Annotated in this window: 95 protein-coding genes and 1 tRNA gene (1 of these 96 running past the window's edge); 69 read left to right on the top strand and 27 right to left on the bottom strand. The window is 72.1% G+C overall.

Annotated elements, in window-relative coordinates:
• Window positions 1-377: 377 nt before the first annotated feature.
• Together JT723_RS10235 and JT723_RS10230 are read right to left on the bottom strand one after the other, a co-directional pair.
• The gene (locus JT723_RS10235; protein WP_205044207.1) at window positions 378-1,010 is read right to left on the bottom strand and encodes a TIGR03085 family metal-binding protein; all 633 of its coding nucleotides are present in this window, start codon (window positions 1,008-1,010) and stop codon (window positions 378-380) included.
• Window positions 1,011-1,040: 30 nt separating this feature from the next.
• Complete coding sequence (locus JT723_RS10230) at window positions 1,041-1,733, bottom strand: hypothetical protein (RefSeq protein ID WP_205044206.1); 693 nt, start codon at window positions 1,731-1,733, stop codon at window positions 1,041-1,043.
• Window positions 1,734-2,131: 398 nt separating this feature from the next.
• On the opposite strand from JT723_RS10230, the gene hisI reads away from it, so the two are divergent.
• Window positions 2,132-2,500 carry a phosphoribosyl-AMP cyclohydrolase gene (hisI, locus tag JT723_RS10225; protein WP_372441268.1) on the top strand — a complete coding sequence of 123 codons (369 nt, stop codon included), beginning with the start codon at window positions 2,132-2,134 and terminating at the stop codon, window positions 2,498-2,500.
• 11 nt (window positions 2,501-2,511) lie between these two features.
• The gene (locus JT723_RS10220; RefSeq protein WP_205044204.1) at window positions 2,512-4,017 is read left to right on the top strand and encodes an anthranilate synthase component I; all 1,506 of its coding nucleotides are present in this window, start codon (window positions 2,512-2,514) and stop codon (window positions 4,015-4,017) included.
• 63 nt (window positions 4,018-4,080) lie between these two features.
• Here the strand turns inward: JT723_RS10220 and JT723_RS10215 are convergent, their stop codons facing one another.
• Window positions 4,081-5,289: a S53 family peptidase gene (locus tag JT723_RS10215; RefSeq protein WP_205044351.1), complete on the bottom strand. Its 1,209-nt coding sequence runs from the start codon at window positions 5,287-5,289 to the stop codon at window positions 4,081-4,083.
• A gap of 350 nt (window positions 5,290-5,639) precedes the next feature.
• Here JT723_RS10215 and JT723_RS10210 point away from each other — a divergent pair, with 350 nt between their 5' ends.
• The 12 genes from JT723_RS10210 to JT723_RS10160 all read left to right on the top strand — a co-directional run bounded on the left by JT723_RS10210 (window position 5,640) and on the right by JT723_RS10160 (window position 20,372).
• Window positions 5,640-6,341 carry a TIGR02234 family membrane protein gene (locus JT723_RS10210; RefSeq protein ID WP_205044203.1) on the top strand — a complete coding sequence of 234 codons (702 nt, stop codon included), beginning with the start codon at window positions 5,640-5,642 and terminating at the stop codon, window positions 6,339-6,341.
• A gap of 134 nt (window positions 6,342-6,475) precedes the next feature.
• Window positions 6,476-6,739, top strand: coding sequence for an HGxxPAAW family protein (locus tag JT723_RS10205; protein ID WP_205044202.1), 264 nt, complete (start codon window positions 6,476-6,478; stop codon window positions 6,737-6,739).
• A 69-nt stretch (window positions 6,740-6,808) separates the two neighbouring features.
• Window positions 6,809-7,234 (top strand): DUF2752 domain-containing protein, encoded by a 426-nt coding sequence (locus tag JT723_RS10200; protein ID WP_205044201.1) that lies wholly within the window; start codon window positions 6,809-6,811, stop codon window positions 7,232-7,234.
• Between the two features lie 157 nt (window positions 7,235-7,391).
• A complete protein-coding gene (trpC, locus tag JT723_RS10195) occupies window positions 7,392-8,201 on the top strand; it encodes an indole-3-glycerol phosphate synthase TrpC (protein WP_205044200.1) in 810 nt (269 codons plus the stop codon).
• Window positions 8,202-8,753: 552 nt separating this feature from the next.
• On the top strand, window positions 8,754-9,050 hold the full coding sequence (trpM, locus tag JT723_RS36400; RefSeq protein WP_372441264.1) for a tryptophan biosynthesis modulator TrpM: 297 nt from the start codon (window positions 8,754-8,756) through the stop codon (window positions 9,048-9,050).
• Between the two features lie 86 nt (window positions 9,051-9,136).
• Window positions 9,137-10,384: a tryptophan synthase subunit beta gene (trpB, locus tag JT723_RS10190; RefSeq protein WP_205044199.1), complete on the top strand. Its 1,248-nt coding sequence runs from the start codon at window positions 9,137-9,139 to the stop codon at window positions 10,382-10,384.
• The gene (trpA, locus tag JT723_RS10185; protein WP_205044198.1) at window positions 10,381-11,199 is read left to right on the top strand and encodes a tryptophan synthase subunit alpha; all 819 of its coding nucleotides are present in this window, start codon (window positions 10,381-10,383) and stop codon (window positions 11,197-11,199) included. Before trpB ends, trpA begins: the two co-directional genes overlap by 4 nt.
• Window positions 11,200-11,290: 91 nt before the next feature.
• Window positions 11,291-12,106: a DsbA family protein gene (locus JT723_RS10180; RefSeq protein ID WP_205044197.1), complete on the top strand. Its 816-nt coding sequence runs from the start codon at window positions 11,291-11,293 to the stop codon at window positions 12,104-12,106.
• A 109-nt stretch (window positions 12,107-12,215) separates the two neighbouring features.
• Entirely contained in the window at window positions 12,216-13,193 is a 978-nt protein-coding gene (gene lgt / locus JT723_RS10175) for a prolipoprotein diacylglyceryl transferase (RefSeq protein WP_205044196.1), read from the top strand.
• Between the two features lie 117 nt (window positions 13,194-13,310).
• A complete protein-coding gene (locus JT723_RS10170) occupies window positions 13,311-14,045 on the top strand; it encodes a VIT1/CCC1 transporter family protein (RefSeq protein ID WP_205044195.1) in 735 nt (244 codons plus the stop codon).
• A gap of 326 nt (window positions 14,046-14,371) precedes the next feature.
• Window positions 14,372-18,916, top strand: coding sequence for a glutamate synthase large subunit (gltB, locus tag JT723_RS10165; RefSeq protein ID WP_205044194.1), 4,545 nt, complete (start codon window positions 14,372-14,374; stop codon window positions 18,914-18,916).
• A complete protein-coding gene (locus JT723_RS10160) occupies window positions 18,909-20,372 on the top strand; it encodes a glutamate synthase subunit beta (RefSeq protein WP_205044193.1) in 1,464 nt (487 codons plus the stop codon). The genes gltB and JT723_RS10160 overlap by 8 nt, the downstream gene beginning before the upstream one ends.
• A gap of 143 nt (window positions 20,373-20,515) precedes the next feature.
• Here JT723_RS10160 and JT723_RS10155 read toward each other — a convergent pair whose 3' ends face one another.
• The gene (locus JT723_RS10155) at window positions 20,516-21,439 is read right to left on the bottom strand and encodes a hypothetical protein (protein WP_205044192.1); all 924 of its coding nucleotides are present in this window, start codon (window positions 21,437-21,439) and stop codon (window positions 20,516-20,518) included.
• An 83-nt stretch (window positions 21,440-21,522) separates the two neighbouring features.
• Between JT723_RS10155 and pepN the strand changes: the two genes are divergently transcribed.
• The 3 genes from pepN (at window position 21,523) to JT723_RS10140 (ending at window position 27,116) form a co-directional block, all read left to right on the top strand.
• A complete protein-coding gene (gene pepN / locus JT723_RS10150; RefSeq protein ID WP_205044191.1) occupies window positions 21,523-24,024 on the top strand; it encodes an aminopeptidase N in 2,502 nt (833 codons plus the stop codon).
• Between the two features lie 189 nt (window positions 24,025-24,213).
• Window positions 24,214-25,617, top strand: coding sequence for a pyridoxal phosphate-dependent decarboxylase family protein (locus JT723_RS10145; RefSeq protein WP_240165365.1), 1,404 nt, complete (start codon window positions 24,214-24,216; stop codon window positions 25,615-25,617).
• 41 nt (window positions 25,618-25,658) lie between these two features.
• A complete protein-coding gene (locus JT723_RS10140) occupies window positions 25,659-27,116 on the top strand; it encodes a lysine N(6)-hydroxylase/L-ornithine N(5)-oxygenase family protein (RefSeq protein WP_205044190.1) in 1,458 nt (485 codons plus the stop codon).
• Here JT723_RS10140 and JT723_RS10135 read toward each other — a convergent pair.
• Window positions 27,085-28,917 (bottom strand): bifunctional metallophosphatase/5'-nucleotidase, encoded by a 1,833-nt coding sequence (locus tag JT723_RS10135; protein WP_205044189.1) that lies wholly within the window; start codon window positions 28,915-28,917, stop codon window positions 27,085-27,087. The genes JT723_RS10140 and JT723_RS10135 overlap by 32 nt on opposite strands.
• A gap of 229 nt (window positions 28,918-29,146) precedes the next feature.
• Here JT723_RS10135 and pyk point away from each other — a divergent pair, with 229 nt between their 5' ends.
• The 6 genes from pyk (at window position 29,147) to JT723_RS10105 (ending at window position 36,895) form a co-directional block, all read left to right on the top strand.
• Entirely contained in the window at window positions 29,147-30,583 is a 1,437-nt protein-coding gene (gene pyk / locus JT723_RS10130; protein WP_205044188.1) for a pyruvate kinase, read from the top strand.
• A 506-nt stretch (window positions 30,584-31,089) separates the two neighbouring features.
• On the top strand, window positions 31,090-32,358 hold the full coding sequence (locus JT723_RS10125; protein WP_251512847.1) for a branched-chain amino acid ABC transporter substrate-binding protein: 1,269 nt from the start codon (window positions 31,090-31,092) through the stop codon (window positions 32,356-32,358).
• Between the two features lie 134 nt (window positions 32,359-32,492).
• Window positions 32,493-33,422 carry a branched-chain amino acid ABC transporter permease gene (locus tag JT723_RS10120; protein ID WP_205044187.1) on the top strand — a complete coding sequence of 310 codons (930 nt, stop codon included), beginning with the start codon at window positions 32,493-32,495 and terminating at the stop codon, window positions 33,420-33,422.
• A 7-nt stretch (window positions 33,423-33,429) separates the two neighbouring features.
• On the top strand, window positions 33,430-35,310 hold the full coding sequence (locus tag JT723_RS10115; RefSeq protein ID WP_205044186.1) for a branched-chain amino acid ABC transporter permease: 1,881 nt from the start codon (window positions 33,430-33,432) through the stop codon (window positions 35,308-35,310).
• An 8-nt stretch (window positions 35,311-35,318) separates the two neighbouring features.
• On the top strand, window positions 35,319-36,182 hold the full coding sequence (locus JT723_RS10110) for an ABC transporter ATP-binding protein (RefSeq protein ID WP_205044185.1): 864 nt from the start codon (window positions 35,319-35,321) through the stop codon (window positions 36,180-36,182).
• The gene (locus JT723_RS10105) at window positions 36,179-36,895 is read left to right on the top strand and encodes an ABC transporter ATP-binding protein (RefSeq protein WP_205044184.1); all 717 of its coding nucleotides are present in this window, start codon (window positions 36,179-36,181) and stop codon (window positions 36,893-36,895) included. Before JT723_RS10110 ends, JT723_RS10105 begins: the two co-directional genes overlap by 4 nt.
• A gap of 67 nt (window positions 36,896-36,962) precedes the next feature.
• Here JT723_RS10105 and JT723_RS10100 read toward each other — a convergent pair whose 3' ends face one another.
• Entirely contained in the window at window positions 36,963-37,616 is a 654-nt protein-coding gene (locus JT723_RS10100; protein WP_205044183.1) for an ANTAR domain-containing response regulator, read from the bottom strand.
• 98 nt (window positions 37,617-37,714) lie between these two features.
• Here JT723_RS10100 and JT723_RS10095 point away from each other — a divergent pair.
• The 5 genes from JT723_RS10095 to JT723_RS10075 all read left to right on the top strand — a co-directional run bounded on the left by JT723_RS10095 (window position 37,715) and on the right by JT723_RS10075 (window position 44,937).
• Window positions 37,715-37,787, top strand: a tRNA-Leu gene (locus tag JT723_RS10095).
• 72 nt (window positions 37,788-37,859) lie between these two features.
• Window positions 37,860-40,145: an FdhF/YdeP family oxidoreductase gene (locus JT723_RS10090; RefSeq protein WP_205044182.1), complete on the top strand. Its 2,286-nt coding sequence runs from the start codon at window positions 37,860-37,862 to the stop codon at window positions 40,143-40,145.
• Between the two features lie 83 nt (window positions 40,146-40,228).
• A complete protein-coding gene (locus tag JT723_RS10085) occupies window positions 40,229-40,702 on the top strand; it encodes a PaaI family thioesterase (protein ID WP_205044181.1) in 474 nt (157 codons plus the stop codon).
• Window positions 40,703-40,771: 69 nt separating this feature from the next.
• Window positions 40,772-43,486, top strand: a complete 2,715-nt coding sequence (gene polA, locus JT723_RS10080) for a DNA polymerase I (RefSeq protein WP_205044180.1) — start codon at window positions 40,772-40,774, stop codon at window positions 43,484-43,486.
• Window positions 43,487-43,674: 188 nt separating this feature from the next.
• The gene (locus JT723_RS10075; RefSeq protein WP_205044179.1) at window positions 43,675-44,937 is read left to right on the top strand and encodes a lytic transglycosylase domain-containing protein; all 1,263 of its coding nucleotides are present in this window, start codon (window positions 43,675-43,677) and stop codon (window positions 44,935-44,937) included.
• A 45-nt stretch (window positions 44,938-44,982) separates the two neighbouring features.
• Here the strand turns inward: JT723_RS10075 and JT723_RS10070 are convergent, their stop codons facing one another.
• The gene (locus JT723_RS10070; protein WP_205044178.1) at window positions 44,983-47,739 is read right to left on the bottom strand and encodes an ATP-dependent RNA helicase; all 2,757 of its coding nucleotides are present in this window, start codon (window positions 47,737-47,739) and stop codon (window positions 44,983-44,985) included.
• Between the two features lie 88 nt (window positions 47,740-47,827).
• Window positions 47,828-48,646, bottom strand: a complete 819-nt coding sequence (locus JT723_RS10065) for a class I SAM-dependent methyltransferase (protein ID WP_205044177.1) — start codon at window positions 48,644-48,646, stop codon at window positions 47,828-47,830.
• Between the two features lie 282 nt (window positions 48,647-48,928).
• Between JT723_RS10065 and rpsA the strand changes: the two genes are divergently transcribed.
• The 5 genes from rpsA (at window position 48,929) to JT723_RS10040 (ending at window position 53,827) form a co-directional block, all read left to right on the top strand.
• On the top strand, window positions 48,929-50,431 hold the full coding sequence (gene rpsA / locus JT723_RS10060) for a 30S ribosomal protein S1 (RefSeq protein ID WP_205044176.1): 1,503 nt from the start codon (window positions 48,929-48,931) through the stop codon (window positions 50,429-50,431).
• Window positions 50,432-50,577: 146 nt separating this feature from the next.
• On the top strand, window positions 50,578-51,516 hold the full coding sequence (locus JT723_RS10055; protein ID WP_205044175.1) for a PAC2 family protein: 939 nt from the start codon (window positions 50,578-50,580) through the stop codon (window positions 51,514-51,516).
• A 44-nt stretch (window positions 51,517-51,560) separates the two neighbouring features.
• The gene (gene coaE / locus JT723_RS10050; RefSeq protein WP_205044174.1) at window positions 51,561-52,163 is read left to right on the top strand and encodes a dephospho-CoA kinase; all 603 of its coding nucleotides are present in this window, start codon (window positions 51,561-51,563) and stop codon (window positions 52,161-52,163) included.
• Window positions 52,164-52,296: 133 nt separating this feature from the next.
• On the top strand, window positions 52,297-52,659 hold the full coding sequence (locus JT723_RS10045; RefSeq protein WP_205044173.1) for a tetratricopeptide repeat protein: 363 nt from the start codon (window positions 52,297-52,299) through the stop codon (window positions 52,657-52,659).
• Window positions 52,660-52,891: 232 nt separating this feature from the next.
• Window positions 52,892-53,827: a slipin family protein gene (locus tag JT723_RS10040; protein WP_205044172.1), complete on the top strand. Its 936-nt coding sequence runs from the start codon at window positions 52,892-52,894 to the stop codon at window positions 53,825-53,827.
• Window positions 53,828-53,872: 45 nt separating this feature from the next.
• Here JT723_RS10040 and JT723_RS10035 read toward each other — a convergent pair whose 3' ends face one another.
• Window positions 53,873-54,400, bottom strand: coding sequence for a methylated-DNA--[protein]-cysteine S-methyltransferase (locus JT723_RS10035; RefSeq protein ID WP_205044171.1), 528 nt, complete (start codon window positions 54,398-54,400; stop codon window positions 53,873-53,875).
• A gap of 66 nt (window positions 54,401-54,466) precedes the next feature.
• Here JT723_RS10035 and uvrB point away from each other — a divergent pair, with 66 nt between their 5' ends.
• The 5 genes from uvrB (at window position 54,467) to JT723_RS10010 (ending at window position 61,500) form a co-directional block, all read left to right on the top strand.
• Entirely contained in the window at window positions 54,467-56,560 is a 2,094-nt protein-coding gene (gene uvrB, locus JT723_RS10030) for an excinuclease ABC subunit UvrB (RefSeq protein ID WP_205044170.1), read from the top strand.
• Window positions 56,561-56,669: 109 nt separating this feature from the next.
• Window positions 56,670-57,248, top strand: a complete 579-nt coding sequence (locus JT723_RS10025) for a TerD family protein (RefSeq protein ID WP_205044169.1) — start codon at window positions 56,670-56,672, stop codon at window positions 57,246-57,248.
• A gap of 68 nt (window positions 57,249-57,316) precedes the next feature.
• On the top strand, window positions 57,317-59,287 hold the full coding sequence (locus JT723_RS10020) for a TerD family protein (protein ID WP_205044168.1): 1,971 nt from the start codon (window positions 57,317-57,319) through the stop codon (window positions 59,285-59,287).
• Between the two features lie 153 nt (window positions 59,288-59,440).
• Window positions 59,441-60,451, top strand: a complete 1,011-nt coding sequence (locus JT723_RS10015) for a TerC family protein (protein WP_205044167.1) — start codon at window positions 59,441-59,443, stop codon at window positions 60,449-60,451.
• 80 nt (window positions 60,452-60,531) lie between these two features.
• Window positions 60,532-61,500 (top strand): cytochrome c oxidase assembly protein, encoded by a 969-nt coding sequence (locus JT723_RS10010; RefSeq protein ID WP_205044166.1) that lies wholly within the window; start codon window positions 60,532-60,534, stop codon window positions 61,498-61,500.
• 230 nt (window positions 61,501-61,730) lie between these two features.
• On the opposite strand, the gene JT723_RS10005 is transcribed toward JT723_RS10010, so the two are convergent.
• The gene (locus JT723_RS10005; RefSeq protein WP_205044165.1) at window positions 61,731-62,744 is read right to left on the bottom strand and encodes a helix-turn-helix transcriptional regulator; all 1,014 of its coding nucleotides are present in this window, start codon (window positions 62,742-62,744) and stop codon (window positions 61,731-61,733) included.
• 39 nt (window positions 62,745-62,783) lie between these two features.
• Between JT723_RS10005 and JT723_RS10000 the strand changes: the two genes are divergently transcribed.
• Both JT723_RS10000 and JT723_RS09995 read left to right on the top strand, forming a co-directional pair.
• Window positions 62,784-63,263, top strand: a complete 480-nt coding sequence (locus tag JT723_RS10000; protein WP_205044164.1) for a hypothetical protein — start codon at window positions 62,784-62,786, stop codon at window positions 63,261-63,263.
• Window positions 63,260-63,709, top strand: coding sequence for a hypothetical protein (locus JT723_RS09995; RefSeq protein WP_205044163.1), 450 nt, complete (start codon window positions 63,260-63,262; stop codon window positions 63,707-63,709). The genes JT723_RS10000 and JT723_RS09995 overlap by 4 nt, the downstream gene beginning before the upstream one ends.
• A gap of 15 nt (window positions 63,710-63,724) precedes the next feature.
• On the opposite strand, the gene JT723_RS09990 is transcribed toward JT723_RS09995, so the two are convergent.
• Together JT723_RS09990 and JT723_RS09985 are read right to left on the bottom strand one after the other, a co-directional pair.
• Window positions 63,725-64,381, bottom strand: coding sequence for an MBL fold metallo-hydrolase (locus tag JT723_RS09990; protein WP_205044162.1), 657 nt, complete (start codon window positions 64,379-64,381; stop codon window positions 63,725-63,727).
• 4 nt (window positions 64,382-64,385) lie between these two features.
• On the bottom strand, window positions 64,386-65,120 hold the full coding sequence (locus tag JT723_RS09985; RefSeq protein WP_205044161.1) for a maleylpyruvate isomerase family mycothiol-dependent enzyme: 735 nt from the start codon (window positions 65,118-65,120) through the stop codon (window positions 64,386-64,388).
• A 231-nt stretch (window positions 65,121-65,351) separates the two neighbouring features.
• On the opposite strand from JT723_RS09985, the gene uvrA reads away from it, so the two are divergent.
• From uvrA to pgi, 12 genes are all read left to right on the top strand, one after another.
• On the top strand, window positions 65,352-68,324 hold the full coding sequence (gene uvrA, locus JT723_RS09980) for an excinuclease ABC subunit UvrA (protein WP_205044160.1): 2,973 nt from the start codon (window positions 65,352-65,354) through the stop codon (window positions 68,322-68,324).
• Between the two features lie 68 nt (window positions 68,325-68,392).
• On the top strand, window positions 68,393-68,812 hold the full coding sequence (locus JT723_RS09975; protein WP_205044159.1) for a Rieske (2Fe-2S) protein: 420 nt from the start codon (window positions 68,393-68,395) through the stop codon (window positions 68,810-68,812).
• Window positions 68,813-68,908: 96 nt separating this feature from the next.
• Entirely contained in the window at window positions 68,909-70,996 is a 2,088-nt protein-coding gene (uvrC, locus tag JT723_RS09970) for an excinuclease ABC subunit UvrC (RefSeq protein ID WP_205044158.1), read from the top strand.
• 29 nt (window positions 70,997-71,025) lie between these two features.
• Entirely contained in the window at window positions 71,026-71,916 is an 891-nt protein-coding gene (rapZ, locus tag JT723_RS09965) for an RNase adapter RapZ (protein WP_205044348.1), read from the top strand.
• A gap of 2 nt (window positions 71,917-71,918) precedes the next feature.
• The gene (locus JT723_RS09960) at window positions 71,919-72,935 is read left to right on the top strand and encodes a gluconeogenesis factor YvcK family protein (RefSeq protein ID WP_205044157.1); all 1,017 of its coding nucleotides are present in this window, start codon (window positions 71,919-71,921) and stop codon (window positions 72,933-72,935) included.
• The gene (gene whiA / locus JT723_RS09955; protein WP_205044156.1) at window positions 72,926-73,903 is read left to right on the top strand and encodes a DNA-binding protein WhiA; all 978 of its coding nucleotides are present in this window, start codon (window positions 72,926-72,928) and stop codon (window positions 73,901-73,903) included. The genes JT723_RS09960 and whiA overlap by 10 nt, the downstream gene beginning before the upstream one ends.
• 377 nt (window positions 73,904-74,280) lie before the next feature.
• A complete protein-coding gene (gene gap, locus JT723_RS09950) occupies window positions 74,281-75,285 on the top strand; it encodes a type I glyceraldehyde-3-phosphate dehydrogenase (protein ID WP_205044155.1) in 1,005 nt (334 codons plus the stop codon).
• 138 nt (window positions 75,286-75,423) lie between these two features.
• A complete protein-coding gene (locus tag JT723_RS09945; protein WP_205044154.1) occupies window positions 75,424-76,638 on the top strand; it encodes a phosphoglycerate kinase in 1,215 nt (404 codons plus the stop codon).
• A 95-nt stretch (window positions 76,639-76,733) separates the two neighbouring features.
• Entirely contained in the window at window positions 76,734-77,516 is a 783-nt protein-coding gene (gene tpiA, locus JT723_RS09940; protein WP_205044153.1) for a triose-phosphate isomerase, read from the top strand.
• Between the two features lie 99 nt (window positions 77,517-77,615).
• Window positions 77,616-77,852, top strand: coding sequence for a preprotein translocase subunit SecG (gene secG / locus JT723_RS09935; protein WP_033172320.1), 237 nt, complete (start codon window positions 77,616-77,618; stop codon window positions 77,850-77,852).
• Between the two features lie 182 nt (window positions 77,853-78,034).
• A complete protein-coding gene (locus JT723_RS09930) occupies window positions 78,035-78,370 on the top strand; it encodes an RNA polymerase-binding protein RbpA (protein WP_073497103.1) in 336 nt (111 codons plus the stop codon).
• Between the two features lie 162 nt (window positions 78,371-78,532).
• Window positions 78,533-80,191 (top strand): glucose-6-phosphate isomerase, encoded by a 1,659-nt coding sequence (pgi, locus tag JT723_RS09925; RefSeq protein ID WP_205044152.1) that lies wholly within the window; start codon window positions 78,533-78,535, stop codon window positions 80,189-80,191.
• A gap of 131 nt (window positions 80,192-80,322) precedes the next feature.
• Here pgi and pgl read toward each other — a convergent pair whose 3' ends face one another.
• Genes pgl through tkt form a run of 5 tightly spaced genes read right to left on the bottom strand, consistent with a single transcriptional unit; the run spans window position 80,323 to window position 86,917 of the window.
• Complete coding sequence (gene pgl, locus JT723_RS09920; protein WP_240165402.1) at window positions 80,323-81,060, bottom strand: 6-phosphogluconolactonase; 738 nt, start codon at window positions 81,058-81,060, stop codon at window positions 80,323-80,325.
• Window positions 81,061-81,098: 38 nt separating this feature from the next.
• Window positions 81,099-82,136, bottom strand: a complete 1,038-nt coding sequence (opcA, locus tag JT723_RS09915; RefSeq protein ID WP_205044150.1) for a glucose-6-phosphate dehydrogenase assembly protein OpcA — start codon at window positions 82,134-82,136, stop codon at window positions 81,099-81,101.
• Window positions 82,133-83,674: a glucose-6-phosphate dehydrogenase gene (gene zwf / locus JT723_RS09910; RefSeq protein ID WP_205044149.1), complete on the bottom strand. Its 1,542-nt coding sequence runs from the start codon at window positions 83,672-83,674 to the stop codon at window positions 82,133-82,135. Before zwf ends, opcA begins: the two co-directional genes overlap by 4 nt.
• 1 nt (window position 83,675) lies before the next feature.
• The gene (gene tal / locus JT723_RS09905) at window positions 83,676-84,794 is read right to left on the bottom strand and encodes a transaldolase (RefSeq protein ID WP_205044148.1); all 1,119 of its coding nucleotides are present in this window, start codon (window positions 84,792-84,794) and stop codon (window positions 83,676-83,678) included.
• Between the two features lie 35 nt (window positions 84,795-84,829).
• The gene (gene tkt / locus JT723_RS09900) at window positions 84,830-86,917 is read right to left on the bottom strand and encodes a transketolase (RefSeq protein WP_205044147.1); all 2,088 of its coding nucleotides are present in this window, start codon (window positions 86,915-86,917) and stop codon (window positions 84,830-84,832) included.
• A 315-nt stretch (window positions 86,918-87,232) separates the two neighbouring features.
• Here tkt and JT723_RS09895 point away from each other — a divergent pair, with 315 nt between their 5' ends.
• The 3 genes from JT723_RS09895 (at window position 87,233) to JT723_RS09885 (ending at window position 89,955) form a co-directional block, all read left to right on the top strand.
• A complete protein-coding gene (locus tag JT723_RS09895; RefSeq protein WP_205044146.1) occupies window positions 87,233-88,177 on the top strand; it encodes a heme o synthase in 945 nt (314 codons plus the stop codon).
• A 312-nt stretch (window positions 88,178-88,489) separates the two neighbouring features.
• The gene (locus JT723_RS09890) at window positions 88,490-88,807 is read left to right on the top strand and encodes a hypothetical protein (protein WP_205044145.1); all 318 of its coding nucleotides are present in this window, start codon (window positions 88,490-88,492) and stop codon (window positions 88,805-88,807) included.
• Window positions 88,808-88,872: 65 nt separating this feature from the next.
• The gene (locus tag JT723_RS09885) at window positions 88,873-89,955 is read left to right on the top strand and encodes an amidohydrolase (protein WP_205044144.1); all 1,083 of its coding nucleotides are present in this window, start codon (window positions 88,873-88,875) and stop codon (window positions 89,953-89,955) included.
• On the opposite strand, the gene JT723_RS09880 is transcribed toward JT723_RS09885, so the two are convergent.
• From JT723_RS09880 to JT723_RS09870, 3 genes are all read right to left on the bottom strand, one after another.
• A complete protein-coding gene (locus tag JT723_RS09880) occupies window positions 89,848-90,912 on the bottom strand; it encodes a COX15/CtaA family protein (protein ID WP_251512849.1) in 1,065 nt (354 codons plus the stop codon). The genes JT723_RS09885 and JT723_RS09880 overlap by 108 nt on opposite strands.
• A 76-nt stretch (window positions 90,913-90,988) precedes the next feature.
• Window positions 90,989-91,792 (bottom strand): ABC transporter permease, encoded by an 804-nt coding sequence (locus JT723_RS09875; RefSeq protein WP_205044143.1) that lies wholly within the window; start codon window positions 91,790-91,792, stop codon window positions 90,989-90,991.
• A complete protein-coding gene (locus JT723_RS09870; protein WP_205044142.1) occupies window positions 91,789-92,715 on the bottom strand; it encodes an ABC transporter ATP-binding protein in 927 nt (308 codons plus the stop codon). The genes JT723_RS09875 and JT723_RS09870 overlap by 4 nt, the downstream gene beginning before the upstream one ends.
• 122 nt (window positions 92,716-92,837) lie before the next feature.
• Between JT723_RS09870 and JT723_RS09865 the strand changes: the two genes are divergently transcribed.
• From JT723_RS09865 to dapD, 10 genes are all read left to right on the top strand, one after another.
• Window positions 92,838-93,641, top strand: coding sequence for a helix-turn-helix transcriptional regulator (locus JT723_RS09865; protein WP_205044141.1), 804 nt, complete (start codon window positions 92,838-92,840; stop codon window positions 93,639-93,641).
• Window positions 93,638-95,059, top strand: coding sequence for a Fe-S cluster assembly protein SufB (gene sufB / locus JT723_RS09860; protein ID WP_205044140.1), 1,422 nt, complete (start codon window positions 93,638-93,640; stop codon window positions 95,057-95,059). Before JT723_RS09865 ends, sufB begins: the two co-directional genes overlap by 4 nt.
• Window positions 95,060-95,247: 188 nt before the next feature.
• Window positions 95,248-96,417, top strand: a complete 1,170-nt coding sequence (gene sufD, locus JT723_RS09855) for a Fe-S cluster assembly protein SufD (RefSeq protein ID WP_205044139.1) — start codon at window positions 95,248-95,250, stop codon at window positions 96,415-96,417.
• Window positions 96,414-96,743, top strand: a complete 330-nt coding sequence (locus JT723_RS09850) for a non-heme iron oxygenase ferredoxin subunit (protein WP_205044138.1) — start codon at window positions 96,414-96,416, stop codon at window positions 96,741-96,743. Before sufD ends, JT723_RS09850 begins: the two co-directional genes overlap by 4 nt.
• 7 nt (window positions 96,744-96,750) lie before the next feature.
• The gene (gene sufC / locus JT723_RS09845; protein WP_205044137.1) at window positions 96,751-97,515 is read left to right on the top strand and encodes a Fe-S cluster assembly ATPase SufC; all 765 of its coding nucleotides are present in this window, start codon (window positions 96,751-96,753) and stop codon (window positions 97,513-97,515) included.
• The gene (locus tag JT723_RS09840; RefSeq protein WP_251512850.1) at window positions 97,512-98,780 is read left to right on the top strand and encodes a cysteine desulfurase; all 1,269 of its coding nucleotides are present in this window, start codon (window positions 97,512-97,514) and stop codon (window positions 98,778-98,780) included. The genes sufC and JT723_RS09840 overlap by 4 nt, the downstream gene beginning before the upstream one ends.
• A gap of 16 nt (window positions 98,781-98,796) precedes the next feature.
• Complete coding sequence (gene sufU, locus JT723_RS09835) at window positions 98,797-99,261, top strand: Fe-S cluster assembly sulfur transfer protein SufU (protein ID WP_033172304.1); 465 nt, start codon at window positions 98,797-98,799, stop codon at window positions 99,259-99,261.
• Window positions 99,258-99,596 carry a metal-sulfur cluster assembly factor gene (locus tag JT723_RS09830; protein WP_205044136.1) on the top strand — a complete coding sequence of 113 codons (339 nt, stop codon included), beginning with the start codon at window positions 99,258-99,260 and terminating at the stop codon, window positions 99,594-99,596. The genes sufU and JT723_RS09830 overlap by 4 nt, the downstream gene beginning before the upstream one ends.
• Window positions 99,597-99,696: 100 nt before the next feature.
• Window positions 99,697-101,478 carry a DUF2264 domain-containing protein gene (locus JT723_RS09825; RefSeq protein WP_205044135.1) on the top strand — a complete coding sequence of 594 codons (1,782 nt, stop codon included), beginning with the start codon at window positions 99,697-99,699 and terminating at the stop codon, window positions 101,476-101,478.
• Between the two features lie 75 nt (window positions 101,479-101,553).
• On the top strand, window positions 101,554-102,534 hold the full coding sequence (gene dapD, locus JT723_RS09820; RefSeq protein WP_205044134.1) for a 2,3,4,5-tetrahydropyridine-2,6-dicarboxylate N-succinyltransferase: 981 nt from the start codon (window positions 101,554-101,556) through the stop codon (window positions 102,532-102,534).
• Window positions 102,535-102,557: 23 nt separating this feature from the next.
• Here the strand turns inward: dapD and JT723_RS09815 are convergent, their stop codons facing one another.
• Complete coding sequence (locus JT723_RS09815; protein WP_251512852.1) at window positions 102,558-103,175, bottom strand: pyridoxamine 5'-phosphate oxidase family protein; 618 nt, start codon at window positions 103,173-103,175, stop codon at window positions 102,558-102,560.
• A gap of 462 nt (window positions 103,176-103,637) precedes the next feature.
• Complete coding sequence (locus JT723_RS09810; protein ID WP_251512854.1) at window positions 103,638-104,927, bottom strand: hypothetical protein; 1,290 nt, start codon at window positions 104,925-104,927, stop codon at window positions 103,638-103,640.
• Window positions 104,928-105,620: 693 nt separating this feature from the next.
• Here JT723_RS09810 and JT723_RS09805 point away from each other — a divergent pair.
• Together JT723_RS09805 and JT723_RS09800 are read left to right on the top strand one after the other, a co-directional pair.
• Window positions 105,621-107,087, top strand: coding sequence for a hypothetical protein (locus JT723_RS09805; RefSeq protein WP_205044132.1), 1,467 nt, complete (start codon window positions 105,621-105,623; stop codon window positions 107,085-107,087).
• A 204-nt stretch (window positions 107,088-107,291) separates the two neighbouring features.
• Window positions 107,292-108,791, top strand: a complete 1,500-nt coding sequence (locus JT723_RS09800) for an alkaline phosphatase PhoX (RefSeq protein ID WP_205044131.1) — start codon at window positions 107,292-107,294, stop codon at window positions 108,789-108,791.
• Between the two features lie 53 nt (window positions 108,792-108,844).
• Here JT723_RS09800 and JT723_RS09795 read toward each other — a convergent pair whose 3' ends face one another.
• The 4 genes from JT723_RS09795 to JT723_RS09780 form a co-directional block, all read right to left on the bottom strand.
• The gene (locus JT723_RS09795) at window positions 108,845-109,489 is read right to left on the bottom strand and encodes an HNH endonuclease family protein (protein WP_205044130.1); all 645 of its coding nucleotides are present in this window, start codon (window positions 109,487-109,489) and stop codon (window positions 108,845-108,847) included.
• A 197-nt stretch (window positions 109,490-109,686) separates the two neighbouring features.
• On the bottom strand, window positions 109,687-110,916 hold the full coding sequence (locus JT723_RS09790; protein ID WP_205044129.1) for a TerD family protein: 1,230 nt from the start codon (window positions 110,914-110,916) through the stop codon (window positions 109,687-109,689).
• An 80-nt stretch (window positions 110,917-110,996) separates the two neighbouring features.
• Entirely contained in the window at window positions 110,997-111,695 is a 699-nt protein-coding gene (locus JT723_RS09785; RefSeq protein WP_251512856.1) for an alpha/beta hydrolase, read from the bottom strand.
• Between the two features lie 83 nt (window positions 111,696-111,778).
• Window positions 111,779-112,588 carry an NAD-dependent epimerase/dehydratase family protein gene (locus JT723_RS09780; RefSeq protein WP_205044128.1) on the bottom strand — a complete coding sequence of 270 codons (810 nt, stop codon included), beginning with the start codon at window positions 112,586-112,588 and terminating at the stop codon, window positions 111,779-111,781.
• 270 nt (window positions 112,589-112,858) lie between these two features.
• Between JT723_RS09780 and JT723_RS09775 the strand changes: the two genes are divergently transcribed.
• The gene (locus tag JT723_RS09775; protein ID WP_205044127.1) at window positions 112,859-113,791 is read left to right on the top strand and encodes a 5-dehydro-4-deoxyglucarate dehydratase; all 933 of its coding nucleotides are present in this window, start codon (window positions 112,859-112,861) and stop codon (window positions 113,789-113,791) included.
• 1 nt (window position 113,792) lies between these two features.
• Window positions 113,793-114,986, top strand: coding sequence for a hypothetical protein (locus tag JT723_RS09770; RefSeq protein WP_205044126.1), 1,194 nt, complete (start codon window positions 113,793-113,795; stop codon window positions 114,984-114,986).
• A gap of 160 nt (window positions 114,987-115,146) precedes the next feature.
• On the opposite strand, the gene JT723_RS09765 is transcribed toward JT723_RS09770, so the two are convergent.
• Window positions 115,147-115,343: the 3' end of a hypothetical protein gene (locus JT723_RS09765; protein WP_205044125.1), read on the bottom strand. It continues 688 nt past the right edge of the window; only the last 197 of its 885 coding nucleotides appear in the window; the start codon falls outside the window, past its right edge; the stop codon is at window positions 115,147-115,149.

Below are 115,343 nucleotides of genomic sequence, written 5' to 3'. Positions count from 1 at the left end.
GCTGTGGCGTTGCTTTCTTTCCGCCCGTCCGGGCTGGGCGCGCAGTTCCCCGCGCCCCTGATGGCTTGCCCTCTGCGCAGGAGGGTGAGCGTTTTTCAGGGGCGCGGGGAACTGCGCGCCCAGCCACGACGCGCCGAAAGGTGCAAGCCCACCGCAGGTGGCAGTGACCTGTGCACGCCCCCCACCGGGGGAAAGGCGACCGGCCCACCGCAAGGGGCAGCCCCCCAGGGGCGCGGGGAACGGCGCGCCCCATCACCCACGCACCGGGAGGTGCAAGCTCACCGTAGGTGGCAATCACCCAGGGGCGCGGGGAACGGCGCGGGCAACCGCATGACGGGGGGAGGTCTCGGGGAAAGGGGTCCGGGCAGCCCGGGGAGTCACATACCGAGCCGGGCCGCTTGGGCCGAGGCCACAGCGGCCTTGTCACCTTCGGTGACGACGTCGGCGGACGACTGCCGCCCGAATGCGTAGAGCGCGAGTTCCGCCGGCTCGCCGGTGACCGTGACGACCGGCGAGCCCCGGTGGGCGACGACGGTCTGGCCGTCGGGCCGGCGCAGGACGAGGCCGACGGGCGAGCGCCGCCCGAGCAGGCGCGCGGCCCGCTCGAGGCGCGACCAGAGCGCGTCGGCGAAGACCGGGTCGATCTCCCGCGGCGTCCACTCCGGCTGCGCCCGCCGCACATCCTCGGTGTGCACGTAGAACTCCACCGTGTTCGACGCCTCGTCGAACTGCTTGAGCGCGAAGGGCGACAGGCGCGGCGGCCCGGTCCTGATCAGCCGGATCAGTTCCTCGTACGGCCGCCGCGCGTACTCGCCGCGTACCCGTTCCAGGCGGTCCGCGAGCTGCGGGACGACCAGCCCCGCGGCCGCGTCACCGCGGCGCTCGCGTACCACGACGTGCGCGGCCAGGTCCCGGGCGGTCCAGCCCTCGCACAGGGTCGGCGCGTCGGGGCCGACGCTTTCGAGGAGGTCGGCGAGGAGCAGACGTTCACGCTGCGCATGGGTCGTCATGACGCCAGGTTAGCTTCACGGCGCCCGGTTTCAGCTGAGCTTGCTGTGCAGCTTCTTGTCGTTGGTGCCGTCGTTGAGGGTCAGCGCGCACGTGACGGTGTTGCGGCCCTGCAGCTGGTAGGTGATCAGCTGCGGGAACAGCACGTAGGAGTAGTAGTCCCCGCCGGCCGGCGCGTGCTTGTTCGCGTCGGCCTCGCACAGCGAGAACGCCTTCTTCTCGATCTGGTCCTCGGTGGTGAAGGTGCCCGACAGCGTCTTGTTGGCGATCGACTGGGCGTCGTGGGCCGAGGTGCATGACACGGTCTGGACCGTGGTGATGGTGTGCGTCATGGAGGGCGCGTTGAAGCACTTGCCGGGTTCCACGACGACGTACGGCATCTCCTCGCTGTCCGAGGCGGTCGGCTCCGGCTCGTCGCTGCTCGACGGGAGGTCGGTGGGCAGGTCGAGGCTGGGGAAGTCGGTGGGCAGCGTGAAGGTGGGCGTCGGCATGGTCGGCATGGTGGGCGGTGCGCTCACCGTGGAGCCGGGGGTGTCCTTGGCGCTGGGCTTGTCGCTGCCGCCGCCGCTGGACGCGGCGATGACGCCGACGATCGCGCCGACGACGGCGACCGCGCCGACCGCGATCCACACGTTGCGCTTGGTGTGGTTGGGCGGCGGGGGCGGCGGCGGGAAACCGCCGGGGTAGCCGCCGCCGGGGTAGCCGTAGCCGCCGCCGGGCGGCACGGGCGGTCCGGGGGGACCTGACGGGCCGTAGCCGCCTCCTTGCGGATATCCGTATCCGTCGGCGGGCGGTGGCGGCGGACCGAATCCGTCATTGGGCGGAGGCGGCGGCCCGAAGCCCTGCGGCGGCCCGAAACCACCGCCCTGTTCGGGTGGCGGCGGACCGTTGTGCGGAGGCGGAGGAAAACCCATGGTGGAAGGATGCCCCATACGGGTGACGTCGGCGGGTAACAACCCTGCGACAGGTGGGTGACGGCTCAATGTGCTTACCCCTTTGCCGGTTATTGACGAATTTCCTCAGCCGGACGGCGCATCGCCGAGCCCGTCCCGGTCCCTTCCGCGGCGGCCGGTGCCCAGTACGTGGACACCGCGTTTCCGCCGGTGGGGCGTCCGGCGGCATGATGGGACGCATGTCCGCGACCTCGCTCGACCCCGCCATCGCCGCCCGGCTCAAGCGCACCCCCGACGGCCTCGTGCCCGCCGTCGCCCAGCAGTACGACACCGGTGAGGTGCTGATGCTGGGGTGGATGGACGACGAGGCGCTGCACCGCACCCTGACCACGGGCCGCTGCACGTACTGGAGCCGCAGCCGCGGCGAGTACTGGGTCAAGGGCGACACCTCGGGGCACGTGCAGCACGTGAAGTCGGTCGCGCTGGACTGCGACGGCGACACCGTGCTGGTGAAGGTCGACCAGGTCGGCCCGGCCTGCCACACCGGTGACCGCACGTGCTTCGATTCCGGCCTCCTGCTGCCCGCGCCGGGCCAGTAATGTCTGCGGCCATGGACCTCGATACCTTCCGCAAGCTGGCGGTCGACCGCCGCGTCATCCCGGTCAGCCGCAGGCTCCTCGCGGACGGCGACACGCCGGTCGGGCTCTACCGCAAGCTCGCCGCTGAGCGGGTCGGCACCTTCCTGCTGGAATCGGCCGACACCAGCTCCAACAGCGGTGCGGGCGGCGGCTCCTGGTCGCGCTACTCCTTCGTCGGCGTCCGCTCCTCCGCCGCGCTGACCGCGGTCGACGGGCAGGCGCACTGGCTGGGCACCCCGCCGGTCGGCGTGCCGGTGGACGGCGACCCGCTGGCCGCGCTGCGCGCCACCGTCGAGGCGCTGCACACCCCGCGCGACCTGACCGCGGGCATGCCGCCCTTCACCGGCGGCATGGTCGGCTACCTCGGCTACGACATCGTGCGGCGCCTGGAGCGCATCGGCGACAGCACGTACGACTCGCTGCGGCTGCCGGAACTGACGATGCTGCTGACCTCCGACCTGGCGGTGCTCGACCACTGGGACGGCACCGTGCTGCTGATCGCCAACGCGATCAACCACAACGACGAGGACACCGGCGTCGACGAGGCCTACGCCGACGCGGTCGCCCGGCTGGACGCGATGGAGGCGGACCTGGGCAGGGCGGTGCCGCAGCGGCCGGTCGCGCTGCCGGAGTCGATCGACTTCGGCGTCACGTGGGGCTGGGGCGGCGAGGAGTTCATGGCCGCGGTCGAGGACATCAAGGAGCGCATCCACGCCGGCGAGGCCTTCCAGGTGGTGGCCTCGCAGCGGCTGGAGACCGAGTGCACCGCCAGCGCGCTGGACGTCTACCGGGTGCTGCGCACGACGAACCCGTCGCCGTACATGTACCTGCTGCGCTTCGACGGCTTCGACGTCGTCGGGTCGAGCCCCGAGGCGCTGGTCAAGGTCGCGGACGGCCGGGCGATGCTGCACCCGATCGCGGGCACCAGGCCGCGCGGGGCGACCCCGCAGGCCGACGCCGCGCTCGCCGAGGAGCTGCTCGCCGACCCCAAGGAGCGCGCCGAGCACCTGATGCTGGTCGACCTGGGGCGCAACGACCTGGGCCGGGTGTGCGAGCCGGGCAGCGTCGAGGTCGTCGACTTCATGTCGGTGGAGCGCTACTCGCACGTGATGCACATCGTCTCGACCGTCACGGGGCAGGTCGCCGCGGGGCGGACCGCCTTCGACGTGCTCACCGCGTGCTTCCCGGCCGGCACCCTGTCGGGTGCGCCCAAGCCGCGTGCCATGCAGATCATCGAGGAGCTGGAGCCGACCAGGCGCGGTGTCTACGGCGGTTGCATCGGCTACCTGGACTTCGCCGGCGACTCCGACACGGCCATCGCCATCCGCACCGCGGTGCTGCGCGACGGCGTCGCCTACGTCCAGGCCGGTGCGGGCGTCGTCGCGGACTCCGACCCGGCGGCGGAGGACCAGGAGTGCCGCAACAAGGCGGCGGCGGTGCTGCGGGCGGTCGCGACCGCCAACGTCATGAACGGCTGAGCCTCCCACCCGGCATGCGGGGGCGGGGCGGCCGCCACGCCCGCCCCGCCCCCGCCCCGCGTGTCAGCCGGTGAAGGCCGCCACGCCGTCAGGGGTGCCCAGGCCCGTCGGGCCGTCGTAACCGGTGGCGCCGGTGCACAGGTACGAGCCCGCGCACTCCCCGTTGGTGCCGCTCACCACGTCGTCGAGCGCGTCGGTGTGCGCGTAGGGGAAGGACGCCGGGTAGGAGCCCTCCGAGGGTGTCCCGGCGAGCGCGTACAGCGAGGCGATGATCGGCGCCGAGGCGCTGGTGCCGCCGAAGACCTCCCAGCCGCGGTCGTTGCCGTAGGTGTCGTAGACCGCGACACCGGTGGCCGGGTCGGCGACCGCGGACACGTCGGCGACGGTACGTCCCGCGCACTCGGTGTCCTGCTGCCAGGCGGGCTTGGGGTCGTAGGCCGAGCAGCCGGAGCCCGCACCGCCCCACACCGTGTCCGTCCAGCCGCGTGCGCTGCCGTCCTGGTGCAGCGAGGTGCCGCCGACCGCGGTGACGTACCGCGAGCCCGCCGGGTACTCCACGCCGTAGCCCGCGTCGCCCGAGCTGACGGTGATGGCGACGCCGGGGTGGTCGAAGTACTGGCTGTCGTACGAGGTGTCGGCGCCGGACTCGCCGCCGCCGTAGCTGTTGGACACGTACCTGGCGCCCAGCGAGACGGCGGTGTTGACGGACTCGCCGAGGTCGGTCATCGCGGAGGTGTCCGCCTCGACCAGCAGGATGTGGCATGCCGGGCAGACCGCGCTGACCATGTCGAGGTCGAGGGATATCTCCTCGGCCCAGCCGGGGTCGGGCGCGGGCAGCGCGGAGCCGCCGGTCTGGCCGACCTTGCGGAAGCAGCCGTTGCCGGTGGTGCACGCGGGCAGTCCGTACTGCTCGCGGTAGACGGCCAGGTCCGCCTCCGCGTCGGGGTTGTCGTAGGCGTCGACGATCGCCACGGTGGCGTCCGAGCCGCCGGTCTGCGGTACGGCGTAGGCGCTGCCCAGCTCGGACGGTCCGTAACCCGACGGGATGGCCGCCGGGTGCGCGGAACGCGCCGAGGGTGCGAGGGAGTCGGTGCCGCTGGTGACCTTGAGCGCCTTGCAGGCCATCATGTCGGGCGCGGTGCTGACCGCGCAGGAGCGTGCGGTGGTCAGCCGGTGCGCGGGTGCCTGCTGCGGCTGCGCGCCGGCGGTGGGGGAGAGGGCGACCAGCCCGGTCGCGGCGAGTCCAGCTGCCGCGACGAGGGCCGGCCACATATGGCTGACCGCACGCCGGGTGCGGTGGGGGGTGTGCAAGTGCTGCCTCCTGTGGGGGGAGTGTGTGGTGCGTGGTGCCACTGCGGCCGTTGGTGAGCAGTGGGATGGCGGCGAACGTATGGTGACCGGCGCACGTCAACAAGGCGGGTTGCGCTGCGGGCCGGAAGCTGTACCGCTGCTTTGCCCTGCCATTGGCGGGAGTTGGGGTCTTTTTGACCTGCTCATGACCGGCCGGGAGGTGTGGAATCGGCATGCCCCGTTCCGTCCGCTCCGCCTGACTACCGGCGGGTACGCACCGGCTCCGGCCCCCCGGTCGAGGCCCTGCGGCAGCGGCAGGGGATAGTGGACAGGTGACCTCCGTGCCGCAGCAGCCCCACCCCGCACCGGCCCCCGCCCCCGAGCAGGACGCCGCCCCCTCCGCCGCGCCCCGCCGCCGCGGCGTCAGGACGCTGGCCGCGGCACTGCCCGCAGGGGCGGCGGGAGCGAGCCTGGTGCTGGTCGCCGCGGGCAAGACCTGGTCCCGCGGATTCGCCGCCTTCGGCGGCACCCGGCTGCCGGTGCACGCCTCAGGCACCGACACCACCGCGCTGCCCGGCGCACTCGCCCTGGTCGGACTCGCCTCGCTCGTCGCGGTCTTCGCCGTCCGCAGGGCCGGCCGCTACACGGTGGCCGCACTCCTCGCGCTCAGCGGGCTCGGCGTCGTCGTCATGGCGCTGCTCAGGCGCGGCGACCACGCGGCGATCGACACCGCGGCCGGCACCGCCGTCGGCCTCGCCCACGCCACCGCGGAGCACACCACCAGCACCGGCTGGCCGCTGGTCTCCGCCGCGGGCGGCGCACTGCTGCTGCTCGCCGGGTTGCTCGCGCTGCGCTACGGGCAGACCTGGCCCGCGATGTCCAGCCGCTACGACCGGCCCGGCGCCCGCCGCCCGGTCCGCGCAAGGGCCGCGGCCTCAGCGGCCGCCGCCGGCCGCCCCGCCCCCGTCGACCCGGACCGCGCCGAGGACCTGTGGAAGGCCCTCGACCGGGGCGAGGACCCCACACAGGCGTAGCGCCCGTCCGCTGTGACGGAGCAGACGCCCCGGCACGCCCACCCCCATGCGTGGTCGGCCGCCGATACGCGCAACAATGGGGGACGACGTGGAAGGCGGCAGTCGCCTCCCACCGGGAGCATCAGGGAGTATTCATGGCGGCCCACTACGACCACGGACACACCCCGGCCGCGTGGACCGGTGTGATCATCTCCTTCGTCGGCTTCTGCGCCGGCGGCGTCTTCATGGTCGCCGCGCAGCCCGTCCCGTTCTGGGGCAGCATGGCCGTGGTCCTGCTCGGCCCGCTGGTCGGCGGGATCATGAAGATGATGGGCATGGGCCGCAAGGAGCAGACCCACGTGAGCACCCCGGCCGTCCGCGCCGAGGAGCCGCAGCAGGAAGCCGCCGCGCACGCCTGACCCGCCCGCACCACCACTTGGCGCAGCGTCCCGCTGCGCCTTCGTGCGTCCGGGGGCAGAATCGTCGCCGTGACCACCTACCGGGCCGCCGCGGCACCCGCAGGGCTGCGCGCCGCGGCCGTACCGCTCGGCGTGCTCGGCGCCGTCGCCGCCGGGTTCTGCTACGTGGCGGCCGTCGACCCCGGGCAGCCCGGCCACTACCCCGCCTGCCCGCTGCTCTACTACACCGGCCTCTACTGCCCCGGCTGCGGTGGCCTGCGCGGCGCCCACGCCCTCGCCCACGGCCACCTCGGCACCGCGATCGGCTGCAACGCCGCCGCCGTCGCCGGATACGCCGTCTTCGCCGTCGTGTGGACGCTGTGGTTCACCCGCGCCCTGCGCGGCCGGCGCTTCGACCCCGCCCTGCCGCCGCGCGCCCTCTACGCCCTGTGCGGGCTATTGCTGGCCTTCACCGTGATCAGGAACCTGCCTTTCGGGGCCGCGCTCGCACCCTGACGCATCCACTGGGCGGGGCAAGTTTGTCCAGGTGGTGGGACCGTCGATCACCGGATGCGGGCTGCCGGGTCGCCGCCCGATACCATCGCAGTGCCGGCGGTTTCCGCCACCGGCCCGATCATGACGCTGCACGGCCGGCCGGAAGGGGAGCTCTCGCGTGAGTGTGCTCGACGAGATCATCGACGGAGTCCGCGCAGACCTCGCCGAACGGCAGGCACGGGTCTCCCTCGACGACCTCAAGGAGCGCGCCGCCAAGGCGCGGGAAGCCAAGGACGGCGTCGCCGCGCTGCGCGGCGAAGCGGTCAAGGTCATCTGCGAGGTCAAGCGGTCCAGCCCCTCCAAGGGCGCGCTCGCCGCGATCGCCGACCCCGCGGGCCTGGCCGCCGACTACGAGGCCGGCGGGGCCGCCGTCATCAGCGTCCTCACCGAGCAGCGGCGCTTCGGCGGCTCGCTCGCCGACCTCGAAGCGGTACGCGCCAAGGTCGACATCCCGGTGCTCCGCAAGGACTTCATCGTCACCGCCTACCAGCTGTGGGAGGCCCGCGCCTATGGCGCCGACCTCGCGCTGCTGATCGTCTCCGCCCTCGACCAGCCCGCACTGGTCTCGCTCATCGAGCGGGCCGAGTCGATCGGGCTCACCCCGATCGTCGAGGTCCACGACGAGGAGGAGGTCGGCAGGGCGGTGGACGCCGGCGCGCGCATCATCGGCGTGAACGCGCGCGACCTGAAGACCCTGGAGGTCGACCGGGGGAACTTCGGGCGCATCGCGCCCGAGATCCCGGACCACATCGTGAAGATCGCCGAATCCGGGGTCCGCGGACCCCACGACCTCATCGCCTACGCCAACGACGGCGCCGACGCCGTGCTCGTCGGTGAGTCCCTCGTCACGGGCCGCGACCCCCGCACTGCCGTCGCCGACCTGGTCGCCGCCGGAGCCCACCCGGCCCTCCGCCCGGGCCGGGAATAGCCCCTCCGGGGCGGGCACGTTCAAACGTCCCCCTCCGGGGTAGGGCGCCCTTTTTCGCGCCCCGACGCGCCGACCGCCCCCCTCCGCCCGACGGCGCCCGTCCCCCGGCTGCGCTGGGGGTCCCTATTCGCCTGGCGGCGAGCTTCCGTCGGCTGCGGTGGCTGGGGGTGCCCCTTCGCCTGGCGCGAGCTTCCGCGGCCTGTGGTGGCTGGCGGTGCCCCTGCGTCGGGCGGTGCTTCTCAGGGGCGCGGGGAACTGCGCGCTCAGCCGTCCACCGGCGGGTGGTCCGGCACGGACCGAACAGCCCCTTCGGGTCGGTGACGACCCGCGCCCCGGTGGGGGGCCTCTTCGCCTGGCGGCGAGCTTCCGCCGGCTGCGGTGGCTGGGGCGCCCTTGCGCAGGGCGGTGAGCGTTTTCAGGGGCGCGGGGAACTGCGCGCCCGGCCCTCCCCCAGGGCTTTGCCTGGGGGTGCCCCCATCTCGCTTCGCTCGCGGCCGGTGGTCCGGCACGGACCGAGCAGCCCCTTTCGGACGGTGACGACCCGCGCGCCCGGTGGGGGCTGGGCGCGCAGTTCCCCGCGCCCCTGTGTGCTCGGCCCCGCCGAAGAGGCGCCCCTGGTGGTTGACCCCCTTGCGCAAGGGGAAGGCGGTTGCGGGGCGCCCGGGGAGGCAAGACTGGGGCACCCGGGGAGGTAGAGTGCGGGGCGTGTCATTGGAAGCGCGACTCGCACCCGGGTGCCGCCCCCGCGGCTGCCGCGCCCCTGCACGCCGAGTGCTGGGACGCCGCGTGCGGTACGTGATCGGCTGCGAGCCCGGCCAGGTGAACGGCAGGCGATGGCGCCGCGGCTGAGCCGCGAGCCAGAGTCCGCGTACGGCCGTACCCCCCCCGCGGGAGCGGGATCGGTCGGCCGTCCACACCATGACCAGGGGACACCCATGCCAGAAAAACCCGACTTCTTCCTCCCCGACCCGGAGGGTCTGACTCCCAGTGCCGAGGGCTACTTCGGCGCGTTCGGCGGAAAGTTCATTCCGGAGGCGCTGGTCGCCGCCGTGGACGAGGTCGCCGCCGAGTACGAGAAGGCGAAGGCCGACCCGGCCTTCGCGGCCGAGCTGAACGAGCTGATGGCCAACTACACGGGCCGCCCGAGCGCCCTGACCGAGGTGCCGCGGTTCGCCGCGGAGGCCGGCGGCGCCAGGGTCTTCCTCAAGCGCGAGGACCTGAACCACACCGGCTCGCACAAGATCAACAACGTGCTGGGCCAGGCGCTGCTGACCCGCCGGATGGGCAAGACGCGGGTCATCGCCGAGACCGGCGCGGGCCAGCACGGGGTGGCCACGGCCACGGCGTGCGCCCTGTTCGGCCTGGAGTGCACGATCTACATGGGCGAGGTCGACACCGAGCGGCAGGCCCTGAACGTCGCGCGGATGCGCATCCTGGGCGCCGAGGTCGTCTCGGTGACCTCGGGCAGCCGCACCCTGAAGGACGCGATCAACGAGGCCTTCCGCGACTGGGTCGCGAACGTCGACCGCACGCACTACCTGTTCGGCACCGTCGCGGGACCGCACCCCTTCCCTGCGCTGGTGCGCGACTTCCACCGGGTGATCGGCGTCGAGGCCAGGCGGCAGCTGCTGGAGCGCACCGGGCGGCTGCCGGACGCCGCGGTGGCCTGTGTCGGCGGCGGCTCCAACGCCATGGGCCTCTTCCACGCCTTCCTGCCGGACGCGGGCGTCCGGCTGGTCGGCTGCGAGCCGGCCGGCCACGGCGTGGAGACCGGCGAGCACGCGGCGACCCTGACCGCGGGCGACCCGGGCATCCTGCACGGCTCCCGCAGTTACGTCCTGCAGGACGAGGAGGGCCAGATCACCGAGCCGTACTCGATCTCCGCCGGTCTCGACTACCCCGGTGTCGGCCCCGAGCACGCCTACCTCAAGGACACCGGGCGGGCCGAGTACCGGGCCGTCACCGACGACGCGGCCATGCAGGCGCTGCGGCTGCTGTCGCGTACCGAGGGCATCATCCCCGCCATCGAGAGCGCCCACGCGCTGGCCGGCGCGCTGGAGCTGGGCCGCGAGCTGGGTCCCGAGGCGCTGCTGCTGGTGAACCTGTCGGGGCGCGGCGACAAGGACATGGACACCGCGGCCCGCTACTTCGGGCTGTACGACGGCGAGGGGGCGGACAAGTGAGCGGGACCATCGAACTTCTGCAAGAGGCTCTCGCAGGCGCGAAGGCCGAGAACCGCGCCGCGCTGATCGCCTACCTCCCGGCCGGCTTCCCGACCGTCGACGGCGGCATCGAGGCGGTCAAGGCCGCCTTCGACGGCGGCGCCGACGTCGTCGAGGTCGGGCTGCCGCACAGCGACCCGGTCCTGGACGGCCCGGTCATCCAGACCGCCGACGACATCGCCCTCAAGAACGGTGTCAAGATCGCCGACGTGCTGCGCACCGTCCGCGAGGCGCACGCGGCGACCGGCAAGCCGACGCTGGTCATGACGTACTGGAACCCGGTCGACCGCTACGGCGCCGAGCGCTTCGCCGCCGAGCTGGCCGCGGCGGGCGGCGCCGGCTGCATCCTGCCCGACCTGCCGGTCGAGGAGTCCGAAGGGTGGCGGAAGGCGGCCGAGCAGCACGGCCTGGCCACCGTCTTCGTCGTCGCCCCGTCCAGCAGGGACGAGCGGCTGGCCAAGATCACCGCGGCCGGCTCCGGCTTCGTCTACGCGGCCTCGCTGATGGGCGTCACCGGCACCCGGGCCAGCGTCGGCGAGCAGGCGGGCGAGCTGGTGCGCCGCACCCGGGCCACCACGGACCTGCCGGTGTGCGTGGGGCTCGGCGTCTCCAACGCCGAGCAGGCCGCCGAGGTCGCCGCCTTCGCCGACGGCGTCATCGTCGGCTCGGCCTTCGTCCAGCGCATCCTGGACGCCGGCGGCGACGAGGCCGCAGGTCTCGCGGCGGTCCGCGCGCTGGCCGCCGAACTGGCCGAGGGCGTACGCAAGCGGGTCTGACGATCACCCGTGGGAGCGGGTTTTGTCACTCCCCCGGGCGAAAAACGGTGGGGGGTGGCGCTCAGCGCCGCCCCCCGCCGTTGCGCTGTGCGTGAGTGAACGCAACCGTGACGGAAAGCGCAGCGCCCGCGAGGCCCTGCAGGAACAGCGCGCCAGGGAAGCGGCCCGGGCCAGGCGCAAGCGGACGCTGGTGGTGGCGGGCGGTGTGGTGGCCGTGCTCGGCATCGCCGCGGTGATCGGCGTGGTGGTCTCCGACCAGAACGACAACAGCACCGACAGCGCCACCGGCCTGCCGGCGGCGGCCCCCAGCGGCGCCGTCGGCAAGGACAGTCTGGTGATCCCGGTGGGCGCGCCCGACGCGCCCTCGACGCTCACCATCTACGAGGACTTCCGCTGCCCGGCCTGCGACGCCTTCGAGAAGCAGTTCACGCCCACCATCCACTCGCTGGAGGACAGCGGGCAGATCAGGACCGAGTACCACCTGGTCACGCTGATCGACGGCAATCTCGGCGGCAGCGGCTCGCTGAACGCGGCGAACGCCGCCGCGTGCGCCCAGGACGCCGGGAAATTCCGCGCCTACCACGACGTCCTCTACGACAACCAGCCCGACGAGCAGGACGACAAATTCGCCGACAAGAACACCCTGCTCACCCTCGCCGAGAAGGTCCCGGGCCTGAAGACGCCGACTTTCACCGCATGTGTGAACAACGGCACGCACAACACGTGGGTGAAGAAGTCCAACACCGCCTTCGGCAATTCCGGCTTCGACGCCACGCCCACGATCCTGCTGAACGGCAAGAGCATCTACGGGCAGAATCCCGCGCTCACCCCGGACAGCCTGAAGCAGATGGTCAGCGCCGCGAACAAGGGCAAGCAGCCCGCGAAGGTCACCGCGACCCCGTCGTGACCGTGCCCGGGAGCCCGCCAGGGTACGGCACCGGGAACCCGGCCGTTATCCAGACGTAGCCGGGCGGGCTGCCGTGTACCCGTCCGGCACGGTAGCGTCGGACATTGCCATGGAACTCGCATTCATCCCCAGCCCCGCGCACGGCGTCGTCCACCTCGGACCGATCCCGCTGCGCGGCTACGCGTTCTGCATCATCATCGGCGTCTTCGTTGCCGTCTGGTACGGCAACAAGCGCTGGATCGCCCGCGGCGGCAAGGCCGGCACGGTCGCCGACATCGGCGTGTGGGCGGTTCCGTTCGGCCTGATCGGCGGTCGGCTCTACCACGTCATCACCGACTACGAGCTGTACTTCACCGATGGCAAGGACTGGGTCGACGCCTTCAAGGTGTGGCAGGGCGGGCTCGGCATCTGGGGTGCCATCGCCTTCGGCGCGCTGGGCGCCTGGATCGGCTGCCGCCGCCGCGGTATCGCGCTGCCGGCCTACGCCGACGCCATCGCGCCGGGCATCGCCTTCGCGCAGGCCATCGGGCGCTGGGGGAACTGGTTCAACCAGGAGCTGTACGGCGGGCCGACCACCCTGCCGTGGGGTCTGAAGATCGACGCGGCGCACCGCCCGGACAACACCCCCGACCTGGTCACCTACCACCCGACCTTCCTGTACGAGTCGCTGTGGTGCATCGGTGTGGCGCTGCTGGTGATCTGGGCCGACCGGCGCTTCAAGCTCGGGCACGGGCGGGCCTTCGCGCTGTACGTGGCCGCCTACACGGTGGGCAGGGCCTGGATCGAGCACATGCGGGTCGACTACGCGCACCGCATCCTGGGCATGCGTCTCAACGACTGGACGGCGATCGTGGTCTTCGTCGCAGCCGTCGCCTACCTGGTGCTCTCCGCGAAGCTGCGGCCCGGGCGCGAGGAGACCGTCGAGCCGGTCGCCGCGACCGCGGAAGGACCCGCCGACGGGGCCGCCGAGGAGCCTGAGCAGGCCGCGGACCAGGCGGAAACCGACGCCGAGCCTGCCGTCGACTTCGAGAAGAAGCCGGAAGCCGACGCGGCCGAGGACGTCGCTCAGAAGTCGGTCCAGAGCTAGTTTTCGCAGGTCAGGTCAGCCTTTCCTTGCTGGCGGGCGCCCCGCGTCCCCGGGTACGGTCGAACTCGTTTCCGGGATGGTGCGGCCGCACGGCCGCGCGGGGGAGGGGTGGACCGTATGACGAGCGCCGCAGTCGAGAAGGCCGCAGCAGCGCCGTACCACGTCCCCCACCACGTGCACCGGGACGTGAGCGGCGGATGGCTGCGGCCTGCCGTGTTCGGGGCGATGGACGGCCTGGTGTCCAACCTGGCGCTGATGACCGGGGTGGCCGGCGGCGATGTGAGTTCCCGCACCATCGTGGTCACCGGGCTCGCGGGCCTGGCCGCCGGCGCCTTCTCGATGGCGGCCGGCGAGTACACCTCGGTGGCCTCGCAGCGCGAGCTGGTGCAGGCCGAGCTGGACATCGAACGGATCGAGCTGGACCGGCACCCCGAGGACGAGCTGCGCGAGCTGGCCGCGCTGTACGTCTCCCGCGGGGTCGAGCCGAAGCTGGCGCACGAGGTGGCCAGGCAGCTGTCCGCCGACCCCGAGCAGGCGCTGGAGATCCACGCCCGCGAGGAGCTGGGCGTCGACCCCACCGACCTGCCCTCGCCGCTGGTGGCGGCCGGCTCGTCCTTCGTGTCCTTCGCGCTGGGCGCGCTGCTGCCGGTGCTGCCGTATCTGCTGGGCGCCGACGTGCTGTGGCCCGCGGTGCTGCTGGCGCTGTTCGGGCTGTTCGGCTGCGGGGCCGCCGTGGCGCGGGTCACCGCGAGGTCCTGGTGGTACAGCGGACTGCGGCAGCTGCTCTTGGGCGCGGCGGCCGGCGGGGTTACCTTCGTACTGGGAGCGCTCATCGGCACCGCCGTCGGCTGAGCCCGCGCCCACCGGGAAGCAGTCGGCCACAAGCCCCGTGTTTCCCTGCCGTTTCAGCCGCCACCGCACGGGGCATCACTCGGTAACGCACCGGCGCAGCCACCAGGCCACGCGCCGGAATCGTCGGTCAACCCCCGGTCAGACGCTGGCCCGAAGTGGCCGCTCCAACCCCGCAGAACGTCCACATGCTGGAATTGAGTATCCGCTTCTCGAACACTCGGCCATCATGTAACCTGCACGAAATCGCAGAGGGCCAACGTCGTCCCTGTTGCGCATGCCTGGGAAACAGGCAATGCATACAAGCCAATGACGACGACGGGAGAGCCATGCGTTCGCGTTCCGCGTTCATGGACGGGCGACCCGCCCCGCAGGGGATGTACGACCCCCGCAACGAGCACGACGCCTGCGGTGTCGGCTTTGTGGCCACCCTCACCGGCGAGGCGAGCCATGCTCTCGTGGAGCAGGCGCTCACCGTCCTGCGCAACCTGGAACACCGCGGAGCCACCGGCGCCGAGCCCGACTCGGGCGACGGCGCGGGCATGCTGCTCCAGGTCCCTGACGCGTTCCTGCGTGAAGCCGCCGGCTTCGAGCTGCCCGCCGCCGGGCACTACGCCGTCGGCGTGGCCTTCCTGCCCGTCGAGAACGAGGACCGCGCCAAGGCCGTCGACGCCATCGAGCGGATCGCCGGCGAGGAGGGCCTGACGGTCCTGGGCTGGCGCGAGGTCCCGGTCGCCCCCGAGATGCTCGGCGCGACCGCCCGCTCGACCATGCCGTACTTCTCCCAGCTCTTCGTCGCCGACGCCGGCGGCGACCTGTCCGGCATCGCCCTTGACCGGCCCGCCTTCGTGCTGCGCAAGCGCGCCGAGCGCGAGGCCGACGTCTACTTCCCCTCGCTGTCCGCGCGCACCCTGGTCTACAAGGGCATGCTCACCACCGGGCAGCTGGAGCCGTTCTTCCCCGACCTGTCGGACCGCCGCTTCGCCACCGCCATCGCACTGGTGCACTCGCGGTTCTCGACCAACACCTTCCCGAGCTGGCCGCTCGCCCACCCGTACCGCTTCGTCGCCCACAACGGCGAGATCAACACGGTCAAGGGCAACCGCAACTGGATGCGCGCCCGCGAGTCGCAGCTGGCCAGCGACCTGTTCACCGGCGACATCGAGCGGATCTTCCCGGTCTGCACCCCCGGCGCCTCCGACACCGCGTCCTTCGACGAGGTCCTGGAGCTGCTGCACCTGGGCGGGCGCTCGCTGCCGCACAGCGTCCTGATGATGATCCCCGAGGCGTGGGAGAACCACGACTCGATGGACCCCGCGCGGCGTGCCTTCTACCAGTACCACTCCACGCTGATGGAGCCCTGGGACGGCCCGGCCTGCGTCACCTTCTCCGACGGCTCGGTCGTCGGCGCGGTCCTGGACCGCAACGGACTGCGCCCCGGCCGCTACTGGGTCACCGACGACGGCCTGGTCGTCCTGGCCTCCGAGTCCGGCGTGCTGGACATCGCCCCGCAGAAGATCGTCCGCAAGGGCCGGCTGCAGCCCGGCCGGATGTTCCTGGTCGACACCGTCTCGCACCGGATCGTCGAGGACGACGAGATCAAGGCCGCCATCGCCGCGGAGAACCCGTACGCCGACTGGCTCGACGCCGGCCTGATCGACCTGGCCGACCTGCCCGAGCGCGAGCACATCGTGCACACTCACGCCTCGGTCACCCGGCGCCAGCAGACCTTCGGCTACACCGAGGAGGAGCTGCGGGTCATCCTGGCCCCCATGGCCAGGACCGGCGGCGAACCGCTCGGCTCGATGGGCACCGACTCGCCGATCGCGGCGCTCTCCGACCGCCCCCGGCTGCTGTTCGACTACTTCACCCAGCTGTTCGCGCAGGTCACCAACCCGCCGCTGGACGCGATCCGCGAAGAGCTGGTCACCTCGCTGATCTCCACCATCGGCCCGTCCGGCAACCTGCTGGAGCCCAGCCCCGCGTCCTGCCGCAACATCACCCTGCCCTTCCCGGTGATCGACAACGACGAGCTGGCCAAGCTCATCCACGTCAACGCCGACGGCGACATGCCGGGCCTGAAGGCCGCCACCCTGTCGGGCCTGTACCGGGTCACCGGCGGCGGCGAGGCACTGGCCGCCCGGCTCGCCGAGATCTGCGCCGAGGCCGACGCCGCCATAGAGGACGGCGCCCGGCTGATCGTGCTGTCCGACCGGCACTCCGACGCCGAGCACGCCCCGATCCCCTCGCTGCTGCTCACCTCCGCGGTGCACCACCACCTCATCCGCACCAAGCAGCGCACCCAGGTGGGGCTGCTGGTCGAGGCCGGCGACGTCCGCGAGGTCCACCACGTGGCGCTGCTGATCGGCTACGGCGCCGCCGCCGTCAACCCCTACCTGGCCATGGAGTCCGTCGAGGACCTGGTCGCGGCCGGCACCTTCCTGGGCGGCATCGAGCCCGAGGCGGCGCTGCGCAACCTGATCAAGGCGCTCGGCAAGGGCGTGCTGAAGGTCATGTCCAAGATGGGCATCTCCACCGTGGCCTCCTACCGCGGCGCCCAGGTCTTCGAGGCCATCGGCCTGGACGCCGACTTCGTCGACACCTACTTCCACCTCACCGACACCAAGATCGGCGGGGCGGGCATCGACGTCATCGCCGCCGAGGTCGCCGCCCGGCACGCCAAGGCCTACCCGGTCTCCGGCATCCAGGCCGCACACCGCAGGCTGGAGATCGGCGGCGAGTACCAGTGGCGCCGCGAGGGCGAACCGCACCTGTTCGACCCCGACACCGTCTTCCGGCTCCAGCACGCCACCCGCACCCGGCGCTACGACATCTTCAAGCAGTACACCGAGCGGGTGAACGAGCAGTCCGAGCGGCTGATGACGCTGCGCGGCCTGTTCGGCCTGAAGTCCGAGCGCGAGCCGATCGCGATCGACGAGGTCGAGCCGGTCTCGGAGATCGTCAGGCGGTTCTCCACCGGCGCCATGTCGTACGGCTCGATCTCCCGCGAGGCGCACGAGACGCTGGCCATCGCCATGAACCAGCTCGGCGGCAAGTCCAACACCGGCGAGGGCGGCGAGGACCCCGAGCGGCTCTACGACCCGGCCCGGCGCAGCGCCATCAAGCAGGTCGCCTCCGGCCGCTTCGGCGTGACCTCCGAGTACCTGGTCAACGCCGACGACATCCAGATCAAGATGGCCCAGGGCGCCAAGCCCGGCGAGGGCGGCCAGCTGCCGGGGCACAAGGTCTACCCGTGGATCGCCGGCACCCGGCACTCCACCGCGGGCGTCGGCCTGATCTCCCCGCCGCCGCACCACGACATCTACTCCATCGAGGACCTCGCCCAGCTCATCCATGACCTGAAGAACGCCAACCCCAAGGCGCGGGTCCACGTCAAGCTGGTCTCCGAGGTCGGCGTCGGCACGGTCGCCGCCGGTGTCAGCAAGGCGCACGCCGACGTCGTCCTGATCTCCGGGCACGACGGCGGCACCGGCGCCTCCCCGCTGACCTCCCTCAAGCACGCCGGCGGCCCCTGGGAGCTGGGCCTGGCCGAGACCCAGCAGACGCTGCTGCTCAACGGGCTGCGCGACCGTATCGTCGTGCAGACCGACGGCCAGCTCAAGACCGGCCGCGACGTCGTCATCGCCGCGCTGCTCGGCGCCGAGGAGTTCGGCTTCGCCACCGCACCGCTGGTGGTCTCCGGCTGCGTCATGATGCGGGTCTGCCACCTCGACACGTGTCCGGTCGGCGTCGCCACCCAGAACCCGGTGCTGCGCGACCGCTTCTCCGGCAAGCCCGAGTTCGTGGTGAACTTCTTCGAGTTCATCGCCGAGGAGGTCAGGGAGATCCTGGCCGAGCTGGGCTTCCGCAGCATCGAGGAGGCCGTCGGCCACGCCGAGCTGATCGACGCCGCCCGGGCCGTGGACCACTGGAAGGCGCAGGGCCTGGACCTGGCCCCGCTGCTGCACGTGCCCGCGCTGCCCGAGGGCGCCGCGCTGCACCGCACCACGGAGCAGGACCACGGCCTGGCCAAGGCGCTCGACAACGAGCTGATCAAGCTCGCCGCCGACGCCCTGGAAAGCGGCGCCCCGGTCCGCGCCCAGGTCCCGATCCGCAACGTCAACCGCACCGTCGGCACCATGCTCGGCCACGAGGTGACCAAGAAGTACGGCGGCGCGGGCCTGCCCGAGGGCACCATCGACATCACCTTCACCGGCTCCGCGGGCCAGTCCTTCGGCGCGTTCCTGCCCAGGGGCGTCACCCTGCGGCTCGAAGGCGACGCCAACGACTACGTCGGCAAGGGCCTGTCCGGCGGCCGGGTCGTCGTCCGCCCCGACCGCGGCGCCGACCACCTCGCCGAGGAGTCGACCATCGCGGGCAACACCATCGCCTACGGTGCCACCGGCGGCGAGCTGTTCCTGCGCGGCAGGACCGGCGAGCGCTTCTGCGTCCGCAACTCCGGTGCCACCGTCGTCTCGGAAGGCGTCGGCGACCACGGCTGCGAGTACATGACCGGCGGCCGGGCCGTCGTGCTCGGCACCACCGGGCGCAACTTCGCGGCCGGCATGTCCGGCGGCATCGCCTACGTCCTCGACCTGGACCCGGCCGCCGTCAACCCCGGCATGGTCGAGGTCGAGGCGCTGGACGCCGACGACATCACGTGGCTGCACGATGTGGTGCGCCGCCACGCAGAGGAGACCGGCTCCACCGTCGCCGAGCGGCTGCTCGCCGACTGGGGCGCCGCCCTCACCCGCTTCGGCAAGGTCATGCCGAGGGACTACAAGGCAGTGCTCGCCGCCAAGAACGCCGCCGAGCAGGCCGGACTCTCCGAGTCCGAGACCACCGCGAAGATGATGGAGGCGGCAAATGGCTGACCCCAAGGGCTTCCTCACCACCGGCCGCGAGACCGCTCCGACGCGCCCGGTCGAGGAGCGCAAGCAGGACTGGAACGAGGTCTACGTCCCCGGCGGGCTGCTGCCCATCATCACCAAGCAGGCCGGCCGCTGCATGGACTGCGGCATCCCGTTCTGCCACAACGGCTGTCCGCTGGGGAACCTGATCCCCGAGTGGAACGACTACGCCTACCGCGAGGACTGGCAGGCCGCCTCCGAGCGGCTGCACGCGACCAACAACTTCCCGGAGTTCACCGGGCGGCTGTGCCCGGCCCCCTGCGAGTCGGCGTGCGTGCTCGGCATCAACCAGCCGGCGGTGACCATCAAGAACGTCGAGGTCACCATCATCGACAAGGCGTGGGACTCCGGTGACGTGACCCCGCAGCCGCCCGAGCGGCTGTCCGGCAAGACCGTCGCCGTGATCGGTTCGGGACCCGCGGGCCTGGCCGCCGCCCAGCAGCTCACCCGGGCCGGGCACACCGTCGCGGTCTACGAGCGCGCCGACCGTATCGGCGGGCTGCTGCGCTACGGCATCCCCGAGTTCAAGATGGAGAAGCGGCACATCAACCGGCGCATCGAGCAGATGCGCGCGGAGGGCACCAAGTTCCGCACCGGTGTGCAGATCGGCACCGACCTGGACGCGGGCAAGCTCGCCAAGCGCTACGACGCCGTCGTCATCGCGGCCGGCGCGACCGTCTCCCGCGACCTGCCGGTACCCGGCCGCGAGCTGAACGGGGTGCACTTCGCCATGGAGTACCTGCCGCTGGCCAACAAGGTGCAGGAGGGCGACTTCGTGGCGCCCCCCATCACCGCGGAGGGCAAGCACGTCGTCGTCATCGGCGGCGGCGACACCGGCGCGGACTGCGTGGGCACCGCCCACCGCCAGGGCGCGCTGTCGGTGACGCAGCTGGAGATCATGCCGCGCCCCGCCGACGAGCGCCCGGCGGGCCAGCCCTGGCCGACGATGCCGGCCGTCTACAAGGTCACCTCCGCGCACGAGGAGGGCGGCGAGCGGGTCTACGCCGTCAACACCGTGAAGTTCACCGGCGACGCCGACGGCAACGTCCGCGAACTGCACCTGGTCGAGGTCGTCTTCGAAGACGGCCGCTTCGTCCCGCAGGAGGGCACGGAGAAGGTCCTCCCGGCCGACCTGGTCACCCTCGCGATGGGCTTCACCGGCACCGACCAGTCCAACGGCCTGGTCGAGCAGCTCGGCCTGCAGCTGGACGCGCGCGGCAACATCGCCCGCGACGGCTCCTACGCCACCAACGTCGACGGCGTCTTCGTCGCGGGCGACGCGGGCCGCGGCCAGTCGCTCATCGTGTGGGCCATCGCCGAGGGCCGCTCAGCGGCCAAGGCCGTCGACGCGTACCTGACGGGCCTCCCGTCGGCGCTGCACGCCCCGATCCGCCCCACCGACCGGCCGCTCACCGTCTGACGGCCCCCCGATGTCCCGCACAAAGGCGTGCGGAACGCGGTAACACCAGCAGCGCCCGCCTCCCCGACCAAGAAGGCGGGCGCTGTTGCCTGTCCTGGCGCCTCTTGCAGATGCCGGCTCACGTGCCGCCTCACGCCGCCGGCTCAGGTGTCGGCGTCCAGCTCGGTGTGGCACAGGGCGCAGCGGGCGCGCAGCCGCCCCCGGCAGGGCAGCCGGATGCGCTGGAAGCACGTGGGGCACGCGAAGGAGACCCGCACCCCCGAGGCGCCGGACTCGAAGGAGTAGCCGGGACCGTCCGCCAGCGCCCTGCGGTCCTTCGCGTAGCGGCGCCTGGCGCCCCAGCCCGCCGCGGCCAGCGGCGCCTGCCGCAGGTCCTGGCCGGCGCGGGCCAGACCCGCACGGTAGGCGTCGCGGGCCTGCGCCGAGTGGAACCACGGCTCGATGTCCTCGCCGAAGGCCGCCGCCCGCTTGGCCAGCACGTACCCGAACTCCTCCGGAGTGAGATAGCCCAGCTTGTACGCCGACATCATCAGCCGCTCACCCCTGATCGCCGCCTCCTCCCGGTAGGCGTCCAGCAGCAGCCAGCCCGCACCCAGATACGTCGTCGCGGTGTCCGTGAGGATCTCGTTGTCCCGGGTGCCGGGGAACTCCAGGCCGAGGCGGTGCAGATACACATGCATCACCTCGTGCGCCAGCGCCGCCCCCACGTCGCGCCGGTCGGAGCGGAACCGCGAGTGCAGCTCGATGAAGTACTCGGGACCCGCGGCCAGTTCGACGTTTCCCGCGTGGACCATGTCGCGGAAGCCCACCACCATCCGCGCGTCCGGCAGCCGGAAGTGCTGCACCATCACCCGCGCCACCCGCTGGGCACCCAGGTACAGGTCCTCGTCGGCGGGGAAGTCCACCAGCTCGGGGTGCACGCTCGCCGCGAAGCGCTGCACACCGTCGGCGGAGATCCGCCGGTACAGCGCGGTCAGCGCCGCCCGTACGGTGTCCAGGTGCGGAAAGCCGTGCACGATGGCCCCGCCCCCCGCGGCCTGTGCCCCCGGCTCCGCGTACCCGGCCATGACCACCTCCCCGTACCCGACGAGCCTACGCGTCGGCGTCCGCGCCTGTCCCCGGCGGCACGGCTTACGGCAGCATGTGCCGCATGCCTGTTCTGACCCACGCAGAGGCCGAGACCCGTGCCCGCGACCTGACCGTCCACCACTACGCGATCGACCTCGACCTCACCGGGGGAGCGGAGGTGTTCGGCTCGTCGACCGTGATCCGGTTCCGGGCCGCACGCGACTGCGACACCTTCGCCGAGATCCGCCCCGCCGCGCTGCGCCGGGCCGTCCTCGACGGCCGGGACCTCGACCCCGGCCTGCTCGACGACAACCGGCTCCCGCTGCACGGACTGACCGCCGGCGACCACGAGCTGCGCGTCGAGGCGGACATGCCGTACTCGCACACCGGCGAGGGCATGCACCGCTTCACCGACCCCGAGGACGGTGAGACCTACCTCTACACGCAGCTGTTCATGAACGACATGCAGCGCGTCGCCGCGTCCTTCGACCAGCCGGACCTCAAAGCCGTCTTCGACGTCAGCGTCCAGGCGCCCGACGAGTGGACCGTGCTCGGCAACGGCGTCGCCACCAGGACCGCCCCCGGCCGGTGGCAGCTCGCCACCACCCCGCCGCTGGCCACCTACTTCGTCGCCGTCGCCGCAGGCCCCTGGCACTCGGTGCGCACCGAGCACGCGGGACTGCCCTTCGGGCTGCACTGCCGCCGCTCGCTGGCCGAACACCTCGACCGCGACGCCGACGCGCTCCTGGACATCACCCGGCGCTGCTTCGACCGCTACCACGAGCTGTTCGGCGAGCCCTACCCGTACGACTCCTACGACCAGTGCTTCGTGCCCGAGTTCAACGCCGGCGCGATGGAGAACCCCGGACTGGTCACCTTCCGCGACAACTTCGTGCACCGCTCCGCCGTCACACCCGCGGAAGCGCAGTTCCGCGCGGTCGTCATCGCCCACGAGATGGCGCACATGTGGTTCGGCAACCTCGTCACCCTGCGCTGGTGGGACGACATCTGGCTGAACGAGTCCTTCGCCGAGTACATGGGCTTCCAGGTGCTCAGCGAGGCCACCGCCTTCACCGGCACCTGGACCGACTTCGCCGTCGCCCGCAAGGCCTGGGGCTACGACGCCGACCAGCGGCCCTCCACCCACCCCGTCGCCCCCGACCCCGCCGACGTCCCCGACACCGCGTCCGCGATGAACAACTTCGACGGCATCTCCTACGCCAAGGGCGCCTCCGCACTGCGCCAGCTCGTCGCCTGGCTCGGCCCCAAGGCCTTCACCGCCGGGCTCAACACCCACTTCGCCCGGCACCGCTTCGGCAACGCGGCACTCGCCGACTTCCTCGACTCCCTCGGCTCCGCCACCGAACGCGACGTGCCCGCCTGGGCCGCCGCCTGGCTGCGCACCTCGGGCCACGACACGCTGACCCCCGAGGTGCTCCCCGGCGGCCCCGACGGCGGATGGCGGCTGGAGATCAGGCACCGCGGGCACCGCCCGCACCGCATCGACGTCGGCCTGTACGACAGGGCCGCCGCCGACCCCGCAACCCTCGTGCTGCGCGACCGGCTCACCGTCGACCTCGCGCCCGGCACCGTCGCCGACAGCCACGCACTCGACGGGCCGCGGCCCGACCTCGTCCTGCTCAACGACGGCGACCTGACCTTCGCCAAGGTCCACTTCGACCCCCAGTCCTGGGACACCGTCCGCGACGCCCTCGGCGGGCTGCCCGACCCGCTCGCCCGCGCCGTCGTCTGGAACGCGGCACGCGACCTGGTACGCGACGGGGGGATCGCGCCCGCCGAATACGTCGCGCTCATGGCCGCGCACCTGCCGGGCGAGTCGGACCCCGGCATCGTGGACGCCGTCCTCACGTTCTGCCGAGGGCCGGTCGCCGACCAGTACCTCGACCCCGCCCTGCGCCCCCAGGCGCTGCGCACCCTGCGCGACACCGCACGCGGGCTGCTCGCCGCCGGCCACGGCGGCACCCGCCTCAGCGCCACCAGGGCGCTGGTCGACGCGGTGTACGACGCCGACGACACGGTGGCGCTGCGCGGCTGGTACGACCAGGGGGAGATCCCCGGGGGCTCGCCCCTCGACCCCGAACTGCGCTGGCGGATGCTGCTGCGGCTCGCCGTGCTCGGCGCGGCCGGCCCCGCGGACATCGACGCGGAGCTGGCCGGCGACCCCAGTGCGGTCGGGCGCGAAGGCGCCGCCAGGTGCCGGGCGGCGCTCCCGGACGCCGCGGCCAAGGCGGTGGCCTGGGAGGCGATGTTCCACGACGACGGGCAGTCGAACTACCTCGTCTCGGCCAACGCGCAGGGTTTCTGGAACCCTGAGCACGAGGGGCTCACCGCCGGGTACGTGGCGAGGTACTTCGCCGATGTCGTGCCGCTTGCCGCCAGGCGCGGTACCGCCATCGCGGAACTCGCCGGGCGCACCGCCTTCCCGCACACCGCGGTGTCCGCGGAGACCCTGCGGCTGGGCCGCGCCTGCCTGTCCGACCCCGCCGTCACCCCCGCGCTGTCCCGCGCCCTCGCCGACCGCCTCGACGACCTCTCCCGCACCCTCCGCCTCCGCACCACCTAGCCCTGCCCCCGGGCACCGTCCGGGCGGTTCGTGGCAATCACCCAGGAGGCGCTGGGGGTACCCCCAGGCGGAGCTCTGGGGGCGGAACGGCGCAGGTTCACCGTAAGGGGGACGTCGGGGGGAGGAGGGGCGTGCCCGGGGGTGGGGGGTGGTCGTTGTGCTGGGGGAGGAGCGAGACGGGGAGGACCGTTGAAGGAGATCGCCGGGCTGGCGGGCGGCCGGCAGGGGCCGGCTCAACTGCGCCCCCTGGTCGAGACGGTGCTGACCGCCCTGGAGGAGGGCGCAGCCGCCCGCGGCGGCCCGGTGCCGGCCGGCGGCCCGAAGGAGACCGCCCGGCGGGTGGCCGGAGCCCTGGGCCGGCCCCTGCCGGGGCACGGGACGGGCGCCCAGGAGGCGCTGCACACCCTCGTGCGGGAGCTGGCGCGAGGCGCAGCGGACCCGGCGGACCCGTATTGCGCAGCCCACCTGCACTGCCCCCCGCTGGCCCTGTCCGCGGCAGCGGAGTTGGCCGCGGCATCGCTGAACCCGTCCCTGGACTCCTGGGACCAGGCACCCGCGGCGACGGAGATCGAGGCCAGGGCCTCGGCAGCCCTGGCCGCGGTGGTCTACCCGGACCTGCCGGCGCCGGACGCGCTGATGACGACGGGCGGGACGGAGTCCAACCAGCTGGCGCTGCTGCTGGCCAGGGAGCGCGCGGCGGGCGGCCCGCGCGTGCAGGTGGTGTGCGGTGCGAACGCCCACCACAGCGTGCAGCGCGCCGCGTGGCTGCTGGGCCTGCCGCGCCCGGTCGTCGTGGACACCCCCAGTGGTGTGCTGGACCCGGCGGACGCCGACGCGGCCCTCGACGAACTGCCGGGGCGCGCCCTGCTCGTGGCGACCGCGGGCACCACGGACACGGGCGCGATCGACCCGCTGCCGCAGCTGGCGCAGGTCGCCGCGAAGCACGGCGCGGAGTTGCACGTGGACGCGGCGTACGGCGGCCCGCTGCTGTTCAGCCGGCACGAGGCGGGCAAGCTCGACGGGCTGCAGTCGGCGGTGTCGGTGACCGTGGACCTGCACAAGCTGGGGTGGCAGCCGGTCGCGGCGGGCCTGCTGGCCGTACCGGACGGGGCGGCGCTGCGCCCGCTGGGGCACCAGGCGGACTACCTGAACGCCACCGACGACACCGAGGCCGGGCTGCCGGACCTGCTGGGCCGCTCGCTGCGCACCACCCGCCGCCCCGACGTGCTGAAGATCGCCGTCACCATGCGGGCGCTGGGCCGCGAGGGCCTGGGCGCGCTGGTGGACGCGGTGTGCGGGCACGCGCACCAGCTGGCCGCGGCCGTCGACCGGCACCCGGGCCTGGACCTGCACGGCCGGCCGGCGATCAGCACCGTGCTGTTCCGCCCGGCGGGCGCCGACGACGAGCAGGTGGCGGCGCTGCGCCGGGAGCTGATGTACGAGGGGCGGGCGGTGCTGGGCCGGGCGGCGGCCGGCGGCCGGCTGTGGCTGAAGGCGACGCTGCTCAATCCGCACATCCGCCCGCAGGACCTCGACGCGCTGCTGCGGCTGGTGACCGACGCGCAGGCCAGGCAGACCCAGGAGGCGCGGTGAGCCGCCCCGGGGACGTACCACAGAAGGAAGGTCCAGCACCGATGAACGCCCCGACCGCACCGGAGGACCCGACCGCACCGCAGGAGTCGGCCGCCGCACCGCAGCAGGACCGCGAGCAGGAGCCGTTCGACCTGCTGGGGGTGGGCATCGGCCCCTTCAACCTGTCGCTGGCCGCACTCGCCGACGCCGTACCCGGCCTGACCGCGGCTTTCTACGACCAGCGGCAGGACTTCCACTGGCACCCGGGGCTGCTGGTCGACGGCGCCACCTTGCAGGTGCCCTTCCTCGCCGACCTGGTGACGCTGGCCGACCCGGCGAGCCGCTGGTCGTTCCTGAACTTCCTCAAGTCCCGCGAGCGGCTCTTCCCGTTCTACTTCGCCGAGCGCTTCCATGTGCACCGGGCCGAGTACGACGCGTACTGCCGGTGGGTCGCGGACGCGCTGCCGTCCACGCACTTCGGCCGGCAGGTCGACACGGTCCGCTGGGACGAGGAGCGCGGCCGCTTCGAGGTCGACCACACGCAGCTGGACGTGCACGGCGAGGCGGAGGCGCTGGGCCGCACGTACGCCAGGCACCTGGTACTGGGCATCGGGACCGCGCCTTACGTTCCGGAGCCGCTGCGCCCGCTGGCCGACGCGCCGACGCTGCCGGTGGTGCACTCGGCGGACTACGTGCCGCAGCGCGAGCGGCTGCTGGCCGCCGAGCACATCACGGTGATCGGCTCGGGGCAGTCGGGCGCCGAGGTCTTCCTCGACCTGCTGCGGTCCAGGACGCCGGGCCGGGAGGCGATCACCTGGCTGGCGCGTACCCCGGCCTTCGCGCCCATGGAGTACAGCCGGCTCGGCCTTGAGCACTTCACCCCCGACTACACCCGCTACTTCCACGGCCTGCCCGAGCCGGTGCGGGACCGGCTGGTGCCGCAGCAGTGGCAGCTGCACAAGGGCATCGACACCGAGACGATCACCGCGATCCACGACGAGCTGTACCGCCGCACCCTGGACGGCGGCTGGCCGGACGCGGTGCTCACCCCGGGGGTCACGGTGCGCACCGCGGGCCGTATCGGCACCACCGGCATCGAACTGCACCTGGAGCACGCCGACCAGGGCACCCGCACCCGCATGGTGACCAGTGCGGTGGTGCTGGCCACCGGCTACCGGGAGCGCCCGCTGGACCAGCTGCTCGGCCCGCTGCACCCCTATGTGCTGCGGGATGCCGCGGGCCGGCCGCGGATCGACGCGCGGCACCGCCTGGAGCTGGACCGGCGGATCACCGGCCGGGTCTACGTCCAGAACGCCGAACGCCACACGCACGGCGTCGGCGCCCCGGACCTGGGCCTTGCCGCCTGGCGGTCGGCGGTGATCCTCAATGACCTGACGGGGCTGCTGACCGGCGCGGAGCACTACCCGCTGCCGGCCAGGACCGCCTTCACCACCTTCGGCCTCGACGGTGCCGCCGCCTGCGACGTGCCTACGAGAACAGCGGCACTCCGCCGCGGGTGAGCCGCCACTGGTCGCCGCCGAAGGTCGACGGGTCGATCGTGCCGTGCGCCTGCACCCAGGCGATGATCGTGTTGCGGATCTCGTCGGAGTTGGACCACACCGACTGGGCGGTGGCCACGTGCGGGTAGTTGCTGCCGCCGCTGGAGCGGTAGTTGTTGACCGCGAGCACGAACTGCGCGGCCGGGTCGACCGGGGCGCCGTCGTGCGTGAGGTTGCTGATCCGGGAGCCGGCCGGCTGGGCGATGTCGATGTCGTAGCTGACACCGCTGAGCACGTCGTAGCTGTAGTCGGGGGTGTTGTTGGCGTTGGTGATCTTCGTGACGTCGAGCGGCGCGTCCGGCGCCGTCTGCACGTAGTACCGCGCCGACCACTCCAGGTAGTCCTTGACCTGGGCGCCGGTGAGGATCTTGGCGTCCAGGGTGTTCTCGTAGACGTACAGGCCCGCGACGTCGCGCAGCGACACCTGGCCGGCCGGGATCGCCGCGGTCCGCGAGAAGGGCGACGCCTCGGACAGCACCGGCAGCGACGCGTACGAGGTGCCGGCCAGCGCCGCCTTGACCGTGTCGGACTGCACCAGGTTCAGGAAGTCGATGATCGGGGTGTCCTTGTACGTGGACTCCGCCGCGGACATCGCGACCGTGCAGGTGCCGACGACCTGGTTGACGTAGTCGACGACCTTCTGGTGCTCGTCCCGCACCAGCTTGGCGACCTGCGGGTCCTCGGCGACGGTGTTGGCGTTGCGGACCTCGGCGGTGACCGAGGTGACCTGCCAGCGGCCGTGCTCGAAGGCCAGGTCGATGTCGAACACCGACAGCCGCATGCCCCAGTACAGCGGCTCGGAGAGCACGACGGTCCTGCCGGTCTGCTCGTTGACGACCAGGGTCTGCGGGCGCTCCACGTGGGTGTGGCCGACCAGGATCGCGTCGATGCCGGGCACCTGGGCGGCGACCATCGAGGAGGCGTTCTCGGGGTAGGGCACCGCGTCGCCGTAGGAGGTGCTGCCGTCGAGCCCGGAGTGGTCGGTGCAGATCACCACGTCGCAGCCCAGCGCGCGCAGCTTGGGGACGTACACCTCGGCCTGCTCGACCAGGCCGGGGAAGGACATCTTGCCCTGCACGTTGGCCTTGTCCCACACGGCGATGCCGGGGTTGGTCAGGCCGAGGATGCCGACCTTGACCGGCCGCCCGCCGTGCACCTTGATCTCCTTGACCAGGTAGGGCGGGAAGGCGGGCTTGAGGGTCTTGGCGTCGACGGCGTTGGCGGCCAGCAGCGGGAAGTCGCACTGCTCCTGGAAGGCGCGCAGCAGCGGGATGCCGTAGTTGAACTCGTGGTTGCCGAGCGCCGCGGCGTCGTACTTCATGTGGTTCATCGCCAGCGCCATCGGGTGCTGCGGGCCGCGCCGGTCGCCGGTGATCGGCTCCACCCGGGCGTAGTAGTAGGACAGCTGGGTGCCCTGGATGATGTCGCCCGCGTCGATCAGCAGGGTGCGGTCGTGGCCCTTCTCGGCGCGGGCCTGCTCGACGAGGGTGGCGACCTTGGCGAGGCCGACGTCGTTGTGCGCCGCGTCGTCGTACTCGGCGTTGGTGAAGTAGTCCCAGTTCAGCGCGTGCCCGTGCAGGTCGGTGGTGCCGAGTACGCGCAGGCTGAACGTCTTGGGCGCGTGGCCGTGGCCCTGGCCGTGCCCCTGCTCTGCGGCCTGGGCGGGGCCGGCCGCGGCGACCGCGCCCGCGGTGCCCGCGAGCGCCACGCCGGCGCCGGTGGCGGCCGAGCGGTTGATGAAGTCCCTGCGGTTGAGCGGCATCTCGTCTCCTTGGCGTTCACGGGCGCGTGCTGAGGGCACAACGCGCGTAGATTCTGGCGCAGAGAGGTGCTCCGGCAACAGCCCCCGCAGGTGAACGGCTGTTGACGACCGCTCATCCGAGCGAGCCGCCATATCATTCGAGAGTTGTCAACAACCGTTAATCCAGCCGTCGTTGGGCAGTTGCCCCCAGTGGTCCTGGCTACCAACGAGTAAGTCATACGCTCGATACATGCGCCGAGCGAAAATTGTCTGCACCCTGGGTCCCGCGACCGATTCCTACGACCAGATCAAGGCACTGGTCGAGGCCGGGATGGACGTGGCACGCCTGAACCTGAGCCATGGAAGTTACGCCGAGCACGAGGACCGCTACCGACGGGTGCGCAAGGCGTCCGACGAGACCGGCCGCAGCGTGGGCATCCTGGTGGACCTTCAGGGTCCGAAGATCAGGCTGGGCCGTTTTGCCGAGGGTCCGGTACTCCTTGAACGCGGCGACGAGTTCACCATCACCGCCGACGACATCGAGGGTGACCAGCAGATCTGCGGCACCACCTACAAGGGGCTGCCGGCCGACGTGGCGCGCGGCGAGCGGATCCTGGTGGACGACGGCCGGGTCACCCTGGAGGTGACCGACGTCGAGGGGCCGCGGGTGCACACCATGTGCATCGAGGGCGGCATGATCTCCGACAACAAGGGCCTGAACCTGCCCGGCGTCGCGGTGTCGGTGCCCGCGCTGTCCGAGAAGGACATCCGCGACCTGCGCTGGGGCCTGCGCACCGGCGCCGACGTGATCGCGCTGTCCTTCGTCCGCTCGGGGCGGGACGTCGAGGACGTGCTGCGGATCATGGCCGAGGAGGACCGCAGGGTCCCGGTGATCGCCAAGATCGAGAAGCCGCAGGCGGTCGACAACCTCGAAGAGATCGTGGACGCCTTCGACGGCATCATGGTCGCCCGCGGCGACCTCGGCGTCGAGATGCCGCTGGAGGCGGTGCCGCTGGTGCAGAAGCGGGCCGTCACGCTCGCCAAGCGCAATGCCAAGCCGGTCATCGTCGCCACCCAGATGCTGGACTCGATGATCGACAACTCCCGGCCCACCCGCGCCGAGGCCAGCGACGTGGCCAACGCGGTGATGGACGGCACCGACGCGGTGATGCTGTCCGGCGAGACCAGCGTCGGCAAGTACCCGATCGAGACGGTCAAGACGATGTCGCGGATCGTGGCCGCCGCCGAGGAGGACATGCTCACCGCGGGTCTGCCGCCGCTCACCGACCGGAACAAGCCGCGCACCCAGGGCGGCGCGGTCGCCAGGGCCGCCGCCGAGATGGGCGACTTCCTCGGCGCCCGCTTCCTGGTCGCCTTCACGCAGTCCGGCGACACCGTGCGCCGGCTGTCCCGCTACCGCTCGCCGATCCCGGTGCTGGCCTTCACCCCTGAGCCGGCGACCCGCTCGCAGCTGAACCTGACCTGGGGCGTGGAGACCTTCCTCGGCCCGATGGTGCAGACCACCGACGAGATGGTGCAGCAGGTGGACGAGGAGCTGCTGCGGATCGGCCGCTGCAAGAAGGGCGACGTCGTCATCATCACCGCGGGCTCGCCGCCCGGAATGCCGGGCACCACCAATATGGTCCGGGTCCACCGCATCGGCGAGGACGACGCACCGAAGGCGTAATGTGTCATCGCCTTATTGGTCCTGACCGCACCCAGCCCCCGACGGCAACGCCCGCCGGGGGCGCCGTCTTTCGGCCATGCGGGAAAAGTCTTTCGACGGCAATTAACGCTGCGTAACACGGACGCAATAGGAAACCCCGAGGCAGGCCCCGCGGGTACCTACCCGGGGCCTCCGCGGATAATCCGGCCAGGCCCGATCCGCCGGGTTCGCGCCGGATCGGCCCCGTGACCGGCGACAAGTCGGCTACGCGCCACCGGAAGTGCGCGTTCTCAGCATCCGGACGGGGGAGCAATGTACCCAAAAGCCGTGCTCAATCTCAAGAGAAGCTCAAGAGTTTCCGATTGGCATAACAAGACAGTCACACTCTTCCCCGCACCTCTGCCTCACTCCCCGAACCAGGCTTAGAGTCACGGCCAGTCACCGCGCCTCCGGATTTGTCAGTTCGGGTTCCAGCGCGCGACTCGGCCTCTCATCAGAGACGGCCGCGCCAGGGGAAAGGACTGACCGTGCGACACCGTTCCTTGCTGATTCTGACCTCCGTACTCACCACTGGAGCGCTTACTCTCACTGCTTGCGGCTCGCGCAGCGACGATGACAAGGGCGGCAGCACCGGCGGATCTGGCGGCGGCTCCAGCAGCGCCGCGAAGAACATCACCGTGGTGATCGGCGTCGACGCCCCCCTGACCGGTCCGAACTCGGCCACCGGCCTCGGGCTCCAGTACGGCGCCCAGATCGCCGTCGACGACGCCAACGCCAAGAACCTCGTCCCGGGCGTCACCTTCAAGATCTCCCCGAAGGACGACAAGGCGCAGCCGGCCACCGGCCAGCAGAACGCCACCGCCTTCACCTCGGACAACACCATCATCGCCGCCGTCGGCCCGCTGAACTCCGGCGTCGCCCAGTCGATGCAGCAGGTGTTCGCCAGCGCCAACATGGTGGAGATCTCGCCGGCCAACACCAACCCGGCGCTCACCCAGGGCAAGGACTGGGCGACCGGCAAGAAGACCCGGCCGTTCCCGACCTACTTCCGCACCGCCACCACGGACGCCAACCAGGGCGGCTTCGCCGGCGACTACGCATACAACACGCTCAAGGCCAAGAACGCCTTCGTCGTCGACGACAAGCAGACCTACGGCGCCGGCCTCGCGGGCATCTTCAAGGGGAAGTTCAGCGGCCTCGGCGGCAAGATCGCCGGCACCGACCACGTCAACACCGGTGACACCGACTACTCGACCCTGGTCACCAAGATCAAGAACTCGCACGCCGACATGGTCTACTACGGCGGCCAGTACGACGAGTCCGAGCTGATCACGAAGCAGCTCAAGGCGGCCGGCGTCAAGATCCCGCTGATGGGCGGCGACGGCATGTACTCCGACACCTACATCAAGACCGCCGGTGCCGCGGCCGAGGGCGACCTGGTCACCTCCGTCGGCGTCCCCGTCAGCACCCTGCAGACGGCCACCGACTTCATCAACACCTACAAGTCCAAGGGCTACCCCGGCGACTACGGCACCTACGGCGGCTACACCTACGACGCCACCACCGCGATCATCAAGGCCGTCAAGGTCGTCATGGACGCCAACGGCGGCAAGCTGCCCGCGATGCCCGACGCCCGCAAGGCGCTCATCGACGCGGTCCAGAAGACCGACTTCGACGGCGTCGCCGGCCACCTGTCCTTCGACGAGTTCGGTGACACCACCAACAAGCAGCTGACCGTCTACCAGGTCAAGTCCGGCAAGTGGGTCGCCGTCAAGTCCGGCACCTACACCGGCTGACCCCAGCAGCACCCGGGCCGCGCGGCCGGACGACCTCCGGCCGCGCGGCCCGCGCACCCCCCGCGTGTCCCCTCAGGGGCGCCGCACCACCGTCCCCGCTCCCCACCTGCTCCCAGCGACATGGAGGCCATGCGGTGCACACCCTGCCGCAACAGCTGGCCAACGGGCTGTTCATCGGCTCGATGTACGGGCTCATCGCCATCGGCTACACGATGGTGTACGGCATCGTCCAGCTCATCAACTTCGCCCACGGCGAGATCTACATGACCGGCGCCTTCGGCGCGCTCGCGGTCTACACGAACCTTCCGGACAGCATGTCCATATGGGCGGCACTGCCCCTCATGCTGGCCGGCGGCGCCATCGTGTCCGTGCTGATCGCGGTGGGCGCGGAGAGACTCGCGTACCGCCCGCTGCGGGGCGCGCCACGGCTGGCACCGCTGATCACCGCCATCGGCCTCTCACTCGCACTCCAGCAGGTCGTCTTCCTGTGGTACCCCAACGCCACCGCGGGCAAGCACTTCCCGCAGCTGCCCGGCGGCCCCTACCACGTCGGGGACGTCGACATCCAGAGCGGTGACATCTTCCTGGTCGTCGCAGCCGTCGTGTGCATGGCGGCGCTGGCCGCCTTCGTCCGCACCTCACGCACCGGCCGCGCCATGCAGGCCACCGCGCAGGACCCGGACACCGCGCAGCTCATGGGCATCGACACCAACCGCATCATCGTGATCGCCTTCGCCATCGGCGGCTTCTTCGCCGCCGTCGCCGGCCTCGCATCCGGCCTCAAATACGGCCAGATCAAGTACGACATGGGCTTCCAGGCCGGTCTGAAGGCCTTCACCGCGGCCGTGCTCGGCGGCATCGGCAACATCTACGGCGCCATGCTCGGCGGCCTCGTCCTGGGTGTCGCCGAGTCGTGCGCGTCGGCGTACATCTCCAACATCCCCGGCATGGAGCAGCTCGGCGGCGAGGGCTGGAAGAACGTCTGGGCCTTCGTCCTGCTCATCCTGGTGCTGCTGGCGCGGCCGCAGGGCCTGCTGGGCGAGCGAGTAGCGGACAGGGCGTGACGACGACATGACCGACATCCCCCTCGCGACCGCGGAAGCGGTCCTCGCCCCCGACACCGGCCGGCGGACCGCGCCCTTCATCCCGCTGCCCCGCAACGCCGCCCGGGCCGCCACGCTCGCCGGCGCGGTGGTCACCATCGCCTCGACCTTCATGTCCTGGACCTACACCACCGACTTCCCCGGCGACCTCACCGTCAGCGGGTACCCCGGCGGCCTGCAGGTCATGACGCTGATCGGCGCGATCATCACCGGCGTCGTCGCGCTGGGCGCCTTCCGGCTCAAGGGCGCCGCCTGGCTCAACCCCAGCAGGTCCAACAACTCCGTGCTGCTGCTGGCCCTGGCCACGCTGGGCACCACCTGGTACACGGTCATCGACATCGCCGCCAAGCTCGGCGGCATCGCCAACCTCGACCCCGGCGGCTTCGTCGCCGCGGTCGGCAGCCTGCTGCTCTTCGCCGGCGCCCTGGCCCTGCCGATCGACCGGCGCCCGCAGGAACCGGCCGACGCCGAGTACTACGAGCTGGGCCGCTTCGAGAAGTCCGCGCTGGTCGTCCGCTCCTACGTCTGGCTGCGCGAGGCCCGGCTGCACCACGCCGACATGCGCGTCGCCGACGCCCGCAAGCTCAACCCGTGGCTGCAGCGCCTGGTCATCGTGGTCGTCTACGCGCTCGGCCTGAAGATCCTCACCTTCGGCCTGGCCACCGACTACAGCGACATCTTCCTCGGCTACCTCATCGTCGTCGCGGTGGGCCTGTGGGGACTGGGCGCAGGCGGCCTGCTGCGGCAGTTCCAGCAGCTCACCCACCGCAACAAGCGGTTCGCCGCCACCGTCGGCATCATCGCCGCCGCGGCCTACCCCTTCGCGCAGAACAACGAGCACTGGGCCAACCTCGGCGTCAGCGTCCTGATCGTCGGCACCGTCGCCCTCGGCCTGAACATCGTCGTCGGCCTCACCGGCCTGCTCGACCTCGGCTACGTCGCCTTCCTCGGCGTCGGCGCCTACGCCGCGGCCCTGGTCTCCGGCTCCCAGTTCTCCATCTGGTCCGGCGTCCAGTTCCCCTTCTGGGCCGCGGCGATCACCGGCATGGCCGCAGCCTGCGTCTTCGGTGTGCTCATCGGCGCCCCCACCCTGCGGCTGCGCGGCGACTACCTGGCCATCGTCACCCTCGGCTTCGGAGAGATCTTCCGGATCGTCGTCCGGAACCTCGACGGCGTCAGCGGCCCGAAGGTCACCAACGGCCCGAACGGCATCGCCCAGATCCCCGACCTGTCGATCTTCGGGTACAACCTCGGCGCCAACCACGACATCGGGTCCTTCACCCTCGGCAGGTTCGCCAACTACTACCTGCTGATGCTGGTCATCACGATGATCGTGGTGCTGGTCTTCACCCGCGCCGCGGACTCCCGCATCGGCCGCTCCTGGATCGCCATCCGCGAGGACGAGACCGCCGCCACCGCCATGGGCATCAACGGCTTCCGCGTCAAGCTCGTCGCCTTCGCCCTCGGCGCGTCGCTGGCGGGCCTGGCCGGTACGGTCTTCGCCCACGTCACCAACAGCGTCGTGCCCGACCCGTACCAGTTCTCAGGACCGGTCCCGCCGAACTCGGCCTTCCTGCTGGCCGCCGTCGTCCTCGGCGGCATGGGCACCGTCAGCGGCCCCATCGTCGGCGCCGCACTGCTGTACGTCATCCCGGAGAAGCTGGACTTCCTGTCCAAGTACGAACTCTTCGCCTTCGGTCTCGCGCTCATCCTGATCATGCGCTTCCGGCCCGAGGGCATCATCCCCAACCGGCGCCGCCAGCTGGAGTTCCACGAGGACGAGACCACGGCACCCGGCAAACGGCCGTTGGGCGACGACACCGTCCCGGCCGCCACGGCAGGGGCGTGAAGGACACCATGACCACCACCATTCCCCAGCAGCCCACCCCGGAGCAGGCGCCCGACGGCGCCCCGCTGCTCCAGGCCAGCGGCGTCATCATGCGCTTCGGCGGCCTCACCGCGGTCCGCGACGTCGACCTCACCGTCAACACCGGTGAGATCGTCGGCCTCATCGGCCCCAACGGCGCGGGCAAGACGACCTTCTTCAACTGCCTCACCGGGCTGTACGTCCCCACCGAGGGCACCGTCAGCTACCGGGGCACGGTGCTGCCGCCCAAGCCGCACCTGGTGACCAAGGCCGGCATCGCCCGCACCTTCCAGAACATCCGGCTCTTCGCGAACATGACCGTGCTGGAGAACGTCCTCGTCGGACGGCACACCCGCACCCGCGAGGGCCTGATGTCCGCCCTCATCCGCGGCCCCGGCTACCACCGGGCCGAGGCGCGCTCCCGGGCCAGGGCCATGGAACTCCTGGAGTTCACCGGCCTGGCGGCCAAGGCCGACCACCTGGCCCGCAACCTGCCCTACGGCGAGCAGCGGAAACTGGAGATCGCCCGCGCCCTGGCCAGCGAACCGGGACTGCTGCTGCTCGACGAACCCACCGCGGGCATGAACCCGCAGGAGACCCGCGCGACGGAGGAACTCGTCTTCGCCGTACGCGACCAGGGCATCGCCGTCCTGGTCATCGAGCACGACATGCGCTTCATCTTCAACCTGTGCGACCGCGTCGCCGTCCTCGTCCAGGGCGAGAAGCTCGTCGAAGGCAGCTCCGAGGTCGTACAGCAGGACGAGCGGGTCATCGCCGCCTACCTCGGCGAACCCTTCGAGGCCGCCCCCGCCGAGGGGCAGCAGACGACCGGCGAGCAGGAGAACGACCGATGACCGCACTGCTCGAAGTGGAGAACCTGCGGGTCTCCTACGGCAAGATCGAAGCGGTCAAGGGCATCTCCTTCTCCGTCGAAGCCGGCCAGGTCGTCACCCTGATCGGCACCAACGGCGCCGGCAAGACCACCACGCTGCGCACCCTCAGCGGGCTGCTCAAGCCCACCGGCGGCAAGATCGTCTTCAACGGCAAGCCCCTCACCCGGGTCCCGCCGCACAAGGTCGTCGCCCTGGGCCTCGCCCACTCGCCCGAAGGCCGGCACATCTTCCCCCGGCTCACCATCGAGCAGAACCTGCAGCTCGGGGCGTACCTGCGCAAGGACTCCGGCGGGATCGGCAAGGACATCGACCGGGCCTACGAGCTGTTCCCGATCCTCGGCGAACGCCGCAAGCAGGCCGCGGGCACCCTGTCCGGCGGTGAGCAGCAGATGCTCGCCATGGGCCGGGCGCTGATGTGCCAGCCCAAGCTGCTCATGCTCGACGAGCCCTCCATGGGCCTGTCGCCGATCATGATGCAGAAGATCATGGCGACCATCGTCGAGCTCAAGGCGCAGGGCACCACGATCCTGCTCGTCGAGCAGAACGCCCAGGCCGCCCTGTCGCTCGCCGACCAGGCACACGTCATGGAGGTCGGCGCCATCAAGCTCTCCGGCACCGGCCAGGACCTGCTGCACGACGAGGGCGTGCGCAAGACGTACCTCGGCGAGGACTGACACCCCCGGCAGCAGGCGAGGGGCCGCACCCGGCAACCGGGTGCGGCCCCTCCTGCGTGACCTGCCGCTACTTCTCCGTGACCTCTTCGATCACGGCCTGCGCGACCGCCTGCATCGACATCCGCCGGTCCATCGACGTCTTCTGGATCCAGCGGAAGGCGGCCGGCTCGGTCAGCCCGTACTTCGTCTGCAGCACGCTCTTGGCCCGGTCCACCAGCTTGCGCGTCTCCAGCCGCAGCGACAGGTCGGCGATCTCCGCCTCCAGCGCCCGCAGCTCCTGGAAGCGGCTCACCGCCATCTCGATCGCGGGCACCAGGTCGCTCTTGCTGAACGGCTTCACCAGATACGCCATCGCGCCGGCGTCCCTGGCCCGCTCCACCAGCTCCCGCTGCGAGAAGGCCGTCAGCATCAGCACCGGCGCCAGCTTCTCGCCCGCGATGCGCTCGGCCGCGGAGATCCCGTCGAGCACCGGCATCTTCACATCGAGAATCACCAGGTCGGGCCGGTGCTCCTCGGCGAGCTTGACCGCCGTCTCCCCGTCGCCGGCCTCACCGACGACCGAGTAGCCCTCCTCCTCCAGCATCTCCTTCAGATCCAGCCGGATCAGCGCCTCGTCCTCGGCGATGACGACCCGGGTGGTCAGCGGAGGTACATGCGACTGCTCGGACTGCTCGTCGGACCTGTCGCCGGACTGAGCGGCGGACTCGTCGGGGGCGCTCACGGTGCTCCTCGTTTCAGGCGGGGTGCTGCTCCTAGAGCCTACCCAGCTCCGCTAAGGTTGGACGACGGAGGTCGCGATGCGGCCTTCGTTTCGAAGAGGCCCCGGTAGCCCAGCGGAAGAGGCAGTGCTCTCAAACAGCATCCAGCGTGGGTTCGAATCCCACCCGGGGTACTCCGCCTTCGAATCCCGGTAGGCCCCCCTCGTCGGGGGTCGTACCGGAGGAGCGTGGCAATAATGGGGGGCATGGCAAAGAAGCCGCCCGTTGGGGATCCCGTCCAGGACGCACCGCGCGTCAGCGCACCGAAGAAGGCGGCAGCCGGGCTTCCGGCGGTCGGCCATACGGTGGCGGCGGCCGGGGCGCAGATGGGCGCCAGGCGGGCGACGCTGACCCTGCTCAAGGTCAACCAGAAGGACGGCTTCGACTGCCCGGGATGCGCATGGCCCGAGCCGGAGCACCGGCACACCTTCGAGTTCTGCGAGAACGGTGCCAAGGCGGTCGCCGAGGAGGCGACGCTGCGCCGGGTGACGCCGGACTTCTTCGCCGAGCACCCGGTCGCGGACCTGGCCAGGCGCAGCGGCTACTGGCTGGGGCAGCAGGGGCGGATCACCCAGCCGATGTATCTGGCCGAGGGGGCCGAGCGCTACGAGGCGGTGCCGTGGGAGCGGGCCTTCGAGCTGGTCGCGGACGAGCTGGGCGCCCTGGACTCGCCGGACGAGGCGGTCTTCTACACCTCGGGCCGTACGAGCAACGAGGCGGCCTTCCTCTTCCAGCTCTTCGCCCGGGAGTTCGGCACCAACAACCTTCCCGACTGCTCGAACATGTGCCACGAGTCGTCGGGTTCCGCGCTGACCGAGACGCTGGGGGTCGGCAAGGGCAGCGTGCTGCTGGAAGACCTCTACCAGGCCGAGCTGATCATCGTGGCGGGCCAGAACCCCGGCACCAACCACCCGCGGATGCTGTCGGCGCTGGAGAAGGCCAAGCAGGGCGGCGCGACGATCGTGACGGTCAACCCGCTGCCCGAGGCGGGCCTGGAGCGCTTCCGCAACCCGCAGAAGGCGTCGGGCCTGGCGGGCGGCGGCACGGTGCTCACCGACCTGTTCCTGCCGGTCAGGCTCGGCGGCGACCAGGCGCTCTTCCGTGCGCTGGGGCGGCTGCTGATCGAGGCGGACGCCGTCGACCGGGACTTCATCGCCGAGCACACCCACGGTTTCGCCGAGTACCAGGCGGCGGCCCTGGCCGCGGACTGGGACGAGGTGCTGCGCGCCACCGGCCTGGACCGCGCCGACATCGACCGGCTGGACGCGCTGGTACGCAAGGCGAAGAGCGTCGTGGTGTGCTGGGCGATGGGCCTGACCCAGCACAAGCACGCGGTGCCGACGATCCGCGAGGTCGTCAACTTCCTGCTGCTGCGCGGCAATGTGGGGCGCCCGGGCGCCGGGGTGTGCCCGGTGCGCGGGCACAGCAACGTGCAGGGCGACCGCACCATGGGCATCTTCGAGCGGCCACCCGCCGCCTTCCTCGACGCGCTGCGGGACGAGTTCGGGTTCGAGCCGCCCCGGCAGCACGGCCTCGACGTGGTGCGGGCGATCCGGGCGCTGCGGGACGGCGAGGCGAAGGTCTTCTTCGCCATGGGCGGCAACTTCGTGGCCGCCTCGCCCGACACCGCGGTGACCGAGGCGGCGATGCGGCAGGCCCGGCTGACGGTGCACGTGTCGACGAAGCTGAACCGCTCGCACGTGGTGACGGGGGCGCGTGCGCTGATCCTGCCGACGCTGGGGCGTACGGAGAAGGACCGGCAGGCGGGCGGTGAGCAGTTCGTCAGCGTCGAGGACTCGATGGGCATGGTGCACGCCTCCCGCGGGGGCCTGGCGCCCGCGTCGCCGCAGCTGCTGTCGGAGCCGGCGATCGTCTCGCGGCTGGCCAGGGCGGTCTTCGGGGACCGCAGCCGGGTGCCCTGGGCGGACTTCGAGCAGGACTACGACCTGATCAGGGACCGCATCTCGCGGGTCGTGCCCGGCTTCGGCGACTTCAACGCCAAGGTGCGCAGGCCCGGCGGCTTCACCCTGCCGCACGCCCCGCGGGACTCGCGGACCTTCCCCACCGCCACCGGCAAGGCCAACTTCACGGCGGCGCCGCTGGAATACCCGCAGGTGCCGGAAGGGCGGCTGCTGCTGCAGACGCTGCGCTCGCACGACCAGTACAACACCACCATCTACGGCCTGGACGACCGCTACCGGGGCATCAAGGGCGGCCGCCGGGTGGTGCTGGTGCACCCCGGGGACGCCGCCGCAGCGGGGCTGCGCGACGGGGACTACGCGGACCTGGTCAGCGAGTGGACCGACGGCAGCGAGCGGCGTGCGGACGGTTTCCGCGTCGTGCACTACCCGACGCCGAGGGGCTGCGCGGCCGCGTACTACCCGGAGACCAACGTCCTGATCCCGCTGGACCACACCGCGGACACCAGCAACACACCCGCGGCGAAGTCCGTCGTCATCCGGTTGGAAGTGGCGGACCCCACGCGCCGCTGACCGGTTCCGTGCGGTAGAAAGCCGGTAGAAAGCTGTCCGGTACACCGAAAACCGCAGCGACCGAGCCGATCGGAGCCGACCGCATGGGCGAGCAGACCGTCCCCCGTTTCCCGCAGGAGATCCTGGAGCAGTACGCCGGGCTCGGCATCGACCTGGAGGCGCTGTTCTCCGCGGGGCACCTGGGCGAGCGGATGGGCATCCGGATCCTGGAGGCGTCGCCCGAGCGGGTGGTCGGCACGATGCCGGTGGAGGGCAACACCCAGCCGTACGGCCTGCTGCACGGCGGTGCCTCCGCGGTGCTCGCGGAGACGCTGGGCTCGGTGGGGGCGATGCTGCACGGCGGCCCGAGCAAGATCGCGGTCGGCGTGGACCTCAACGCGACGCACCACCGCGGTATGCGGTCGGGCCTGGTCACCGGCACCGCGACCCCGGTGCACCGGGGCCGCTCCTCGGCCACCTACGAGGTCGTGATCACCGACGACGCCTCGGGCAAGCGGGTGTGCACCGCCCGGCTGACCTGCATGCTGCGCCCGGCGGCTCCCGCGGCGACGGCCTGACCCGCGCCCGCCCGCGGCCCGCCCCCGGTGTGGGACGGGAATGTCACAGGGGCGTGGGAGGATCCGTACGTGGCAAAGAACGCATCGAAGACGACGACCGACCGCCCCCGCCTGATGCTGCTCGACGGGCACTCGCTGGCGTACCGGGCGTTCTACGCGCTGCCCGTGGAGAACTTCAGCACCGCCACGGGCCAGCCGACGAACGCGATCTACGGCTTCACGTCCATGCTGTCGAACACCCTGCGTGACGAGCAGCCGACGCATCTGGCGGTCGCCTTCGACGTGTCGCGCAAGACGTGGCGCTTCGACGAGTACCCGGAGTACAAGGCGACCAGGACCAAGACCCCCGACGAGTTCCGCAGCCAGGTGGAGCTGATCGGGGAGCTGCTGGACGCGATGGGCGTCAACCGCTTCGCGGTGGACGGGTACGAGGCGGACGACATCATCGCCACCCTTGCCACACAGGCCGAGGAGCTGGGCTACGAGGTGCTGATCGTCACCGGCGACCGGGACTCCTTCCAGCTGGTCAGCGACCATGTCACGGTGCTGTACCCGACCAAGGGCGTCTCGGAGCTGACGCGTTACACGCCGGCGAAGGTCGAGGAGAAGTACGGCCTGACCCCGCAGCAGTACCCGGACTTCGCCGCGCTGCGCGGCGACCCGTCGGACAACCTGCCCGGGATTCCCGGGGTGGGGGAGAAGACGGCGGCCAAGTGGATCACCCAGTTCGGTTCCTTCGCCGAGCTCGTGGACCGGGTGGACGAGGTCAAGGGCAAGGCCGGGGAGAACCTGCGGGCGCACCTGGAGGCCGTGAAGCTCAACCGGCGGCTGACCGAGATGGTGCGGGACGTGAAGCTGCCGCTGACCCCCGAGGGCCTGGAGCGGGTGCCCTACGACCGGCAGACGCTCGTCGGGGTGCTGGACGTGCTGGAGTTCCGCAACGCGAACTTCCGGGAGCGGCTGTTCGCGGCGGACCCCGGTGCGGAGCAGGAGGAGGCGGAGATCGCCGAGGGCGTCGCCGTCGAGGGCACGGTGCTGGCCGCCGGCGACCTGCCCGACTGGCTGGCCGCGCACGGCGGGACACCGCTGGGGCTGGCCAGCGTCGACACCTGGGCACTGGGCGCGGGCAGCGTCACACAGGTGGCACTGGCCTCGGCCGAGGACGCCGCCTGGTTCGACCCGGCGCAGCTGGACGAGGCCGACGAGCGGGCCTTCGCGGGCTGGCTGGCCGATCCGCAGCGCCCGAAGGTGCTGCACAATGCCAAGAACGTCGCGCGGGTGTTCGCCGAGCACGGCTGGTCGGTGGCGGGCGTGTCGATGGACACCGCGCTGGCCGCGTATCTGATCAAGCCGGGCCGCCGCTCCTTCGCGCTGGACGTGCTGTCGGTGGAGTACCTGGGCCGGGAGCTGGCGCCGGTGGACTCCGGGAGCGGGCAGCTGGCCTTCGGCGAGGAGAGCGAGGACGAGGGCGCGGCGGCGGCCGGTGCGCTGATGGTGCAGGCGCGTACGGTCCTCGACCTGGGCGAGGCCTTCACCGAGCGGCTGCCCGAGGTGGGCGCAGCCGAGCTGCTGCACGACGTGGAGCTGCCGACCTCGGCGCTGCTGGCGCGGATGGAGCGGGCGGGCATCGCCGCGGACCGCGCCCATCTGGAGGGCCTTGAGCAGCAGTTCGCCGCCGCGGTGCAGCACGCGGTGGCCGAGGCGCACGCGTCGGTGGGGCACGAGTTCAACCTCGGGTCGCCCAAGCAGCTGCAGGAGGTGCTGTTCGGCGAGCTGGCGCTGCCCAAGACGAAGAAGACCAAGACGGGTTACACCACCGACGCGGACGCGCTGGCATGGCTGGCGGCGCAGACCGACCACGAACTCCCGGTGATCATGCTGCGGCACCGGGAGCAGGCCAAGCTGCGGGTCACCGTCGAGGGCCTGGTCAAGACGATCGCCCCGGACGGGCGCATCCACACCACCTTCAGCCAGATCGTGGCGGCGACCGGCAGGCTGTCGTCCACCGACCCGAACCTGCAGAACGTGCCGGTCCGCACCGACGAGGGCCGGGCCATCCGGCGCGGCTTCGTCGTCGGCGGGGGCTACGAGTCGCTGCTGACCGCGGACTACAGCCAGATCGAACTGCGGGTGATGGCCCACCTGTCCGAGGACGAGGGCCTGATCGCCGCCTTCACCTCGGGCGAGGACCTGCACACCACGGTCGGTTCGCAGGTCTTCGGGGTCGGCAGGGACGCGGTCGACGCGGAGATGCGCCGCAAGATCAAGGCGATGTCGTACGGGCTGGCGTACGGCCTGTCGGCGTTCGGCCTGTCGCAGCAGCTGGGCATCGAGGCCGCCGAGGCCCGGGCGCTGATGGAGACCTACTTCGAGCGGTTCGGCGGGGTGCGGGACTATCTGCACCGGGTGGTGGAGGAAGCCCGCGTCACCGGGTACACCGAGACGCTGCTGGGCCGCCGCCGCTATCTGCCCGACCTCAACAGCGACAACCGGCAGCGCCGCGAGATGGCCGAGCGGATGGCGCTGAACGCACCCATCCAGGGGTCGGCCGCCGACATCGTGAAGATCGCGATGCTGCGGGTGGACGAGGCGATCACCGCGGAGGGCCTGGCGTCCCGGATGCTGCTGCAGGTGCACGACGAGATCGTGCTCGAAGTGGCCCCCGGCGAACGGCAGAAGGTCGAGGCGCTGGTGCGCCGCGAGATGGCCGGGGCGTATCCCCTTCGGGCACCGCTCGACGTCTCCGTGGGTGACGGTTCCGACTGGGAGTCGGCCGCGCACTGAGCCGGCCTCGGCCGGTCGACGCGCGGGTGACCTGCGGGGAAACGCTGCGCTGTGACAAAAGAGTGACGCCCGTTTACGCACATTTTGAGCATGCCGACGCGGTGGTCACGTGGTGCAAGTTGCCGTAGGGTCGGTCGAGTTGTGGCGCCGGAAACGGCGCGCTCGGGTACGTGGGAGGGGACCGCCCTATGGCAGCGCGGCGTTATGGCCGGAGGCTACGCAGGGGAGCGGCGGGCACCGCGGTCGCCGCCGCGGCGATGGCGGCGCTCAGCGCGTCGCAGGCACCGGGCTTCCTCCCGGTCGCGCACGCCGCAGCCGAGCAGCAGGACCAGCCGCCCGCGGTGACACCGCCGCCCGGCCCGGCCATAGACGGCGGTTCGCCGTACATCACGGACCTGCCGCCACTGAACACCCCGACCGGCCCGCCGCTGGTGTCCCCGACGACCACGCCCGGCGGCCCGTCGGTGAACCTGCCCGGCAACGGCGTGGGACTGCCCGCCACCGTGCTCGCCGCCTACCAGCGCGCCGAGGCGTCCGTACGGCAGACCGACCCCGGCTGCCACCTGCCGTGGCAACTGCTCGCCGCCATCGGCCAGGTGGAGTCGGGACAGGCCCGGCACGGCTCGGTCGACGCGAACGGCACCACGTACTCGCCGATCCTCGGCCCCGTGCTCAACGGCGACGGCTTCGCCGACATCAGCGACACCGACGGCGGCCGCTACGACGGCGACCCCGTCCACGACCGGGCCGTCGGCCCCATGCAGTTCATCCCCTCGACGTGGGAGCACTGGGGGGTGGACGGCAACGGCGACGGGGTCGACGACCCCAACAACGTCTACGACGCCGCGCTCGCCGCCGCCCATTACCTGTGCGCCGACGGGCGCGACCTGGCCGTGCCGCAGGACATGGACCGGGCGATCCTCGGCTACAACCACTCGCAGGCGTACCTGGACCTGGTCAAGGCCTGGTACAACCACTTCATGCAGGGCGGCGCGGTGAGCGTCCCCGACAACCCCGGCGGCCCCGGCACCACCAACCCGCTGTCGCCGACCGGCACCCCGTCGGCGCCGCCCACACCGCCCGGGTCCACGACCCCCGCGCCGGGCGGCACCCCCGCCCCCTCGGTGAGCCGTCCGCCGGCCGCGCCGGGCACCCCGCCGGGCAAGCCCAGCACACCCCCGACGACCGGTGAGCCGAGCAGCCCGCCGACCACACCGCCGACGACCGATCCCACGACGCCGCCGACGACCGACCCGACGGACCCGCCGACGACGCCCGGGTGCACCCCGACGCCCACGCCGACACCCACGGACTCGGCCACTCCCACGCCGACGGACACGCCCACCGACGACCCGTGTGCCACACCGACGCCCACGGACTCCGCGACGCCCACGCCGGCCGACAGCGGCGCCCCGACGACCGAGGCTGTGACGCCGACGCCGACGCCGTGACCGCGACGCAGGCATGACCGCCGTCCGGCGCGGCTGGGGTCCGCCTCAGCCGCGCCGGGCGTTGGTGCGCCGGGTCGGCGCCGCCGTCGAGGGGTCCTCGGGCCACGGGTGCCGCGGGTAGCGGCCACGCAGCTCGGCGCGCACCGCCCGGTAGCCCTCCCGCCAGAAGGACGCGAGGTCCGCGGTCACCGCCGCGGGGCGCCCCGCGGGCGACAGCAGATGGACCAGCACGGGCACCCCCGCGACCCGCGGGGACTCCGCGAGGCCGAACAACTCCTGCAGCTTCACGGCCAGTACGGGCTGCTCACCGCCATAGTCCACCCGGATGCGCGAGCCGCTGGGCACTTCGATGCGCTCGGGCGCCAGCTCCGCGAAACGGGCCGCCTCACCCGTCGCCCACGGCAGCAGCCGCGGCAGCGCGGCGCCCGCGTCGATCCGCGCCAGGTCCGCGCGGCGCCGGGCGCGGGCCAGTTCGGGCCCGAGCCACTCGCCGGCCCGGTCCAGCAGCGCGTCCTCGGCGACGTCCGGCCACGGCGGCCCCAGCACCCTGTGCACGAAGGCCATACGCTGCCGCAGCTCACCCGCGTCCCTGCTCCACCGCAGCAGGCCCGTGCCCTCGGTGGCGAGCCCGTCGAGCAGCGCGGCCTGCACCGCGGCCGGGTCCGGCTCCCGCAGCGGCGCCGCCGACAGCTCCACGGCGCCCAGCCGCTCCACCCGCCTGGCCACCACGTCGCCCTGCGCCCAGCGGACCTCCTCGTAGCGCTCCAGCGCCCAGGCGGCCGCCTCCCGCGCCGTCTCCTCGTCCACCACCGCCGCGAGCCGCACCCGCGCCGCGGCACGTCCCACCCCGCGGTCGGCGACGGCCACGGCGACCCACTCGGCCTCCCCGAGCCCGCCCCCGACCTCGGCCCCTGTCCCCGACACCATCAGATACCCGCCCTCGGGCCGCCGCCGGGCCACCCGCTCGGGGAAGGCCAGCGCGACGACGAGCCCGGCGGCGGCGTCGTCACCGAGCCCGCCGGACTCCCGACCCCTGGCCAGGCCGCCGGACGGGCGGTGGGACCCGGTGTCGATCCCGCCCGGTTCCGGGCTGCTGCCCCGTCCCGCGGCAGGGCCGTCATCTCGGGAGGTGGAGGCGGCCGACGGGCGGTGGGACCCGGTGTCGATCCCGCCCGGTTCCGGGCTGTCGTTCCGGTCGGCGGCAGGGCCGTCGTCGCGGGAGGTGGAGGCGGCGGACGGGCGGTGGGACTCGGTGCTGATCCCGCCCGGTTCCGGGCTGCTGCCCCGTCCCGCGGCAGGGCCGTCGTCGCGCGAGGTCGAGGCGGCGGACAGGCGGTGGGACTCGGCGCGCCAGCGGGGGGCGTAGGCGTCCTTCGCCCGGCGTGCGGTGTGCCAGGCCGCGGTCAGGTCGGCGCCGTAGGCCGCGGGGACCTCCTCCGACAGCAGGGCGGTCAGCTCGGCTGCGCGAGCGGTGCCCACCACGGGTGCCGCGTCGAGGAGCGCGCGGGCCAGGCGCGGGTGCAGCCCGAGGCGGCCGAGGCGGCGGCCCCGCGCGGTGGCGCGGCCCTCCGCGTCGACGGCGCCCAGAGTGCGCAGGGTGGCCCGGGCGGCGGCCATCGCGCCGGGCGGGGGCGGGTCGAGGAGGGCAAGACCCGTCACGTCGGGCTCGCCCCAGCAGGCGGCCTGCAAGGCGAAGCCGGTGAGGTCGGCAAGGGCGATCTCCGGTGCGGGCCTGCGGGCCAGCCGGTCGTGTTCGCCCTGCGCCCAGCAGCGGTGGACGGTGCCCGGCGCCTCACGCCCGGCACGGCCCGCGCGCTGCTCGGCCGCCGCACGCGAGACCCGGACGGTGGTGAGCGAGCCCAGGCCCCTGGCGTGGTCCATGCGCGGCTCGCGGGTGAGCCCGCTGTCGACCACGGTCCGCACCCCCGGCACGGTCAGGCTGGATTCGGCCACCGACGTGGCCAGCAGCACCCGGCGGCGCTGTCCGGGGGCCAGGGCCGCGTCCTGGGCGGCGGCCGGGGCGCGCCCGTGCAGCTGCAGGACGTCCACGCCGAGCCCGGACAGCATTCCGGCCACCCGGGCGATCTCCCCGACGCCGGGCAGGAAGCACAGCACGTCGCCGGTGTCCTCGGCGACCGCGGTGCGCACGACGGCGGCGACATGGGCGAGCAGCGCGGGGTCGACGTGCATGCCGTGCGGCGGGCGCACCTGCCGCGGCGGCGGCGCCCACCGCACGGCCACCGGGTGCAGGACGTCGGCCGCCTCCACCACCGGGGCGTCGAGCAGGGCCGCCCAGGCCGCCGTGTCGGTCGTCGCGGACGCGGCGACCAGCCGCAGCTCGGGCCGCAGCGTGGCGCGTACGTCCAGGAGGAAGGCCATCGCGGTGTCGGCGTCGAGGTGCCGTTCGTGGCACTCGTCGAGCACGACGGTGCCGACGCCCGCCAACTCCGGGTCGCGCTGCAGGCGTTGCAGTAGCACCCCGGTGGTCACCACCTCCACCTGCGTGGCAGGGGAGACCCTCCGCTCGCCGCGTACGGTGAAGCCCGCGGTCCTGCCGACGGGCTCGCCCAGCAGCCACGCCATCCGCCGGGCGGCGGCCCTGGCCGCCATCCGCCGCGGCTCGGCGACCAGCACCCTGCCCGCCGGGCGGCCCTGCGCCCCGGCCAGCAGCAGCGGCACCAGCGTGGTCTTGCCGGTTCCGGGCGGCGCTGCCAGCACCGCGCACCCGGGGCCTGCGAGCGCGTCGAGCAGCGCGGGCACGACCGCGGCGACGGGAAGGGCCAGCCCTTCCGGCCTGATCACCGGCGGCACGGCACCGCCCGTGCGCCGGCCCCGCTGCCGCGTGCGGCCCCGCGTCGCCTCATTCGGCCACGCCTCATTCGGCCACGCCTCATTCGGCCACGCACACGAAGATCGCGGTGCCCGGCAGCAGGCTGCCGCGCAGCGGGGACCAGCCGCCCCACTCCTGCTCGTTCCACTGCGGCCACTCGGGTTCGACCAGGTCGACCAGCCGCAGCCCGGCCGCCGCGATCTCCCGGACGCGGTCGCCGAGGGTGCGGTGGTGCTCGACGTATACCGCGAGGCCGCGGTCGTCCTGCTCGACGTAGGGGGTCCGGTCGAAGTAGGAGGACACCGCGGTCAGCCCCTCGGGTCCCGGCTCGTCAGGGAAGGCCCAGCGCACCGGGTGGGTGACCGAGAAGACCCAGCGCCCGCCGGGCCGCAGCACCCGGCGCACCTCGCGCTGCACCCTGCCGGTGTCGGCGACGAAGGGCAGCGCCCCGTACGCGGAGCAGGCCAGGTCGAAGGAGGCGTCGGCGAAGGGCAGGAAGGCGGCGTCGGCCTGCACCAGCGGCAGCGGCGCCCGGCCCGGCTCCTGGTCGATGCGGCGGGCGTGCTGCAGCTGCCGGTGCGACAGGTCGAGGGCGACCGGGCGTGCGCCCTGCGCGGCCAGCCAGCGCGAGCACTGGGCGGCGCCGGCGCCGATCTCCAGCACGTCGAGGCCCTTCAGCCCGGCCGCGGGGCCGAGCAGCGCGGCCTCCGCCTCGTCCAGGCCCTCGGGGCCCCACACGAAGCGGTCGTCGCCGAGGAAGTCGCCGTGCTCGATCTGGTAGTCGTCCGCGTTGCGGTCCCACCAGCCGCGGCTGGCCCGGCTGCTCTCCGTGATCCCGGCGCTGCGCCGGGTAGCTTCAGGTTCAGGTCCTTGGATCATCGCGGCAGTCGTCGTACTCTCTGAGAAGACCTGCGGTCGGGGGACTTGCGCCGGTTTGGTTCGTTACGCGCCCGGTGCGCTCTTCGTGCATTGACCGTGCCCGGCTGCCCCCGTATGCTACAAGTTGCGCTGCGAGCCTGCGCGCCTCAGACGGAGCAGGCCACGCTCGAATCTGTTGCAGATCCCCACGGCCCCCGGCCGTCGGTATCGGGGCAGGATTGAAAAAGGCTCCAGGCGTAGCAGTACCTACGACTTACTGTCCGTACCGGAGTCCTTTCCCTAATGACGAGCAGCACCGAGGCCCCTCGTACCACCCCGCAGGTGGCGGTCAACGACATCGGCAACGAGGAAGCCTTCCTCGCCGCGATCGACGAGACGATCAAGTACTTCAACGACGGCGACATCGTCGACGGCGTCATCGTGAAGGTCGACCGGGACGAGGTCCTGCTCGACATCGGTTACAAGACCGAAGGTGTCATCCCCTCCCGCGAGCTCTCCATCAAGCACGACGTCGACCCCAACGAGGTCGTCGCCGTGGGCGATGAGATCGAGGCCCTGGTCCTCCAGAAGGAGGACAAGGAAGGCCGCCTGATCCTCTCGAAGAAGCGTGCGCAGTACGAGCGCGCGTGGGGCACGATCGAGAAGATCAAGGAAGAGGACGGCATCGTCACCGGTACCGTCATCGAGGTCGTCAAGGGCGGTCTCATCCTCGACATCGGCCTGCGCGGCTTCCTGCCCGCGTCGCTGGTCGAGATGCGCCGCGTGCGCGACCTGCAGCCCTACGTGGGCAAGGAGCTCGAGGCCAAGATCATCGAGCTGGACAAGAACCGCAACAACGTGGTCCTGTCCCGCCGTGCCTGGCTGGAGCAGACCCAGAGCGAGGTCCGCCAGACCTTCCTCACCACCCTGCAGAAGGGCCAGGTGCGCTCCGGCGTCGTCTCCTCCATCGTCAACTTCGGTGCGTTCGTGGACCTCGGCGGTGTCGACGGTCTGGTGCACGTCTCGGAGCTGTCCTGGAAGCACATCGACCACCCCTCCGAGGTCGTCGAGGTCGGCCAGGAGGTCACGGTCGAGGTCCTGGACGTCGACATGGACCGCGAGCGCGTCTCCCTGTCGCTGAAGGCGACCCAGGAAGACCCGTGGCAGCAGTTCGCCCGCACCCACCAGATCGGGCAGGTCGTGCCCGGCAAGGTCACCAAGCTCGTTCCGTTCGGTGCGTTCGTGCGCGTCGACGAGGGCATCGAGGGCCTGGTCCACATCTCCGAGCTGGCCGAGCGCCACGTGGAGATCCCGGAGCAGGTCGTCCAGGTCAACGACGAGATCTTCGTCAAGGTCATCGACATCGACCTGGAGCGCCGCCGGATCTCGCTGTCCCTCAAGCAGGCCAACGAGTCCTTCGGTGCCGACCCGGCCTCGGTCGAGTTCGACCCGACGCTGTACGGCATGGCCGCGTCGTACGACGACCAGGGGAACTACATCTACCCCGAGGGCTTCGACCCCGAGACCAACGACTGGCTCGAGGGCTACGACAAGCAGCGCGAGGAGTGGGAGGGCCAGTACGCCACGGCCCAGGCCCGCTTCGAGCAGCACCAGGCCCAGGTCATCAAGTCCCGCGAGGCCGACGAGCAGGCGGCGGCCGAGGCCGGCACCGCGGCTCCGGCGCCCGGTGGCGCGGGTGGCGGCGGCGGTTCGTACTCCTCGGAGTCCGACGACAACTCCGGCGCCCTCGCCTCCGACGAGGCCCTGGCGGCCCTGCGCGAGAGGCTGGCCGGCGGCCAGAGCTGACCGCTGACCACCAGCCGTCGCGGCCCCGCCCCTCACACCGGGGGGCGGGGCCGCGCTGTGTGCTGCGGCAGGACCGCGGCACGCGGGAGGGAATGGCGGGCCGCGGTTGTTCGTTGTGGTGACAGAGAACGAGGAGGACGATCATCGTGCTGGATCCGCAAGGGCTGTACGAGTACGTACCGGGCGGGGCGGAGGCCGTGGACGAGGCGGTCGGCGACGCAGGGCCGGTGCTGCTGTACCACTTCGAGGGGTTCATGGACGCCGGCGAGACCGGCCAGCAGGTCAGTGAGCAGCTGCTCGACCGGCTCGACAACCAGCTCGTCGCGCGTTTCGACGCCGACCGCCTGGTGGACTACCGCGCCCGCCGCCCCCTGATGACCTTCGAACGCGACCACTGGACGTCCTACGAAGCACCGGAGATCGACCTCTACCTGGTGCGCGACACCACCGGCACCCCGTTCCTGCTGCTCACCGGCTCAGAGCCGGACGTGGAGTGGGAGCGATTCGCCACCGCGGTGCTCCAGGTCGTCGAGCGCCTCGGCGTGCGGCTCGCCATCAACTTCCACGGCATCCCGATGGGCGTCCCGCACACCCGCCCGGTCGGCCTGACCCCGCACGGCAACCGGGTCGACCTGATGCCCGGTCACCGCGCCTGGTTCGACGAGGCCCAGGTGCCCGGCAGCGCCTCCGCGCTGGTCGAGCTGCGGCTGGCCGAGGCCGGCCGCGACGTGCTCGGCGTGGCCGCCCACGTGCCGCACTACCTGGCCCGCTCCCCGTACCCGGACGCGGCCCTGGCCGTCCTGGAGGCGATCACCGCGGCGACCGGCCTGGTGCTCCCGGAGATCGCGCACGCCCTGCGCAACGAGGCGCACACCGTGCGGGTCGAGATCGACCGGCAGGTCGCCGAGGGCGACGGCGAACTGGTGTCCGTGGTGCGCGGCCTGGAGAGCCAGTACGACGCGGTCGCCGGATCGCAGTCCCGCGAGAGCCTGATCGCCGAGCCCGTCGACCTGCCCTCGGCCGACGACCTCGCCGCGGAGTTCGAACGCTTCCTCGCCGACCGCGAGGACGACGGCGGGCGCTGAGCCCGCGCCGGGCGGTGCACATGCCGCCCAGTAGGCTGGCCGGCATGCTGACAGTGGGTCTGACCGGCGGTATCGGGGCCGGCAAGAGCGAGGTGGCGCGGCTGCTGGCGTCCTACGGGGCGATCCTTGTCGACTCCGACCGGATCGCCCGCGAGGTGGTCGAGCCCGGCACCGAGGGACTGGCCGCGGTGGTCGCCGAGTTCGGCACCGGGGTGCTCGCCGCCGACGGGTCGCTCGACCGGCCGAGGCTCGGCGCGATCGTCTTCGCCGACGAGGACCGCCGCAAGGCGCTCAACGCGATCGTCCACCCGCTGGTCGGCGCCCGCTCCGCGGAACTCCAGAAGGCCGCGGGACCCGACGACATCGTGCTGCACGACGTGCCGCTGCTCACCGAGAACGGTCTCGCCCCCTACTACGACGTGGTCGTCGTGGTGGACGCCGACCCCGCCACCCAGCTCGACCGGCTGGTGCGGCTGCGCGGCATGACCGAGGACGAGGCGCGCTCCCGGATGGCGGCCCAGGCCGGCCGCGAGCAGCGGCTGGCCGTCGCCGACCTGGTGATCGACAACGACGGCCCGCTCGACGCGCTGGAACCGCAGGTGCGGGCGGTGTGGGAGCAGCTGCGCGAACGGGCCGCGCAGGCGTAGTCGCGCAGGCCACCGGCGCGGGCCGGGGCGCCGGCGGTGCGGGCAGGGCGGGGAATGCGGTTGCCGCCGCCCGTGTTGGGTATGTCTGACCAGACGATCATTCGTCCCCGTGCCCGATGTCAGGGAGGCGGACTTGTCCGAGCGCAGCCCAGAGACCCTTGTGATCGACTTCCGTGCCGCCGAGCAGCTGCTCGCCGCGCGCGACCCGCGCGGCGCGGTCAAGCTTCTCGACCCGGTCATCGCGGCCCACCCGGAGAACACCGCGGCCCGGCTGCTGCGCGCCCGTGCCTTCTTCCTCGCCGCGCAACTGCGCCCCGCCGAGCTGGAGTTCCAGATCGTGCTGGAGCGCGAGCCGGACAACGCCTTCGCGCACTTCGCGCTCGGGCGCACCCTGCAGCGCGCCGACCGGGCCGGCGAGGCCCAGCGGCACTTCCGGCTGGCCGCGGCGCTCGACCCGCGCCCGGACTACCTGGCCGCCGCCCGTTTCGACGGCTAGGCCGTGTTTTGGAAGTAGCGCCGTCCGCCCACAGGGCGGGCCCCGCGGCGTCCGGTGCGTGCGATCGCAAGGCGGAGGGTCGTCCTCGTAGTGGGCCTACTCGGACGACTCCGACAACGCAGCGAGCGTGCGTGCCAGGCGTCGCGGGGCAGGCGGGACTTCCACAACACGGCCTAGTCAGCCGCCGGGCGCTGCCGCTATGTTCACACCCTGACCGAGGGGAGCGGGGGACATGGGAGCCGTCGTGGCGCTGCTGGTCGTGGCAGCGGTGATCGGCCTGATCGGGCTGCGCAGCAGCGTCCGGGTCGTCAAACAGTACGAGCGCGGTGTCGTCTACCGCTGGGGCCGGGTCAACCCGGTGCCGAAGGAACCCGGGCCGCGCATGGTGATGCCGTTCGTGGACCGGATGACCAAGGTCAACATGCAGGTCGTCACCATGCCGGTGCCCTCCCAGGAGGGCATCACCCGCGACAACGTCTCGGTACGGGTCGACGCCGTCCTCTACTTCCGGGTCGTCGACCCGATCCGGGCGACCGTGGACGTGCAGAACTACCAGTTCGCCATGCTCCAGGTCGCCCAGACCTCGCTGCGGTCGATCATCGGCAAGAGCGACCTGGACGACCTGCTGTCCGGGCGGGAGATGCTGCACGAGGGCCTGGAGCTGATGCTGTCCACGCCCGCCACCGGGTGGGGCGTGCACATCGACCGGGTCGAGATCAAGGACGTGGCGCTGCCGGAGTCCATGAAGCGCTCCATGGCGCGGCAGGCGGAGGCGGACCGCGAGCGGCGGGCCAGGATCATCACCGCGGACGGCGAACTCCAGGCCTCGGTCAAGCTCTCCGAGGCGGCCAAGGCCATGGACGCCAACCCGGCGGCGCTGCAGCTGCGCATGCTGCAGACGGTGGTGGAGGTCGCGGCCGAGAAGAACTCGACGCTGGTGCTGCCCTTCCCCGTCGAGCTGCTGCGCTTCTTCGACCGCGCGGCCCAGGGCTCGGGCGCGTCCGCGCCCGCCGCGCCGCAGGCGGGCGGGAAGCCGGCCGCGGGCAAGGACCTGGCGGCGGGGGAGGAGCCCGCCGAGGTCGAGCAGGGCAAGGGCGGCCGCGGCGAGCTGCCGGGCACCGCCGGCTCGCCGCTGCAGATCCCCGACCCGCGCAGCTCCGAGGAGTAGCCGCAGGGGCGCTCAGAACAGCGGGGCCGTCGGGAAGCGGGGCGGTCAGAACAGCGGGGCCGGGAGCACGCCTTCCAGCGCCAGCAGCTGCCGCTTGATCTCCAGGCCGCCGCCGAAGCCGCCTATGCCGCCGCCGCTCTCCACCACCCGGTGGCAGGGCACCACCACCGGGAGCGGATTGGCCCCCATGGCCGCGCCCACCGCACGGGCCGCGTCGGGCTCGCCGACCCGGTCGGCCAGGTCCTGGTAGCTGGCGACCTGGCCGTACGGCACGCTGCCGGCCAGCTCGCGCAGCACCCGCCGCTGGAAGCCGGTGACCAGCGACCAGTCGAGCGGCAGGTCGAAGTCCTTGCGGGTGCCGGCGAAGAAGTCGTCCAGCTGCCCGGTCACCGGCGCCAGGGCCGCCGCGTCCTCGACCGGGGTGCACCCCAGCCGGCGGCCCACCGCCGCCACCGCACGCGCGGACGTCTCCTCGTCGGCCCGGAAGACGACGAGGACCAGGCCCTCCTCGGTGGCCGCGAGCAGCAGCGGGCCGATGGGCGCCTCGTAGCGGGTCCAGACAGCACTGGTCATGCGGGCAAGCCTAGGGGGAGGGTCTGACAGAGCCCGATTGTCGGTGGGGGGTCGTACGGTGGTGGCATGCGGCCCGTATCAGACATCGAACGCACTGTGGCGCCTTTCGAGGTCGTCAGTCCCTTCCAGCCCAGCGGCGACCAGCCCACTGCCATCGACGACCTGGAGCGGCGTATCCGCGCAGGTGAGAAGGACGTGGTGCTGCTCGGCGCCACCGGCACCGGCAAGTCCGCCACGACGGCGTGGATGATCGAGCGGCTGCAGCGCCCCACCCTGGTGATGGCGCCGAACAAGACCCTGGCGGCGCAGCTGGCCAACGAGTTCCGCGAGCTGTTGCCGAACAACGCGGTCGAGTACTTCGTCTCGTACTACGACTACTACCAGCCCGAGGCGTACGTCCCGCAGACCGACACCTACATCGAGAAGGACTCCTCGATCAACGAGGAGGTGGAGCGGCTCCGGCACTCCGCCACCAACTCCCTGCTGACCAGGCGTGACGTCGTCGTGGTCGCGTCGGTGTCCTGCATCTACGGCCTGGGCACCCCGCAGGAGTACATCGACCGGATGGTGCGGCTCAAGGTCGGCGACGTCGTCGACCGCGACCAGCTGCTGCGCCGCTTCGTCGACATCCAGTACACGCGCAACGACATGGCGTTCACCCGCGGCACCTTCCGGGTGCGCGGCGACACCGTGGAGATCTTCCCGGTTTACGAGCAGCTGGCCGTGCGGATCGAGATGTTCGGCGACGAGATCGAGGCGCTGTACACGCTGCACCCGCTGACCGGCGAGGTCATCACCGAGGACGAGCAGATCTACGTCTTCCCCGCCACCCACTACGTGGCAGGCCCCGAGCGCATGGAGCGGGCCATCGCCGGCATCGAGAAGGAGCTGGAGGGCCAGCTCGCGCTGATGGAGAAGCAGGGCAAGCTGCTGGAGGCGCAGCGGCTGCGGATGCGCACCACGTACGACATCGAGATGATGCGGCAGATCGGCAGCTGCTCGGGCATCGAGAACTACTCGCGGCACATCGACGGCCGCGAGCAGGGCAGCGCACCCGACACCCTCATCGACTACTTCCCCGAGGACTTCCTGCTGGTCGTCGACGAGTCGCATGTGACCGTGCCGCAGATCGGCGCGATGTACGAGGGCGACGCGTCCCGCAAGCGCACCCTGGTCGACCACGGCTTCCGGCTGCCGTCCGCGCTGGACAACCGGCCGCTGAAGTGGGAGGAGTTCCTGACCAGGGTCGGCCAGACCGTGTACCTGTCGGCGACGCCGGGGACGTACGAGATGTCCCGCGGCGACGGTGTCGTGGAGCAGATCATCCGCCCGACCGGCCTGATCGACCCCGAGGTCGTGGTCAAGCCCACCGAGGGCCAGATCGACGACCTGGTGCACGAGATCCGGCTGCGCACGGAGAAGGACGAACGCGTCCTGGTCACCACGCTGACCAAGAAGATGGCGGAGGACCTCACCGACTACCTGCTGGAGCTGGGCATCCAGGTCCGCTACCTGCACAGCGACATCGACACCCTGCGCCGGGTCGAGCTGCTGCAGGAGCTGCGGGCCGGCGAGTACGACGTGCTGGTCGGCATCAACCTGCTGCGTGAGGGCCTCGACCTGCCCGAGGTGTCGCTGGTGGCGATCCTGGACGCCGACAAGGAGGGCTTCCTGCGGTCGGGCACCTCGCTGATCCAGACCATCGGCCGCGCGGCGCGCAACGTGTCCGGCCAGGTCCACATGTACGCCGACCGGATCACCCCGGGCATGGAGCGGGCTATCGAGGAGACCAACCGGCGCCGCGAGAAGCAGATCGCGTACAACGCCGAGCGCGGGGTCGACCCGCAGCCGCTGCGCAAGAAGATCGCCGGCATCCTCGACTCCTTCGCCCGCGAGGACGCAGACACCGAGGAGCTGCTGGGCTCCGGCCGGCAGCGCTCGCGCGGCAAGGCGCCGGTGCCGGGGCTGTCCGCGAAGTCCGGCAAGCGCACGAAGGAGGCGCTGCCCGCGGAGGAACTGGCCGACCTCATCGGGCAGCTGACCGACCAGATGCACGCGGCGGCGGCGGAGCTGCAGTTCGAGGTCGCCGCCCGGATCCGGGACGAACTGGGAGACCTGAAGAAGGAGTTGCGCCAGATGCGGGATGCGGGAATGGCATGACCTCGGGGTAAATCGGTGCCGGACGAACCGGGATACGGTCGGCCCGCGTCTTGTTAGGGTGCGGGGCAACAACCGCACACATCAGGTGACGGGTGAGAGGGGCAAGCGCGTGACGGTCAACATGACCAAGGGCCAGAAGATCAGCCTGAGCAAGGCCGACGGAGGCTCGTTGACGGCAGTCAGGATGGGGCTCGGCTGGAAGGCGGCGCCGCGCCGCGGCCTGTTCGGCAGCCGGACCCGGGAGATCGACCTGGACGCCTCCGCGGTGCTCTTCGCCGACAAGCAGCCGGTGGACGTGGTGTTCTTCCGCCACCTCACCAGCGACGACGGCTCCGTCCGGCACACCGGCGACAACCTGGTCGGCGGTGTCGGGCAGGGCGGCGACGACGAGTCGATCATCGTGGACCTGTCCCGGGTCCCGGTGCACGTCGACCAGATCGTCTTCACCGTCAACTCCTTCACCGGCCAGACCTTCGCCGAGGTGGAGAACGCCTTCTGCCGGCTGGTGGACGAGACCAACGGCCAGGAGCTGGCCCGCTACACCCTGACCGGCGGCGGCGCCTACACCGCGCAGATCATGGCCAAGGTGCAGCGCGGTGCGGCCGGCTGGTCGATGACGGCGATCGGCACCCCGGCCAACGGCCGGACGTTCCAGGACCTGATTCCGGCCATCCTCCCCGCCCTCTGACGGCGGGCCGGGCCGGACGGCCGTAACAGCTCAACCACCACAGGAACAGGAAGACGGGGGCGGCGGACATGACGGCCGAACTGGTCCGGGGGCAGAACCATCCGCTGCCAGGCAACCGGCTGGAGATCCGGGTGTCGGCGGGCACACCGGTGGTGGCCGCGGTCACCCTGGGCGACGAGGCGGGCCGGGTCGTCGGCGACGGGGAATGGCTCGCCCATCCCGGCGCGCCGCAGCTGGCCGGGGTCGAGGTGCCGCGGCAGGCCGCGGCCGACCACCGGCTCGCGGTGGACCTCGGCGCGATGCCGCCCGACGTGCACCGGGTGCATGTGCTGCTCGCGCTGCCCGGCGCCGCGGCCCGCCCGGGCGCGCCCGCCGACTTCGGCGCCGCCCCCGCACCCCGGCTCGCGGTGACCACCCCCGACGGCTCGGCGATCGCCGGTTTCACCATCACCGGGCTCGGCGCGGAGACGGCCCTGCTGGCCGTCGAGCTGTACCGCCGCCAGTCGGCCTGGAAGGTCCGCGCGGTCGGCCAGGGCTACGGCGGCGGCCTGCCCGCGCTGTTCCTCGACCAGGGGGTGCCCGACCCGTCGGCCACCGCGGAGGCCATCCACACGGCGGTGGGCCGCGAGCAGGCCCGCTCGATCGACCTCCCGGCCCCGCAGGCCGGCGCCGCCGCGGGCGGCACCGGTTCCGTGGACTACCGGCGCCGCGACCGCCAGGACACCTCCGGGGGCGGGACGGCGGCGGGCACGGCTGGGGCTTCCGCCGGTGGGCCGGGCGCCGGGAGCGGCGCCGCACCGTCCGGGGCGACCGCGCCCGGCGGTCCCGTCGACTACCGGCACCCGCGGCGGCGCACCGCGTCCGCCGCCTCCGCCGCCGGACCCGTGCCGCCGCCGCGGCCCGCGTCGCCCCCGACGCCGCCTCCGCCCGCCGACGCGCCCCGCGTGCCGGTGGCGGGGGACGCGGCCGGGCGCTCCATGGAGGAGCGGCTGTACAACCAGGTCTGGGGCATGTTCGAGGACCTGTCGCGTACGGTCGCGGCCTACCGCAGCGCCGCCGACTTCGCCGAGTCGCGCTTCGAGCAGGAGCTGGACCGGCTGCTGGCCGACCCGCGCACCCGCGGCGGCCCGGCGGCCGAGGCGGCCCGCGAGGCCGCGCAGGGCAAGCAGGCCGCCCTGGTCGACCAGGCGCGGGCGGTGCTCGACCGGGACCTGGCGCAGCTCACCGCGGAGGCCGAGGCCGTCGAGCCGGCGCTGCCGCCGGAGTTCGCCGGCTGGGAGAACCCGGTCTGGCACGCCTACCGGGTGCCGGGAAGGCTGCCGCTTGCGGTGCGCCTGGGCAGCCTGACCCTGCCGGAGGCCCCGGAGCTGCGCATCCCGCTGCTGAGCCGGCTTCCGCTGGAGCGCGGCCTGTGGGTGGACAGCGCGGAGAACCGCAGGGCGGCCATGGACGCCGCGGTGGCGATAGCCGCCCGGCTGCTCGCCTGCCACCCGGTGGGCGCCTTCGCGCTGCACGCCCTTGACCCGGCCGGCTCCGGCGCGACCGCGCTGGCCCCGCTGCACGCCGGCGGCGCGCTGGTGCTGCCGCCGCCCGCCGCGGGCGCGGCCGGGGTCAGCGACCTGCTGACCCGGCTCACCGAGCGGGTGGACCTGATCCAGATGGCCAGGCGCGGCGGCGCCGCCGACGACCTGCCGCCGGGCTTCGACACCGCGGAGCAGCTGCTGATCGTCAACGAGTTCCCGTACGGCTTCGACGACCGCTCGGTCAACCAGCTGCGCTACCTCGCCGACGAGGGACCCTCCGCGGGTGTGCACCTGCTGGTGGTGGCCGACCGGGAGGACGCCTCGGCGTACGGTCCGGTGCTCGACCCGCTGTGGCGCGCGCTGCTGCGGCTGACCCCGCTGCCCAGCGACCACCTCGCCGACCCGTGGGTGGGGCACGCCTGGACGTACGAGCCGCCGCTGGTGCCGCAGGGCAGCCGGGTGCTCGCCGACGTACTCCGCCAGCTCGCCGCGGCCCGCCCGGCGTACGGCACCTGACACCGCCCGTCACGGCACGCGGCACCTGGCACCCCCCACCCCGACACCACACCTGACCTGGAGACTTGGAAACTCCTTTACTTTCCTTTGGTGGTTCGTTGGGCATTCGTGTACGGTTCTTTGACCGAGTCTTTTCGACCCGCCGGAGGACCTGTGGACGTCTCCCTCGCCCTCTGGGTGCTGACCATCGCCGGGCTGTGCGCGCTGATCGGCGCGGACTTCCTGGTCGGCCGCACCCCGCACGACGTTTCCGTACGCGAGGCGGGTCTGTGGACCGCCGTCTGGGTGGTCCTGGCCGCCCTCTTCGGCCTCGGCCTGCTGCTCTTCGCCGGCGGACAGCCCGCGGGGGAGTTCTTCGCCGGGTACATCACCGAGAAGTCGCTGAGCGTCGACAACCTCTTCGTCTTCGTCCTGATCATGGGCAAGTTCGCGGTGCCCTCGCACTACCAGCAGCGCGTCCTGCTGGTCGGGGTGCTGATAGCGCTGGTGCTGCGGGCCGTCTTCATCGCCGCCGGCGCCACCATCGTCGCCAGCTTCTCCTGGGTCTTCTTCGTCTTCGGCGCCTTCCTGATCTGGACCGCGTGGAAGCTGGTCAAGGAGGCCCGCACCGAGCAGCACGAGGACCCCGAGTTCGAGGAGAACCGGCTCCTCAAGATGGTCGAGAAGCGGGTGCCCGCGACCGACCGCTACCACGGCACCCGGCTGTTCGTCACACAGAACGGCAAGCGGCTGATGACGCCGATGCTGGTCGTGATGCTGGCCATCGGCACCACCGACGTGCTCTTCGCCCTGGACTCGATCCCGGCGATCTTCGGCCTGACCCAGGACCCCTACATCGTCTTCACCGCCAACGCCTTCGCCCTGATGGGACTGCGCCAGCTGTACTTCCTGATCGGCGGGCTGCTCAAGAAGCTGGTCCACCTGTCCTACGGGCTGTCGATCATCCTCGGCTTCATCGGCGTGAAGCTGGTGCTGCACGCGCTGCACGAAGCAGGCGCCCACGTCCCGGAGATCTCCATCCCCGTCTCCCTCGGCGTCATCGTGACCGTCCTCGCGGTCACCACCGCCACCAGCCTGCTCGCCACCCGGCGCGTCCAGCAGGCCGCCGCCGAGGCGGAAGCGGACACGCCGAGCAGCACGCCCGACCAGCGCATAGGCGCCTGACCTCCCCCTGCGCGCCCCGCGCCGCGCCCCGGGGTCTACGGTGGCCCCGTAGCGGACGGTAGACGTGGAAAGGCGCGGATGTGGCGAGCCCCCAGGCCCTCCCCGAGCTGACCGGAGCCCGGTATCTCGACGCCTGGCAGATCGACACGGCCGCGCTGGCCGCCGTCGTGCTGCTCGGCGCCTGCTACGCCTACGGGGTACGCCGGCGGCGCCGAGCCGGGCAGCGGTGGCCGCTGTGGCGCACCGCCGCCTTCTACCTGCTCGGCCTCGGCACACTGGTCGTCGCCACGATGTCCTCGCTCGCGGTCTACGACCGGGTGCTCTTCTGGCCCGCGGCCGTGCAGAACATCCTGCTCGACCTCTTCGCCCCGCTCGGCCTGGCACTCGGCGATCCGCTGGGGCTCGCCGACCCCGACGGGCGGCTGCACCGCGCCTTCACCTCCCGGCCGGTCCGCGCACTGACCTACCCGCTGGTCAGCTCGCTGCTCGTGCTCGCCTCCGAGCTGACCATCTACTTCACGCCCTACTTCGCCACCGCGCTGGGCAATCCGCTGGTCCGCCAGTTGATGCATCTGCAACTGCTGCTCACCGGCAGCCTGTTCGTGCTGCCGATGCTCAGCCGGCAGGAGATGCTGCCCCGCTGGTGCAGCCACCCCGTTCGGGCCGCCCTGGTCTTCCTCGACGGGCTCTTCGACTCCGTGCCAGGCATCGTCGTGATGACCAGCGGCACGCTGGTGGCCGGCCACTGGTACGCCGCCCACCCCCGCACGTGGGGACCCAGCGTGCAGCACGACCAGATGCTCGGCGGCGGACTCATGCTCACCCTCGCCGAACTCGTCGGCCTGCCTTTCATCCTGCTGGTCTTCGCGGAATGGTGGCGGGCCGAGCGCACGAAGACGGCCGAGCTGGACGCCCGGCTCGACAGCGAGGCCCTCGCGGCCTCCCCCGCCCCTGTCCCGGGGGCCGCCCCCGTCCTCCCCGAAATGACCCGCCCCTGGTGGGAAACCGACCCCGGCGAAGTCGGCACCCGCATGCGACGCCCCCGCTGACGGCACCCCTTCGGCAAGGGGGCAACCACCAGGCGCGCGGGGAACTGCGCGCCCAGCCCTCCCCCAGGGCTTTGCCTGGGGGCGCCCCCATCTCGCTTCGCTCGCGGCCGGTGGTATGTCTCCGACAGGAACAGCCCCTTTGGGTCGGTGACGACCCGCGCCCCGGTGGGGGCTGGGCGCGCAGTTCCCCGCGCCCCTGTGTGCTCGGCCCCGCCGAAGAGGCACCCCCCTCAGCCCGCGGCCAGCGGATGGCTCGGCTCCGCCGAAGAGGTACCCCCCGAGCCGGGTGGGGGCGGGCCGTAGGTCGCGGACAGGGTGCGGGCGGTGGTGGCCAGGAGCGAGCGGAGGTGTGGAGGCGCGAGCACCTCCACGTCGGCGCCCAGGGAGAGGAAGAAGGCGTGGGCCTGGCCCACGGACTCGATGGGGAGCACGGCCCGGCGCCAGCCGTCCGCCTCGGCCACTCCCGTGGCCTCAAGGGCACGGGCGGCGGCGCCGGTGAGAAGCGCGGCGCCCCGCGCAGACAGCCGCACCTCCGCCTCGCCGGCGTACAGGCGCGCGTGGAAGTCCTCCTGCGAGCGCCGCCAGTGCCCGGCGAGGTCGAAGTCCGCGGGCACCTCGAAGCCCTCCTCGGTCACGGTGAGGTCGAGGATCTGGTCGACCCGGTAGGTGCGCGGGCCGGGGCCTGCGACGGCGTACCAGCGGCCGGCCTTGAGCACGAGGCCGTACGGTTCGAGCCGCCGGTCGACGTCGGTGGGCTCCTTCCACCGGCGGTAGCGCACGTCGAGGACCCGGCTGTTCCAGACGGCGTCGGCGACCTGCGGGAGGAAGGGCACGTCGGCGTCGGCCGCGTACCAGCCGGGTGCGTCGAGGTGGAAGCGGGTGCGCATCCGGTCCGCCTGCTCGCGCAGCTCCTGCGGCAGTGCGGCCCGCAGTTTGAGCTGGGCGGCGGCGAGCGCGGGGCCGAGGCCGAGTTCCGCGGCGGGGCCGGGCGCCCCGGACAGGAAGAGCGCCTCGGCCTCGCCGGCGTTGAGCCCGGTGAGCCGGGTGCGGTAGCCGGCGAGCAGCCGGTATCCGCCGCTGTGCCCGGCGTCGCCGTACAGCGGCACCCCGGCGGCGTGCAGCGACTCCACGTCCCGGTAGACGGTGCGCGCGGAGACCTCCAGCTCGGCGGCCAGCTCGGCGGCGGTCATGCGCCCGCGGGTCTGGAGCAGCAGCAGGATCGACAGCAGTCGGCTGGACTTCACCGACACAGGGTGTCAGTGAAGCGGCCGTACGGTCCACCCATGGCTTTCCGCGAGAAGTTCCTCACCGTGCCGCCGCCGATCGAGTCGGGCGGCCGGGTGGTCAAGCGCTACCACGTCACCGCCGACCCGGCGGGCATCGCGCCGGACGTCGAGAAGGCGGCGTACGCGATGCTGCCCGACCTCCTCCCGGAGGACGACGGCACTCCCGGCGCGGCCTTCGTCGTCCTGCACAGGGGAGGGGACGACGGGGCGTACCTGAACGCCTACACGTGGGCGTGGGACAACGCGCTGCACTTCGCGGGAGCCGTGGCGGGGCAGCCGGTCCTCGGCTGCCCCGACCAGGACCCGACGCACTTCGTACCGCTGCGCTCGCGGCTGATCGGCTGCGTGTGGGAGCTGCCGCCGATCCTGCACGAGCGCGACGCGTGGGTCCGCCACGTCCTGACCCCCGACCGGCCGGACCTGGCCGGCTACGCCAACGACTCGCTGCCCGCGGGCAGCACGGGAGACCGCACGTGAACGACTTCGACTTCTTCACCGGCACCTGGGACGTCGCCAACCGCCGGCGCACCGACTTCCTCGACCCGGACAGCGCCTGGGAGGACTTCCCCGGTGTCAGCACCGCGTCCCGGCACTTCGGGGGCGGCGCGCACTTCGACGAGATCGCCTTCCCCACCAAGGGCACCGCGGGCCTGACGCTGCGCCTGTACGACCCGGCGCGCGAGGAGTGGTCGCTGTACTGGTCGTCCAGCAGCACGGGTGTGCTCTTCCCGCCGGTGAGCGGCCGCTTCACCGACGGCACCGGCGTCTTCCACGGCGAGGACTCCTACGAGGGCAAGCCGGTGACGGCCCGCTTCGTGTGGTCCGGTATCACCGCGGACGCGGCCCGCTGGGAGCAGGCCTTCTCGGTGGACGGCGGCGAGAGCTGGCTGACCAACTGGGTCATGGAGCTGACCCGCCGCTGACCGCCGGGGGCGGCGTCACCAGCCGCGGGCGCGCCACTCGGCCAGGTGCGGGCGCTCGGCGCCGAGGGTGGTGTCGTCGCCGTGGCCGGGGTAGACCCACGTCTCGTCGGGCAGCGCGTCGAAGAGCTTGGCGGTGACCCCGTCGAGCAGCGAGGTGAAGGCCGCCGGGTCGTCGTGGGTGTTGCCGACCCCGCCGGGGAAGAGGCAGTCGCCGGTGAAGACGTGCGGGTGGCCGTGCGGGTCGTCGTAGACCAGCGCGATGCTGCCCGGGGTGTGGCCGACCAGGTGGCGGGCGGTCAGGGTGATCCGGCCGACCTGGACGGTGCCGAGGTCGTCGACCGGCACGTCGGTGGGGACGGGGATGCCCTCGGCGTCCTCGCGGCCCGCGTACGTCCGGGCGCCGGTCGCCTCGACCACCGCCCGCAGCGCCTGCCAGTGGTCGCCGTGCCGGTGGGTGGTGACCACCGAGGCCAGCCCGTCGGCTCCGACCAGGTCGAGCAGGGTGGCCGGCTCCTCCGCCGCGTCGATCAGCAGCTGCTCGCCGGTGGCGCGGCAGCGCAGCAGATACGCGTTGTTGTTCATCGGGCCGACCGCGACCTTGCTGATGATCAGATCGCTGAGTTCGTGCACGTCGGGGGCGCCGCCCACCGTGACCTGTCCGCTGTACGCCATGGCGTCAGCCTAGCGGCGGCAGCACCGGGAGTACGGCTCCCGCGGGGCTGACGTCGAGCCCGCCGCCGCTGCTGCGTCCGCTGACCCAGGCCAGCAGGGCGCGGGCGGGGCCCGAGACGGTCAGCTCGGGCTCCTCGGCGGCGCCCAGGTCCCAGGAGCTGCCGGTGCCGGTGTCCCGCAGCCGCACCGCGGCCACGCCCTCGTGGGCGGTGAGGCCGTCCACGACCCAGGCCAGTTCGCGGTCGGCGAAGTCGGCCGGCAGGTCGTCGGGGGAGTGGCCGGCGTCCAGGTCGACGTGGTGCAGCCGCACCTCGATCAGCCGCCGCCAGGGGATCTCGGCCGCGGCGACGACCCGACCCGAGCGCATGGCGACCTGGGTGGCCCAGGCGGCGGGCGGCAGCGCGGCGACCGCGTCGGCGAACCGGTCCGCGGACTGGCGCAGGTCGGCCAGCTGCTCGGCCGGCGGGCGGCCTGCGCCCGTCTCGATGTCGCGGTCGCGGGTCGCCTCGTCGGCGTACATCGGGGTCTCCTCGCCGGTGCCGGCCCAGGTCAGCAGGTTCACCAGGGCGTCGGCGTTGCGGGCGATGTGGGACAGCACGTGGCCGCGGCTCCAGCCGGGCAGCAGCGACGGGCCTGCCAGCTCCTCCGCTGACAGCTTGGCCGCGGTGTCGAGCAGCTGCTCGGTCGCCGCGGCCACCTCGGCCGCATCGGCATCGGGGTCGGGTCGTTGGACGGTCACGGGCGCTCCCGGTGGGTCGCTGGCGGTACGGGCATCAGGTTTCCGTATGCCCAGCCGTACCGACAGCGATGCGCACCACACGATCGGGTGAACCTGGCAGCCGGACCCGGTGAATCGAATGCACGTGCTATATGGTCGTTGTGTCGCAACCACCGCGACAGGAAGAAAACCCGAGCGCACCCCGTTTAGGCTGACTGGGGGGTGTGGTCTCTCCCCCCGCTTCTAGGAAAGGTGCGCACTGGCGTGGCCGATCGACTCACCGTCCGTGGCGCTCGCGAGCACAATCTGAAGAACGTCTCGCTGGAGCTGCCCCGGGACTCGCTCATCGTGTTCACCGGCCTGTCCGGTTCCGGCAAGTCCTCGCTGGCGTTCGACACGATCTTCGCCGAGGGCCAGCGCCGGTACGTCGAGTCGCTCTCGTCCTACGCGCGGCAGTTCCTCGGCCAGATGGACAAGCCGGACGTCGACTTCATCGAGGGCCTGTCGCCCGCCGTCTCCATCGACCAGAAGTCCACCTCGCGCAACCCGCGCTCGACCGTCGGCACCATCACCGAGGTCTACGACTACCTGCGGCTGCTCTTCGCCAGGATCGGCAAGCCGCACTGTCCCGAGTGCGGCCGGCCGATCTCCCGGCAGTCGCCGCAGGCCATCGTGGACCGGGTGCTGGAACTGGAGGAGGGCAGCCGCTTCCAGGTGCTCTCGCCGCTGGTGCGCGAGCGCAAGGGCGAGTTCGTGGACCTCTTCGGCGACCTGCAGACCAAGGGCTACAGCCGGGCCAGGGTGGACGGCGCGACCGTCCAGCTCACCGACCCGCCGAAGCTGAAGAAGCAGGAGAAGCACACCATCGAGGTGGTCGTGGACCGCCTGACGGTCAAGGACTCGGCCAAGCGCCGGCTCACCGACTCGGTGGAGACCGCGCTCGGGCTGTCCGGCGGCATGGTCATCCTGGACTTCGTGGACCTGCCGGAGGACGACCCGCAGCGCGAGCGGATGTTCTCCGAGCACCTGTACTGCCCCTACGACGACCTGTCCTTCGAGGAGCTGGAGCCGCGCTCCTTCTCCTTCAACTCGCCCTTCGGCGCCTGCCCCGACTGCACCGGCATCGGCTCGCGCATGGAGGTCGACCCGGAGCTGATCGTCCCCGACGACCAGAAGTCGCTGCAGGAGGGCGCCATCGCGCCCTGGACCGGCGGCATGTCCAAGGGGTACTTCGAGCGGCTGGTCGACGGCCTGGCCACCGAGCTGGGCTTCCGCACCGACATCCCCTTCGCGGGACTTCCGGCCCGGGCCAAGAAGGCACTGCTCTACGGCCACAAGTCCGAGGTCCGCGTCGCCTACAAGAACCGCTACGGCCGCGACCGGGTGTACAACGCGCACTTCGAGGGCGCGGTGCCGTTCGTCAAGCGCCGGCACCAGGACTCCGAGAGCGACTCCAGCAGGGAGCGCTTCGAGGGCTACATGCGCGAGGTGCCCTGCCCCACCTGCGAGGGCAGCAGGCTCAAGCCGATCGTGCTCGCGGTCACCGTGCAGGACCGCTCGATCGCCGACGTCTCCGCGATGTCGATCAGCGACTGCGCCGAGTTCCTGGGCGCGATGAAGCTGGACGCGCGGGACCGCAAGATCGCCGAGCGGGTCCTGAAGGAGGTCAACGAGCGGCTGCGCTTCCTGGTCGACGTCGGCCTGGACTACCTCTCGCTCAACCGGGCCGCGGGCACCCTGTCCGGCGGCGAGGCCCAGCGCATCCGGCTCGCCACCCAGATCGGCTCCGGCCTGGTCGGCGTGCTCTACGTGCTGGACGAGCCGTCCATCGGGCTGCACCAGCGCGACAACCACCGGCTGATCGAGACCCTGGTGCGGCTGCGCGACCTGGGCAACACGCTGATCGTGGTGGAGCACGACGAGGACACCATCAAGACCGCCGACTGGGTCGTCGACATCGGCCCGGGCGCAGGCGAGCACGGCGGCAAGGTCGTGCACTCCGGGTCGCTCAAGGAACTGCTGACCAACGACGAGTCGCTGACCGGGCAGTACCTGGCCGGCAAGCGGTCCATCCCCACGCCCGACATCCGCCGCCCGGTCGACCGCAAGCGGCGGCTGACCGTGCACGGCGCCCGCGAGCACAACCTGCAGGACATCGACGTGTCCTTCCCGCTGGGCGTGCTCACCGCGGTGACCGGTGTGTCGGGCTCCGGCAAGTCCACCCTGGTCAACGACATCCTCTACACCCACCTGGCCCGCGAGCTGAACGGCGCCCGCAGCGTCCCCGGCCGCCACACCCGGGTCGAGGGCGACGACCTGGTGGACAAGGTCGTGCACGTCGACCAGTCGCCGATCGGCCGCACCCCGCGTTCCAACCCGGCGACGTACACCGGGGTGTTCGACCATGTGCGGCGGCTGTTCGCCGAGACGATGGAGGCCAAGGTCCGCGGCTACCTGCCCGGCCGCTTCTCCTTCAACGTCAAGGGCGGCCGCTGCGAGAACTGCGCGGGCGACGGCACCATCAAGATCGAGATGAACTTCCTCCCCGACGTGTACGTGCCCTGCGAGGTCTGCCACGGCGCCCGCTACAACCGGGAGACACTGGAGGTGCACTACAAGGGCAAGTCCATCGCCGAGGTGCTGGACATGCCCATCGAGGAGGCGCTGGACTTCTTCGAGGCGGTGCCCACCATCGCCCGGCACCTGCGCACCCTGCACGAGGTCGGCCTGGGCTACGTACGGCTCGGGCAGTCCGCGCCGACGCTGTCCGGCGGCGAGGCGCAGCGCGTCAAGCTGGCCTCGGAGCTTCAGAAGCGCTCCACCGGCCGGACCGTCTACGTGCTGGACGAGCCCACCACGGGTCTGCACTTCGAGGACATCAGCAAGCTCATCAAGGTGCTGTCGGGACTGGTCGACAAGGGCAACTCGGTGATCGTCATCGAGCACAACCTCGACGTCATCAAGACCGCCGACTGGGTCGTCGACATGGGCCCCGAGGGCGGCAGCGGAGGCGGCCTGGTCGTCGCCGAGGGCACCCCCGAGCAGATCGCGGGCATCCCGGCCAGCCACACCGGCAAGTTCCTGCGCGACGTCCTGGGCGCCGAGCGGATCAGCGACGCGGCGGTGCCCGCGCCCCGCAAGCGCGCGGCGGCCAAACCGGCCGCCAAGACCGCGGGCGCGGCCAAGAAGGCGGCAGTGCCCCGGAAGAAGGCCGCCAAGGCATAGGCACAGCCAGGGCACGTAAGGTACGGGTCGCACGGCACCGTGCGGAACCCGTACCACCTGGAGCACCTATGACCAGCGAGATGCCCGCCTGCCGCCGGACCGTCCTGCGGGGCGTGGCACTGGCGGGGGCGGCCGGCGTCGGGCTGACCGCCTGCGGCGGCAAGAACGGCTCGGCCGCCGGCCCCGACAAGGCCGTCGAGCTGGGCGCGGCGAGCGAGGTGCCGGTCGGCGGCGCCAAGCTGTACCGCAACGACAAGGTCGTGGTGTCGCAGCCGCAGCAGGGCACGTTCAAGGCCTTCAGCGCGGTGTGCACCCACCAGGGCTGTGTGGTCGACTCGGTGGACGGCACGACCGTCTCCTGCCCCTGCCACGGCAGCCAGTTCGACGCCGAGACCGGAGCCGTCGTCCAGGGGCCGGCGACCAAGGCGCTGCCCGCCGTGTCCGTCACGGTCGCGGGCGGCAGGATCACCGCGGGACCTGCGAGCTGACCGGCGGGCCGGCCGGTCCCCGCACCCCGGAATGCGGGGTTCGGGGACCCCGAGCCTGACCCCGGTTTGTCGCATCCCGCCAGTAGGGTGGGAAACATGGCAGACCCCAGCAGCTACCGACCGAAGCCGGGCCAGATCCCCGACTCTCCCGGGGTCTACAAATTCCGGGACGAGCACGGCCGGGTGATCTACGTCGGCAAGGCGAAGAGCCTGCGCCAGCGGCTGTCCTCGTACTTCCAGGACATCACCAACCTCCACCAGCGCACCGCCACGATGGTGACGACGGCCGCCGCCGTGGAGTGGACGGTCGTCTCCACCGAGGTCGAGGCGCTGCAGCTGGAGTACTCCTGGATCAAGGAGTTCGACCCGCGGTTCAACGTCAAGTACCGCGACGACAAGAGCTATCCGTCCCTCGCGGTCACCATGAACGAGGAATTCCCGCGCGTCCAGGTCATGCGCGGCCCCAAGCGCAAGGGCGTGCGCTACTTCGGGCCGTACGCGCACGCGTGGGCGATCCGCGAGACCGTCGACCTGCTGCTGCGGGTCTTCCCGGTCCGCACCTGCTCCGCCGGGGTCTTCAAGCGCTCCGCCCAGATCGGCCGGCCCTGCCTGCTCGGCTACATCGGCAAGTGCTCGGCGCCCTGCGTCGGCCGGATCAGCGAGCCCGACCACCGCGAACTGGCCGAGGAGTTCTGCGACTTCATGGCCGGCCACACCGGCACGTATCTGCGCCGGCTGGAGCAGCGCATGAAGGACGCCGCCTCCGCGATGGAGTACGAGCAGGCGGCCCGGCTGCGCGACGACCTGGAGGCACTGCGCCGCGCCATGGAGAAGAACGCGGTGGTGCTCGCCGACGCCACCGACGCCGACCTGATCGCGGTCGCCGAGGACGAACTCGAAGCGGCCGTGCAGATCTTCCACGTCCGCGGCGGCCGGGTCCGCGGCCAGCGCGGCTGGGTCACCGACAAGGTCGAGGCGGTCGACACCGCCGACCTGGTCGAGCACGCCCTGCAGCAGCTCTACGGCGACGAGACCGGCGACGCCGAGCAGTCCGGCGGCAGCGGCGGAGTGCCCAAGGAGGTCCTGGTCCCGGCGCTGCCCCGGCCCGCAGAACCGGTCGCCCAGTGGCTGTCGGACCGGCGCGGCTCCCAGGTGAGCCTGCGGGTGCCGCAGCGCGGCGACAAGAAGGACCTGATGGCCACCGTGCAGCGCAACGCGCAGCAGGCGCTGGCCCTGCACAAGACCCGCCGCGCCTCCGACCTGACCACCCGCTCGCGGGCGCTGGAGGAGATCGCCGCGGCCCTCGACCTGGACACCGCGCCGCTGCGGATCGAGTGCTACGACATCAGCCACCTGCAGGGCGACGACGTCGTCGCCTCGATGGTGGTCTTCGAGGACGGCCTGGCCCGCAAGAGCGAGTACCGCCGCTTCCAGATCAAGTCGTTCGCCGGGCAGGACGACGTGCGCTCCATGCACGAGGTCATCTCCCGGCGCTTCCGCCGCTACCTGCTGGAGAAGCAGAAGACCGGCGAGTGGGAGCCCGACCAGCCCCAGCAGCCGCAGACCGGTGAGGTCGCCGCGGACGAACCCGTGGGCGGCCCCATCGACCCCGACACCGGCCGGCCGCGCAAGTTCGCCTACCCGCCGCAGCTGGTGGTCGTCGACGGCGGGCAGCCGCAGGTCGCCGCGGCCCGGCGGGCGCTGGACGAGCTGGGCATAGCCGACGTCTTCGTGTGCGGCCTGGCCAAGCGGCTCGAAGAGGTCTGGGTGCCGGGCGACGACGACCCGGTGATCCTGCCGCGCAGCAGCGAGGGCCTCTACCTGCTGCAGCGGGTCCGCGACGAGGCGCACCGCTTCGCCATCGGCTACCAGCGCAGCAAACGCTCCAAGTCCATGAAGGCCGGCGCCCTGGACGCGGTGCCGGGCCTGGGCGAGACCCGCAAGCAGGCACTCCTGAAGCACTTCGGCTCGCTCAAGCGGCTGCGCGCGGCGACCGTCGAGGAGATCTGCGAGGTCCAGGGGATCGGCCGCCGCACGGCGGAGACGGTCGCCGCGGCCCTGGCGTCCGCGGCCCCGGCCGCACCCGCGGTGAACACCGCAACCGGCGAGATCATCGAAGACGACGACCGCAGGACCGCACCGCCGGCGGAATCCGGCCGACAACATCGGGGGAAGAGCACATGAGCGAGCAGGACGAACAGGACATCACGCATATGACCAGCAGCGGAGCGGGCGAAGCGCAGGCCATTCCCGAACTGGTGATCATCTCCGGCATGTCGGGAGCCGGCCGCAGCACCGCGGCCAAGTGCCTGGAGGACCTGGGCTGGTTCGTGGTCGACAACATGCCGCCGGCCCTCATCCCGACCATGGTGGACCTCGGCGCCCGCTCCCAGGGCAACGTGGCGCGGATCGCGGTCGTCGTGGACGTGCGCGGCCGGCAGTTCTTCGACAACCTCAGGGAGTCGCTGGCCGACCTGGAGGCCAAGCACGTCAAACGCCGGGTGATCTTCCTGGAGGCCTCCGACGACGCGCTGGTGCGCCGCTTCGAGTCGGTGCGCCGCCCGCACCCGCTGCAGGGCCAGGGCCGCATCGTGGACGGCATCGTGGCCGAGCGCGACCTGCTGCGCGAGCTGCGCGGCGACGCCGACCTGGTGGTCGACACCTCCAGCCTGAACGTGCACGAACTGCGCGCCAAGCTCGACGCGCAGTTCGCCGGTGAGGAGGAGCAGGAACTCCGGGCCACCGTGATGTCGTTCGGATTCAAGTACGGGCTGCCCGTCGACGCCGACCTGGTCGTGGACTGCCGCTTCCTGCCGAACCCGCACTGGGTTCCCGAGCTGCGCCCCTTCACCGGGCTCAACGACGAGGTGGCCACGTATGTGTTCAACCAGCCCGGCGCCAAGGAGTTCCTTGACCGGTACGCCGAGCTGCTGCACATCATCGCCGCCGGCTACCGGCGCGAGGGCAAGCGGTATGTGACCATCGCCGTCGGCTGCACGGGTGGGAAGCACCGCAGCGTGGCGATGTCGGAAAGGCTGGCCGCACGGCTGGCGGCGGACGGAGTGGAGACGGTGACGGTGCACCGGGACATGGGGCGCGAGTGATCATGACGGGTCGGCGACAGCGCCGCCTTGGCCGTACGGGTACGGGCCGCGGCCGCGGCGTGCCGCCGAAGGTCGTCGCCCTGGGCGGCGGCCACGGCCTTGCCGCCTCGCTGGCGGCGCTGCGACGGATCACCGGTGACCTCACCGCCGTGGTCACCGTCGCCGACGACGGCGGTTCCAGCGGGCGGCTGCGCAGCGAGATGGGGGTGCTGCCGCCGGGCGACCTGCGCAAGGCGCTGGCCGCGCTGTGCGGCGACGACGAATGGGGGAAGACCTGGTCGCAGGTCGTGCAGCACCGCTTCGTCAGCGGCGGCGACCTGCACGGCCACGCGGTCGGCAACCTGCTGATCGTCGCCCTGTGGGAGCAGCTCAACGACGAGGTCGCCGCCCTGGAGTGGGTCGGCCGGCTGCTCGGCGCGCACGGCAGGGTGCTGCCGATGTCCGCGGTGCCGCTCGACCTGCACGCGGTGGTGCGCGGCCACGACCCGGCGGAGCCGGACGCGGTCTCGACGGTGCGCGGCCAGGCCACCGTCGCCCTCACCCCCGGTGAGGTGCAGGAGGTCAAGGTGGAGCCCGCCGACCCGCCGGCGGTGCCTGAGGCCGTCCAGGCGGTCCTGGATGCCGACTGGGTGGTGCTCGGACCGGGCTCCTGGTTCTCCTCGGTGATCCCGCACCTGCTGGTGCCGGAACTGGCCGACGCCCTGATGACGACCAGGGCGCGCCGGGTCCTCACCTTGAATCTGGCGCCGCAACCCGGCGAAACCGCCGGATTTTCTCCGCAGCGTCACTTGGAGGTTTTGGGGCGACACGCCCCTAAACTCACCATCGACGTGGTTCTCGCCGACGAGGCCGCCGTCCCGGACCGTGACAGCCTCGAAGAGGCCGCACTGCGGTTGGGCGGCACGGTCGAGCTGGCCCCGGTCGCCGCCCCCGACGGGCCGCGGCACGACCCGGAGCTGTTGGCCGCCGCGTATGACCGGATTTTTCGTATGCGTGGAAGGATCGGCCCATGGCGATGACGGCAGCGGTGAAGGACGAGATCTCCCGGCTCCCCGTCACCCGGACCTGCTGCCGCAAGGCGGAGGTCTCGTCGATCCTCCGCTTCGCCGGCGGCCTGCACCTGGTGAGCGGCCGGATCGTCATCGAGGCGGAGCTGGACACCGGGATCGCCGCGCGGCGGCTCCGCAAGGACATCCTGGAGATTTTCGGCCACTCCTCCGACCTGGTCGTGATGGCGCCGGGCGGGCTGCGCCGCGGCAGCCGGTACGTGGTCCGGGTGGTCGCCGGCGGTGACCAGCTGGCCCGGCAGACCGGCCTGGTCGACGGCCGCGGCCGCCCCATCCGCGGGCTGCCCCCGCAGGTCGTCTCCGGCGCCACCTGCGACGCCGAGGCCGCCTGGCGCGGCGCCTTCCTCGCGCACGGTTCGCTGACCGAGCCCGGCAGGTCCTCCTCGCTGGAGGTGACCTGCCCAGGACCCGAGGCCGCCCTCGCCCTGGTCGGCGCCGCCCGCCGGCTGCAGATCCCGGCCAAGGCCCGCGAGGTGCGCAACGTCGACCGCGTCGTCGTACGCGACGGCGACGCCATCGGCGCGCTGCTCACGCGGCTCGGCGCGCACGACTCGGTGCTGGCCTGGGAGGAGCGCCGGATGCGGCGCGAGGTCCGCGCCACCGCCAACCGGCTCGCCAACTTCGACGACGCCAACCTTCGGCGGTCGGCCAGGGCCGCCGTCGCGGCCGGCGCCCGGGTCCAGCGGGCGCTGGAGATCCTCGGCGAGGAGGTCCCCGAGCACCTTGCCGCGGCCGGGCGGCTGCGCATGGACCACAAGCAGGCCTCTCTCGAGGAGCTGGGCTCGCTCGCCGAGCCCCCGCTGACCAAGGACGCCGTCGCGGGAAGGATCAGGCGCCTTCTCGCGATGGCCGACAAGCGGGCCTCCGACCTCGGCCTTCCCGGCACCGAGGCCAGCCTCACCGATGAGATGGTCGGCTGATAGCTCAGCCACTCTCTCCGGCGCGTCCCGGGTGCTCCCGGGTGCCCCCGAAGGGGCGCGGGGAACTGCGCCACCAGCCCCCACCGGGGGCGCGGGTCGTCACCGTCCGAAAGGGGCTGTTCGGTCCGTGCCGGACCACCGGCCGGCGAGCGAAGCGAGTGGGGGCACCCCCAGGCGAAGCGCTGGGGGAGGCTGGGCGCGCAGTTCCCCGCGCCCCTTCGGGGCGCCCCCCCCGTGGGAGCGGGCGGGGACGTGTCCGGAGGGGGTCGGGTGATGTCACCCGGGGGACAGGGGCGAGGTAGGGTCGGGGGTGGTCGGGGACATCCCATATTTCGCAGCCGGAGTGGAATCCGGCGACTGAGCGAGGAGATCGGTTCGTGACGATCCGGGTAGGCATCAACGGCTTTGGCCGCATCGGTCGTAACTTCTTCCGCGCCGCCCTGGAGCAGGGCGCGGACATCGAGATCGTGGCTGTCAACGACCTGGGTGACACCGCGACCACGGCGCACCTGCTGAAGTACGACACCATCCTCGGTCGCCTCAAGGCCGAGGTGACCCACACCGCAGACTCCATCACGGTCGACGGCAAGACCATCAAGGTCCTTGCCGAGCGCGACCCGTCCGCCATCGCGTGGGGTGAGCTGGGCGTCGACATCGTCGTCGAGTCGACCGGCATCTTCACCAAGGCCGCTGACGCGGGCAAGCACCTCGCGGGCGGTGCCAAGAAGGTCATCATCTCGGCGCCCGCCACCGACGAGGACATCACCATCGTCATGGGCGTCAACCAGGACGAGTACGACGCCGCGAACCACAACATCATCTCGAACGCCTCGTGCACCACGAACTGTGTGGCGCCGATGGCGAAGGTGCTGCTGGAGAACTTCGGCATCGTCAAGGGCCTGATGACCACGGTCCACGCGTACACCAACGACCAGCGGATCCTGGACTTCCCGCACAAGGACCTGCGCCGCGCCCGCGCCGCCGCGGAGAACATCATCCCGACCACCACGGGCGCCGCCAAGGCCACCGCGCTGGTCATCCCGCAGCTCAAGGGCAAGCTGGACGGCATCGCGATGCGCGTGCCCGTCCCGACCGGCTCGGTCACCGACCTGGTGGTCGACCTGGAGCGCGAGGTCACCAAGGACGAGGTGAACGCCGCGTTCCTGAAGGCCGCGCAGGGCCAGCTCAAGGGCATCCTGGAGTACACCGAGGACCCGATCGTGTCCTCGGACATCGTCAACTGGCCGGCGTCCTGCACCTTCGACTCGTCCCTGACCATGGCGCAGGGCAAGACGGTCAAGGTCATCGGCTGGTACGACAACGAGTGGGGCTACTCCAACCGCCTGGTGGACCTCACGGTCTTCGTCGGCAACCAGCTCTGACCGGGTAACCGGCAGGCCGGCCAGCAGCCGACACGCACAGCGATGTGAGGGACAGGGTCCGACCGGGCGCGACGGAGCGCCGGGCCGGACCCTGTCTCCGTGCCAGCCCACTCGTATCAGACGGAGAAACCGCAGAAGATGAAGACGATCGACGACCTCATCGGCCAGGGGCAGGTGGCGGGCAAGCGGGTGTTCGTCCGCGCCGACCTGAACGTGCCGCTCGCGGGAGCGACCATCACCGACGACGGCCGGATCAGGGCCGCCGTACCGACGATCACCAGGCTCGCCGAGGCCGGCGCCAAGGTGATCGTCGCCTCGCACCTGGGCCGCCCCAAGGGCGAGCCCGACCCGCAGTTCTCGCTGGCGCCGGTGGCGGCGCGGCTGGGCGAGCTGCTGGGCAAAGACGTGGCGTTCGCCGCCGACACCGTCGGTGACAGCGCCCGCGCCACCGTGGCGGGCCTGGCGGACGGCCAGGTCGCGCTGCTGGAGAACCTGCGCTTCAACGCCGGCGAGACCGCCAAGGACGACGCCGAGCGCGGCGCCTTCGCCGACGAGCTGGCGGCGCTCGCCGACACCTACGTCGGCGACGGCTTCGGTGCGGTGCACCGCAAGCACGCGTCGGTCTACGACCTCCCCGCCCGGCTGCCGCACGCCGCGGGCGGTCTGATCGCCACCGAGGTCGGGGTGCTCAGGAAGCTCACCGAGGACGTCACACGGCCGTACGCGGTCGTCCTTGGCGGCTCCAAGGTGTCGGACAAGCTCGGGGTGATCGACCACCTGCTGGAGAAGGCCGACCGCATCCTGGTCGGCGGCGGCATGGTCTTCACCTTCCTCAAGGCCCAGGGCCACGAGGTCGGCAAGAGCCTGCTGCAGGAGGACCAGCTGCCCGTGGTGCGCGAGTACCTGGCGCGGGCCGAGGCCAGGGGCGTGGAGTTCGTGCTGCCGGTCGACGTGGTCGGTGCCACCGGGTTCCCCGACCTCAAGACGCTGGCGCCGTCCTCGCCGGTCACCGCGGCCGTGGACGCGATCCCCGGGGACCTGATCGGTCTGGACATCGGCCCGGAGTCCCGCAAGCTCTTCGCCGCGAAGCTCGCCGACGCCGCCACGGTCTTCTGGAACGGCCCGATGGGCGTCTTCGAGCACCCGGACTACGCCGACGGCACCCGTGCGGTCGCCCAGGCGCTGATCGACTCCCCGGCCTTCACGGTCGTCGGCGGCGGCGACTCGGCCGCGGCCGTCCGCATCCTGGGCTTCGACGAGAACGCTTTCGGCCATATTTCCACCGGCGGCGGCGCGAGCCTGGAATACCTCGAAGGCAAGACCCTGCCGGGTCTTGCCGCACTTGAGGGCTGACGCCCGAGCTCCTGGAGTGGCCGACCGAGGAACGAGGTCGTCCGCGGAAGGAGCGAGCAGGAAGTCCGAACAAAAACCTGGAGGGCTGATCCGACATGACTGAGCAGAGCCGCACCCCGCTCATGGCGGGCAACTGGAAGATGAACCTCAACCACCTCGAGGCCATCGCGCACGTCCAGAAGCTCGCCTTCGGGCTCAACGACAAGGACTTCGCGGCCGTCGAGGTCGCCGTCCTGGTGCCCTTCACCGACCTGCGCTCGGTGCAGACCCTGGTCGACGGCGACAAGCTGCGGATCAAGTACGGCGCCCAGGACATCTCGGCGCACGACTCGGGCGCCTACACCGGAGAGATCTCCGGTCCGATGCTGGCCAAGTTCAAGTGCAGCTACGTGGCCATCGGTCACTCCGAGCGACGGCAGTACCACGGTGAGGACGAGGAGGTCGTGAACTCCAAGGTCAAGGCGGCCTTCCGCAACGGCCTGACCCCCATCGTGTGCGTCGGCGAGGGCCTGGACGTCCGCAAGGCCGGGCAGCAGGTCCCGCACACCCTGGCGCAGCTGGACGGGGCGCTCAAGGACATCCCGGTGGCCCAGGCGGCCACCGTCGTCATCGCCTACGAGCCGGTCTGGGCGATCGGCACCGGCGAGGTCGCCACCCCCGAGGACGCGCAGGAGGTCTGCGGGGCGATCAGGGCCAGGCTGGCCGAGCTGTACGACCAGGAGACCGCCGACGGCGTCCGCATCCAGTACGGCGGCTCGGTCAAGGCGGGCAATGTCGCCGCGATCATGGCCCAGCCCGACGTGGACGGGGCACTGGTGGGCGGTGCCGCACTGGACTCGGACGAGTTTGTGAAGATCGTCCGCTTTCGGGACCAGTGATGTCCGGAGCGCTGTGAAGTACTCTGGCGGGGCCGGACCGTGCAGCAGCACCGTCCGGCCCCGTGCCGTTGTCATGTAGTCGAGAGAGTTGGTCCAGCCGTGGTCATCGGGTTCTCCATCGCCCTCATCATCTTCAGCCTGCTGCTCCTGCTGCTGGTCCTGATGCACAAGGGGAAGGGCGGCGGCCTGTCGGACATGTTCGGCGGTGGCATGCAGTCCTCCGTCGGCGGTTCCTCGGTGGCCGAGCGCAACCTCGACCGGATCACCGTTGTGGTCGGTCTGCTGTGGTTCACGTGCATTGTCGTACTCGGCCTGGTGATGAAGTACCAGAACTGAGGCCCGCGCCGGCTTCGCGTCCGACTCCCGCGCATCCACGGTGAACTGACGCCTCGTCGCCACCGCGGCTTACTATGGGAAGACGTCTTCGGGGGGCGGGTCGTGCGCCTGCCACTGGACGGCACGTAAGGTCCCCGTAAACTGGGCGATCTCGCAGCACCATCACGCAGGGAGTTACGACCGTGGCAAGTGGCAACGCGATCCGTGGAAGTCGGGTCGGAGCGGGGCCGATGGGAGAGGCCGAGCGCGGCGAGTCCGCGCCGCGCCTCCGCATCTCCTTCTGGTGCTCCAACGGGCACGAGACCCAGCCGAGCTTCGCCAGCGACGCGCAGATCCCGGAGACCTGGGACTGCCCGCGCTGCGGCTTCCCGGCGGGCCAGGACGAGGAGAACCCGCCGGCGCCGCCGCGGACCGAGCCCTACAAGACCCACCTCGCCTACGTGCGCGAGCGGCGCTCTGCCGCCGACGGCGAGGCGATCCTCGCCGAGGCGCTGGCGAAGCTGCGCGGCGAGATCTGACCGGCGGGATCCGGTCGGCGGATCCGACCCGATCTGACGCAGTGCGGCGGCGGACACCGCCGGGTACACCGCCGGGTCCGCTCCTCCCGGGTGCCGGAGCCTCGTTCCGCAGCATCATCAACTAGCGTTGATCCTGCAGCGAGGACGAGGAGAAGTGGACTGATGTCCGTAACCAACGCTCAGGGCCAGAACCGTCTTGACCAGCGCCCCGAATGGCATGCGCTCGGCAAGCACCGTGAGGAAACGGCGGGCACTCACCTGCGGGAGCTGTTCGACGCCGACCCGGGCCGGGCCGACCGCTACACCCTGCAGGTCGGGGACCTCCACCTGGACTACTCCAAGCACCTGGTGACCGACGAGACGCTGCGGCTGCTGCGCGAACTGGCCGCGGCGACCGGGGTGTTCGAGCTGCGGGACGCGATGTTCCGCGGTGAGCGGATCAACACCACCGAGGACCGCGCGGTGCTGCACACCGCGCTGCGCGCCCCGCAGTCCGCCACGATCGAGGTCGACGGCCACAACGTGGTGCCCGGTGTGCACGCGGTGCTCACCAAGATGGGGGTCTTCGCCGACCGCATCCGCTCCGGCGAGTGGACCGGCCACACCGGCAAGCGGATCAGGAACGTCGTCAACATCGGCATCGGCGGCTCCGACCTCGGCCCGGCGATGGCCTACGAGGTGCTGCGCGCCTACACCGACCGCGACATGACCGTGCGGTTCGTGTCCAACGTGGACGGCGCCGACCTGCACGAGGCGGTACGCGACCTGGACGCCGCCGAGACGCTCTTCATCGTCGCGTCCAAGACCTTCACCACCATCGAGACCATCACCAACGCCACCTCCGCCCGGCAGTGGCTGCTCGGGCAGCTGGGCGCGGGCGAGGACGCGGTGGCCAAGCACTTCGTGGCGCTGTCCACCAACGCCGAGAAGGTCACCGACTTCGGCATCGACCCCACGAACATGTTCGAGTTCTGGGACTGGGTCGGCGGCCGCTACTCGTACGACTCGGCCATCGGCCTGTCGCTGATGCTGGCGATCGGCCCGGACGCCTTCCGGGAGATGCTGGCCGGCTTCCACCTGGTCGACGAGCACTTCAGGACCGCCCCCGCGGAGCAGAACGCGCCGCTGCTGCTGGGCCTGCTCGGCGTCTGGTACGGCGGCTTCCACGACGCCCAGTCGCACGCGGTGCTGCCCTACAGCCACTACCTGAGCAAGTTCACCGCGTATCTGCAGCAGCTGGACATGGAGTCCAACGGCAAGTCCGTCGACCGCGACGGCAACCCGGTGAACTGGCAGACCGGTCCCGTCGTGTGGGGCACACCGGGCACCAACGGGCAGCACGCGTACTACCAGCTGCTGCACCAGGGCACCAAGCTCATCCCCGCGGACTTCATCGGCTTCGCCCGCCCGGTCGCCGAACTCGGCGCGCTGGCCGGGCAGCACGACCTGCTGATGGCCAACTTCTTCGCGCAGACCCAGGCGCTGGCCTTCGGCAAGACCCCCGACGAGGTCAGGGCCGAGGGCGTCGCCGAGGAGCTGGTCCCGCACAAGACCTTCCGCGGCAACCACCCCACGACGACGATCCTGGCCGGTGAGCTGACGCCGTCGGTCCTCGGCCAGCTGATCGCGCTCTACGAGCACAAGGTCTTCGTGCAGGGCGCGATCTGGAACATCGACTCCTTCGACCAGTGGGGCGTCGAACTCGGCAAGGTCCTGGCCAAGCGGGTCGAGCCCGCCCTGACCGAGGGCGCCGACGTCCCGGGCCTGGACGCCAGCACCACCAACCTGGTGGCCAAATACCGCGCCCTGCGCGGCCGCTGACCTACTGCGTAGGGCGGCAAGTCAGGGGGCGCGGGGAACTGCGCGCTCAGCCCCCCACCGGCCGGTGGGGGGCTGAGCGCGCAGTTCCCCGCGCCCCTCAAAAACGCGTGCCCCGCGGCGGCAGCCGCAGGCTACGAGGACGCGGGCGGGTACAGGTCCCGCGGGAGCTTGGTGGCTGCGGAACGGTCCAGCAGCCACAGGGTGCGGGACAGTCCCCGCGCCCCCGAGGCCGGGGCCTGGAGCTCGCCGGGGGCCGACAGGGCCAGGGCGACCGCCCCGGCCTTGTCCTCGCCCGCGGCCAGCAGCCACACCTCGTGGGCCGCGCAGATCGCCGGCAGGGTCAGCGAGATCCTGGTCGGCGGCGGCTTCGGGGAGCCGTGGACGCCGACCACCGTACGGGTCCGCTCGCGCACCGCGGGATGCTCGGGGAAGAGCGAGGCGACATGGGTGTCGGGTCCGACGCCCAGCATCAGCACGTCGAAGGCCGGCACCCGGCCGTGGTCGCCCGGCCCCGCGGCGGCTGCCAGCTCCGCCGCGTAGGCCTCGGCCGCCGCCTCCACGTCGGAGCCGTAGGGGCCGTCGGACGCCGCCATCGGGTGGACCCTGGCCGGGTCCAGCGGGACGGCGTCCAGCAGCGTGGCGGCCTGCGTGACATTGCGCTCGGGGTCGCCGTCCGGCAGGAACCGCTCGTCGCCCCACCACACGTCCAGCCGCGCCCAGTCCACCGCGTCGCGCGCGGGGGACTCGGCGAGCGCGGCCAGCAGCGCGTTGCCGTTGCGCCCGCCGGTGAGCACCACCGAGGCGGCGCCCCTGGAGGCCTGGGCGTCCACGATCCTCGTGATCAGCCGGGCCGCAGCGGCGCGCGCCATCAGCTCCTTGTCCCGGTGGACGACCACCTGGGGGGTGCTCACTTCGACGTCGCCGCCTTGCCGCCGGAGGCCGCCTTCTTCGCGGCCGGCGGGGTGGCGCGGGCCGCGGCGGTCGGGCCGCCGCCGTCGGTGCCCTTGCCGCTCCTGGCGGTGCTCACCAGGTGCTTGACCCCGAACTTCACCGTGGCGCGGTATATGTCGTCGGGGTCGAGCCTGCGCAGCTCCTCGGCGATCAGCTCGGCGGTCTCCCGCCGCTTGAGCGCCACGTGCCGGTCCGGCTGCCCGGGCACCGACAGCTCGGCGAGCCGGCCGTCGGAGCGGTCCAGGCAGATGTCGCCGTCGCCGGTGAACAGCCGCACCGCGGTGATGCCGGGGCCGTCGGAGACCTTGCGCTCCACCTCGACGCCCAGCCGGTCGGCGAGCCACAGCGCGAGCAGCTCGGTGCTCGCGTTGTACGCCTCGCCCTCGACGGCCGCCGAAGTGATCGCGGAGTGCTTCTGGTCCAGGGCCGCCGCCAGCATGGAGCGCCACGGGGTCAGCCGCGTCCAGGCCAGGTCGGTGTCACCGGGGGTGTAGCCCTCGGCGCGCACCACGAGCGAGCCGACCGGGTCCTCGGCCGACGACGCGTCCGTGATGCGCCGCTGGGCGAGCCGGCCCAGCGGGTCGGTGCCGGCCTTCTCCGGTGCCTGGTCGGGCCACCAGCACACCACGGGGGCGTCCGGCAGCAGCAGCGGCAGCACGACGGACTCGGCGTGGTTGGCCAGCTCGCCGTGCATGCGCAGCACCACGGTCTCGCCGGTGCCCGCCTCGTCGCCCACCACGACCTCGGCGTCCAGCCGGGCGCCGGCCCGCTCCCTGGGGGAGCGGCCGGGCCGCTTGATGACGGCGAGGATCCGCGAGGGGTGCTCACGCGATGCCTCGTGCGCCGCCTTGAGGGCGTCGTAGGCGCTGCCCTCGTCGGTGACGATGACCAGGGTCAGCACCATCCCGACCGCGGGGGTGCCGATGGCCCGCCGGGCGTCGATCAGCCCGGTGTTGATGCGTGCGGACGTGGTGTCCGTGAGGTCGATCTTCATGGCCGGCGCCAGCTCCTGCCGTCTCGTGCGAGCATCTCGTCCGCCTCGGCCGGTCCCCAGGTGCCGGACGCGTACTGGGCGGGCTTGCCGTGCTTGTCCCAGTAGGCCTCGATCGGGTCGAGGATGGTCCAGGACAGCTCGACCTCCTGATGCCGCGGGAAGAGGTTCGCGTCGCCGAGCAGCACGTCGAGGATGAGCCGCTCGTACGCCTCGGGGCTGGACTCGGTGAAGGACTCCCCGTAGGCGAAGTCCATCGTCACGTCCCGCACCTCGGTGGAGGTGCCCGGCACCTTGGAGCCGAACCGCACGGTGACGCCCTCGTCCGGCTGGATCCGGATGACCAGGGCGTTCTGCCCGAGCTCCTCGGTCGCCCCGGACTCGAAGGGCAGGTACGGCGCCCGCTTGAAGATCACCGCGATCTCGGTGACCCGGCGGCCGAGCCGCTTGCCGGTGCGCAGGTAGAACGGCACCCCGGCCCAGCGGCGGTTGTTGATCTCCAGCTTGATCGCCGCGTAGGTGTCGGTCTTGGACTTGGGGTCGATGCCCTCCTCCTCCAGGTAGCCGAGCACCTCCTCGCCGCCCTGCCAGGCGTGCGCGTACTGCCCGCGCACGGTGTGCTTGCCGAGGTCGTCGGGCAGCTGCACCGCACCCAGCACCTTGAGCTTCTCCGCGGTCAGCGCCTTGGGGTGGAAGGAGCCGGGCTCCTCCATCGCCGTCAGCGCCAGCAGCTGGAGCAGGTGGTTCTGGATGACGTCGCGGGCCGCGCCGATGCCGTCGTAGTAGCCGGCCCGGCCGCCGATGCCGATGTCCTCGGCCATCGTGATCTGCACGTGGTCGACGTAGGAGCGGTTCCAGATCGGCTCGTACATCGTGTTGGCGAAGCGCAGCGCCAGGATGTTCTGGACCGTCTCCTTGCCCAGGTAGTGGTCGATCCTGAAGACCTCGTTGGGCGGGAAGACGTCGTGCACGATCCGGTTGAGGTCCTGCGCGCTGGCCAGGTCGTGGCCGAACGGCTTCTCGATGACGGCACGCCGCCACGACTCGCCGGTGCCCTGCGACAGGCCGTGCTTCTTGAGCTGCTGGACCACGTTCGGGAAGAACTTCGGCGGCACCGACAGGTAGAAGGCGAAGTTGCCGCCGGTGCCGCGGGCCTTGTCCAGCTCCTCGATCGTCGACTTCAGCGTCTCGAAGGCCGTGTCGTCGTCGAAGTCGCCCTGCACGAAGCGGCAGCCCTCGGCGAGCTGCTGCCACACCTCCTCGCGGAACGGGGTGCGCGCGTGCTCCTTGACGGCGTCGTGCACCTCCTGCGCGAAGTCCTCGTTCTCCCACTGCCTGCGGGCGAAGCCGACCAGGGCGAAGCCCGGCGGCAGCAGCCCGCGGTTGGCCAGGTCGTACACCGCCGGCATCAGCTTCTTGCGCGACAGGTCGCCCGTCACACCGAAGATGATCAGCCCCGAGGGGCCGGCGATCCGCGGCAGCCGGCGGTCCAGCGGGTCCCGCAGCGGATTCCCGCTGCGGTCGGGTGTTTCTGTGCTCACCTCAGGCCTCCGAAGGAGCGAGCCGTTCGAGTTCTGCCTTCGTGGAGTCCAGGAGTTCGTTCCAGGCCGCTTCGAACTTCTCGACGCCCTCGTCCTCCAGCAGCTGGACGACGTCGTCGTACGAGACACCGAGCGCCTCGATGGCGTCCAGCTCCGCGCGGGACTGCTCGTAGGTGCCGCGGATGGTGTCGCCGGTGACCTTGCCGTTCTCCGCGGTGGCCTCCAGGGTCGCCTCCGGCATCGTGTTCACCGTGTTCGGCGCGACCAGCTCGGTGACGTACAGCGTCGAGGGGTAGGCCGGGTCCTTGACGCCGGTCGAGGCCCACAGCGGGCGCTGCTTGTTCGCGCCGGCCTTCTCCAGGGCCAGCCAGCGGTCGGAGGAGAAGACCTCCTCGTAGGCCTGGTAGGCCAGCCGCGCGTTGGCGACGGCCGCCTTGCCCTTGAGCGCCTTGGCCTCGGGGGTGCCGATCTTCTCCAGGCGCTTGTCGATCTCGGTGTCCACCCGGGACACGAAGAAGGACGCCACCGAGTGGATCTGCGACAGGTCGAGGCCGCCCGACTTGGCCTTCTCCAGGCCCGTCAGGTAGGCGTCCATGACCTCGCGGTAGCGCTCCAGCGAGAAGATCAGCGTGACGTTGACGCTGATGCCGCGGCCGGTGACGTCGGCGATGGCCGGCAGGCCCGCCTTGGTCGCCGGGATCTTGATCAGCGTGTTGGGCCGGTCCACCAGCCAGGCCAGCTGCTTGGCCTCGGCGATGGTCGCCCGGGTGTTGTGCGCAAGACGCGGGTCCACCTCGATCGAGACCCGGCCGTCCTGGCCGTCGGTGGCGTCGAAGACCGGGCGGAAGATGTCCGCCGCGTCCCGTACGTCGGCGGTGGTGATCATCCGGACCGCCTCGTCCGGGGTCAGGCCGCGCGAGGCGAGGTCGGCGACCTGCGGGTCGTACAGCGCGTCACCGACGATCGCCTTCTGGAAGATCGACGGGTTGGTGGTGGCGCCGACGACGTGCTGCTGGTCGATCAGCTCGGCCAGGTTGCCCGTCGTGATGCGCCTGCGGGACATGTCGTCCAGCCAGATCGCGACGCCTTCGTCGGAGAGGCGCTTGAGTGCGTCTGTCATGAGAGTTGCATCTCCTGATGTGTCGTGTACCTGCGTCAGCGATCAGCGGCGGCGAGAGATTCCCGCGCCGCGGCGGCCACCGCCTCCGCGGTGAACCCGAACTCGCGGAAGAGCACCTTCGCGTCGGCCGAGGCACCGAAGTGCTCAAGGCTCACGATGCGCCCCGCGTCGCCCACGTAGCGGTGCCAGGTCAGCGCGATGCCGGCCTCGACCGCGACCCGGGCCTTCACCGAGGGCGGCAGCACGCCGTCCCGGTACGCCTGGTCCTGCTCCTCGAACCACTCCACGCACGGCATCGAGACCACCCGGGTGGGGATGCCCGCGGCCTGCAGCTCCTCGCGGGCGCCCACGGCCAGCTGCACCTCGGAACCGGTGCCGATCAGGACGACCTGCGCGGGACCGCCCTCGGCCTCCAGCAGCACGTAGCCGCCGCGGGCCGCGTCCTCGTTGCGCTCGTACGTCGGCACGCCCTGCCGGGTCAGCGCCAGGCCGTGCGGTGCGCCCTTGCCGAACTCCTTGGTCCAGCGCTTGTGGATCTCCTGCCACGCCACGACCGTCTCGTTGGCGTCCGCGGGGCGGACCACGTTCAGCCCGGGGATGGCACGCAGCGACGCCAGGTGCTCCACCGGCTGGTGCGTCGGGCCGTCCTCGCCCAGGCCGATCGAGTCGTGCGTCCACACGTACGTCACCGGCAGGTGCATCAGCGCCGACAGCCGCACCGCGTTGCGCATGTAGTCGGAGAAGACCAGGAACGTTCCGCCGTAGACACGGGTGTTGCCGTGCAGCGTGATCCCGTTCATCTCGGCGGCCATCGAGTGCTCGCGGATGCCGAAGTGGACCGTGCGGCCGTAAGGGTCGGCGCCCGGCAGCGGGTTGCCCTCCGGCAGGAACGACGAGGTCTTGTCGATCGTGGTGTTGTTGGAGCCCGCCAGGTCGGCGGAGCCGCCCCACAGCTCGGGCACGACCGCGCCCAGCGCCTCAAGGACCTTGCCGGACGCGGCCCTGGTCGCCAGCGACGAGCCGGCCTCGAAGGACGGCAGGTGCGACTCCCAGCCGGCCGGCAGCTCGGCCGCCGCGATCCGGTCGAAGGTCGCCGCCCGCTCGGGGTTGGCGGTGCGCCAGGCCGAGAAGGACTTCTCCCAGGCCGACTTGGCCTCGCGCCCGCGGTCGCCGACCGCCCGGGTGTGCGAGATGACCTCGTCGGACACCGCGAAGTGCTGGTCGGGGTCGAAGCCCAGCACCTCCTTGGTGGCGCGCACCTCGTCCTCGCCCAGCGCCGAGCCGTGCGCGGCCTCGGTGTTCTGCGCGTTCGGGGCCGGCCACGCGATGATCGAGCGGGCCGCGATGAAGGACGGCCGGCCGGTCTCCGCCTTGGCCGCGAGCAGCGCCGCGTAGAGGGCCTGCGGGTCCAGGTCGCCGCTGGGCAGCGGCTCGACGCGCTGCACGTGCCAGCCGTACGCCTCGTAGCGCTTGACGGTGTCCTCGGACACCGCCGTCTCGGTGTCGCCCTCGATGGAGATGTGGTTGTCGTCCCACAGCAGCACCAGGTTGCCCAGCTTCTGGTGGCCGGCCAGCGAGGACGCCTCCGCGGAGATGCCCTCCTGCAGGCAGCCGTCGCCGGCGATCGCCCAGATGGTGTGGTCGAAGGGCGAGGTGCCGGGAGCCGCGTCCGGGTCGAACAGGCCGCGCTCGTAGCGGGCGGCCATCGCCATGCCCACCGCGTTGGCGACACCCTGGCCCAGCGGGCCCGTGGTGGTCTCCACGCCGGTGGTGTGGCCGTACTCGGGGTGCCCCGGGGTGCGCGAGCCCCAGGTGCGGAAGCTCTTGAGGTCGTCCAGCTCCAGGCCGTACCCGGCCAGGTAGAGCTGCGTGTAGAGGGTCAGGCTGCTGTGGCCCGCCGAGAGCACGAAGCGGTCGCGTCCGGTCCAGTCGGCGTCCGCGGGGTCGTGCCGCATGACCTTCTGGAAAAGCAGGTATGCGGCGGGGGCGAGACTCATCGCCGTGCCGGGGTGGCCGTTGCCGACCCTCTGCACGGAGTCCATGGCCAGGACCCGGGCGGTGTCAACGGCCCGGCGGTCCAGATCTGTCCAGTCAAGGTCTGCGGTGGTCGGCTGCATGCTCACCCTGGGTCAGGGCTCCTCTCAACAAATACGTCGAAACGCGCCGGTGACGTGGTGCCTACCCGACACGGCTGAGCCTACCGTCGTGTGCGCGCACCTTTTCGATCCTGCCCCTGTACGTCCGTATTCGCCTCTCGAATGCTGTTAAGTCCAGGTGAACGCCCGGCGGGCAACACGATCCACCCCCGGAAGCAGACGGGGTATTCCCTGCGTCTAGAGTGGCGTGGTACGCGCAGGCCGCACCGTGGCCCAGTCGCTCGGTGCAGCCGGCGGCAAGGTGCTGGGCAGCCTGCTTGACTCATCTCTCTTGGGGTGTTCGTGACGGCCGTCGAATCCCGACCCGCAGGGGTCATCGGGACGGGCTCAGGTCATCGGCCGCTGCAGGCCCGTGTCATGGGGTTCGTGGCACTGACCAAACCGCGGATCATCGAGCTGCTGCTCATCACGACGGTTCCGGTGATGTTCCTGGCCGCCGGCGGGGTCCCCGACCTGTGGCTGGTCCTGGCCACCGTGGTCGGCGGGTACCTGTCGGCGGGGGGCGCCAACGCGCTCAACATGTACATCGACCGGGACATCGACGCGCTGATGCACCGCACCGAGCAGCGGCCGCTGGTCACCGGGCTGGTCTCGCCGCGCGAGGGCCTGGTCTTCGGCATCACGCTGTCCGTGGTCTCCACGGTGTGGTTCGCGCTCCTGGTCAACCCGCTGTCCGCGGGCCTGTCGCTGACCGCGATCCTCTACTACGTCTTCGTCTACACCCTCGGCCTCAAGCGCCGCACCGCCCAGAACATCGTGTGGGGCGGCGTCGCCGGCTGCCTCCAGGTCTTCATCGGCTGGTCCGCGGTCCGCAACGAGCTGGCCTGGGCGCCCTTCGTGCTCTTCCTGGTCCTCTTCTTCTGGACGCCGCCGCACTACTGGCCGCTGTCGATGAAGGTCAAGGACGACTACGAGCGCGTCGGCGTCCCCATGCTGCCGGTCGTCGCCGGCAACCAGGTCGTGGCCCGGCAGATCGTCCTCTACAGCTGGGTGATGGTCCTGACCTCGCTCACCCTGTGGTGGCCGCTCGGCGAGACGTCCTGGTTCTACCCGGTCGTGGCCGTGGCCCTCGGCGCCTTCTGGCTCAAGGAGGCCCACGCGCTCCACGGCCGCGCCAAGGCCGGTGTGACCGGCCCGAAGCTCAAGGAAATGCGCCTCTTCCACTGGTCGATCACCTACGCCACCCTCCTGTTCGTCGCGGTGGCCGTCGACCCCTTCCTCCATTAGCGGGTGCCCTTTCGGCGGGGCCGAGCCATCAGGGGCGCGGGGCTGTATCTGATCTGCGGCTGGCGCCGCGTGGGCGCGCGCCTGTGCGGCGGGGCCGAGCACACAGGGGCGCGGGGAACGGCGCGACCAGCCCTCCCCCAGGGCTCTGCCTGGGGGTGCCCCCATCTCGCTTCGCTCGCGGCCGGTGGTCCGGCACGAACCGAACAGCCCCCTCGGGACGGTGACGACCCCCGCCCTGGTGGGGGCTTGTCGCGCAGTTCCCCGCGCCCCTGGGGTGCTGCCCCGAACGCTACCCGCGGGTAGCATGCCCCCATGGCAGAAACGAAGGTTGAGCGGCGGGTCGGGCGGCTCGCCCGGCAGATGAACGCGTTCGCGAAGAAGCACGGTGGGGCCGACGCCGGCGTCGAGTACCTGGGCCGGCGCGGAGCGCGGGTCGTGCTGGTCGGCCAGGACGGCGAGTGGGGTGACGTGGTCGCGCCGACGTACGAGCAGGCCCGGGCGGCAGTCCGCGCCGCGGACGTGACGGTCCACGACGAGCTGGGCGGCGACATCGCCGCCCGCATGCGCACCGGCCGCTACGAGTGGCACCGGATGGCCGGAATCCAGATCGGCGGCAGGCCCAACACCTGACGCCGCCCCGCACCGTTAGGACCATGGCAGGGTCGTGACGGACGCAGAGGGCATAGGGGCGGCGGATGGCCGGGGCGCGGGGACACCTGGTGGACGCGTACTGCCACGGGGTGCTCCCCGGAGACCTGGGCATCGGCGCCTTCGAGGCGCGGCTGCCGGGCGCGGCGGCGCCCCGTACGACGCTCTTCGACAGCCCCGCAGGATTTGCCGTACGCCGCTGGTGCCCGCCCCTGCTGGGCCTCGAACCGCACTGCTCCCCGGCCCGCTACCTGGCCCGCCGCCGGGAGCTGGGGGCGTACGAGGCGGCCCGGCTGCTGCTGCGCGGCACCGGCATCCGCGCCTACCTGGTCGACACCGGTGAGCCGGGTGACCTGACCCCGCCCAAGGAGCTGGGCGCGGCGGGCGGCGCGCCCGCGTACGAGATCGTCCGGCTGGAGCCGCTGGCCCAGCAGGTGGCCGACACCTCGGGCACGGTGGACGGATTTCTGGCCAATCTCGCGGAGTCGGTGCACGGCGCCGCCCTGAGCGCGGTCGGCTTCTCCTGCGCCGCCGAGCCGCCGTCGTTCGGTTCCGCCCCGGCACACGGACCGCCGGGGCCGAGCCAGGTGCGGGCGGCGGCCGCGTACTGGCTGGGCGTGCGGCGGGTCGGGGAGCGGCCCGCGGACCCGGTGCTGCTGCGGCACCTGGTGTGGCACGGGGTGGCCGCGGGGCTTCCGCTGGTGCTGCGCTACCGGCAGGACGGCCCGGGTCCTGCGGCGGCCGAGGGCTTCCTGCGGGCCATCGAGGGCGCGGGCAGCGACGTGGTGCTGCTGCCGGGCAAGGCGCACGAGAGCGCCGCGGCCCGGCTTGCCGCGGACCTCCCGCACGTCAACGTGGCGGTCGGCACCGACCCGTCCGCGGCCTTGTCCCGCGCACCCTTCGGCAAGGTGCTGTACGCGGGGAGCGCGGTCGGCCTGCCCGAGCTGTACGTGACCGGTGCGCGCGCCTTCAGCGGCGCGCTGGACCGGCTGGTCGCCGAGCGGGTCGCGGCGGGGGAGTGGTCAGCGGCGGACGGGCAGCGGGTCGCCGCCCTGGTCGGCGAGGGGAACGCCCGCCGCGTCTACCGGCTCCCGGCCGGCGACTGCGACGGGCTGCGGCAGGGCCGCTGACAAGGCGCCGGGCTCGGCCGCGGGCCGCTCCCGGAAGGACAGCAGCACCCGAAGCGTCGCGATCCACACCAGGCAGGCGCCGAACATGTGCAGGTCCACCAGGACCGCGGGCAGGTGCGTGAAGTACTGGACGTACCCGATGACGCCCTGGCCCATCAGCACCCCGAACAGCTCGGCCGACCTGCGCTGCGGTCCGGGCGGCGCGTCCACCGCCCGCAGCACGAACCACAGGGCGACGGTCAGCCCGACCACCACCCACGCGAAGTCGGCGTGCAGCTGGGCGATGGTGCGCCAGTCGACCTCGATGCGCTGCACCTTGTACGTGCCGCTGGAGTCGCCCGGGTGCGGACCCGCGCCGGTGACCAGGGTGCCCACCACGATCAGCACCGCGGCCGCCGCGGCCAGCAGCTGGCCGAGCTGGCGTACCGGCTTGCCGACCAGCGGACGGGGCGAGGCGTCGCCCTCGCCGATCCGCTGCCAGGTCAGCACGGCCACCGTGATGAGCGCGGCGGAGAGCAGGAAGTGCAGCGAGACGACGTATGGGTTGAGCTTGGTGAGCACGGTCAGGCCGCCCCACACCGCGTTGCCCACCACGACCCAGAACTGCGCCCAGGCCAGCCGGTACAGCCCCGTGCGGCGCGGCTCCATGGACCGGATCGCGATGATCGCCCAGCCGACCGCGGCGCACAGCACGTACGTCAGCATGCGGTTGCTGATCTCGATGGCGTGGTGGATGCCCATCTCGCGGGTGCCGAGCAGGCTGTCGCCGCTGCACGTCGGCCAGGTGGGGCAGCCCAGGCCCGAGGCGGTCAGCCGGACCGCGCCGCCGGTGATCACGATGACCACCGACATCGCCAGCGCGGCCAGCGCCGCCCGGCGCACCGTCACGGGGTCCGGCGTCCACCGGGCCGCGATCCAGGCGAGCGGGTTTCGCGCGATTTCGGGGAGCTTTGGCACGGGGACATGGTAGGCGCCGCCCTTGTGCGTGTTTTCACGAGGGGTGCCCGCCGCGGCGGCGCTCCGCCCCTGCGGACTACTCCCAGCGGAAGAAGCGGCCCGCGAGCGCCAGCCCGACGGCCGCCCACACCGCGAGGATGCCCAGGTCTCCCCAGGGCGTCGCGGCGCCGTGCTGGAGCACGTCCCGCAGGCCGTCGGACAGCGCGGAGACCGGCAGCAGCTCCAGCACCGAGCGCACCCCGCCGGGGAACTTGTCCATCGGCACGACGACCCCGCCGCCGACCAGCAGCAGCAGGAAGACCAGGTTGGCGGCGGCCAGCGTCGCCTCAGCCTTGAGGGTGCCCGCCATCAGCAGCCCGAGCCCGGAGAAGGCGGCGGTGCCGAGCAGCAGCAGGACCAGCACGGTCAGCGGGTTGCCGTGCGGCGACCAGCCCATGGCGAAGGCGATCACCGTCAGCAGCGCGACCTGCAGCAGCTCGGTGACCAGCACCGAGCAGGTCTTCGCGGTCAGCAGCGCCCAGCGCGGCAGGGGCGAGGCGCCGAGCCGCTTGAGCACCCCGTAGCGGCGCTCGAAGCCGGTCGCGATGGCCTGCCCGGTGAAGGCGGTGGACAGCACCGCGAGGGCCAGCACGCCGGGGGCCAGGAAGTCGACGGACTTGCCCGCGCCGGTGTCGACGATGTCGACGCCGCTGAAGAGCACCAGCAGCAGCGCGGGGATCACCACGGTCAGCAGCAGCTGCTCACCGTTGCGCAGCAGCATCCTGGTCTCCAGCACCGCCTGCGCGCGGATCATCGCGGTGGTGCGGGCGGCGCCCGGCGCGGGGGCGAAGGACCCGGCCGCGTACGCCGTCCCCGCGGGCGTGCTGGTGGTGGCGGTCATCGGCGCAGCTCCCTGCCGGTCAGTTCCAAGAAGACGTCCTCCAGGGTGCGGCGTTCGACGGCGAGCCGGTCGGGCATGACACCGTGCTGGGCGCACCAGGAGGTGACGGTGGCCAGCAGCTGCGGGTCGACCTTGCCCTCGATGCGGTAGCTGCCCGGGCTCAGTTCCGCGGCGGCGCTGTCCGCGGGCAGCGCCTTGAGCAGCGAGGCCAGGTCGAGCCCGGGGCGGCCGGAGAAGCGCAGGGTGCCCTCGGCGCCGCCGCGGCACAGCTCCTCGGGGGTGCCGGCGGCGATGGACCGGCCGCCGTCGATGATCACCACCTGGTCGGCGAGCTGCTCGGCCTCGTCCATGAAGTGCGTGGTCAGCACCACGGTGGCGCCGTCGGCGCGCAGCTCGCGCACCAGGTCCCAGGTGGCGTGCCTGGCCTGCGGGTCGAGGCCCGCGGTGGGCTCGTCGAGGAAGACCAGTTCGGGGCGGCCGACCACGGCCATCGCCAGCGCGAGCCGCTGCTGCTGGCCGCCGGACAGCCGCCGGTAGGCCGTACGGCCGCAGGACTCCAGGCCCAGGCGTTCGATCAGCAGCGCCGGGTCGATGGGGTGGGCGTGCAGGGCCGCGGTGTGCCGCAGCATCTCCTCTGCGCGCGCGCCCGGGTAGACCCCGCCGGACTGCAGCATCACGCCGATCCTGGGCCGCAGGGCCGCGCCCTGGGTGACCGGGTCGAGGCCGAGCACCCGTACGGTGCCGGCGTCGGGGCGCCGGTAGCCCTCGCAGACCTCGACGGTGCTGGTCTTGCCTGCGCCGTTCGGGCCGAGCACCGCGGTGACGCTGCCCTGCGGCACCGCCAGGTCGAGGCCGTCGACGGCGGTCATGGTCCCGTACCGCTTGACCAGACCGGTCACCTCGACCGCGGGCTCGTTTCGCATGCGGATGAGTCTAGGGACGCCGGGAACCCCGCGGGAATTAGGTGACCCTAAGTGATGCAGCACACCGTCACCGGAACCGGAGCGGCTTGCCCGGCCTTGATGAATTACGCAACAATGGGGTTGTGAAATACGTCGGTGGTGCCGCTCAGGGGGCGGCGGAGGAGCAGACGACCGGGGAGCGGCGCACCCGCAACCGGGTCGCCCGGTCCATCCTGGACCACGGACCCTCCACTGCCGCCGACCTGGCCAAGCGGCTCGGCCTGACCCAGGCCGCCGTCCGCCGCCATCTGGACGCACTCGCGGCCGACAATGTCGTCGAGGCTCGCGACCAGCGGATCTACGGCCACCGCGGCCGCGGCAGACCCGCAAAGGTCTTCGCGCTGACCGACTGCGGCCGGGACGCCTTCGACCAGGCCTACGACGCACTCGCCGCCGACGCACTGCGCTGGATCGCCGAGTCCGCCGGAGGCGGCCAGGACGGCCAGGCCGCCGTCTCGGCCTTCGCCCGGGCCCGCGTCGCTGCGCAGGCCGAGCGCTACCGTGCCATCGTGGACGCGGCGGCCCCCGAGGACCGCACCCGGGCACTCGCCCGGGCGCTGTCCGCCGACGGGTACGCTGCAACGACCCGCAGCGCCCCGGGACCGGCGGGGGAGCAGCTGTGCCAGCACCACTGCCCGGTCGCCCACACGGCCGAGCAGTTCCCCGAACTGTGCGAGGCGGAGGCCGAGGTCTTCTCCCGCCTGCTCGGGACGCACGTCCAGCGGCTGGCCACCATCGCGCACGGCGACGGCGTCTGCACCACCTTCGTGCCGCAGGCCCCGCACCCGGCCGACCCGGACGGCGGCGACCGTCCCGCACCGCACCCCGCACAGACCCAGACCACCGACCAGGCATCTGCCAGCACGTCCGGGAGGAACCCCGCATGACTGCTCCCACGGAGACCACTCACCCGGAGCTCGAAGGCATCGGCACGTACGAGTACGGCTGGGCCGACTCCGACGTCGCGGGCGCGTCCGCACAGCGCGGCCTGTCCGAGGCCGTCGTCCGTGACATCTCCGCGAAGAAGTCCGAGCCCGAGTGGATGCTCAAGCTCCGGCTCAAGGGTCTGCGGCTGTTCGACAAGAAGCCCATGCCGACCTGGGGCTCGGACCTGTCCGGTATCGACTTCGACAACATCAAGTACTTCGTGCGGTCCACCGAGAAGCAGGCCGAGTCCTGGGAGGACCTGCCGGAGGACATCAAGAACACCTACGACAAGCTGGGCATCCCCGAGGCGGAGAAGCAGCGGCTGGTCGCCGGTGTCGCGGCCCAGTACGAGTCCGAGGTCGTCTACCACCAGATCCGCGAGGACCTGGAGGAGCAGGGCGTCATCTTCCTGGACACCGACACCGCGCTGCGCGAGCACCCCGAGCTGTTCCAGGAGTACTACGGCACGGTCATCCCGGCGGGCGACAACAAGTTCGCCTCGCTGAACACGGCCGTGTGGTCCGGCGGGTCCTTCATCTACGTGCCGAAGGGCGTGCACGTCGACATTCCGCTGCAGGCCTACTTCCGGATCAACACCGAGAACATGGGCCAGTTCGAGCGGACGCTGATCATCGTCGACGAGGACGCCTACGTCCACTACGTCGAGGGCTGCACCGCGCCGATCTACAAGTCGGACTCGCTGCACTCCGCGGTCGTGGAGATCATCGTCAAGAAGGGCGGCCGCTGCCGCTACACGACGATCCAGAACTGGTCGAACAACGTCTACAACCTGGTGACCAAGCGCGCCGTCGCCTACGAGGGCGCCACCATGGAGTGGGTCGACGGCAACATCGGCTCCAAGGTCACCATGAAGTACCCGGCCGTCTACCTGATGGGCGAGCACGCCAAGGGCGAGACGCTGTCCATCGCCTTCGCCGGCGAGGGCCAGCACCAGGACGCCGGCGCCAAGATGGTGCACATGGCGCCGAACACCTCGTCGAACATCGTCTCCAAGTCGGTGGCCCGGGCCGGCGGCCGCACCTCCTACCGCGGCCTGATCGAGATCGGCGAGGGCTCCGCCGGATCGAAGTCGAACGTGCTGTGCGACGCGCTGCTGATCGACACGATCTCCCGCTCCGACACCTACCCGTACGTGGACGTCCGCGAGGACGACGTGTCCATGGGCCACGAGGCGACCGTCTCCAAGGTCTCCGACGACCAGCTCTTCTACCTCATGAGCCGCGGCATGACCGAGTTCGAGGCCATGGCGATGATCGTGCGCGGCTTCGTCGAGCCGATCGCCAAGGAGCTGCCGATGGAGTACGCCCTGGAGCTGAACCGGCTGATCGAGCTGCAGATGGAGGGCGCCGTCGGCTGACGGGCCTTCCCCCTCGTCCACCACCCCCGGCTGCACCGGTGAGCGAGCCAAAGGCCGCGCCGGTGTCGAAAGGGAGAACGCGCGGAGGTCCCGAGGAACGAGGGACCGAGCACGATCGACTGTCGACACCGGATGGAAAGCGGCCGGAGGCGAGCGAACATATAAGAAAGCGAGCTGTACGACTAGCCATGGCTGACAACACTCCTGCGGGCAGCACCACGGACGGTGCCATCACGGTGGGGCAGCCCGCCGACGCCCGGGTCAGCGCCGCCCCGTCCTACGACGTGGCCGACTTCCCGGTGCCGCACGGCCGCGAGGAGGAGTGGCGCTTCACTCCGCTGGAACGGCTGCGCGGCCTGCACGACGGCACCGCGGAGGCCACCGGCGGCCTGCGGGTCGAGGTGACCGCGCCCGACGGCGTGACCGTGCAGACCGTGGACCGCACCGACCCCCGGGTCGGCCGGGCGGGCAAGCCGGTCGACCGGGTCGCGGCGCAGGCGTACAGCTCCTTCGAGAAGGCCTCGGTCGTCAGCATCCCCAAGGACGCGATCCTGACCGAGCCGGTCAGGATCGCCGTCCACGGCGAGGGCGGCACGGTCTACGGCCACCAGGTCGTCGAGGTCGGGGCCTTCGCCGAGGCCGTCGTGGTCATCGACCACACCGGTGACACCACCATGGCCGCCAACGTCGAGTACCTGATCGGCGACGGCGCCAAGCTCACCGTGGTCTCCGTGCAGGACTGGGACGACACCGCCGTGCACGCCGCCCAGCACACCGCGCTGGTCGGCCGGGACGCGACCTTCAAGTCCGTCGTCGTCACCTTCGGCGGCGACCTGGTCCGGCTGCACCCGCGGGTCGTCTACGGCGCACCCGGCGGCGAGGCCGAGCTGTACGGGCTGTACTTCACCGACGAGGGCCAGCACCAGGAGCACCGGCTCTTCATCGACCACGACACCCCGCACTGCCGCTCCAACGTCGCCTACAAGGGCGCGCTGCAGGGCCAGGACGCCCACGCCGTGTGGATCGGCGACGTGCTCATCAGGGCCGCGGCCGAGGGCACCGACACCTACGAGCTGAACCGCAACCTCGTCCTCACCGACGGCGCGCGGGTCGACTCGGTGCCGAACCTGGAGATCGAGACCGGCGAGATCGTCGGCGCGGGTCACGCCTCGGCGACCGGCCGCTTCGACGACGAGCAGCTGTTCTACCTGCAGTCCCGCGGCATCCGCGGCGACGACGCCCGCCGGCTGGTCGTCCGCGGCTTCTTCGGCGAGCTGGTCCAGCAGATCGGCCTGACCGACCTGGAGGAGCGGCTGATGGCGAAGATCGACGCCGAACTGGAGGCGTCCGTCGGATGACCGCCACCGATTCGTACGTCCGCGTCTGCGCCCTCGGCGACCTCGTCGAGGACACCCCGCAGCGCGTCGAGGTCGACGGCGTCCCCGTCTCGGTGGTCCGCACCGCGGGCGACGTCTTCGCGATCAACGACATCTGCTCGCACGCCAACGTCTCGCTCTCCGAGGGCGAGGTCGAGGACTGCCAGATCGAGTGCTGGCTGCACGGGTCGAGTTTCGACCTGCGCACCGGCAAGCCGTCCGGGCTGCCCGCCACGCGGCCCGTGCCCGTATACCCCGTCAAGATCGTTGGGGACGACGTGCTCGTCTCCGTCACCCAGGAGTCCTGAGTCACCCATGGCCACGCTTGAAATCAACGACCTGCACGTCACCGTCGAAGCCGACAACGCCACCAAGGAGATCCTGCGCGGCGTCGACCTGACCGTGAAGCAGGGCGAGACCCACGCGATCATGGGGCCCAACGGCTCCGGCAAGTCCACGCTCGCGTACTCGCTCGCCGGTCACCCCAAGTACACCGTCACCGGCGGCACCGTCACCCTCGACGGGGAGGACGTGCTGGCGATGACCGTCGACGAGCGCGCCAGGGCCGGCCTCTTCCTCGCCATGCAGTACCCGGTCGAGGTGCCCGGCGTCTCCGTCTCCAACTTCCTGCGCACCTCCGCCACCGCCATCCGCGGCGAGGCCCCCAAGCTGCGCACCTGGGTCAAGGAGGTCAAGGAGGCCATGGAGCGGCTGTCCATGGACCCCTCCTTCGCCGAGCGCAACGTCAACGAGGGCTTCTCCGGCGGAGAGAAGAAGCGCCACGAGATCCTGCAGCTCGAACTGCTCAAGCCGCACATCGCGATCCTCGACGAGACCGACTCCGGCCTCGACGTCGACGCGCTGCGCGTGGTCTCCGAGGGCGTCAACCGGGTCCGCGAGGGCGGCGAGGTCGGCACCCTGCTGATCACCCACTACACGCGCATCCTGCGGTACATCAAGCCCGACTTCGTCCACGTCTTCGCGGCCGGCCGGATCGCCGAGTCCGGCGGTGCGGAACTGGCCGACAAGCTGGAGGAAGAGGGCTACGAGTCCTACGTGAAGGGCGGCGCTGCAGCGTGACCACCGACGGCCGGGTGCTCCCCGGCCTCCTCGACACCGAGGCGATCCGCAAGGACTTCCCCGCCCTGGACCGGCTGGTCCACGACGGCCGGAAGCTGGTGTACCTGGACAACGCGGCGACCTCGCAGAAGCCGCGCCAGGTGCTCGACACGCTCAACTCCTTCTACGAGCGGTCCAACGCCAACGTGCACCGCGGTGTGCACGTGCTCGCCGAGGAGGCCACGGCGCTGTACGAAGGCGCCCGCGACAAGGTGGCCGCCTTCATCAACGCACCCAGCCGCGACGAGGTGATCTTCACCAAGAACGCGTCGGAGTCGCTGAACCTGGTGGCGAACATGCTCGGCTGGGCCGACGAGCCCTACCGGGTGGACCGCGACACCGAGATCGTCATCACCGAGATGGAGCACCACTCCAACATCGTGCCCTGGCAGCTGCTCTCACAGCGCACCGGTGCGACGCTGAAGTGGTTCGGGCTCACCGACGACGGCCGGCTCGACCTGTCCGACATCGAGCAGGTCATCACCGAGAAGACGAAGATCGTCTCCTTCGTGCTGGTCTCCAACATCCTGGGCACCGTCAACCCGGTCGAGGCGATCGTGCGCCGCGCCCAGGACGTCGGCGCCCTGGTGCTGATCGACGCCTCCCAGGCCGCTCCGCACATGGTGCTGGACGTCCAGGCGCTCGGTGCCGACTTCGTGGCCTTCACCGGCCACAAGATGGTCGGCCCGACCGGTATCGGGGTGCTGTGGGGCCGCCAGGAGCTGCTGGAGGACCTGCCGCCCTTCCTCGGCGGCGGCGAGATGATCGAGACCGTCTCGATGCACTCCTCCACCTACGCCCCCGCCCCGCACAAGTTCGAGGCGGGCACCCCGCCGATCGCCCAGGCCATCGGTCTCGGCGCGGCCGTGGACTACCTGTCCGCGATCGGCATGGACAAGATCGCCGCACACGAGCACGCACTCACCGAGTACGCGCTCGAACGGCTGCTGCAGGTCCCCGACCTGCGGATCATCGGCCCGACGACCGCCCAGGACCGGGCGGCGGCGATCTCCTTCGTGCTCGGCGACATCCACCCGCACGACGTCGGCCAGGTGCTGGACGAGCAGGGCATCGCCGTCCGGGTCGGCCACCACTGCGCCAGGCCGGTGTGCCTGCGGTACGGAATTCCCGCGACCACCAGGGCGTCGTTCTATCTGTACTCCACCCCGGCGGAGGTCGACGCACTCGCCGAGGGCCTGGAGCAGGTCAGGAACTTCTTCGGCTGATGATGGCGGTGCTGCTGTGAAGCTCGACTCGATGTACCAGGACGTGATCCTGGACCACTACAAGCACCCGCACGGCCGCGGCCTGCGGGACGGCCAGGCCGAGGTGCACCACGTCAACCCCACCTGCGGTGACGAGATCACCCTGCGGGTGCGTCTTGACGGCACCGTCATCGGCGATGTGTCGTACGAGGGCCAGGGCTGTTCGATCAGCCAGGCCAGCGCCTCGGTCCTCAACGACCTGCTGGTCGGCAAGGACGTCGCGCAGGCGCAGCAGATCCAGGAGACCTTCCTGGAGCTGATGCAGTCCCGCGGGCGGATCGAGCCCGACGAGGACATGGAGGAGGTGCTGGAGGACGCGGTCGCGTTCGCCGGCGTCTCGAAGTACCCGGCGCGGGTCAAGTGCGCGCTGCTGAGCTGGATGGCCTGGAAGGACGCCACCGCCAAGGCGCTGTCCGGCACCACACCCGAGGAGACCGCATGACTGACGGCACCGAGGTCGCGCTGAAGCCGGCCTCCGAGGAGGAGATCCGCGAGGCCCTCTACGACGTGGTCGACCCAGAACTGGGCATCGACGTCGTCAACCTGGGCCTGATCTACGGCATCCACATCGACGACAGCAACGTCGCGACCCTCGACATGACCCTCACCTCGGCCGCGTGCCCGCTCACCGACGTGATCGAGGAGCAGGCGCAGACCGCGACCGAGGGCATCGTCAGCGCGCTGAAGATCAACTGGGTCTGGATGCCGCCGTGGGGCCCGGAGAAGATCACCGACGACGGCCGCGAGCAGCTGCGGGCGCTCGGTTTCAACGTCTGAGACCGCCGGATAGTAAGCCCTTACATTTTCGGGTGCAACGCGTTGACGTGGGACTCGGTAGTTGCGAGGGTTGTCGCAACTACCGAGGGAGGGCGGCCGTATGGCTGCGGATTCAGGCGCCGGCGCGCGGGACGAGATGCTGGCGTACGCGAGGGAGCTGGCCGACGCGCTGACCCCCTACGCAGGCCCGGGCGGCGCCCGGATACGCCTCGGCGTCAACATCGCGCACCACGACGACACCGCAGCCGACCTGGAGGGCTACGCCCGCCCCCTGTGGGGCCTGGCCCCGCTCGCCGCCGGCGGCGGCGACTTCGCCCACTGGGACCTGTGGGCACGCGGCCTGGCCGCCGGCACCGACCCCGCGCACCCCGAGTACTGGGGCGTCCCCGAGGGCATCGACCAGCGCACCGTCGAGTCCGCCGCCCTCGGCTTCGCCCTCGCCCTGGCACCCGAGCGGCTCTGGGACCCGCTCAGCGGCGCCGAGAAGGACCGCGCGGGTGCGTGGCTCGCCCGCTTCCTCGACGCCCTGACCCCGGACAACAACTGGAACTTCTTCCCCGTCATGGTCTCCCTGGGCCTGGACCGGGTCGGCTACGCCCACGACCGCGACGCCCGGCACGCCCGCCTGGACCGGCTGGAGACCTACGCACTGCAGGACGGCTGGTACAGCGACGGCCCCACCGAGCAGCGCGACTACTACATCCCGTGGGCCATGCACTTCTACGGCCTGATCTACGCGGCCCTCGCAGGCGACGACGACCCGGCCCGCAGCGCCCGCTTCCGGCAGCGGGCCGGCGACTTCGCGCTCGGCTTCCGGCACTGGTTCGCCGCCGACGGCTCCGCGGTGCCCTACGGGCGCAGCCTCACCTACCGCTTCGCCCAGGGCTCCTTCTGGGGCGCACTGGCCTACGCCGACGTCGACGCGCTGCCCGCGGGCGAGGTCAAGGGGCTGCTGATGCGGCACCTGCGCTGGTGGCGGGACCGGTCGGCGGCCACCTCGCCCGGCGGGCTGCTGAGCATCGGCTACGGCTACCCGCAGCCCGCCGTCGCCGAGCAGTACAACGGACCCGCGTCCCCGTACTGGGCCATGAAGGCCTTCCTGCCGCTCGCCCTCCCCGCGAGCCACCCCCTGTGGGCCGCGCAGGAGCGGCCGCAGCCCGCCGACCTGCCCGGCACCCTCGTCCAGCCGCCCGCGGGCGCCGCCCTGATGCGCTCGGGCGGCGACGTCACCCTGCTCAGCAGCCGCCAGCACAACACCTGGGCGCGCGGCGGCTCCGCCAAGTACGCGAAGTTCGCCTACTCCACCCGCTTCGGCTTCAGCCTCCCGGCCGGCGAACTCGGCCTGCTCCACGGGGCGTACGACTCGGTGCTCGCCCTCAGCGACGACGCGGGCGACGAGCCCGTGCACTTCCGGGTGCGCGAGACCTGCCACGACCCGGCCGTCGAGGAGGACGGCACCCTGCGCAGCACCTGGCACCCCTGGGCCGACGTCGAGATCACCACCTGGCTGACCCCCGCCGCCCCCTGGCACCTGCGCACCCACCGCATCCGCACCGCCCGCGCCCTGCACACCGCGGAGGGCGGCTTCGCCGTCAGCCGCGAACCCGGCACCGCAGCCCGGGAGGAGGGCGCGGGCCGCGCGATGGCCACCGGCGCCGCAGGCGACCTCAGCGGCCTCGCCGACCTCGGTGCAGGCCCCGCCCGCGAGGGCCAGGTCCTCGAACTCCTCCCCGGCACCAACGTGCTGACCCCGCGCACCGCCCTGCCCACCCTGCTCACCCGGCTCCCCCCGGGCGAACACTGGCTGCGCTGCGCCGTCCTGGGCGCAGGCCCCGAGCAGGCCGCCGCCTGGAAAACCGCGCCGCCCGAGCCGCGCCACTGAGCGCGCCGGGCGGCCGGTGCCGCTCGCGGCGGGCCGGGTGCACGGATCGCCGGGGGACGGGTTAGCGTCATCCGTATGAATGACTCCCGTGCCTCCGGCGCCACCGGCGTCGGACTTGCCACCGTCGCCGACGACGGCACCGTGCTCGACACCTGGTACCCCGCCCCGCAGCTCGCCGCGGAGCCCGGGCCTGCGGGCACCGCGCGGCTGACCGCGGAGGAGGCCGCGCAGGCCCTGGGCGGCGCCGCCCCGGCCGCGCTCGGCCCCGACCCGCGGCGCGGCGTCGAGGTGGTCGCCGTCAGGACCACCGTCGCCTCCCTGGACGACAAGCCGCTCGACGCGCACGACGCGTACCTGCGGCTGCACCTGCTCAGCCACCGCCTGGTCCGCCCCAACGAGCAGAACCTCGAAGGGCTGTTCGGCGTGCTGGCCAATGTCGCCTGGACCTCGATCGGCCCCGTCCCCGTGCCCCGCCTCGACGCCGCCCGGCTCGCCGCCCGCGCCGAAGGCCTGCACCTGGCCGTCTACGGCGTCGACAAGTTCCCCCGGATGACGGACTACGTCGCACCGGCAGGCGTGCGGATCGCCGACGCCGGCCGCGTCCGGCTCGGCGCGCACCTCGCCGAGGGCACCACCGTCATGCACGAGGGCTTCTGCAACTTCAACGCCGGCACACTCGGCACCTCCATGGTCGAGGGCCGCATCTCGCAGGGCGTCGTCATCGGCGACGGCTCCGACGTCGGCGGCGGCGCCTCCATCATGGGCACCCTGTCCGGCGGCGGCACGCAGATCGTCTCGGTCGGCGAACGCTGCCTGCTCGGCGCCGAGTCGGGCCTGGGCATCGCGCTCGGCGACGACTGCGTCGTCGAGGCCGGCCTCTACATCACCGCGGGCACCCGCGTGACACTGCCCGACGGCAAGATCGTCAAGGCCGTCGAACTGTCCGGCGCCGACAACCTGCTCTTCCGCCGCAACTCCACCACCGGCAAGGTCGAGGTCCTGCAGCGCACCGGCTCGTGGGGCGGCCTCAACGCCGTGCTGCACAGCCACAACTGACCGGCCGCGCGCCCCGGTCGCGGTCAGCCGTACAGCGAGTCCAGACCGTAACCGGGGCCGTAGTACGCCTCCAGCTCCGCCAGGTCCTGGTCCTTGCGGTGCCCCGCCTTCGCGATCCGCGCCTGCGAAGGGGCCGCGTCCGGCGCCCAGCCCTCCGGCTTCCACAGCGCGCTGCGCATCAGCGCCTTCGGGCAGTGGTAGAAGACCTCGTCGATGTCCACCAGCAGCGCCAGCGGCGGGCGGTGGCCCTTCACCGTCATCCGGTCGAAGAAGTCCGCGTCCTTGACCAGCCTGGCCCGGCCGTTGATCCGCAGCGTGTCGCCGCGGCCCGGGACCAGGAAGATCAGGCCGACGTGCGGGTTCGCCAGGATGTTGCGGAAGCCGTCCGCCCTGCGGTTCCCCGGGCGCTCCGGCACCGCGATCGTCCGCTCGTCCAGCACCAGCGTGAACCCGGCCGGGTCGCCCTTCGGCGAGACGTCGCACGAACCGTCCCTGCCCGAGGTCGCCACGAGCAGGAACGGTGCGGCTGCCAGCCACGCCCGGTCCAGTTCGTCCAGCGCCTTGCGGACCTTCCCGGCATCGCGGGGGGTGGGCACCCCCAGCACGTCCCTCAGCTCGTCCTCGGTGCGGATCTCCTCCACAGCGCAACCCCCTGGCCCTACGGTACGCCCAGGGTATCCCTCCCCTTCGGCGGGGCCGAGCCCCTCACGCAGGGGGGCGCCCTTCCGCCGGCCGCGGTGGCTCGGGCGGTTCCCCTTCCGCGGCGGGTGGGCGTTTTCAGGGGCGCGAGGCTGCGCCTGATGTGCGGCTGGCGCCGCATGGCCGCGCTGCCTTCCCCCGGTCACACTGCCCGCAGGGTGCCTCTTCGGCAGGGCCGAGCACATAGGGGCGCGTGGGGGTACCCCCTCTGGGGGAGAACGGAGCGACCGGCCCCCACCGGGCGTGCGGGTCGTCACCGGCCGAAAGGGGCTGTTCGGTTCGTGCCGGACCACCGGCCGGCGAGCGAAGCGAGTGGGGGCACCCCCAGGCGAAGCGCTGGGGGAGGCTGAGCGCGCAGTTCCCCGCGCCCCTGATGGCTCGGCCCCGCCGCAGGGGGAAGGTCGTCAAGGGCGCGGGCGGCCGCGGAGGGAGGAGAGGACGAGGCGGCCGTAGCGCGTCGTCAAGGCGGCGGCCGTCGCGACGAAGGAGCCCGCGAGGGCAAGGAGAAGGTCGCGGGGCCGGGAGTCGCCGAGGACCTGGAGGATGGACAAGGCCGTCCCGAGCGGCAGCCCGAGAATCGTGAGGACGCCCAGCGCGCCGGCGATTTGCTGGCTCTCCTGCGTCTGCACGAGCCTGGCGTAGTCCGCGGCCTCCGCCAGGATCAGCTCGAACCGCTCGGGCAGCCGCACCTTGCACTGGAAGGCCAGCAGCAGGTCGTTGGCCGGGCCGTGGGCGCTGAGGTGCTGGCGCCAGTACGTACTGCGGAACAGCGCGATGCGCTGTTCGAGCGCGGACACCCGGCGCGCGAGACCGGGACCGTCGAAGACGCCCGACAGGTCGTCGGTCAGCTCGTCGATGTGGTTGCTCTGGATCGTGCCGAGCAGCAGCGCGTCGAGGTACACAGAACGCGCGTTGTACTCGGCCCAGTCGTAGAAGTCCCCGGCGCCGGTGTCGGCCCGGTGGCCGAGGAAGGCCGCGCCCTGGCGCAGCACCAGCGCGCTCCAGTCCGCGGAGATCCGCCGCACCTCCGCCCGCATCTCCGGCACCACCTCAGGCCCGGCCGGCAGGTCGTCCGGCACCGAACGCGACGCCAGCGACCGCAGGAACGCGTCCGCCTCCGCCGGGACCTCACCGCTGACCGCGTCCCGCAGCGCCAGCGGCCCCGCGCCGGTGTCCGGGGTCAGGAACACCACGGTGTACGGCCGCGACAGCGCGAACGGGCCGGCCGGTGCGCTGGTGTCGGCCACCCCGTCGAGCAGCGCGGCCGGCGCCATCGCCCCCGAGAGCGGGTCGGGCAGCCCGGCCAGCCGCCGGTGGCTGATCGCCCGCAGCAGCGGCAGCATCGGGGTGCCGTCGGCGACGGTGAAGTGCAGGACCGCAAGGGCCTGCAGGGCGGCCCGTGCGGTGGGCGTACGCAGCAGCTCCATCCCGTCCAGGCGCAGCGGACCCTCCGCGAGGGCGGTCCTGCGGTGCCAGCGGCGCTCGTACAGGGCACGAGCCGCCGAGGGTGTGAAGAGGCCCCGCCTGCCGGCGGCGTCGGCGGTCTGCGCGGCCACGGTGAAGGGCAGCGGGCCCGCTGCCCAGGGCGGGTCCTGTGCCAGCGCCACCGGCAGCAGTACGGCGAAGTGCTGCCGCGTCCCCACCACCGCGGCCTGCGCCGCCGAGGCCTCCCGCCTCCGCACTCCCTCACCCACCGCGCCACCCTCTCGCGCCGCCCGCCCCCCTGCAATCCCCTTCCCCAGGGCTCCTTGCCCCCACCCTGCGGCTGCCGCTGTGTGAGCGCGCGCTTTTGCGGCGGGGCCGAGCACATAGGGGCGCGGGGAACGGCGCGCTCAGCCTCCCCCAGCGCTTCGCCTGGGGGTGCCCCCACTCGCTTCGCTCGCCGGCCGGTGGTCCGGCGCGGACCGAACAGCCCCTTTGCGTCGGTGACGTCCCGCGCCCGGGTGGGGGCTGGTCGCGCAGTTCCCCGCGCCCCTGAAAAACGCTCACCCTGCGTCGTGAGGGCGCCCACTTAGGGGCGCGGGGAACGGCGCGCTCAGCCTCCCCCAGCGCTTCGCCTGGGGGTGCCCCCACTCGCTTCGCTCGCCGGCCGGTGGTCCGGCGCGGACCGAACAGCCCCTTTGCGTCGGTGACGACCCGCGCCCCGGTGGGGGGCTCGTCCCGCAGTTCCCCGCGCCCCTGAAGAGCACCGCCGACCGCAGCGGCACCGCCTCGCCGGGGGTCCCTGAAAACGCTCGCCGCCCTGCGCAAGGGCGACCTCGGCCCCGGGAGCCGGGGATGTGGCGGCCGACGCGGTGGGGAGTCGGGGGCGGTGGACAGGGACCGCGGCCCGGAGGGCCTACGCTGAGGAGGCCGTCTGGTTCGTACGCCGAAGGGGAGCCGTCCCGATGTCCGCAAGTCCTCTCGTCCTGCCGCCCGTACGGCTGCTCAGCCCGGACGAACTGGCCCGGCTGGCCCTGGCCGTGCCGCTGCTCGACCGGGCGGTGCGGCTGGCCCGGTGGGCGGCGCCGGAGCGTGATGTGGATGCGATGGGGGAGCTGCTGGACGCCGACCTGGTCGCGGCGGCGGGGGAGTTGGGGCTGGCCGGGGACGACGAGGACGGGCTGGGCGACACCGCGCAGGCGTGGGCCGTGGCCGTGGACACCGGGCTGGTCGAGCTGGAGATCGAGGAGGAGGCCGAGGAGTCCACTCCTCCGGGTGAGGCGGCGGGCCGTGCGGTGCCGGGCGGGGCGTACGAGCGGGTGACCGCGGGTGACCCGCAGGACGTGCTGGACGTGTGGCTGGCCGCGGCGGAGGCCGCCCTGGCCGAGGCGGCGTCCCCCGACCTGGAGCAGTTGCAGGAGGCCATGGGGGAGGAGCCGGAGTGGGACCCGGAGGAGGAGGCCGAGTTCCTCGACACCGCGCTGGCGAACCTGTACACCCTGATGGCCCTGGACGACGGCACGGAGACCGCACAGGGCGCGGTGCCGCTGCCGGTGCTGGCGGCCTCGCTGGTGGTGCCGGAGGACATGGAGCAGCCCAGCGACGAGGTGCTCGAAGAGGTCACCGAGGTCATGATGCGGCTGGACGACCACTTCCGGCTGCTGGCGCCCGCCGGGCTGCTGGACTACCAGCCGGTGGACGAGGCGCTGATCGAGGAGGACGAGGAGCCGGGGCAGGCGGTGCCCGGCGGCGAGCTGGACCCGGAGGAGATCTCCCGCTACGGGATGGTGCGGCTCACTCCGCTGGGCGTGCACGGGCTGCGTGAACTGCTCATGGACGCGGGCGCGTCGGCCCCGCTGGTGGGCGACCTCGCGGAGGCGACCGGCACCGAGCTGCTGGACGCGCTGGCCGGCTACCCGGACCACGCGGCCCGCACGGAGGCCGAGTTGTGGCTGGCCGACCGCAAACCGGCCGACGCGGCACGGGAGTTGCTGGCGGCGGCGCGCGGGGACGACGCGGGGGCACCGTCCCGGCGGCTGATGTGCCAGCAGACCCTGACGCTGGTGGGCGCGGAGGCCGAGCCGGCGCTGCGCGAGGTGCTGGACGACCGGCAGCTGGGCGGCATGGCCCGGGTGTGGCTGACCGAGAGCGGCGCGCCGGACGTGCCGACGCCGGACGCCGACATGATCTTCTGGCTGACGATCGACACGCTGGCCGCCCAACTGGCCGCGGACGACGACCCGGAGCTGCTCTCGGACCTGGTGCGCGACCTGGTCGCGCGGCACGACGGCTTCTTCGACGCGGCCTGGCGGGTGGAGCACCCGGCGACCGCGGACGTCCTGGAGGCGATGGGCCGGCTGCACCCGGACCGCAAGGCGGCCAAGGACGCCCGCAAGGCCGCGTTCAAGGCGCGTTCCCGGGACGGCTCCTGAGACAGCACGCGCGGGCCGGGGGCGCGGCAGGGGCGTACCGCCTCTGCCGTCCCACCAGGCACGGGACTTGAAGCGCCCTTTGCAAATTCTTGGGCCGACTATGGATCTGCCCCTTGCCGTACCCGTGCCGTTCACCGGGAGTTGGCTGTCGGCCGGGAGCGTGGCCGCCGCATGCACGCGCCATCGCGACATAAGGGAGCCACCGTGCCGCTCAGCCGCAGAGACTTCGTCCACCGTTCCGCCGCCACCGGCGCGGGTATCGCCCTTGCCGGAGCCGTCGACGTCCTGGCCACCGCACCCGGCGCGCTCGCCGCGGGCGGCCCCGCCCACCACGGCGACGACCACGACCATGGCCACGGCCACCACCCCGAGCTGGGCTACGGCCCGCTGGTCGCCGACCCGGCGGGCCTGCTCGCGCTGCCGGCCGGCTTCGCGTACCGGATCGTGACGCGGACCGGCACGACCACCCTGGACTCCGGGGAGACCACCCCGTCCAACCACGACGGCACCGCCGCCTTCGCGGGCGAGCGCGGCGCCACGCTGCTGGTCAACAACCACGAGATCGGCGGCACGCTGGCGGCTGCCGCCTACCCCGTGCCGCACGTCGAGGGCCTGGTGTACGACCCGGCCGCGGCCGGCGGCTGCACCGTCGTCGAGGTGCCCAAGCACTGGCGCGGCGACGAGGGCGCGCGCGGCAAGGGCCACGCGGACGCGGTCACCGAGTGGGTCGGCATCGCCGGCACCGCCACCAACTGCGCCGGTGGCGCGACCCCGTGGGGTACCTGGCTGACCTGCGAGGAGACCGAGGTCAAGGCCGGCTCCGGCGGCATGACGAAGGACCACGGCTACGTCTTCGAGGTCGACCCGCACGACGGGCACGCCAACCGCAACCCCAAGCCCGTCAAGGCGCTGGGCCGTTACGCGCACGAGGCCGTCGTCGTCGACCCCAAGCGCGGCCACCTCTACCTCACCGAGGACGCGGCAGGCCCCAACGGCCTGCTCTACCGCTGGACCCCGCCGCACGGCTTCCACCACGGCCGCGGCCGGCTGGCGACCCTCGGCGACACCGACGGTGTGCTGCAGGCCTTCCGCTGCTTCGACTCCGGCGGCCGTTTCGTGGACGACCTGTCGCGCGCGACGAGGATCGGCACCCGCTACGGCGTCGACTGGGTCGACGTCCCGGACCGCGACGCCAAGACCACGTCGGTGCGCAAGCAGTTCAAGGACGGCGAGGTCACCAGGGCGCGCAAGCTGGAGGGCATGTGGTGGGCGGACGGCGGCGCGTACGTCGTGTCGTCCTTCGCCCGTGAGGAGAGCCCGGTCCAGCACGACGGCGCCGTGTGGTTCTACGACCCGACCCGGCGCACCCTGACCCTCAAGGTGCTGCTCGGCGTCAACACCATCCCGGACCAGGACGGCCCGTTCGACGGCCCGGACAACATCACGGTCTCCCCGTACGGCGGCCTGATCATCGCCGAGGACGGCGTCGGCGTGCAGCACCTGTTCGGCGCGCTGGAGGACGGCCGCACCTACCCGCTGGCCCGCAACGAGCTGAACATCGGCAGCGCGGAGGAGCCGGAGTACAGCGAGTTCACCGGTGTGACCTTCTCGCCCGACGGCGACACGCTGTTCGCCAACATCCAGACGCCGGGCATCATGGTGGCCATCACCGGCCCCTGGCGCCGGCAGACCGCCCACCGCTGAGCCGCGGTTGCCGCCCCCTGGGAGCCCGGCTCCCAGGGGGCGGCCGTAACGTTTCAGCAGCCGTTCAGGATCGAGCTGAGCGCCGACTTCTCCGCGCTGTCCACGGTGAGCCCGTAGTAGTGCTTGACCTGCACCCAGGCGCGCGCGTAGGTGCACTGGTACGACGCGCGGGGCAGCCACTCGGCCGGGTCGTCGTCGCCCTTGGAGCGGTTGGACGACGCCGAGACCGCGATCAGCTGCGGGCGGGTCACGTCGTTGGCCAGGGCCTGCCGCTGGGCGGTGGTCCACGACCAGGCGCCCGACGCCCACGCCTCGGCCAGGGGCACGAGGTGGTCGATGTCGAAGGTCGACGGGTCGGTGGTCGTCACCCCGTCGTAGGCGCTGGTCCAACTGCCCGACGTGGCCTTGCAGGAGCTGTCGGTCGTCACGCCGCTGCCGTCGCGCTTGAGGATGTACTCGCGGGTGTTACACGTCCCGGAGATGGTGATCCAGGTCGGGAACAGGTCGCGGTCGTAGGTGGAGGCGTGGGTCTCGGCGGTCGCGGTCATCCCGGACAGGTAGCTGCGGGCGGTGGACGCGGCGATGGGGGTGGGCAGCGCGGCCTGCGCGGTGCCGCTGCCGGCGAGCAGCGCGGTGGCGGCGAGCGCGGCGGTGCCGGCGATCGAGCCTATTCGGAGTGCGAGACGGTTTGCGGGCATGGCTGAGCGCTCCCGTGGCTAGGGGTGGGCGTGGGGTGGCACGGCGTGCTCGACCAGGGTCCCGGGTGCGGGTCTATGCGGGTAGACGGTCAGCGGTAAAATTTAGGTGACCATGACATGCCGACGGGTGTCGGGCAGCGCACGGACATGCGAACGGCCCGGCTCCGCAAGGGAGTCCGGGCCGTTTCAGCAGTCGGTCAGAGCGCGGCAGCCCCCGGCTTGACCAGGGACTTCGCGGTGCGCGCGTCCACGAAGGTGCCCAGTGCGGTCATCTCCCACTCACCGGAGAACTGCCGGATGAGCTTGGCCATCAGCACTCCCGTACGCGCCTCGCCGCTGGTGAGGTCGAACCGCACCAGCTCCTCGCCGGAGGCGGCGTCCAGCAGCCGGCAGTACGCCTTCGCCACCTTGTTGAACTTCTGCCCCGAGTAGGAGTTGACGGTGAAGAGCAGCCCGGTGGCCTCCGGCGGCAGCCCGCCCAGGTGCACGGTGATCGACTCGTCGTCGCCCGAGCCGTCGCCGGTGAGGTTGTCCCCGGAGTGCTGGATGGCGCCGTTGAGGATCGTGAGCCGGCCGAAGTAGCAGGTCTCGATGTGGTTGCGCTGCGGGCCGTAGACGATGACCGACGCGTCCAGGTCGATGTCCCGGCCGCCGAAGGCGGGCTCCCATCCCAGGCCCATCCGCACCGAGGACAGCAGCGGCTTGCCGCCCTTGACCAGCGACACCGTCTCGTTCTTGCGCAGGCTGACCCGGCCCTTGTCCAGGTTGATCCGGCCCGGTGCGGCGGGCGGTGCCGGAGGGGCCGGCGGTGCGGCGGGCGGCGGGGGCGGCAGGTGCGTGGCGGCGGGCCCTGACGGAGGGGCCGGAGGGGCCGGAGGGGCCGGAGGGGCCTGCGGGGCCGGGGCCTGCGCCTGGGGCGCGGCCGGCTCGTCCACCGTCACCCCGAAGTCGGTGGCGATGCCCGCGAGCCCGTTCGCATATCCCTGCCCGACCGCGCGGACCTTCCAGGCGCCGCCCCTGCGGTAGACCTCGACGACCACCAGGGCGGTCTCCGGGCCGAGTCCGGCTGGGGCGAAGGTCGCGATCACCGAACCGTCGTCGGCATTGCGCACGGTGGCCGTCGGCGTCGTCCCCGCGAAGGCGCCGCCGCCGTCCAGGCTCGCGGTCACCACGATCTTCTCGATGCCGGCGGGCACCGCGTCGGTGTCCACCGTGATGGCGTCGGGGGCGGCGCCGCCACCGGCGCGGTAGGTCACCCCCGGTCCGCCCTGCGGCTGGTTGTAGAAGACGAAGTCGTCGTCGGAGCGCACCTTGCCGTCAGCGGTGAGGAGCAGGCCCGAGACGTCGAGCCGCACCGGTGCGGCCACGTCGACGGCCACACGGGGAGCGGACAGCGGCACGTTCGAGCCAGGCGTCATTGCGGTCATGTCCGGCTAACGACCGACTCCGCTTTGCGGTTCCATTACCCGCCGCCCGGTCGCAGAGGCGAACCGCGCAGGTGCCGCGTTCACGCGCCGGCTCCCGCCACCGCCCGTACTTCCAGCCCGTCCGTCGAGCCGGGCGGCAGCGCGAAGGCGGAGACCGCCTCCGGCAGGAGCGGGCGCAGGCCCAGCAGCCCGTGCACCGCGGCGGTCGTCAGCCCGTGCCACAGCCCCGCGTGCCGCAGCATGGCGTGGTCGCCGCCCGCCACCACGAAGCGGCACACCTGGGCGCCCGCCTCCCGCGCACGTACCGCCGTCAGCAGTGACTCCTGCGGGGAGGTGATGCGGTCGGCGGTCGCGTGCACGACGACCAGCCGGCCGCCGGCCAGATGCTCGACCGGGTCCTCCGGCGGGCACCACGGGGCCAGTGCCACCACCCCGGCGACGCCCGGCTCCGCGGCGATCCGCAGCGCGGCCCGGGCACCCATCGAGTGCCCCACCAGCACGGTGGGAAGTCCCCCGTCGCGCTTGCGCAGCGCGGACAGCGCCGCCGCTGCGTCCCGCGCCGGGTCCGCGCGCTCTCCGTTCCACCCCCGGTGCCGGTAGCGGGCCTCTGCGACCACCAGGCGCGGGTGCCGCAGCGCCCGGGCGAAGGGGCGCATGCGCCGGGCCGGCGGGTTCAGCCGGGAGGGCCGGCGCAGCCCGTGCTCGGCGCCGCCGTGCAGCAGCAGGACGGCACCCTCGGCGGCCGGCGCGGCCTCGCGCATCACGATCCGGGCTTCCACACCCGTACGGTGCCACACCTGCGCCCGGTCCGCCGCCCGCCGGCGGCGCGTGGTGCGCGCGCCCCGCCCGCCTTTCCCCCGGCTCAGTGCGGCCAGAGCGGCGGGGCCGTGCAGAACGCGCCGCCGAGGTTGGCGTGGGCGGGCTCGCCGGGGTCGAGGGGGCCTTGGGCGGCCAGGAGCGCGGCGGCGAAAGGCTCCGAGTCGTCCTGCGGCTCGTAGCCCAGGGCGCGGGCGGGGGCCAGGTCCCACCACAGCCGGGTGTTGGCGGAGCTGCCGTAGACGACCGTGTGGCCGCTGACGTCTGCGGTGAGTGCCGCGTGGAAGAGCCGGGCGCCGTCGGCGGGGCTCATCCACACCGACAGCATCCGCACCGTGGTGGGTTCGGGGAAGCAGGACCCGATGCGGATCGAGACGGTGTCGAGGCCGTGCCGGTCGGCGTAGAGCTGGGCCAGGTCCTCGCCGAAGCACTTGGACAGCCCGTACAAGGTGTCGGGCCGCCGGGGGGTGTCGATCGGGATGAGCGGGTCGCCGTCCTGCGGGCGCGGGGTGAAGCCGACCGCGTGGTTGCTGGAGGCGAAGACGATCCGCCGCACGCCTTCCTCGCGGGCCGCCTCGTAGAGGTTGTAGGTGCCCTGGATGTTGGCCTGCAGGATCTTGTCGAAGGTGGACTCCAGGGAGATGCCGGCCAGGTGGACGATCGCGTCGACCCCGCGGACGGCCTCGCGCAGCGCGTCGCGGTCGGCGAGGTCCGCGGTGATCGCGCCCGGCTCGCCCTCGATCGGCAGCATGTCGAGCAGCCGCAGTTCGTAGCCGTAGGCGGGCAGCAGTCCGCGCATCAGGGTGCCGAGACCTCCGGCGGCGCCGGTGAGCAGAATGGTGCGGGGAGCGGACATCGGGAGGTCTCCTCGGTCTCACCGGCCCCCGGGGGGCCACGGGCCGCGTGTCGGCCACTCGGCGAGTATATCCGTGGCCGAGGTTCAGGTATATGGACGAGAGGCGCCGTTTGTGAGGGTATCCGCACCGCGCTCGTCGGCTTGACCCGCATGTGGGTGCTCGCTTAGCGTGGCAGCGTTCATGAATATAGACGTGGATCATATGAGCGCACGGCACTCGAACATGCGCCCAGACATGAGTGCACAGACCGGACCTCCAGGGGGAACCCGATGACCTCACCCTCACTCGCCGAGCGTCTCGACGGCCTGCTGTTCTTCCCCGTGACGGCCTTCGGCCCGGACGGCGCTCTCGACCTCGACGCCTTCCGCGCCCATGTGCGCGCGGGCGTCGAGGCCGGTGCGGCGGCCGTCTTCGCGTGCTGCGGCACCGGCGAGTTCCACGCCCTCTCGCCCGCCGAGTTCGGTGCGTGCGTGGCCGCCGCGGTCGAGGAGAGTGCCGGGCGGGTGCCGGTCGTCGCGGGCGCCGGGTACGGCACGGCCCTCGCCCTGGAGTACGCCGGGATCGCCGAACGGGCCGGCGCCGACGGGCTGCTGGCGATGCCGCCCTACCTGGTCGTCCCCGACCAGGAGGGCCTGCTGCGGCACTACACCGCGCTCGCGGCGGGCACCGGGCTCGACGTCATCGTCTACCAGCGCGACAACGCCGTCTTCACCCCCGCCACCGTCGTCGAACTCGCCAAGGTCGGCAACATCATCGGCCTCAAGGACGGCTACGGCGACCTCGACCTGATGCAGCGCATCATCAGCGCGGTCCGCACCGAACTGCCCGGCGACGGCTTCCTGTACTTCAACGGCCTGCCCACCGCCGAGATGACCGGGCTCGCCTACCGGGGCCTGGGCGTCACCCTCTACTCCTCGGCCGTCTTCGCCTTCTCGCCGGAGATCGCCCTGGCCTTCCACCGCGCGCTGACCACCGGCGACGACGCCACGGTCGACCGGCTCCTTGACGGGTTCTACCGGCCGCTGGTCGACCTCCGCAACCAGGGCCGCGGCTACGCCGTCTCGCTGGTCAAGGCGGCGGTACGGTTGCGCGGGACGGACGTCGGCGAGGTCCGCCCGCCGCTGTCGGAGCCGTCGCCCGCGCACGTGAAGGAACTCGCCGAACTCATCGAGCACGGCCTCGCACTGGTGGGAGAGCACTGACATGCGGACGTCCGCCTTCGTCTACCCCTGGGACGTGATCGGCGACCCGGCCGCCGCCGGGCGCATCGCCGGGCTCGGCGTGCAGCAGGTCACGCTTGCCGCCGCCTACCACTCCACCCGGGCGCTCACCCCGCGCCACCCCCGGCACCGGGTGGTCACCGCCGCGTACGCCTCCGCGCTCTATCCGCCGGACGAGAAGCGCTGGCAGGGACGGGAGCTGCGGCCGTACGCGCCCGGGCCGTGGGCCGCCGCCGACGACCCGTGGGCGGCCGCCGCGGACGAACTGCGGGACGCGGGCCTCGACGTGCACAGCTGGGTGGTGCTCGCGCACAACTCCCGGCTCGGCGCGGAGCACCCGGACACCAACGTCGTCAACGCCTACGGCGACCGCTACCCGTGGGCGCCCTGCATCGCCCGGCCCGCGGTGCGCGGCTACCTGCTCGACCTCGCCGCCGAGGCCGCGGTGCGCCCCGGCGCAGCCGGTACTGAACTCGAGTCGCTCGGCTGGTACGGGCTGGCGCACCTGCACGCGCACGACAAGATCGGCGGGGTGCCGCTCGGCGACGCCGCCCACTACCTGATGTCCCTGTGCTTCTGCCCGCACTGCCGCGACGGCTACGCCGGACTCGGCGCCGACCCCGAGGAGTTGGCCGCCGCGGTGCGCACCGCGATGGCACCGGTGTGGGCGGCCGGCGGCAGCGACGCGGCGGGCACGGCCGGCATCGAGCAGCTGCTCGGCGAGCGGTGGACGGACCTCACCCTGACGTGGCGTACGCAGACGGCCGGTTCGCTCCAGGAGCAGGCCGTCGCCGCGGTCCGTTCCGCCGCGGCCCCCGGCTTCCAGGTGCTGATGCACGCCGACCCGGCGGCGTACCGCTGCGGCGCCAACGCCGGTGTGCAGCCCGCCCGTATCCTCGGCCACGCCGACGGCCTGGTGCTGCCCTGCCCCGGTGGTCCGGGCGGCGCCGCGGGCCGCGAGGCGGTCATCGCACCCGTCGCCGCGCACGCGGCGGCCCACACCGTGGTGGCCGCCAACTTCACCGTCGTCTCCGGTATGGGCGGCAGTCCCGGCACACTCGCCGAGGACGCCGCCCACGCCGTGGGGTTGGGCGCCACCCAACTGCGGCTCTACCACGCGGGACTTGCCGCAGACGACGATCTGGCGGCGGTCCGCGCGGCGCTGCCCGCCGGATGACCGGAGCGCGGCGATCATGGGGGTACCGCCGCGCCCCGGAGCGTCACCGGCAGGTGAGGCAGGAGGGTGGTGCATACCCAAGTCGCCACCGGGACATGGGAGGTTGCCGCGCTTCCCGGATTTATTTCCGGGATATTTCCCGGACCCGCCGGCCTGCGGCTCAGAAACCGCCGCCGACCGCCGCGGTGGCGCCGGAGCCGTACCCGGCGGAGACCGTGTAGGAGTCGCCGTCGGTGCCGCCCTGGCCCGGGTCGTGGTTGAACTGCCCCGAGAAGGTGTACGTGCCGGGCGCGAGGGTCTGCCCGGCGTTGAGCGTCCAGCGGTAGACCAGGTTCTGGCCTTCCACGGTCACCTGGG

Origin of the sequence: Actinacidiphila bryophytorum, from assembly GCF_016916835.1 — a bacterium.
GTDB classification, from domain to species: Bacteria; Actinomycetota; Actinomycetes; order Streptomycetales; family Streptomycetaceae; genus Actinacidiphila; species Actinacidiphila bryophytorum.
Note: the sequence above shows the minus strand (reverse complement) of the source record. Positions and strands in the feature narration are given on the sequence as shown.

What these genes read in the sequence shown, in the direction of transcription:
- JT723_RS10235 (WP_205044207.1), bottom strand. Translation starts at nt 1,010, where the DNA reads ATGACGACCCATGCGCAGCGTGAACGTCTGCTCCTCGCCGACCTCCTC.
- hisI (WP_372441268.1), top strand. Translation starts at nt 2,132, where the DNA reads ATGGGACGCATGTCCGCGACCTCGCTCGACCCCGCCATCGCCGCCCGG.
- JT723_RS10220 (WP_205044204.1), top strand. Translation starts at nt 2,512, where the DNA reads ATGGACCTCGATACCTTCCGCAAGCTGGCGGTCGACCGCCGCGTCATC.
- JT723_RS10215 (WP_205044351.1), bottom strand. Translation starts at nt 5,289, where the DNA reads ATGTGGCCGGCCCTCGTCGCGGCAGCTGGACTCGCCGCGACCGGGCTG.
- JT723_RS10205 (WP_205044202.1), top strand. Translation starts at nt 6,476, where the DNA reads ATGGCGGCCCACTACGACCACGGACACACCCCGGCCGCGTGGACCGGT.
- trpB (WP_205044199.1), top strand. Translation starts at nt 9,137, where the DNA reads ATGCCAGAAAAACCCGACTTCTTCCTCCCCGACCCGGAGGGTCTGACT.
- lgt (WP_205044196.1), top strand. Translation starts at nt 12,216, where the DNA reads ATGGAACTCGCATTCATCCCCAGCCCCGCGCACGGCGTCGTCCACCTC.
- JT723_RS10170 (WP_205044195.1), top strand. Translation starts at nt 13,311, where the DNA reads ATGACGAGCGCCGCAGTCGAGAAGGCCGCAGCAGCGCCGTACCACGTC.
- gltB (WP_205044194.1), top strand. Translation starts at nt 14,372, where the DNA reads ATGCGTTCGCGTTCCGCGTTCATGGACGGGCGACCCGCCCCGCAGGGG.
- JT723_RS10160 (WP_205044193.1), top strand. Translation starts at nt 18,909, where the DNA reads ATGGCTGACCCCAAGGGCTTCCTCACCACCGGCCGCGAGACCGCTCCG.
- JT723_RS10155 (WP_205044192.1), bottom strand. Translation starts at nt 21,439, where the DNA reads ATGGCCGGGTACGCGGAGCCGGGGGCACAGGCCGCGGGGGGCGGGGCC.
- pepN (WP_205044191.1), top strand. Translation starts at nt 21,523, where the DNA reads ATGCCTGTTCTGACCCACGCAGAGGCCGAGACCCGTGCCCGCGACCTG.
- JT723_RS10140 (WP_205044190.1), top strand. Translation starts at nt 25,659, where the DNA reads ATGAACGCCCCGACCGCACCGGAGGACCCGACCGCACCGCAGGAGTCG.
- JT723_RS10135 (WP_205044189.1), bottom strand. Translation starts at nt 28,917, where the DNA reads ATGCCGCTCAACCGCAGGGACTTCATCAACCGCTCGGCCGCCACCGGC.
- pyk (WP_205044188.1), top strand. Translation starts at nt 29,147, where the DNA reads ATGCGCCGAGCGAAAATTGTCTGCACCCTGGGTCCCGCGACCGATTCC.
- JT723_RS10115 (WP_205044186.1), top strand. Translation starts at nt 33,430, where the DNA reads ATGACCGACATCCCCCTCGCGACCGCGGAAGCGGTCCTCGCCCCCGAC.
- JT723_RS10110 (WP_205044185.1), top strand. Translation starts at nt 35,319, where the DNA reads ATGACCACCACCATTCCCCAGCAGCCCACCCCGGAGCAGGCGCCCGAC.
- JT723_RS10105 (WP_205044184.1), top strand. Translation starts at nt 36,179, where the DNA reads ATGACCGCACTGCTCGAAGTGGAGAACCTGCGGGTCTCCTACGGCAAG.
- JT723_RS10090 (WP_205044182.1), top strand. Translation starts at nt 37,860, where the DNA reads ATGGCAAAGAAGCCGCCCGTTGGGGATCCCGTCCAGGACGCACCGCGC.
- JT723_RS10085 (WP_205044181.1), top strand. Translation starts at nt 40,229, where the DNA reads ATGGGCGAGCAGACCGTCCCCCGTTTCCCGCAGGAGATCCTGGAGCAG.
- JT723_RS10075 (WP_205044179.1), top strand. Translation starts at nt 43,675, where the DNA reads ATGGCAGCGCGGCGTTATGGCCGGAGGCTACGCAGGGGAGCGGCGGGC.
- JT723_RS10065 (WP_205044177.1), bottom strand. Translation starts at nt 48,646, where the DNA reads ATGATCCAAGGACCTGAACCTGAAGCTACCCGGCGCAGCGCCGGGATC.
- rpsA (WP_205044176.1), top strand. Translation starts at nt 48,929, where the DNA reads ATGACGAGCAGCACCGAGGCCCCTCGTACCACCCCGCAGGTGGCGGTC.
- coaE (WP_205044174.1), top strand. Translation starts at nt 51,561, where the DNA reads ATGCTGACAGTGGGTCTGACCGGCGGTATCGGGGCCGGCAAGAGCGAG.
- JT723_RS10040 (WP_205044172.1), top strand. Translation starts at nt 52,892, where the DNA reads ATGGGAGCCGTCGTGGCGCTGCTGGTCGTGGCAGCGGTGATCGGCCTG.
- JT723_RS10035 (WP_205044171.1), bottom strand. Translation starts at nt 54,400, where the DNA reads ATGACCAGTGCTGTCTGGACCCGCTACGAGGCGCCCATCGGCCCGCTG.
- uvrB (WP_205044170.1), top strand. Translation starts at nt 54,467, where the DNA reads ATGCGGCCCGTATCAGACATCGAACGCACTGTGGCGCCTTTCGAGGTC.
- JT723_RS10020 (WP_205044168.1), top strand. Translation starts at nt 57,317, where the DNA reads ATGACGGCCGAACTGGTCCGGGGGCAGAACCATCCGCTGCCAGGCAAC.
- JT723_RS10000 (WP_205044164.1), top strand. Translation starts at nt 62,784, where the DNA reads ATGGCTTTCCGCGAGAAGTTCCTCACCGTGCCGCCGCCGATCGAGTCG.
- JT723_RS09990 (WP_205044162.1), bottom strand. Translation starts at nt 64,381, where the DNA reads ATGGCGTACAGCGGACAGGTCACGGTGGGCGGCGCCCCCGACGTGCAC.
- JT723_RS09975 (WP_205044159.1), top strand. Translation starts at nt 68,393, where the DNA reads ATGACCAGCGAGATGCCCGCCTGCCGCCGGACCGTCCTGCGGGGCGTG.
- uvrC (WP_205044158.1), top strand. Translation starts at nt 68,909, where the DNA reads ATGGCAGACCCCAGCAGCTACCGACCGAAGCCGGGCCAGATCCCCGAC.
- rapZ (WP_205044348.1), top strand. Translation starts at nt 71,026, where the DNA reads ATGACCAGCAGCGGAGCGGGCGAAGCGCAGGCCATTCCCGAACTGGTG.
- JT723_RS09960 (WP_205044157.1), top strand. Translation starts at nt 71,919, where the DNA reads ATGACGGGTCGGCGACAGCGCCGCCTTGGCCGTACGGGTACGGGCCGC.
- whiA (WP_205044156.1), top strand. Translation starts at nt 72,926, where the DNA reads ATGGCGATGACGGCAGCGGTGAAGGACGAGATCTCCCGGCTCCCCGTC.
- JT723_RS09945 (WP_205044154.1), top strand. Translation starts at nt 75,424, where the DNA reads ATGAAGACGATCGACGACCTCATCGGCCAGGGGCAGGTGGCGGGCAAG.
- tpiA (WP_205044153.1), top strand. Translation starts at nt 76,734, where the DNA reads ATGACTGAGCAGAGCCGCACCCCGCTCATGGCGGGCAACTGGAAGATG.
- pgi (WP_205044152.1), top strand. Translation starts at nt 78,533, where the DNA reads ATGTCCGTAACCAACGCTCAGGGCCAGAACCGTCTTGACCAGCGCCCC.
- pgl (WP_240165402.1), bottom strand. Translation starts at nt 81,060, where the DNA reads ATGGCGCGCGCCGCTGCGGCCCGGCTGATCACGAGGATCGTGGACGCC.
- opcA (WP_205044150.1), bottom strand. Translation starts at nt 82,136, where the DNA reads ATGAAGATCGACCTCACGGACACCACGTCCGCACGCATCAACACCGGG.
- tal (WP_205044148.1), bottom strand. Translation starts at nt 84,794, where the DNA reads ATGACAGACGCACTCAAGCGCCTCTCCGACGAAGGCGTCGCGATCTGG.
- JT723_RS09890 (WP_205044145.1), top strand. Translation starts at nt 88,490, where the DNA reads ATGGCAGAAACGAAGGTTGAGCGGCGGGTCGGGCGGCTCGCCCGGCAG.
- JT723_RS09885 (WP_205044144.1), top strand. Translation starts at nt 88,873, where the DNA reads ATGGCCGGGGCGCGGGGACACCTGGTGGACGCGTACTGCCACGGGGTG.
- JT723_RS09875 (WP_205044143.1), bottom strand. Translation starts at nt 91,792, where the DNA reads ATGACCGCCACCACCAGCACGCCCGCGGGGACGGCGTACGCGGCCGGG.
- JT723_RS09870 (WP_205044142.1), bottom strand. Translation starts at nt 92,715, where the DNA reads ATGCGAAACGAGCCCGCGGTCGAGGTGACCGGTCTGGTCAAGCGGTAC.
- sufB (WP_205044140.1), top strand. Translation starts at nt 93,638, where the DNA reads ATGACTGCTCCCACGGAGACCACTCACCCGGAGCTCGAAGGCATCGGC.
- sufD (WP_205044139.1), top strand. Translation starts at nt 95,248, where the DNA reads ATGGCTGACAACACTCCTGCGGGCAGCACCACGGACGGTGCCATCACG.
- JT723_RS09850 (WP_205044138.1), top strand. Translation starts at nt 96,414, where the DNA reads ATGACCGCCACCGATTCGTACGTCCGCGTCTGCGCCCTCGGCGACCTC.
- sufC (WP_205044137.1), top strand. Translation starts at nt 96,751, where the DNA reads ATGGCCACGCTTGAAATCAACGACCTGCACGTCACCGTCGAAGCCGAC.
- JT723_RS09830 (WP_205044136.1), top strand. Translation starts at nt 99,258, where the DNA reads ATGACTGACGGCACCGAGGTCGCGCTGAAGCCGGCCTCCGAGGAGGAG.
- JT723_RS09825 (WP_205044135.1), top strand. Translation starts at nt 99,697, where the DNA reads ATGGCTGCGGATTCAGGCGCCGGCGCGCGGGACGAGATGCTGGCGTAC.
- dapD (WP_205044134.1), top strand. Translation starts at nt 101,554, where the DNA reads ATGAATGACTCCCGTGCCTCCGGCGCCACCGGCGTCGGACTTGCCACC.
- JT723_RS09805 (WP_205044132.1), top strand. Translation starts at nt 105,621, where the DNA reads ATGTCCGCAAGTCCTCTCGTCCTGCCGCCCGTACGGCTGCTCAGCCCG.
- JT723_RS09795 (WP_205044130.1), bottom strand. Translation starts at nt 109,489, where the DNA reads ATGCCCGCAAACCGTCTCGCACTCCGAATAGGCTCGATCGCCGGCACC.
- JT723_RS09790 (WP_205044129.1), bottom strand. Translation starts at nt 110,916, where the DNA reads ATGACCGCAATGACGCCTGGCTCGAACGTGCCGCTGTCCGCTCCCCGT.
- JT723_RS09780 (WP_205044128.1), bottom strand. Translation starts at nt 112,588, where the DNA reads ATGTCCGCTCCCCGCACCATTCTGCTCACCGGCGCCGCCGGAGGTCTC.
- JT723_RS09775 (WP_205044127.1), top strand. Translation starts at nt 112,859, where the DNA reads ATGACCTCACCCTCACTCGCCGAGCGTCTCGACGGCCTGCTGTTCTTC.
- JT723_RS09770 (WP_205044126.1), top strand. Translation starts at nt 113,793, where the DNA reads ATGCGGACGTCCGCCTTCGTCTACCCCTGGGACGTGATCGGCGACCCG.